95 protein-coding genes, 1 tRNA gene and 1 pseudogene (2 of these 97 cut by a window edge) are annotated in these 115343 nt (G+C 69.3%); 61 read left to right on the forward strand and 36 right to left on the reverse strand.

What is annotated here, in order from left to right:
* On the forward strand, positions 1 to 358 hold the end of the coding sequence (locus tag H0E82_RS06070; RefSeq protein WP_268889906.1) for an NAD(P)/FAD-dependent oxidoreductase. The gene continues 431 nt to the left of window position 1, outside the view; the window shows 358 of its 789 coding nt (coding positions 432-789); its start codon lies off the left edge, out of view; it ends in the stop codon at positions 356 to 358.
* A gap of 317 nt (positions 359 to 675) precedes the next feature.
* Here H0E82_RS06070 and tsaC read toward each other — a convergent pair whose 3' ends face one another.
* The 7 genes from tsaC to H0E82_RS06105 all read right to left on the reverse strand — a co-directional run bounded on the left by tsaC (position 676) and on the right by H0E82_RS06105 (position 8766).
* Positions 676 to 1242 carry an L-threonylcarbamoyladenylate synthase type 1 TsaC gene (tsaC, locus tag H0E82_RS06075; protein ID WP_180544551.1) on the reverse strand — a complete coding sequence of 189 codons (567 nt, stop codon included), beginning with the start codon at positions 1240 to 1242 and terminating at the stop codon, positions 676 to 678.
* Between the two features lie 15 nt (positions 1243 to 1257).
* Positions 1258 to 3801 carry a DNA topoisomerase I gene (locus H0E82_RS06080; RefSeq protein ID WP_180544552.1) on the reverse strand — a complete coding sequence of 848 codons (2544 nt, stop codon included), beginning with the start codon at positions 3799 to 3801 and terminating at the stop codon, positions 1258 to 1260.
* A 151-nt stretch (positions 3802 to 3952) separates the two neighbouring features.
* Positions 3953 to 4921, reverse strand: a complete 969-nt coding sequence (locus tag H0E82_RS06085) for an RDD family protein (RefSeq protein WP_180544553.1) — start codon at positions 4919 to 4921, stop codon at positions 3953 to 3955.
* A gap of 47 nt (positions 4922 to 4968) precedes the next feature.
* Positions 4969 to 5664, reverse strand: a complete 696-nt coding sequence (locus tag H0E82_RS06090; protein ID WP_180544554.1) for a GYF domain-containing protein — start codon at positions 5662 to 5664, stop codon at positions 4969 to 4971.
* A 155-nt stretch (positions 5665 to 5819) separates the two neighbouring features.
* Positions 5820 to 6293: a DUF494 family protein gene (locus H0E82_RS06095; RefSeq protein WP_180544555.1), complete on the reverse strand. Its 474-nt coding sequence runs from the start codon at positions 6291 to 6293 to the stop codon at positions 5820 to 5822.
* 32 nt (positions 6294 to 6325) lie between these two features.
* Positions 6326 to 7471: a DNA-processing protein DprA gene (gene dprA, locus H0E82_RS06100; protein WP_180544556.1), complete on the reverse strand. Its 1146-nt coding sequence runs from the start codon at positions 7469 to 7471 to the stop codon at positions 6326 to 6328.
* 143 nt (positions 7472 to 7614) lie between these two features.
* Positions 7615 to 8766 carry a LysM peptidoglycan-binding domain-containing protein gene (locus tag H0E82_RS06105; protein ID WP_180544557.1) on the reverse strand — a complete coding sequence of 384 codons (1152 nt, stop codon included), beginning with the start codon at positions 8764 to 8766 and terminating at the stop codon, positions 7615 to 7617.
* 135 nt (positions 8767 to 8901) lie between these two features.
* On the opposite strand from H0E82_RS06105, the gene def reads away from it, so the two are divergent.
* From def to H0E82_RS06125, 4 genes are all read left to right on the forward strand, one after another.
* A complete protein-coding gene (def, locus tag H0E82_RS06110) occupies positions 8902 to 9417 on the forward strand; it encodes a peptide deformylase (protein ID WP_180544558.1) in 516 nt (171 codons plus the stop codon).
* A 123-nt stretch (positions 9418 to 9540) separates the two neighbouring features.
* A complete protein-coding gene (gene fmt / locus H0E82_RS06115) occupies positions 9541 to 10470 on the forward strand; it encodes a methionyl-tRNA formyltransferase (RefSeq protein ID WP_180544559.1) in 930 nt (309 codons plus the stop codon).
* Between the two features lies 1 nt (position 10471).
* The gene (gene rsmB, locus H0E82_RS06120) at positions 10472 to 11779 is read left to right on the forward strand and encodes a 16S rRNA (cytosine(967)-C(5))-methyltransferase RsmB (protein ID WP_180544560.1); all 1308 of its coding nucleotides are present in this window, start codon (positions 10472 to 10474) and stop codon (positions 11777 to 11779) included.
* A 41-nt stretch (positions 11780 to 11820) separates the two neighbouring features.
* Entirely contained in the window at positions 11821 to 12654 is an 834-nt protein-coding gene (locus tag H0E82_RS06125; RefSeq protein WP_180544561.1) for a glycosyltransferase family 2 protein, read from the forward strand.
* 687 nt (positions 12655 to 13341) lie between these two features.
* Here the strand turns inward: H0E82_RS06125 and H0E82_RS06130 are convergent.
* Positions 13342 to 14106 carry a glycosyltransferase family 2 protein gene (locus tag H0E82_RS06130; RefSeq protein WP_180544562.1) on the reverse strand — a complete coding sequence of 255 codons (765 nt, stop codon included), beginning with the start codon at positions 14104 to 14106 and terminating at the stop codon, positions 13342 to 13344.
* 96 nt (positions 14107 to 14202) lie between these two features.
* Between H0E82_RS06130 and H0E82_RS06135 the strand changes: the two genes are divergently transcribed.
* A complete protein-coding gene (locus tag H0E82_RS06135) occupies positions 14203 to 15132 on the forward strand; it encodes a glycosyltransferase family 2 protein (RefSeq protein WP_180544563.1) in 930 nt (309 codons plus the stop codon).
* A gap of 13 nt (positions 15133 to 15145) precedes the next feature.
* On the opposite strand, the gene H0E82_RS06140 is transcribed toward H0E82_RS06135, so the two are convergent.
* The 4 genes from H0E82_RS06140 to H0E82_RS06155 all read right to left on the reverse strand — a co-directional run bounded on the left by H0E82_RS06140 (position 15146) and on the right by H0E82_RS06155 (position 19208).
* Positions 15146 to 16687: a PH domain-containing protein gene (locus H0E82_RS06140; protein ID WP_180544564.1), complete on the reverse strand. Its 1542-nt coding sequence runs from the start codon at positions 16685 to 16687 to the stop codon at positions 15146 to 15148.
* Positions 16674 to 17225 carry a PH domain-containing protein gene (locus H0E82_RS06145; protein WP_328796964.1) on the reverse strand — a complete coding sequence of 184 codons (552 nt, stop codon included), beginning with the start codon at positions 17223 to 17225 and terminating at the stop codon, positions 16674 to 16676. The genes H0E82_RS06140 and H0E82_RS06145 overlap by 14 nt, the downstream gene beginning before the upstream one ends.
* A gap of 58 nt (positions 17226 to 17283) precedes the next feature.
* Positions 17284 to 18204, reverse strand: coding sequence for a lauroyl acyltransferase (locus H0E82_RS06150; protein WP_180544566.1), 921 nt, complete (start codon positions 18202 to 18204; stop codon positions 17284 to 17286).
* 140 nt (positions 18205 to 18344) lie between these two features.
* Positions 18345 to 19208 (reverse strand): outer membrane protein assembly factor BamD, encoded by an 864-nt coding sequence (locus tag H0E82_RS06155; RefSeq protein WP_180544567.1) that lies wholly within the window; start codon positions 19206 to 19208, stop codon positions 18345 to 18347.
* 88 nt (positions 19209 to 19296) lie between these two features.
* On the opposite strand from H0E82_RS06155, the gene rluD reads away from it, so the two are divergent.
* The gene (rluD, locus tag H0E82_RS06160; RefSeq protein ID WP_180544568.1) at positions 19297 to 20286 is read left to right on the forward strand and encodes a 23S rRNA pseudouridine(1911/1915/1917) synthase RluD; all 990 of its coding nucleotides are present in this window, start codon (positions 19297 to 19299) and stop codon (positions 20284 to 20286) included.
* Positions 20283 to 21056, forward strand: a complete 774-nt coding sequence (pgeF, locus tag H0E82_RS06165; RefSeq protein ID WP_180544569.1) for a peptidoglycan editing factor PgeF — start codon at positions 20283 to 20285, stop codon at positions 21054 to 21056. Before rluD ends, pgeF begins: the two co-directional genes overlap by 4 nt.
* Before the next feature lie 67 nt (positions 21057 to 21123).
* On the opposite strand, the gene H0E82_RS06170 is transcribed toward pgeF, so the two are convergent.
* A complete protein-coding gene (locus H0E82_RS06170) occupies positions 21124 to 23571 on the reverse strand; it encodes a TonB-dependent receptor plug domain-containing protein (protein ID WP_180544570.1) in 2448 nt (815 codons plus the stop codon).
* A 216-nt stretch (positions 23572 to 23787) separates the two neighbouring features.
* On the opposite strand from H0E82_RS06170, the gene H0E82_RS06175 reads away from it, so the two are divergent.
* From H0E82_RS06175 to gloA, 5 genes are all read left to right on the forward strand, one after another.
* Positions 23788 to 24264 (forward strand): DUF3574 domain-containing protein, encoded by a 477-nt coding sequence (locus H0E82_RS06175; RefSeq protein ID WP_180544571.1) that lies wholly within the window; start codon positions 23788 to 23790, stop codon positions 24262 to 24264.
* 41 nt (positions 24265 to 24305) lie between these two features.
* Positions 24306 to 26561 (forward strand): TonB-dependent receptor, encoded by a 2256-nt coding sequence (locus H0E82_RS06180; RefSeq protein ID WP_219338431.1) that lies wholly within the window; start codon positions 24306 to 24308, stop codon positions 26559 to 26561.
* A 465-nt stretch (positions 26562 to 27026) separates the two neighbouring features.
* Positions 27027 to 28631, forward strand: a complete 1605-nt coding sequence (locus H0E82_RS06185) for a SulP family inorganic anion transporter (protein WP_180544572.1) — start codon at positions 27027 to 27029, stop codon at positions 28629 to 28631.
* Between the two features lie 54 nt (positions 28632 to 28685).
* Complete coding sequence (locus H0E82_RS06190; protein ID WP_180544573.1) at positions 28686 to 29243, forward strand: DUF4166 domain-containing protein; 558 nt, start codon at positions 28686 to 28688, stop codon at positions 29241 to 29243.
* 57 nt (positions 29244 to 29300) lie between these two features.
* The gene (gene gloA, locus H0E82_RS06195) at positions 29301 to 29831 is read left to right on the forward strand and encodes a lactoylglutathione lyase (protein WP_180544574.1); all 531 of its coding nucleotides are present in this window, start codon (positions 29301 to 29303) and stop codon (positions 29829 to 29831) included.
* A 240-nt stretch (positions 29832 to 30071) separates the two neighbouring features.
* Here gloA and otsA read toward each other — a convergent pair whose 3' ends face one another.
* Genes otsA through otsB form a run of 3 tightly spaced genes read right to left on the reverse strand, consistent with a single transcriptional unit; the run spans position 30072 to position 34047 of the window.
* Positions 30072 to 31445 carry an alpha,alpha-trehalose-phosphate synthase (UDP-forming) gene (gene otsA / locus H0E82_RS06200; RefSeq protein WP_180544575.1) on the reverse strand — a complete coding sequence of 458 codons (1374 nt, stop codon included), beginning with the start codon at positions 31443 to 31445 and terminating at the stop codon, positions 30072 to 30074.
* Positions 31442 to 33232 (reverse strand): glycoside hydrolase family 15 protein, encoded by a 1791-nt coding sequence (locus H0E82_RS06205; RefSeq protein ID WP_180544576.1) that lies wholly within the window; start codon positions 33230 to 33232, stop codon positions 31442 to 31444. The genes otsA and H0E82_RS06205 overlap by 4 nt, the downstream gene beginning before the upstream one ends.
* Positions 33229 to 34047, reverse strand: coding sequence for a trehalose-phosphatase (gene otsB, locus H0E82_RS06210; RefSeq protein WP_180544577.1), 819 nt, complete (start codon positions 34045 to 34047; stop codon positions 33229 to 33231). The genes H0E82_RS06205 and otsB overlap by 4 nt, the downstream gene beginning before the upstream one ends.
* A gap of 34 nt (positions 34048 to 34081) precedes the next feature.
* Here otsB and H0E82_RS06215 point away from each other — a divergent pair, with 34 nt between their 5' ends.
* On the forward strand, positions 34082 to 34516 hold the full coding sequence (locus H0E82_RS06215) for a thiol-disulfide oxidoreductase DCC family protein (protein WP_180544578.1): 435 nt from the start codon (positions 34082 to 34084) through the stop codon (positions 34514 to 34516).
* Positions 34517 to 35173: 657 nt separating this feature from the next.
* On the opposite strand, the gene H0E82_RS06220 is transcribed toward H0E82_RS06215, so the two are convergent.
* Positions 35174 to 35905 (reverse strand): glutathione S-transferase, encoded by a 732-nt coding sequence (locus tag H0E82_RS06220; protein WP_180544579.1) that lies wholly within the window; start codon positions 35903 to 35905, stop codon positions 35174 to 35176.
* A gap of 183 nt (positions 35906 to 36088) precedes the next feature.
* On the opposite strand from H0E82_RS06220, the gene clpB reads away from it, so the two are divergent.
* From clpB to H0E82_RS06235, 3 genes are all read left to right on the forward strand, one after another.
* Positions 36089 to 38674, forward strand: coding sequence for an ATP-dependent chaperone ClpB (clpB, locus tag H0E82_RS06225; RefSeq protein ID WP_180544580.1), 2586 nt, complete (start codon positions 36089 to 36091; stop codon positions 38672 to 38674).
* Between the two features lie 101 nt (positions 38675 to 38775).
* Positions 38776 to 39675, forward strand: coding sequence for a TIGR01777 family oxidoreductase (locus H0E82_RS06230; protein WP_180544581.1), 900 nt, complete (start codon positions 38776 to 38778; stop codon positions 39673 to 39675).
* A 79-nt stretch (positions 39676 to 39754) separates the two neighbouring features.
* Complete coding sequence (locus tag H0E82_RS06235) at positions 39755 to 40696, forward strand: AraC family transcriptional regulator (protein ID WP_180544582.1); 942 nt, start codon at positions 39755 to 39757, stop codon at positions 40694 to 40696.
* Here the strand turns inward: H0E82_RS06235 and H0E82_RS06240 are convergent.
* The 4 genes from H0E82_RS06240 to H0E82_RS06255 all read right to left on the reverse strand — a co-directional run bounded on the left by H0E82_RS06240 (position 40635) and on the right by H0E82_RS06255 (position 48549).
* A complete protein-coding gene (locus tag H0E82_RS06240) occupies positions 40635 to 41390 on the reverse strand; it encodes an NAD-dependent protein deacylase (RefSeq protein WP_180544583.1) in 756 nt (251 codons plus the stop codon). The genes H0E82_RS06235 and H0E82_RS06240 overlap by 62 nt on opposite strands.
* A gap of 2 nt (positions 41391 to 41392) precedes the next feature.
* Positions 41393 to 43117: a YbaL family putative K(+) efflux transporter gene (gene ybaL, locus H0E82_RS06245; protein WP_180544584.1), complete on the reverse strand. Its 1725-nt coding sequence runs from the start codon at positions 43115 to 43117 to the stop codon at positions 41393 to 41395.
* Between the two features lie 449 nt (positions 43118 to 43566).
* On the reverse strand, positions 43567 to 45969 hold the full coding sequence (locus H0E82_RS06250; RefSeq protein WP_180544585.1) for a TonB-dependent receptor plug domain-containing protein: 2403 nt from the start codon (positions 45967 to 45969) through the stop codon (positions 43567 to 43569).
* A gap of 180 nt (positions 45970 to 46149) precedes the next feature.
* The gene (locus tag H0E82_RS06255; RefSeq protein WP_180544586.1) at positions 46150 to 48549 is read right to left on the reverse strand and encodes a TonB-dependent receptor plug domain-containing protein; all 2400 of its coding nucleotides are present in this window, start codon (positions 48547 to 48549) and stop codon (positions 46150 to 46152) included.
* 182 nt (positions 48550 to 48731) lie between these two features.
* Between H0E82_RS06255 and H0E82_RS06260 the strand changes: the two genes are divergently transcribed.
* The gene (locus tag H0E82_RS06260) at positions 48732 to 50597 is read left to right on the forward strand and encodes an ABC-F family ATP-binding cassette domain-containing protein (RefSeq protein ID WP_180544587.1); all 1866 of its coding nucleotides are present in this window, start codon (positions 48732 to 48734) and stop codon (positions 50595 to 50597) included.
* Positions 50598 to 50659: 62 nt separating this feature from the next.
* Positions 50660 to 51355 carry a hypothetical protein gene (locus H0E82_RS06265; protein WP_180544588.1) on the forward strand — a complete coding sequence of 232 codons (696 nt, stop codon included), beginning with the start codon at positions 50660 to 50662 and terminating at the stop codon, positions 51353 to 51355.
* Between the two features lie 22 nt (positions 51356 to 51377).
* Here the strand turns inward: H0E82_RS06265 and H0E82_RS06270 are convergent, their stop codons facing one another.
* Positions 51378 to 52262 (reverse strand): LysR family transcriptional regulator, encoded by an 885-nt coding sequence (locus H0E82_RS06270; protein ID WP_180544589.1) that lies wholly within the window; start codon positions 52260 to 52262, stop codon positions 51378 to 51380.
* A 167-nt stretch (positions 52263 to 52429) separates the two neighbouring features.
* On the opposite strand from H0E82_RS06270, the gene bla reads away from it, so the two are divergent.
* The 4 genes from bla (at position 52430) to H0E82_RS06290 (ending at position 56371) form a co-directional block, all read left to right on the forward strand.
* On the forward strand, positions 52430 to 53299 hold the full coding sequence (gene bla, locus H0E82_RS06275; RefSeq protein WP_180544590.1) for a class A beta-lactamase: 870 nt from the start codon (positions 52430 to 52432) through the stop codon (positions 53297 to 53299).
* Between the two features lie 166 nt (positions 53300 to 53465).
* On the forward strand, positions 53466 to 53810 hold the full coding sequence (locus tag H0E82_RS06280; RefSeq protein WP_180544591.1) for an FmdB family zinc ribbon protein: 345 nt from the start codon (positions 53466 to 53468) through the stop codon (positions 53808 to 53810).
* A gap of 111 nt (positions 53811 to 53921) precedes the next feature.
* On the forward strand, positions 53922 to 55697 hold the full coding sequence (aspS, locus tag H0E82_RS06285) for an aspartate--tRNA ligase (protein ID WP_180544592.1): 1776 nt from the start codon (positions 53922 to 53924) through the stop codon (positions 55695 to 55697).
* A 119-nt stretch (positions 55698 to 55816) separates the two neighbouring features.
* Positions 55817 to 56371, forward strand: coding sequence for a GNAT family N-acetyltransferase (locus tag H0E82_RS06290; protein ID WP_180544593.1), 555 nt, complete (start codon positions 55817 to 55819; stop codon positions 56369 to 56371).
* Positions 56372 to 56471: 100 nt separating this feature from the next.
* Here the strand turns inward: H0E82_RS06290 and H0E82_RS06295 are convergent, their stop codons facing one another.
* Together H0E82_RS06295 and H0E82_RS06300 are read right to left on the reverse strand one after the other, a co-directional pair.
* On the reverse strand, positions 56472 to 57413 hold the full coding sequence (locus H0E82_RS06295; RefSeq protein ID WP_180544594.1) for an alpha/beta fold hydrolase: 942 nt from the start codon (positions 57411 to 57413) through the stop codon (positions 56472 to 56474).
* Between the two features lie 54 nt (positions 57414 to 57467).
* On the reverse strand, positions 57468 to 57896 hold the full coding sequence (locus H0E82_RS06300; protein ID WP_180544595.1) for an organic hydroperoxide resistance protein: 429 nt from the start codon (positions 57894 to 57896) through the stop codon (positions 57468 to 57470).
* Positions 57897 to 58004: 108 nt separating this feature from the next.
* On the opposite strand from H0E82_RS06300, the gene H0E82_RS06305 reads away from it, so the two are divergent.
* From H0E82_RS06305 to H0E82_RS06330, 6 genes are all read left to right on the forward strand, one after another.
* Positions 58005 to 58832 (forward strand): AraC family transcriptional regulator, encoded by an 828-nt coding sequence (locus H0E82_RS06305; protein ID WP_180544596.1) that lies wholly within the window; start codon positions 58005 to 58007, stop codon positions 58830 to 58832.
* 31 nt (positions 58833 to 58863) lie between these two features.
* Positions 58864 to 59544: an esterase/lipase family protein gene (locus H0E82_RS06310; RefSeq protein ID WP_180544597.1), complete on the forward strand. Its 681-nt coding sequence runs from the start codon at positions 58864 to 58866 to the stop codon at positions 59542 to 59544.
* Positions 59545 to 59577: 33 nt separating this feature from the next.
* Positions 59578 to 60291, forward strand: a complete 714-nt coding sequence (locus H0E82_RS06315; protein WP_180544598.1) for a YebC/PmpR family DNA-binding transcriptional regulator — start codon at positions 59578 to 59580, stop codon at positions 60289 to 60291.
* A gap of 6 nt (positions 60292 to 60297) precedes the next feature.
* Positions 60298 to 60819, forward strand: a complete 522-nt coding sequence (gene ruvC, locus H0E82_RS06320; RefSeq protein ID WP_180544599.1) for a crossover junction endodeoxyribonuclease RuvC — start codon at positions 60298 to 60300, stop codon at positions 60817 to 60819.
* Positions 60820 to 60904: 85 nt separating this feature from the next.
* Positions 60905 to 61495 (forward strand): Holliday junction branch migration protein RuvA, encoded by a 591-nt coding sequence (gene ruvA / locus H0E82_RS06325; RefSeq protein WP_180544600.1) that lies wholly within the window; start codon positions 60905 to 60907, stop codon positions 61493 to 61495.
* A 33-nt stretch (positions 61496 to 61528) separates the two neighbouring features.
* A complete protein-coding gene (locus H0E82_RS06330; protein WP_180544601.1) occupies positions 61529 to 63445 on the forward strand; it encodes a potassium transporter Kup in 1917 nt (638 codons plus the stop codon).
* Between the two features lie 15 nt (positions 63446 to 63460).
* On the opposite strand, the gene H0E82_RS06335 is transcribed toward H0E82_RS06330, so the two are convergent.
* Positions 63461 to 64126, reverse strand: coding sequence for a potassium channel family protein (locus H0E82_RS06335; protein ID WP_180544602.1), 666 nt, complete (start codon positions 64124 to 64126; stop codon positions 63461 to 63463).
* Complete coding sequence (locus H0E82_RS06340) at positions 64119 to 65453, reverse strand: TrkH family potassium uptake protein (protein WP_219338433.1); 1335 nt, start codon at positions 65451 to 65453, stop codon at positions 64119 to 64121. The genes H0E82_RS06335 and H0E82_RS06340 overlap by 8 nt, the downstream gene beginning before the upstream one ends.
* Positions 65454 to 65577: 124 nt before the next feature.
* Between H0E82_RS06340 and H0E82_RS06345 the strand changes: the two genes are divergently transcribed.
* The 18 genes from H0E82_RS06345 to H0E82_RS06430 all read left to right on the forward strand — a co-directional run bounded on the left by H0E82_RS06345 (position 65578) and on the right by H0E82_RS06430 (position 88871).
* The gene (locus tag H0E82_RS06345; RefSeq protein WP_180544603.1) at positions 65578 to 66867 is read left to right on the forward strand and encodes a diguanylate cyclase; all 1290 of its coding nucleotides are present in this window, start codon (positions 65578 to 65580) and stop codon (positions 66865 to 66867) included.
* Between the two features lie 126 nt (positions 66868 to 66993).
* Entirely contained in the window at positions 66994 to 67995 is a 1002-nt protein-coding gene (locus H0E82_RS06350; protein WP_180544604.1) for an LLM class flavin-dependent oxidoreductase, read from the forward strand.
* A 106-nt stretch (positions 67996 to 68101) separates the two neighbouring features.
* Positions 68102 to 69136 carry a Holliday junction branch migration DNA helicase RuvB gene (ruvB, locus tag H0E82_RS06355; RefSeq protein ID WP_180544605.1) on the forward strand — a complete coding sequence of 345 codons (1035 nt, stop codon included), beginning with the start codon at positions 68102 to 68104 and terminating at the stop codon, positions 69134 to 69136.
* Between the two features lie 41 nt (positions 69137 to 69177).
* The gene (ybgC, locus tag H0E82_RS06360; RefSeq protein ID WP_180544606.1) at positions 69178 to 69627 is read left to right on the forward strand and encodes a tol-pal system-associated acyl-CoA thioesterase; all 450 of its coding nucleotides are present in this window, start codon (positions 69178 to 69180) and stop codon (positions 69625 to 69627) included.
* 6 nt (positions 69628 to 69633) lie between these two features.
* Positions 69634 to 70431 carry a protein TolQ gene (tolQ, locus tag H0E82_RS06365; protein WP_180544607.1) on the forward strand — a complete coding sequence of 266 codons (798 nt, stop codon included), beginning with the start codon at positions 69634 to 69636 and terminating at the stop codon, positions 70429 to 70431.
* A 54-nt stretch (positions 70432 to 70485) separates the two neighbouring features.
* Positions 70486 to 70923 (forward strand): ExbD/TolR family protein, encoded by a 438-nt coding sequence (locus H0E82_RS06370; protein WP_180544608.1) that lies wholly within the window; start codon positions 70486 to 70488, stop codon positions 70921 to 70923.
* A 73-nt stretch (positions 70924 to 70996) separates the two neighbouring features.
* Positions 70997 to 71905 carry a TonB C-terminal domain-containing protein gene (locus tag H0E82_RS06375; protein ID WP_235974198.1) on the forward strand — a complete coding sequence of 303 codons (909 nt, stop codon included), beginning with the start codon at positions 70997 to 70999 and terminating at the stop codon, positions 71903 to 71905.
* 442 nt (positions 71906 to 72347) lie between these two features.
* On the forward strand, positions 72348 to 73670 hold the full coding sequence (gene tolB, locus H0E82_RS06380; RefSeq protein ID WP_180544610.1) for a Tol-Pal system beta propeller repeat protein TolB: 1323 nt from the start codon (positions 72348 to 72350) through the stop codon (positions 73668 to 73670).
* 66 nt (positions 73671 to 73736) lie between these two features.
* A complete protein-coding gene (gene pal, locus H0E82_RS06385; protein WP_180544611.1) occupies positions 73737 to 74249 on the forward strand; it encodes a peptidoglycan-associated lipoprotein Pal in 513 nt (170 codons plus the stop codon).
* Between the two features lie 8 nt (positions 74250 to 74257).
* Positions 74258 to 75070 (forward strand): tol-pal system protein YbgF, encoded by an 813-nt coding sequence (gene ybgF, locus H0E82_RS06390; protein ID WP_180544802.1) that lies wholly within the window; start codon positions 74258 to 74260, stop codon positions 75068 to 75070.
* Between the two features lie 13 nt (positions 75071 to 75083).
* Positions 75084 to 75767, forward strand: coding sequence for a 7-carboxy-7-deazaguanine synthase QueE (gene queE / locus H0E82_RS06395; RefSeq protein WP_180544612.1), 684 nt, complete (start codon positions 75084 to 75086; stop codon positions 75765 to 75767).
* A 153-nt stretch (positions 75768 to 75920) separates the two neighbouring features.
* Positions 75921 to 76592: a 7-cyano-7-deazaguanine synthase QueC gene (gene queC / locus H0E82_RS06400; RefSeq protein ID WP_180544613.1), complete on the forward strand. Its 672-nt coding sequence runs from the start codon at positions 75921 to 75923 to the stop codon at positions 76590 to 76592.
* Positions 76593 to 76730: 138 nt separating this feature from the next.
* Positions 76731 to 76904, forward strand: coding sequence for a hypothetical protein (locus tag H0E82_RS06405; protein ID WP_180544614.1), 174 nt, complete (start codon positions 76731 to 76733; stop codon positions 76902 to 76904).
* Between the two features lie 483 nt (positions 76905 to 77387).
* Positions 77388 to 77463, forward strand: a tRNA-Lys gene (locus H0E82_RS06410).
* Positions 77464 to 77676: 213 nt separating this feature from the next.
* Entirely contained in the window at positions 77677 to 78366 is a 690-nt protein-coding gene (locus tag H0E82_RS06415; protein WP_180544615.1) for a response regulator transcription factor, read from the forward strand.
* A gap of 339 nt (positions 78367 to 78705) precedes the next feature.
* Positions 78706 to 83721: a DUF7507 domain-containing protein gene (locus H0E82_RS06420; protein ID WP_180544616.1), complete on the forward strand. Its 5016-nt coding sequence runs from the start codon at positions 78706 to 78708 to the stop codon at positions 83719 to 83721.
* A gap of 14 nt (positions 83722 to 83735) precedes the next feature.
* Entirely contained in the window at positions 83736 to 87398 is a 3663-nt protein-coding gene (locus tag H0E82_RS06425; RefSeq protein WP_180544617.1) for a TonB-dependent receptor, read from the forward strand.
* Positions 87399 to 87458: 60 nt separating this feature from the next.
* Entirely contained in the window at positions 87459 to 88871 is a 1413-nt protein-coding gene (locus tag H0E82_RS06430; RefSeq protein WP_180544618.1) for a hypothetical protein, read from the forward strand.
* A 7-nt stretch (positions 88872 to 88878) separates the two neighbouring features.
* Here the strand turns inward: H0E82_RS06430 and H0E82_RS06435 are convergent, their stop codons facing one another.
* Both H0E82_RS06435 and recQ read right to left on the reverse strand, forming a co-directional pair.
* Positions 88879 to 90243 carry an ATP-binding protein gene (locus H0E82_RS06435; protein ID WP_180544619.1) on the reverse strand — a complete coding sequence of 455 codons (1365 nt, stop codon included), beginning with the start codon at positions 90241 to 90243 and terminating at the stop codon, positions 88879 to 88881.
* A gap of 85 nt (positions 90244 to 90328) precedes the next feature.
* Positions 90329 to 92173 carry a DNA helicase RecQ gene (gene recQ, locus H0E82_RS06440; RefSeq protein ID WP_180544620.1) on the reverse strand — a complete coding sequence of 615 codons (1845 nt, stop codon included), beginning with the start codon at positions 92171 to 92173 and terminating at the stop codon, positions 90329 to 90331.
* Between the two features lie 103 nt (positions 92174 to 92276).
* Between recQ and H0E82_RS06445 the strand changes: the two genes are divergently transcribed.
* Positions 92277 to 93608: a dicarboxylate/amino acid:cation symporter gene (locus H0E82_RS06445; protein ID WP_219338434.1), complete on the forward strand. Its 1332-nt coding sequence runs from the start codon at positions 92277 to 92279 to the stop codon at positions 93606 to 93608.
* A 100-nt stretch (positions 93609 to 93708) separates the two neighbouring features.
* Positions 93709 to 95697 carry a transketolase gene (gene tkt, locus H0E82_RS06450; protein ID WP_180544621.1) on the forward strand — a complete coding sequence of 663 codons (1989 nt, stop codon included), beginning with the start codon at positions 93709 to 93711 and terminating at the stop codon, positions 95695 to 95697.
* 363 nt (positions 95698 to 96060) lie between these two features.
* Here tkt and H0E82_RS06455 read toward each other — a convergent pair whose 3' ends face one another.
* The 8 genes and pseudogenes from H0E82_RS06455 to H0E82_RS06490 form a co-directional block, all read right to left on the reverse strand.
* A complete protein-coding gene (locus H0E82_RS06455; protein WP_180544622.1) occupies positions 96061 to 96378 on the reverse strand; it encodes a BolA family protein in 318 nt (105 codons plus the stop codon).
* A gap of 76 nt (positions 96379 to 96454) precedes the next feature.
* Entirely contained in the window at positions 96455 to 98425 is a 1971-nt protein-coding gene (locus H0E82_RS06460; protein ID WP_180544623.1) for an acetyl-CoA hydrolase/transferase C-terminal domain-containing protein, read from the reverse strand.
* Between the two features lie 9 nt (positions 98426 to 98434).
* Positions 98435 to 99403 (reverse strand): cation efflux transmembrane domain-containing protein, encoded by a 969-nt coding sequence (locus H0E82_RS06465; protein ID WP_328796966.1) that lies wholly within the window; start codon positions 99401 to 99403, stop codon positions 98435 to 98437.
* A gap of 29 nt (positions 99404 to 99432) precedes the next feature.
* Positions 99433 to 99888, reverse strand: coding sequence for a type 2 periplasmic-binding domain-containing protein (locus H0E82_RS06470; protein WP_180544625.1), 456 nt, complete (start codon positions 99886 to 99888; stop codon positions 99433 to 99435).
* A 38-nt stretch (positions 99889 to 99926) separates the two neighbouring features.
* The gene (locus H0E82_RS06475; protein ID WP_180544626.1) at positions 99927 to 100475 is read right to left on the reverse strand and encodes a flavin reductase family protein; all 549 of its coding nucleotides are present in this window, start codon (positions 100473 to 100475) and stop codon (positions 99927 to 99929) included.
* Between the two features lie 75 nt (positions 100476 to 100550).
* Positions 100551 to 101354 (reverse strand): S1/P1 nuclease, encoded by an 804-nt coding sequence (locus H0E82_RS06480; protein WP_180544627.1) that lies wholly within the window; start codon positions 101352 to 101354, stop codon positions 100551 to 100553.
* Between the two features lie 535 nt (positions 101355 to 101889).
* Positions 101890 to 103581, reverse strand: a pseudogene (locus H0E82_RS06485) (type IV secretory system conjugative DNA transfer family protein); the annotation flags it as partial.
* A 60-nt stretch (positions 103582 to 103641) separates the two neighbouring features.
* Positions 103642 to 104211, reverse strand: coding sequence for a hypothetical protein (locus tag H0E82_RS06490; RefSeq protein WP_180544629.1), 570 nt, complete (start codon positions 104209 to 104211; stop codon positions 103642 to 103644).
* Positions 104212 to 104749: 538 nt separating this feature from the next.
* Here H0E82_RS06490 and H0E82_RS06495 point away from each other — a divergent pair.
* From H0E82_RS06495 to H0E82_RS17055, 12 genes are all read left to right on the forward strand, one after another.
* Positions 104750 to 105142: a hypothetical protein gene (locus H0E82_RS06495; RefSeq protein WP_328796967.1), complete on the forward strand. Its 393-nt coding sequence runs from the start codon at positions 104750 to 104752 to the stop codon at positions 105140 to 105142.
* Between the two features lie 12 nt (positions 105143 to 105154).
* Positions 105155 to 106084, forward strand: coding sequence for a VirB8 family type IV secretion system protein (locus H0E82_RS06500; protein ID WP_180544631.1), 930 nt, complete (start codon positions 105155 to 105157; stop codon positions 106082 to 106084).
* Positions 106081 to 106851 carry a TrbG/VirB9 family P-type conjugative transfer protein gene (locus tag H0E82_RS06505; RefSeq protein ID WP_180544632.1) on the forward strand — a complete coding sequence of 257 codons (771 nt, stop codon included), beginning with the start codon at positions 106081 to 106083 and terminating at the stop codon, positions 106849 to 106851. The genes H0E82_RS06500 and H0E82_RS06505 overlap by 4 nt, the downstream gene beginning before the upstream one ends.
* On the forward strand, positions 106848 to 108047 hold the full coding sequence (locus H0E82_RS16990) for a TrbI/VirB10 family protein (RefSeq protein ID WP_328796968.1): 1200 nt from the start codon (positions 106848 to 106850) through the stop codon (positions 108045 to 108047). Before H0E82_RS06505 ends, H0E82_RS16990 begins: the two co-directional genes overlap by 4 nt.
* A gap of 12 nt (positions 108048 to 108059) precedes the next feature.
* Entirely contained in the window at positions 108060 to 109097 is a 1038-nt protein-coding gene (virB11, locus tag H0E82_RS06515; protein ID WP_180544633.1) for a P-type DNA transfer ATPase VirB11, read from the forward strand.
* An 88-nt stretch (positions 109098 to 109185) separates the two neighbouring features.
* Complete coding sequence (locus tag H0E82_RS16995; RefSeq protein ID WP_425600321.1) at positions 109186 to 110022, forward strand: lytic transglycosylase domain-containing protein; 837 nt, start codon at positions 109186 to 109188, stop codon at positions 110020 to 110022.
* A 64-nt stretch (positions 110023 to 110086) separates the two neighbouring features.
* The gene (locus H0E82_RS06525; protein WP_180544634.1) at positions 110087 to 110446 is read left to right on the forward strand and encodes a TrbC/VirB2 family protein; all 360 of its coding nucleotides are present in this window, start codon (positions 110087 to 110089) and stop codon (positions 110444 to 110446) included.
* Positions 110439 to 110756: a VirB3 family type IV secretion system protein gene (locus tag H0E82_RS06530; RefSeq protein WP_180544635.1), complete on the forward strand. Its 318-nt coding sequence runs from the start codon at positions 110439 to 110441 to the stop codon at positions 110754 to 110756. The genes H0E82_RS06525 and H0E82_RS06530 overlap by 8 nt, the downstream gene beginning before the upstream one ends.
* 3 nt (positions 110757 to 110759) lie before the next feature.
* A complete protein-coding gene (locus H0E82_RS06535; protein WP_180544636.1) occupies positions 110760 to 113222 on the forward strand; it encodes a VirB4 family type IV secretion/conjugal transfer ATPase in 2463 nt (820 codons plus the stop codon).
* Positions 113223 to 113257: 35 nt separating this feature from the next.
* Positions 113258 to 114010: a hypothetical protein gene (locus H0E82_RS06540; protein ID WP_180544637.1), complete on the forward strand. Its 753-nt coding sequence runs from the start codon at positions 113258 to 113260 to the stop codon at positions 114008 to 114010.
* A gap of 20 nt (positions 114011 to 114030) precedes the next feature.
* Positions 114031 to 115014, forward strand: coding sequence for a TrbL/VirB6 family protein (locus tag H0E82_RS06545; RefSeq protein ID WP_180544638.1), 984 nt, complete (start codon positions 114031 to 114033; stop codon positions 115012 to 115014).
* A 68-nt stretch (positions 115015 to 115082) separates the two neighbouring features.
* On the forward strand, positions 115083 to 115343 hold the 5' portion of the coding sequence (locus tag H0E82_RS17055) for a DUF4189 domain-containing protein (RefSeq protein WP_425600326.1). It continues 177 nt past the right edge of the window; only the first 261 of its 438 coding nucleotides appear in the window; it begins with the start codon at positions 115083 to 115085; the stop codon falls past the right edge of the window.

A 115343-nucleotide genomic window follows, 5' to 3' on the forward strand; every position in this document is an offset into this window, starting at 1 on the left:
GGCCTGCCGCAATGCCGGCAAGCCGGGACGCGACCCGCTCGAGACATGGGTGGTGCAGGCCACGCCGGAGTGGTCGACCACCCACCTGGAGGACGCATCGGACGTGGTCGCCGGGGCCCTGCTGCGGGCGCTGGCCGACGCGCTCGGATCGCACCTGCCCACGCCCGTCCTCGTGCAGGCGCACCGCTGGCGCTACGCGCGCGCGGGCAACGCCGGCGATGGCTGTCTGTGGGATCCGCGCACGCGGCTGGGCGTCTGTGGCGACTGGCTGCTCGGGCCGCGGGTGGAGTGCGCGTGGCAGTCAGGCGACGCGCTCGCGGAGCGGATCCTCGCCGGGGCGGGCGCGACGTCCGGATAAGTCGGGCAACACTGCGGCGCAGCGCGATCAGCCGCCCACGACGTGCCCGCGGGGCCTGGGGGGAGCCGCGGGGCGTGGTTCGGCCGTGCATCGGTCACGGCGCCTGCTGCGGGAACGCGTGCGGCGGGGGGCCTCCTTCCGGGACGTGCTCGGGGACGCCGCGGACACATGCCGTCCGCCCGGGTCGTCTCCGCCGGGCCGCGCGGCGCGCTTTCCTGACGGCCGGCAACAGCGCGCCGGTCGGACTCGTGGCGTCGCACTGCGGACTGACGCGCGTCGCGGGCGGACGCCTGCCGCATTCGGGCAACGGCGGCCGGTCAGCCGCGCAGGACGTGTCCCGAGCGGGCATCGCGGATAGTGCTCGGCTGGATCCGGCCGCCGGTCTCGCCTGCGCTGATGCCGTCAATACCTGCCACGACAGCGGGTTCGAGCGCCTCGCGGTGCGCCGGCGCGGGCGCGCCTGCGGTATTGGCGCTGGTCGATACCAGGGCGCCGCCGAATGCGTCGCACAGCGCGCGTACCACCGGATGCGCGCTCACGCGCACGGCGATGTCGGCATGGACTCCGGTGATCCAGCGCGGCACATCGGCCCTGGCCGGCATCACCCAGGTGTTGGGTCCGGGCCAGCTGGCCTGCACCGCTTCGCGCCGGTCCGCGGACAGCGCGGCCCAGTCGACCCAGGCATCGAGCTGCGCCGACTGCGAAGCCACCAGGATCACGCCCTTGTCGACCTCCCGGCGCTTGATCGCCAACAGGCGCATCAGGGCCGCCTCGTTGCGCGGGTCGCAGCCCAGACCCCACACACCCTCGGTGGGATAGGCGAGCACGCCGCCGCGCACGAGCAGCGCAGCGGCCGCGGTGGGATCGAGTGCGGATCCGGTCATACGGCCCGTCCGCGATCAGAACGGCGCGTCGTCGGTGGCCTTGACCACGCGCTTCTTGCCCGGCACCACCTTGGCTGGCGTGAGCAGGGACTTCTCCGGCTCGGGCGCAGCGACGGTCCTGGCCGCGGCCTTGCGGACCGCCTTCTTCGCGGTCTTCTTGGCGGCTTTCTTCGCTGGCGTCTTCTTGGCTACGGCCTTCTTCTCGGCGGGTGCCTTCTTCGCGGCGACCTTCTTGGCAGGCGCCTTCTTCCCGAACCCCTTGCGCACCGGCTTGCCGGTGTCCTCGAGCAGCCTGGTCACTTCCTCGAAGGTCAGCGATGCCGGCTCGCGATCCTTGGGAATCTTGCCGTTGAGCTTGCCGTCGCTGATGTACGGGCCGAAGCGGCCGTTGAGCACCTGGATGTCGCTGCCGTCGAATTCCTTGATGATCCGGTTGCGCGCGATCTCTTCCTTCTCCTCGATCAGGAAGACCGCGCGTGCCAGGTCGATCGTGTAGGGGTCATCCTCCTTCTTCAGCGAGGCGTAGACACTGCCGCGCTTGGCGAAGGGCCCGAAGCGACCGATGCCGACGCTCACGTCCTCGTCCTTGTCGGTACCGAGCGCACGCGGCATCAGGAACAGTTCGAGTGCCTGCTCCAGCGTGATCGTGTGCATGCTCTGGCCCGGCCGCAGCGACGCGAACTTGGGCTTGTCCTCGGCGTCCTCGGCGGTGCTGCCGATCGCCGCGTACGGACCGAACCGGCCCAGGCGCACGCTGACCGGCTTACCGGTCTTGGGATCGGTACCGAGCTCACGCGCGCCGGTGGCCTCGGTGCGGTCGACCGATTCGCTCTTCTCGGCCACCAGCTCCTTGAACGGCCCCCAGAACTTCTCCATCAGCGGAATCCAGTCCTCCTCGCCGCGACTCACCGCGTCGAGCTCGTCCTCGAGCTTGGCGGTGAAGTCGTAGTCGACGTAGCGGGTGAAGTGGCTGGACAGGAACTTGGACACCGCCCGGCCGACATCGCTCGGGCGGAAGCTGCGGCCTTCCATCTCGACGTACTTGCGGAACTGCAGGGTCTGGATGATCGAGGCGTAGGTCGACGGACGGCCGATGCCGTATTCCTCGAGGGTCTTCACCAGGGCCGCTTCGGTGAAGCGCGGCGGCGGCTGGGTGAAGTGCTGTTCGGCGAGGATACGGTCCAGCGGCACGCGGTCGCCGGGCTTCATCTGCGGCAGCTTGCGGCCCTCGTCCTCGTCTTCCTTGGCCTTGCTGTCCTTGCCTTCCTCGTAGACGGCCAGAAACCCCGGCACGACGACCGTGGTGCCGCTGGCGCGGAAGCTGTGCTCGCTGCCCGCGGCCAGGTCCACCGACACGGTGTTGAGCGTGGCCGGGATCATCTGCGAGGCGACGGCGCGCTTCCAGATCAGTTCGTACAGGCGTCGCTCGTCGTCGCTGAGGTGGCGCGCGACCTGGGTGGGCGTGCGCAGTGCCGAGGTCGGACGCACGGCCTCGTGGGCCTCCTGCGCGTTCTTCGACTTGGTGGCGTAGACGTTGGGCTTGTCCGGCAGCGAGGCGGTGCCGTAGTCGCGGGCGATCACGTCGCGGATCTCGCCCAGCGCGTCCTGCGACAGGCTCACCGAGTCGGTACGCATGTAGGTGATCAGGCCGACCGTGCCCTCGTCACCGATCGCCACGCCCTCGTAGAGCTTCTGCGCGACCTGCATGGTCTTGCGCGTGGTGAAGCCGAGCTTGCGCGAGGCCTCCTGCTGCAGCGTCGAGGTGGTGAACGGCGCGGCCGGGCGGCGCTTGCGCTCCTTGGCGCCGACGTCGGTGACGTGCAGCGCGCCCTGCGCCGCGGCCTGGATGCGCGCGCGGGCCGCTTCGGCGGTGTCGCCGTCGGTGACGGTGAACTGTTCGAACTTCTGCCCGTCGAGCTTGTTGAGTCGCGCGGTGAACGACTGCGAGGGGTGCGCGCACTCGGCCTCGATGCTCCAGTACTCGCGCGCGATGAAGGCTTCGATCTCCTCCTCGCGCTCGACGATCATGCGCAGCGCCGGCGACTGCACGCGACCGGCCGACAGGCCGCGCTGCACCTTGCGCCACAGCACCGGCGAGAGATTGAAGCCGACCAGGTAATCCAGCGCGCGGCGCGCCTGCTGGGCGTCGACCAGATCGCCGGCGATCGAGCGCGGCTTCTGCATCGCTTCCTTGATCGCCCGCGGCGTGATCTCGGTGAACACCACACGCTGCAGATCGCGCCCTTCGAGCAGGCCGCGTTCCTTCAGGATTTCGGCGATGTGCCAGCTGATCGCCTCCCCTTCGCGGTCCGGGTCGGTCGCCAGGAAGATGCCGGTCGCCGCCTTGGCCGCCTTGGCGATCGCCTCGACGTGCTTCTCGTTCTTCTCGATCAGGTCGTAGCGCATCGCGAATCCCGCATCGGGGTCCACGGCGCCCTCCTTCGGAATCAGGTCGCGCACGTGCCCGTAGGACGCCAGCACCTGGAAATCCTTGCCGAGGTACTTGTTGATCGTCTTGGCCTTGGCGGGCGACTCGACGATGAGGAGGTTCTTGGCCATGACGGACGCTGTCCCGGGGCGGCCGGAATCGGCGCGCCCGATAGTGAACGGTGAAGATGACGACGCCCGGGGACAGGCCCCGGGCGGTCGGTTGCTTTTATAGTGGAATCACGCACGGGGCGCCCTGTCAAGCACGACCCGCCCCCGCGGTTCAGCCCGCGAACAAGGCGGCGAGGATCGCGATCGTGAAAAACACCACGGTGAGCGTCGCCAGCACGCCGAAGATCACCAGCATCACGAGGGTGATGGTGCCCAGCTCGCGGCGCTGGCGCTCCGGATGTTCGGTGAACGCCCAGGTGTCGACCACGAGGGTGTCGCAGACCATGTCGTGGAGGGTCTGCTTGCGCGCCGTGAAGGCCGCCATCAGGAAGCCGATGCCGAGGGGAAGGCCGCTGAGGATGGTGGCGAAATAGCGGCCGACGGCGCGGGCCAGGCTGATCCGCGCGCCGTCGCTGCGGACGACCTTGATACCGATCGCCATCTTGCCGGGGGTGGCCATCGAGGACGATGCGTGGAACCAGGCGTAGTACGTCGCCGCGATCGCGATCGCGAGCAGCTGGAACACGACCTGCAGAACGACGAACCACGTCGCATCCAGCATCCCGCTGGCGCCGAGGAGGCCGACCAGCACGGCGCCGAGGAGGCCGTTCACGATCAGGCCGGCGACGCCGACGATCAGGCTGTCGATGATCGAGGCCGCGACCCGCTTCAGGAAGCCCGCGTAGACGATCTCGCCGCCCTGGACCACGGCGTCGGCGCGGTCCACGGGCGCTGTCGGCGCAGCGTAGGGCGAGGCCGTCTGCGCCCAGGCCTCGGGGATTGCGGCACCGTCGCGTTCGGTCAGTGGGCGCCATGCATCGGGGCCAGCGGCGTCCTCCACCGGCTCGGGCCCGGACGGCGCGACCGGCTCGAGTGTCCAGGCGTCGGGCGGCGGAGCCGGTGCCCCGGCGGTGTCCAGTTCATGCGCGAGCGTGCGCAGCGGTTGCCACTGGTCGAGACCGTCGCGCCAGACGAGGGTTTCGTCGCCGATCCGTCCGGCCTGCCGCAGGCCCAGCAGCTCCGTGGCGGCGAGTGGTCCCTGACGGGCGTTCGAGGCGTCGGCGTAATACCAGTGGGTCATCGTGGAACGTCCTGTCGATTGGCATGGGTGTGAAGCGGATACGCCGGTCAGTACCGGCATGCGGCCGGCAGGTGGGCACGGCGGAGATCGCCGCCGCAGCGCCATGCCCGGGCATCGGGATCGAACGACCAGCTGAGGCGGTGTCCGTCCACAGCGGAATGACCGACCCCCCGGAGCTGCACCGTGATTTCGCAGTGCCGGTCGGGACCGGTCTCAACGGCGCGGAGCGCCTGTACATGGCGGTGGCCGGCAAGCGCGGCGATCGACCCGTCGGATGCTCCGGCCCCCACGCCGGCACCGGGCGCCGGCACGATCGGGCAGGTGCCGTCGCGGGCGCGCTGGATCTCCGCGTGCTGGCGGAGCGGCGCGGCGGCCAGTGCGACCTCGGCGATGCGGGAGCGGACGACGTAATCGTTGTAGGCGGGCAGCGCGATCGCCGCCAGCAACGCGATCAGCGGGACCGCGCAGGCCGCAACGACGAGCACGACGATCCAGATCCAGTGCAGGCCGCGTCGGGTTGGAGGTACCGCCATGGCCGAAGCCGAGGCCGGAAGCGGGGGCGGCAGTGGCGGCAGGCCGACTGAGGCAGCGACCGATGCCAGCGGCACCCAGTCCGGCAGGCCCTCGTGCCAGACGGGCGTTTCGCCCCGGATCCGGCCGCCCTGGTACAGGCGCAGCAGATCATCGGCCTGCAGTGGACCCTGCCGGGTCGTGCCGGCGGCGTAGTACCACGACTGTGTCATCGGATCTCCGTCCGGTCCCGTTGCCCCGGCCGCATCGCGCGATCCATCCCCGGCCGGGAGTCCCCGCCGTTCATGCTACCTGTTCACATGCGCAGGGGCGCACGACGGACAACAAAAAGGCGCCTTCCGGCGCCTCCGTTGCCGAGCCCCGCCGCTCAGTGCACGGGTTCGGGCTCGTCGGCGAACATCTGCGTCTCCATCCATGCATACGCGGCTTCGCTGCCCGGCTGGTTGAAGAGGACCATCAGCACGACCCACTTGAGGTCGTCGAGATCCAGCTCGTCCTGGTCGAGCGCCATCGCCCGGTCCAGGACGAGCTCGCGCTGGTCCGAATCCAGGACGCCGTGCTGCTCGAGGAACAGCAGGAAGCCGCGGCACTCGACGTCGAGCCGGTCGAGTTCGGGCCCGGCATAGATGCGGGTCGGCCCGTTCGCCCGGACCGCAGGCAGGGCGGGGCGCTGATCGGCCAGGGCATCGAGCCAGTCGAAGGCCTTGCTGACTTCCGCGGGGCTGAAACCGGCCTGGAGCAGACCGCTCTGGAGGGTGTCCCGATCGCGCGCGAGATCGGCGTCCTCGGTGAAATAGTGTTCGAACAGGTAGAGCAGGACATCCAGGATGCTTTCTTTCATTTCCCCCGGCCTGCGCCCTCGGGCGCGGTGTGTCAGGACTTTCGGGAATACCGACCGTGTGCGGCTTCGACACGTCCATCCAGCTCCATGACCAGCAGCATGGCCGACAGGCGGGCCACCGTCAATCCGCTGCGGGCCACCAGTTCATCCATACCGCTTGGGTCGAAACCGAGTGCGGCCCACAACCGGTTGTAGTCCGGGTCGGCCGGTGCGGAGGGGCAGGAAGGGGGCGGAGGCGTCGTCGCCTCCCCCTGGGTGGGGGCGGGCAGCCGCATGCGCAAGTCGTCGGCCAGCGCGCCGGCCAACGGTGCCAGCGTGGCGATCACCTCGTCCGGTGATTCCACCAGCTGGGCGCCGTCCCGGAGCAGGCGGTGGCAGCCGCGCGCCATCGGGTTGTGGATGGAACCGGGGATCGCGAACACCTCGCGCCCGGCATCGCCGGCGAGCCGCGCGGTGATCAACGCCCCCGAGCGGTGTGCCGCCTCCACGACCAGGGTGCCGAGCGCGAGGCCGGCGACGATCCGGTTACGGCTCGGGAACTGCTCGCGGCGGGCCGGGGTGCCGGGCGGGTATTCGCTGGCGACCGCGCCCCCGGCCGCGATGCGCGCATGCAGGGCGGTGTTGCTGCGTGGATACGGCTGGTCGATGCCGCTGCCGAGGATCGCCACCGTCAGGCCCCCGGCGTCCAGCGCGGCGGCATGGGCGGCCGCGTCGATGCCGCTGGCCAGGCCGCTGACGACGGCCAGCCCGGCCGCGACGAAGCTCCGCGCGAACGCGGCTGCGGTATCGCGCCCACCGGCGGTCGGCGCGCGGCTGCCGACCACAGCGATCGCCGGGTGCCACAACGCCGTCGGATCCCCGTCCACGAACAGGGCCAGCGGCGGGCTCGGTGCCCGCCGCAGCAGGGCGGGATAGTCCGGATCGTGCCATCCGAGCAGATGCCGCCGTGGACCCTCGTCGAGCCAGCGACGCGAACGCGCCAGCGCGGCGGGCGGTGCCTGCAGGACGTCGCATTGCGCGGCGTCGAGGCCGCATGCGCGCCAGGTCGCGGGGCCGCCGGCCAGTGCGGCCAGCGGGTCGCCGGCCCGCTCCAGGAGCAGGCGCCGCGCCGCGGTGCCGCCGCCGGCATGGACGAGGCGGAGCAGGGCATCGAGTCGACGGTCGGAGTGGGTCGCCATGACGCGACCCTAGGCGAGGTGCCGCTGTCCGGCAGTCGGTCACGCGCCGGGCGCGCCGTAGGAGATTGCAGCGGAGTCCAGGGTGCCGGAAACGGACACGGCGCCCGGAGGCGCCGTGTCGGGACCACATCGCATCCTGCGGATCAGTAAGGCGCGTCGGGGTGCTTGAGGCGGTAACCGGTCTGCACCGGCTTGGTCCCTTCCATCACCAGCGCATAGCTCACATGGTCGAAGGTGCGGAACACCATCGCATGGGCGGCGTACTCGTCGGGCATACGGTCGCGGCGGCTGCCGGCGTTCGGTGCCTCGGTCATCTGCGAGGAGTTCGGATAGCGCACGCGATCGACGACATTCGGGCCTTCGCGCCAGATCGAGAACACCGTGCCGTTGTCGACACCCGATGCGCGACCGGCGGAGATCGCGATCACGTCGCGCGGTCCACCGGTGAGCAGCATGTCGGCCACGCCGAGCACCTGGGGATCGGCGGCCAGTGCGTCGGCCACGGGCGGATGCGGGAAGAACTGCAGGTCGTAGGGCTGCGGATTCACCGGCACGAGGCGGTCGCCGGGACGGGCTTCGAAGCCGTTGTTGTCGACCGTGAGCGTCGCCATCTCGCTGTCGGTGGTCGGGCCACGGACCACGGTGGCCACGCCCATCTGGACCATCTCGTAACCGAGGAACGCGTCCTGGCCACGCAGGCGGGGCAGTACCTGCCGCCACAGATCGCTCTCGCCGGCAATGCGCTTGCCGCGGAAATCGAGATCGCGCGAGCGCCGCGCACCGTAGAACTCGGTTGCCGCACGCTGGATCGCATAGCGCTGGCCCGGCTGCGCGCCGGCCAGACCGGCGACGTAGATCGCGCGCTCGGCGCTGCCGCGCAGGCGGGAATCCTCGGCAGCGACCACGTAGGGCAACTGTTCGAAATCGAACACGATGCTGCGGTTCTTCAGGAACGGCTCGATGTCCGACAACGCGATGGCATTGATCGGCGCCTCGGCGCGCGGGCCCGGCTGTGCCGTCACCCGGTTGAGGTAGGCCAGGCTGATCACGTCGCCCGGATAGATCAGGTGCGGATTGGCGATCTGCGGATTGGCCTGCCAGATTTCCGGCCAGAGCCAGGGCCGGTCGAGGAACCGTCCGGCGATCCCCCACAGCGTGTCCCCGCGGACCACGACATAGGTCTCGGGATGATCGCCGCGCATCTGCTGCGCGGCCGCGTACGTTGTGACGGTCAGCAGCGCGACGGCGCAAACCGTGCGAAGCGACCTTGAAAGGCGCTGAAGCCTGCCGGCCATCCTGTTGCTCCCCTTGAAGTTTTCCCCTTGCAGCGGCGCAATATAGCCTGAAACCCTCGCGCGGACGCAAGTGCACTGCACGTTACAATGCCGCGCTCCTCTCCGCGGCTGTGACCGCCTTCGCTGTTCGACACCATGGCCCTGCTCCCGATCCTCGAATATCCCAATGCCGGGCTGCGCAAGACCGCCGCTCCGGTCACCGACCAGCGCTTCGCCGACCCCGCGTTCCAGCGTCTGCTCGACGACATGTTCCAGACCATGTACGAAGCGCCCGGCATCGGCCTGGCGTCCACCCAGGTCGACGTGTTCGAACGCTTCATGGTGGTCGACGTCACCGAGACGCGCGACCAGCCGCTGGTGTTCGTCAACCCGGTGATCCGCGACCGCTCGGCGGACCTGCGCGTGCACACCGAGGGCTGCCTGTCGATTCCCGGCGTGTTCGCCGACGTGACCCGCGCCGACGGCATCGTGGTCGACGCCTTCGACCGCGAGGGCAAGCCCTTCTCGCTGACCGTGGACGGGCTGCTCGCCACCTGCGTGCAGCACGAGCTGGACCATCTCGACGGCAAACTCTTCATCGACTATCTCTCGCCGCTCAAGCGCGATCGCGCGATCAAGAAGCTCGAGAAGCTGCGCAAGGGCCGTGACTAGTGGGGCCGAGGTCGTGACGGTGGGACGGGAGGGGCCGGGCGCCGCGGATCCGCGGTCGACGCGGCCCTGCGGCGTGCCCGCCGCCGGCGTGCCGGGCTCCGCCGATCGCGGGGCGCGCCACGGATGAGACTCGTCTTTGCCGGCACGCCCGAGTTCGCCGTGCCGTCGCTGCTGGCTGCCGACGTCGCCAGCGAGGTCGTCGCGGTGTACACCCAGCCCGATCGCCCCGCGGGCCGTGGACGCATGCTGACGCCGTCGCCGGTCAAGCAGGCGGCGCTGACGCGGGGCATCGCAGTACGACAGCCGGCCCGGCTGAAGGGGCGGGAGGTGCTCGATGCGCTGCGCGCGCTGGAGCCCGACCTGATGATCGTGGTGGCCTATGGCCTGCTGCTGCCCCAGGCGGTCCTCGACATCCCGCGCTTCGGCTGCTGGAACGTACACGCCTCGCTGCTGCCGCGCTGGCGCGGCGCGGCCCCCATCCAGCGCGCGATCCAGGCCGGCGACAGCGAAACGGGCGTGTGCCTGATGCAGATGGAAAAAGGCCTCGACACCGGGCCGGTGCTGCTGCGTCAGACGCTTCCGATCGAATCCGACGACACCGGTGGCCGTCTGCACGACCGGCTGGCCGCGCTCGGCGCGCAGGTGCTGGCCGACGGCCTGGGCCTGTTGCGTGCCGGCATCCGGCCGGTGGCGCAGCCGCAGCCCCACGAAGGCGTGACCTATGCGCACAAGCTGGACAAGGCCGAGGCACGGCTCGACTGGGCCGGCCCGGCGCGCGCCCTGGCCGATACCGTGCGCGCGTTCGACCCGTGGCCGGTGGCCGAGGCCGAGGTGGCCGGCGAGCGCCTGCGGATCCATGCCGCACAGGCCCTGCCGCTCGCCCATGGCGCCGCGCCGGGCACCGTCGTGTTCGCCGGTCCCCAGGGCATCGACATCGCCTGCGGAGACGGCGCGCTGCGCCTGCTGCGGGTGCAACGCGCGGGTGGCAAGGTGATCGCGGCCGCCGACTATCTCAATGCGCGGCGCGACCTGCGCGGCGCGGCGTCGGGCTGACATGGCCGGCGCAGCCGTACCCGGCGCCGGCGTGCGCGTGCATGCGGCCGAGGTGCTCGACGCGGTGCTGCACCGCGGGGTCTCGCTGAAGGCGAGTCTGGCGAGCACGCTGCCGCAGCTTGCGGATGCGCGCGACCGCGCACTGCTCGAGGCGATCTGCTTTTCGGCGCTGCGCGGGCGCGCGCGCTACGACCGTGCGCTGGCGTCGTGGATGCCGAGGCCGCTTGGCCAGCGCGACGCATCGCTCCGCGCGCTGCTGTATGCGGGGTTCGCCCAGCTCGATCCGCTCGGTCTACCCGCGCATGCCGCACTGTCGGCCACCGTGGACGCCGCCCGCGGGCTCGGACGCAGCCATCAGGCCGGTCTGGTCAACGCCTTGTTGCGCCGCGCGCAGCGCGACGGCCTGCCCGCGGCGACGCCCGAGGACGTCTGGCCGGCGTGGCTGCTCGCGGAGCTGCGCACCGACTGGCCCGATGCGGTCGACGCGATCACCCTTGCCAGCGAGCGCATGGCGCCGCAGTGGCTGCGTGTGAACGGCCGGCGCCTCACGCGTGCCGCCTTCGCCCGACGGCTCGCCGATGCCGGCATCGAAGCCGCGAGTTCCGCGTCCGCGCCCGACGGTCTGTGCGTGCCGATCCCGGTACCGGTGGATGCCTTGCCCGGGTTCGCCGAAGGCGATGTCTCGATCCAGGACGGCGCGGCGCAACTGGTGGCCGATGCGCTCGCGCCACCCTCGGGGGGGCGGGTGCTGGATGCCTGCGCGGCGCCGGGCGGCAAGAGTGCACACCTGCTCGAACGCGATCCCGCCCTGCGCCTGGTCGCGCTCGAGATCGCGCCGGCGCGCGTGGCGCGCATCACCGAGACCTTCGCCCGGCTCGGCATCGGCGAACGCGCCAGCGTGCGCGCAGTGGATGCGCTGGACCTCGGGCGCTGGTGGGACGGCGTGCCGTTCGACGCGGTTCTCGTCGACGCGCCGTGCTCGGCGACCGGGATCGTGCGGCGTCAGCCCGACGTGCTGCTGCACCGCCGCGAGCGCGACATCGATGCGCTCGTCGCCCTGCAGGCGCGTCTGCTGGACACGCTCGCCGGGGTGGTCGCACCCGGCGGAACGCTGCTCTATGCCACCTGTTCGATCCTGCGCCGGGAGAACAGCGCGCAGGTCGCCGATTTTCTCGCGCGGCACCCCGAATTCGCGCTCGCGCCGCTGGATGCCCGGTTCGGTCGCGACACCGGCACCGGTCACCAGCGGCTGCCGGGCGACGATGCGATGGACGGGTTCTTCTACGCGCGGCTCGTGCGCGCCGCCTGAGCTGCGCCGAGTCGCGACATGCGCCCGGTAGAATCGCCGCCATGCCGACCCCCGCCGCCAGCCTGATCATCAGCGCCTACAACAACGCCGACTGGCTGCAACGCTGCCTGTGGGGCTATGCGCGCCAGGACCGCACGGATTTCGAGTTGATCGTCACCGACGACGGCTCCGGGCCGGATGTCGGGGCGCTGGTCGAGCGCATGGCCGCCGAGCTGCCGTTCCCGGTGCGCCACGTCTGGCACGAGGACGCGGGCTTCAGGAAGTGCACCATCCTCAACCGCGGCATCGAGGTGGCGCGCGCCGACTACCTGGTGTTTTCCGACGGCGACTGCGTGCCGCGCGCGGATTTCGTCAGCCAGCACCTGCGCCTGCGCGAACCCGGGCGGTATCTCGGTGGCGGTTACTGCAAATTGCCGATGGACCTCAGCCGGAAGATCGACCGCGACGTCATCGCGCGGGGCCTGCACACCGATCTCGACTGGCTCAAGGCCAACGGTCTGCCGCGCAGGAAGCGCTCGCTCAAGCTCTGGGCGCGGCCGGGCTGGCGCGAGCGCGTGCTCAACGCCGCCACGCCGACCAAGCCGCGCTGGGCCGGCAACAACGCCTCGGGCTGGAAGGCCGACCTCGTGCGCGTCAACGGCTTCGACGAGCGCATGACCTACGGCGGCGAGGATCTCGAACTCGGCGAGCGGCTCGCCAATGCCGGCGTCACCGGCAAGCAGATCCGCTTCTCAGCGGTGTGCGTGCATCTCGACCACGCGCGTGGCTACGTCAAGCCGGAGATGAAGGCCGCCAACCAGGCGATCCGCGATGCGGTGCAGGCCGGACGGCGGACCTGGACCGAATTCGGTCTGGTGCACGGGCCGAAGGCCTGAGGTCGAGCCGGGGGACGGTGCGTGTGCGCGCCTGATGGTCGGGCGGGTACGGCGCTTCGCGCGCGATCGGGCTCCAGCGGGACCGCTTGTCACGCGGATTTCCACAGCGCAACAGGCGGATCGCGCGTGTCGTCCTGCGCGTCTCCGCCGTCGACCAAGGGGCTCGGCCAAGCCTGCTGGCGCACGGTCCGAGGAGGGCGGTGACAATGCACCGATCGATCGCACCGATGGCGAAGCGTGCGCGCGCGCGATCGGGAAGTTCCGGGACCGCCGATTCCAAACGAGCGCGTCTCGGCACTGCGTGCGGATTGCGCACGTCATCCTGCGCGTCCGCATCGTCGACGGGTCGGGCCATCAACGCCCCCTGATGCGCGGGCGGGAGCCGGTGACGGCATCGCGATCGATCGCACCGAGAGCGAAGCGATCGCGCGTGATCGAGAGTTTCGCGGACCGCCGATTCCGGGCGAGCGCGCTTCAGCAAGGGCGTGCGGGCGGATCGCGCGGCTCATTCCGCGCGTCCGCAGCGTCGGTGAGCCGGGCCTGGCAGGGCCTGACGCGCGGGGCGGGCCGGTGACGGCGCAACGCTCGATCGACCCGGATGCAGGTGGGCGGCCGTGCACGAGCGGGCATCACCGCGACCGCCCGCCGCGCGCGCCCTGCAAATGTGTGCGCGGGCAGGGCGAGCGCTCAGGACACCGCGCGCAGGCGCCGGTATTTTTCCATCACGTAACCGGCCTGTGCCTTGTGGAAGCGCCAGCCCGGCGCGCCGTCGAGGAATGCGCCGCGCAACAGGTACTGCTTGAGCAGATACGCGGCGGCATGCAGGGGGCCGTCGAGCGCGCTGGCGCGCTTGCCGGCGTCGCGACGCTGCTGCGCCCACAGCGTGGCGTACTTCGACAGTTTGTCGACGTGCTCGGCGTAGCTGCGCGAGGTGTCGTGCTCGAAATCGGCATCGAGCTTCGCAACCGTCTTGCCCTCCAGATCCGGGCGTTCGTGCACCTGCGAGGGCAGATAACGCCAGCCCGCGCGGACCAGGCGCTCCATCGGCTCGCCGCCGCGCAGGCGATGGCCGAGGAACCAGTTGCGGCGGGTCAGCAGCCAGGCATCGGCGGTCTCGACACGGCCATTTGCGAACAGTGCGCGGATCGTCGCCTCGGTGCCCGGCGACAGCCATTCGTCCGCGTCGAGCAGCAACAGCCAGTCGTGCGCGGCCAGCGTATTGGCGAAGGTCTTCTGCGCCGCATAGCCCAGCCAGTCCTGGTGCACGACACGCGCGCCGTGCGCGGTGGCGACTTCGACCGTGTCGTCGGTCGAGCCGGAATCCACGACGACGAGTTCGGCGCACAGGCCGCGCATCGAATCGAGGCAGCGGCCGATGCGGTCGCCCTCGTTCTTCGTAATGACGACGCCGGAGATCGGCAGCGGCGCGATGGCGGAGGCGGGAATCGACATGTCGCGATTGTCGCCGATCACGCGGGCCGCGTCCGGGCGCGGCGGGGCGCGTTGGTATGATGCCGGCGCCGCATGCGCGGCGTCGCCCCGATGTCCATGACCGCGTCCGTCCGCCCCACCGTCAGCGTGCTCGTCTCGAGCTACAACTACGCCGCGTTCGTCGTCGAGGCGATCGAGTCGGTGCTCGCGCAGACCGAGCCGGCGCTGGAGATCATCATCGTGGACGACGGCTCGCGCGACGGCTCGCCCGAGCTGCTGCGTCGGCACTACGGCGACCATCCCGAGGTCACGCTGATCGAGCAGGCCAACGGCGGCCAGCTGCAGGCCTGGATCACCGGATTCGCGCAGGCGCGCGGCGACATCATCGCGCTCCTCGATTCCGACGATCGCTGGAACCCCGATTACCTGCAGCGCATCGTCGACGTCTACGCCGCGCGGCCCGAGGTCGATTTCGTCTACACGAACATGCAGCTGTTCGGCGATCTCGGCGAGCCGATGTTCAAGCCCGGCCCGGATCGCGACCTCGGCCTGTCGATCCTGCTCAACGCCTACTACCACCGCTTCCAGGGCGCGGCGACCTCGGCGGTGAGCCTGCGCAGCGCGCTGATGGCGCGCCTGCTGGCCCTGCCGCCCGAGCGCGCCGCCGACTGGCTGTCGCGTCCGGACGACTGCATCGTCTACGGCGCCGACATCCTCGGCGCGCACAAGGTCTATCTGGCCGACACCCTGGTCGGCCATCGCGAACACGGCAGCAACGCGCTCAAGTCCTTCGGGCCGTCGCCGCTGCGTGTGTACCGGCACGTCGTCGGCAGCGAACGCATGCTGGAGTTCTATCGCCGGCAGGCCGGCATCACGCCGCGCTGGCTGCGCATGGCCAAGGCCGAGTTCCGCACCAAGCCCGCGCCGACGTTCTGGGAACTGCGTGCCTACAGCTGGCTGCTGTTCCAGGCACCGATGCCGCTGGCCAAGCGCATCGAGCACTGGGTGGGCATGCTCGGTCACTACCTGAAATCGCGCCGCCGCTGAGCGGCGCGCGCCGTCACCAGCGCAGCGGGCGGCGTGCGATCGCCGCGGCCAGTCGCGCGTGGAGGCGCTCGGCGTCGGACAGCGGCAGCAAGCGCAGCCGGAGCTGCGGGGCCAGCGCGCCGGCGCCGGCCGTGTCGAGCCACACCGAGGCCATGCCGAAGCCGCGATCCAGCGGCGACTGGCGCAGTTCCACCGCCTGCAGCTTGCCGATTTCGGCCAGCCGCCAGTGCCGGCTCCACCAGCCTTCGCGCACCGCGACGAGGGCATCGTCGATCGCGTAACCGGCACGCGCGGCGTGGCGGCGGGCGACGAACCCCGACCACGGCAGCCACAGCAGGCCGAGCGCGCCCCACCACTGGAAGAACCACGCGAGCACTCCGCACAGCACCGCGGTCAGCAGCGCGTCGCCGAGCAGCAGCCGCAGCCACGCGCGTGGATGCAGCGGGCGCCATTCGGCCGGTGGCCAGGCGGGCAGTACGGCGATGTCGCGCAGGATCGCGTCGCAGGTATCGGGCGGGGCGATCGGGGCCAACGCGTCCAGGCCACGTTGGCCGTTCGCGTTGCCCTGGCCGTCGCCGGCGCGTGCGCTGGCAGTGTCGATCTCCAGCGTGCGCCGCGCGAAGAGGCGATGCAGCACGCTCTCGCGCAGCGTCCAGGCCTGGATGCGCCGCCGCGGCACACTGCTGCGCGACCGGCTCAGCAGGCCGCGTTCGACGGTCAGGCGGCGACCCTGCCGCTGCAGGCGGAAGCCGTGGTAGCGGACCAGGGCGAGCAGCACGGAAAACGCACGGATCAGAGCCAGCGCCACAGCCACGAAGGCCGCGAGCACCATGCCCTTGGCGAGCCAGGTCGTGGCGAAGCCGCTCGCATAGCCGAACGCCTCCCGGCCGCCTTCGAACAGCCAGCGGCCCATCGTACGTTCGGGCAGCACCTGGAACGACAGCGCCACGGCGCCGGCGACGACGATCATGCCGCGGTTGGAGATCAGCCCCAGCTTGACGACTTCGATGGTCGACAGCGCCAGCAACGTGGTGCCGGCCGGGGCCGGGGGTGCCGCGCCGTCGGCGGCGGCCGTCGCCGGCGCGCTGCCGCGATCGCGGATCAGCTGTTCCAGCGCCAGCGCCTCGGGCAGCCGGAGGACGCGCATCTCCGCTTCGGGCTTGGTGCCGCCGGCCGATTCCAGCCGCACCTCGGCCACGCCGATCAGCCGGTGCAGCAGCGATTGATGGATCGCCACGTTGTGGATGCGCGAGTACGGAATCTGCCGCACGCTGCGCTCGAGCAGGCCGCTGCGCACGATCAGGCGATCGTCGGCGATGCGGTAGCGGAACGTCAGGTACTGCCAGATCGAGACCACTACCAGGGCGCCGACGCCGAGCATCGGCAGCCACCACGGGTAGCCGTCGTCGCGGCGCCCGCCGGCGAACAGCAGCACGGCCAGCGGCACGATGAACTGCCGCAGGTTCTGCAGCAGCACGAACAGCCAGGACCCCGGATGCAGCCGGCGCTCGGCATCCGCGGGCAGCAGCGGTGAGACCGCTTCAGGCGTCGTCATGGTCGTCGTCGCGGGCGGCGCGCGCGGCCAGCGCATCGCGCAGGCGCTCGGCCTCGGCGTGGCCGAGGCCGCTGACCGACACCGCGCTGTTGCGGGTGCCGGCGGTGTGCACGATCAGCGTCGACAGGCCGAAGGCGCGCTCCAGCGGGCCGCGGCGGATGTCGAGATGCTGCACGCGCGAGCCGGGCACGCGTGTGTCGCTGCGCCACATGTGCCCGCGGCGGATGCCGAAGCCGTCGTCGTCGAGGCGCCAGCGGGTGCGCAGCCAGCGCCGGCGTGCGAGCCACACCGTCCACGCCGGAATCAACAGAAGTGCCGCACCGGCAATCGCGAGCCAAACGCCATCGGTCGCGAGCGACAACGGCGTGCGCGTGCGGGCAAGGGTGCCGACGCCGAGCGCGATCGTCAGTGGCACCAGCGTGCCGAACAGGGTCGACAGCGTGGCCAGCGTGCGTGCGCGCACCGGCAGCGGTTGCCAGACGTCGGTTTCCACCTGCGGCGCGTCGGCTGGCGGCGCGGGCACGGCGACGGGAGTCACCGGCGGCAAGGGGGGCGGGCCCGCGGAGTCAGGATCGCGGTCGGTCATCGGCAGGGGCTCATCGGCGGCGTTCCAGGTCGAGATAGGGGTTGTCGTCGCCGGAGCCCGACGGCCGCGCCTTGTAGCGCTTGTAGGTCCACTGGTACTGCGCGGGGTCGCGACGTGCGATGTGCTCGACCCCGGCGTTGAGCGCGCTTGCCGCACGGTGCGCGTCCGCATCGGCGATGCCCTCGGGCGCTGCTTCGATCCGCAGTTCGAAGTCCGGCCCGTCCGCGATGCGTTCGCACCAGGCGTACAGCACGACCGCGCCGGTGCGTTCGGCGAGCCGCGAGACCAGGGTCATCGTCAGTGCGGGCATGCCGAAGAACGGCGCGAAGACACCGTCGCCGGCCTTGGGTTGCTGATCCGGCAGGATGCCGACCACGCCGCCGCCGGCGAGCGTCTTCCACAACTGACGCACAGCCGGTCCCTCGGCGCGGACCTGGCGCACCCGGTCCGGCACGCCGGCGCGCACCAGGCGCAGGAAGGCCTCGCCGACCGCGGAATCGGGCGCACGGTAAAGGATGGAGATCGGCGTGCGGGCGGCGAGCCACTGATTGAGCAGTTCCCAGTTGCCGAAATGCGGCGCGACGACGATGAGGCCCGTGCCCGAGGCCAGCGCCGCGTCGAACAGGCCCACGCCATGCTGCGCACGGATCGCGCGGAGATTGCGCGCATGCGGCCGCGTCCACAGCCGCAGGGTTTCCAGTGTCTGCAGTGCGGTCGTGCGCAGCACCGCGCGCTGCAGTGCATCGCGCTCGTCCGGGGACAGCTCGGGATAGGCGAGTTCGAGATTGCGCAACGCCACCCGGCTTTCACGCGTGCCGGCCATGCGGCCGAGCGCGGCCGCGCCATCGGCGAGACGCCTTCGCACGGCGGTCGGCAGTGCGCCCACCAGCGTGGCGAGCAGATAGAGCAGGCGTGCGGCGACAGCGGACATGGGCCGGAGTCTAGGCGGTGTCGGCGGAACGGGGATAGATGCGCGGACGGTCGATCGCCGCTTCGCGGGCGCGACACGCCGGGTCCGCAACGAAGAACGCCGCCCGGAGGCGGCGTCTGCGTGACGACTGGGGAATCCGCTCAGTCGCGATTGTCGATCGCGGTGCGCTCGGTCGCGAAGGGATTGAGGCGTCGGATCCGCCACGGCTCGTTCGGCCAGTTGCCGGCGAGCGCCGGGTGGCCCGGCTCGTTCTGCTGCAGCACCCGGCGCGCATCGCCGGCCAGAGCGTCGTTGCCCAGGCCGTCGTAGGCGACGGCCAGCAGGGCGACCGCGTCGTTCTGGTATTCGCTCTGCGGATAGGTCTCCAGCAGATAGGTCGCGCGCTGCGTGGCGGCCACGTAGGCGCCGCGGCGCAGGTAGTACAGGCCGGTCTCGATCTCGTGGCGCGCGAACGTGTTGCGCAGCGCGACCATGCGCTGGCGCGCGTCGGCGGCATACCGGCTATTCGGATAGCGGTCGGTGACGATGTTGAAGTCGGCGTAGGCCTGATTCGGCGCCGCCAGATCGCGGCGGCTGCTGTCGAGGCTCCAGACGCGCTGCAGGAACACGGTGTCGCGGTTGGCGTTGGTCAATCCGCGCAGGTAGTACATGTAGGGAATGTGGCGGTGCGTCGGATAGGTGCGGATGAAGCGGTCGATCGCCGAGATCGCCTCGGCGTTGTTGCCCATCTTGAACTGCGCGTAGGCGCTCTCGACCAGTGCCTGCTCGGTGTAGGGGCCGTAGGGATACTGCGCCACCAGGCGCCTGTAGGTATTGGCCGCATTGCTCCAGTTGCCCCGTCGCATGGACTGGTGGCCCTTGTCGTAGAGCTCCGAGGCAGGCACGCCCTCGTTGGCCTCGTCGCGGGTGTTGCCGCGCGAGCAGCCGGTCGCGACCAGCGCTGCCAGCACCAGCAGAACCAGGGCGCGGGCCAGGCGGGGCGACGTAACGGGGCGTGGGATCATGGGGACATTGGGCGTCTGGGCACGAACGGCGGATAATACCAGTCCGGGCCCGCGGCCCGGCGCCCCACGCCTGAACCCGAGCCGTCCGATGCCCGTTGCCCCCGTTCCACCCGACGACGCCCGCGTCGCCGCCGTCCCTGATACGGCTGCGGGGCGTCGGTTCGACGCCGTGCTGGCCGAGCTGTTTCCGCAGTTCTCGCGCTCCAAGCTCACCAGCTGGATCAAGGCCGGCGAGGTGCTGCTCGACGGCGCCGTGCCGCGCCCGCGTGATCTCGTCATGGGCGGGGAGCGGGTCGAGCTGAACGTCGTGCTCGACGTCCAGACCGAGGCCGAGCCGCAGGACATCCCGCTGTCGGTCCTCTACGAGGACGACCAGGTCTTCGTGATCGACAAGCCTGCCGGCCTGGTGGTCCATCCCGGCGCCGGCAATCCCGACGGCACCCTGGTCAACGCACTGCTGTTCCGCGACGCGTCGATGGCCGCGCTTCCGCGCGCCGGCATCGTGCATCGGCTCGACAAGGACACGTCGGGGGTGATGGTGGTGGCGCGCACGCTGGAAGCGCACAACGCGCTCGTCGAGCAGCTGTCCTCGCGCGACGTCCACCGCCAGTACCTCGCAGTGGTGGTGGGCGCGCTGGTCTCCGGCGGTACGGCGGCCTCGCCGATCGACCGGCATCCGCGGGACCGCCTGCGCATGGCGGTACGCGAGGACGGGCGCGACGCGGTCACCCATTACCGCCTGCGCGAGCGGTTCCGTGCGCACACCGCGCTGGAATGCCGGCTCGAGACCGGCCGCACACACCAGATCCGGGTCCACATGGCCCATCTGCGCCACCCGATCCTCGGCGATCCGCTCTACGGCGGGGCACTGAAGTTGCCCAAGGGCGCTTCGGACGCCACCGCCGCCATGCTGCGCGGTTTCCGTCGCCAGGCCCTGCATGCCGAGACCCTGGAGTTCCGCCATCCGGTGACCGGCGAGGCGGTGCGCTGCTCGGCTCCCGTGCCCGAGGACATGCAGGCGCTGCTGAAGGTGCTGCGCGCCGACGTCGCCGAACACGCCGAGTCGGGGCGCCGGTGAGCGCCCTGCTGCACGCCGGCTGGCCTGCGCCGCGGGGCGTGCACGCGTTGACCACGCTGCGCCACGGTGCCGGCGTGTCGGCCGCCCCGTTCGACCGGTTCAATCTCGGCAATCACCGGTCGGCCGCCGGCGACGACCCCGATGCGGTCGCGCGCAACCGGGCGCTGCTGGTCGGCCTCGCCGGGTTGCCGGGTCGGCCGGTGTGGCTGCACCAGGTCCACGGCATCGATGTGGCGCGGGTCGATGCGCCGATGCCGGCGGGTGACGCGACGCGGATCGAGGCCGACGCGGCCGTGACCCGCGCGCCGGGTGTCGTGCTCGCGATCCAGACCGCCGACTGCCTGCCGGTCGTGTTCGCGGCCCGCGAGGGCAGCGAGATCGGGGCCGCGCATGCCGGCTGGCGCGGCCTCGCTGCCGGCGTGCTCGAGGCGACGCTCGCCGCCATGCGTACCGCGCCGGCGAGTCTCGTCGTCTGGCTGGGTCCGGCCGCCGGCCCGGCGGCCTACGAGATCGGTGCCGAGGTGCGCGAGGCATTCGTGAACCGGGATGCCGATGCCGCAACCGCCTTCGTGCCCACGCGCCCGGGCCACTGGCGTGTGGATCTCTATGCGCTCGCGCGTTTGCGCCTGATCGCCGCCGGTGTGCCGGGCGATGCGATCCACGGCGGCGAGCACTGCACCATCTCCGAACCGGAAGCGTTCTTCTCGCACCGGCGCGACCAGCGCACGGGACGCATGGCCACGCTGGCCTGGATGGACCCGGTCGATTGACCAGCGCCGGCCGCATGGCGGCCAACGCTGGCGGTCGCGTTTCTGCCGGGGTCCGGACAGGGTGCGGTCAGAAGCTGTATCGCACCCGCGTGTAGTAATACGCGCCGCTGCTGCCGATGCCCGACAGCACGTCGTAGGGCAGGTTGCCGAAGTAGAAGATGTCCTCGTTTGACAGGTCCGCGTATTCGTCGGTCAGGTTCTGGCCGCCGATCGCGAGCGTCCACCTGTCGCCGAGACGCACTTCGGCTTCCGCATCGAGCTGCCACTTCGCGCCGTAGACCTGCTCGGGCTCGAAGCCGCCGCCGAAGTTGAACACGCGCTTGGTGCTGCCGTGGCGGGTCACGCGCGTGAGCAGGCTCCAGCGGTCGTTCGTCCAGCTGCCGGTGAACGCCGAGCGCGTACGCGGCGCGGCGTCGGTGAGCGTGTTGCGTTCCTCGACACCGAACAGCACCGCGTCCGGCACCACCGCCGATAGCGCGGCCGGGGTCGCGATGACGCGCTTGATCTCGGTGTCCGCATAACTCCAGGTGCCCGTCAGCAGCAGTGAGCCGCCGGCCAGCGGATGCCGCCAGTTGGCGACGGCCTCGGCGCCGCGCGTGCGCGTGTCGGCGGCATTGGTGAAGAAGCTGATGCTCTGCACACCCGGCACGCCGAATTCCGCAACGATGAAAGCGGTCAGCGCATCGCTGGTGATCGCTTCCGACAGCGCGACGCGGTCGTCGATGTCGATCTGGAACAAATCCAAGGAAAAATCGAAATTCTCACTGAGCTGGCTGGTGAAACCGAGGCTGGCGTTGGTCGACTGTTCGGGCGCGAGGTCGGTCGCGCCGAGCGCGCGGGCGATCGGGTTGTTGACCGAGAGCAGGCGGCTCTGGATCAGCTGGCCGGCCGCGTTGTAGCCGGTGCCGGTGGACTCGAAGCCGATCTGGCCGAGCGACGGTGCACGGAAATTCTTCGACAGCGCGCCGCGCAGCGCGAACGCGGGCGCGAATTCGTAGCGCGCGGCGAGCTTGCCGGTCACTTGGCCGCCGAAGTCGCTGTAGCGCTCGTAACGCACAGCGGCGTCCGTGCTGAGCGCGTCGCCGAAACCGCTCGACACGCTGGCGTAGACGCTGGCGACATCGCGGTCGAGGTTGGCTTCGTCCTGCGGCGTCAGGCCGCCACCGGCTTGCGAGCCGGTCGGGCGATCGGTGAACGGACCGGCCGCGTAGCTCGCCGGATCGCCGGCGCCGGTTTCGTAGTGTTCGACGCGGAATTCCACACCGGTCGCGAAGGTATGCAGGGTGTCGCCCTGCGCGAACAGGCGGCTGACGTCGACGTTGGCCAGCGTCTGGTCGAACGCGTAGTCGCCGGTCTTGAAGCGCGTCGGGCTGGACGGGCCGAGCGAGGCATTGATCGAGTCACGCAGGCGATAGGTGAATGCGTTGCGGCCGTGGTTGAGGCTGGCGTCGACGTCCCAGTCGCCCCACTGCGTGCGCACACCGGCGAGGCCGGCGACGTCGAGGTTCTCGCCGATCGACACCGGGCGGAAGCCGTCCGGATACACCTCCGGCCAGTTCGCCTCGCCATCGGGATAGCGGAAGTAGTTCGCGCCTTCGGTGTCGCGTTGGGCGTAGGTGCCGAACGCATAGAACGTCGCGGCGTCACCGAGCGCGATCTCGGTATTGAGCCAGCCGTTGATGTCCCGGGCCGCGCCGTTGCCGAGCTGGTAGTTGCGCCGGCCCTGCAGTTCCAGATTGCGCGGCGTCTGGTCCCATGGCGGGATCTGGTCGAAACCGGCGCGGTTGGTCGGCGAGAGTTCCTTGTATTCCAGGCCCACGCGCAGGAAGCCGTCGTCGCCGAGCGCGGTGCCGACCTTCGCCGCGAGCGACGCGCTCTGGCCGTCGGTGATGCGCTGGCCGGTCGGCTCGAACGTCGTGTGGTGCGCGCCGTAGCTCGCTTCGATCGCGCCGCCATCGCTGGCATCGTCGAGGATGATGTTGATCACGCCCGCGACCGCATCGGCGCCGTACTGCGCGCCCGCGCCGTCGCGCAGCACTTCGATGCGCTTGATCGCGCCGAGCGGGATGGCGTTGAAGTCGACCGGCGTCGTGCCGCGTCCGGTCTTCGAGCCCGTGGTCACCAGCGACGAGACATGCCGGCGCTTGCCGTTGATCAGCACCAGCACCTGGTCCGGCGACAGGCCGCGCAACTGCGCGGCGCGGATATGGTCGGCGCCGCCGGAGTTCGACTGGCGCGGGATGTTGAACGACGGCAGCAGGGCCTGTAGCGCAGCGCCGAGTTCGCCGTTGACCGCGCCGGCGCGGCGCAGGTCATCCGCGTCCAGCACGTCGATCGGCGATGTCGATTCGAGCACGGTGCGCCCGGTCGCGCGCGTACCGGTGACGATCACCGCATCCAGCCGCGTCGCGCCGTCGGCCTCGCGCGTCTGGGCGGCAGCCGGGTGCGCAAGCGCGCAGGCGATGGCGAGCGCAAGCGGGGCGGCCGGGCGGGCGAGGCGGATCAACGTGGACATGCAGGCTCCTGGACGGGCGCGATGGGGGCGCGCCGGCCACCGCGCCGGGGGAGGAGGCGCGCGGTGACCGGTGCGGAGGGCGCGGCGGACGCGCGCCTGCATTGGGCATCAGCGGCTTCCATGCGTCCATCCGGATAAGGCGATACAGTGTTGCGGCACCGCAACAATTCGCCGGTGCCGCCCGCCTACGATGGCGCGCCCGGCTGGAGATACGTGATGGCCCCTGTGCGTGTTCCGACGCTGCCACGCGCAGGCGTCCTGGTTCTGGTCGCCGCCCTGGCGGGTTGCACCGGCGTTCCCGTGCGCGAGCCGGTGACCGCCGCCTACCACGGCGACGCCGCCCGCCCGGCCGCGGGCGACGGGTGGCTGCGCACCGAGCTGTACTTCGCCACCGGGCGCTGGGAGGCCGACGATGCGGAACGCATCGCGGACGAGCAGCGCTGGCTTGCGTTCCTCGATCGCGAGGTCACCCCGCGCTTTCCGCAAGGCCTCAGTGTGATCGACGTCTACGGCCAGTGGCTGCCCGAGGGCGCCACCACGCCGACCCGGCTGCGCTCCAAGGAGCTGGTCGTGCTGCATGCCGACACGCCCGAGGCCTCCGATGCGATCGATGCCATCCGGGCGGCGTGGAAGCGCGACACCGGGCACCGCTCGGTGCTGCGCTCTCAGCTGAGCGCGCGCGTCTCGTTCTGATCGTTTCCGTCCCTGTAGTCCTTCATCGCCCGAGGTCCGCCATGTCGTCCGAGTCCGTCCGTCCGATGCGTCACCGCCGCTCGCAACTCGCTGTCGCGCTGGCCTGCGCGCTGCCTTTGGCGGCCCTCGCCCAAAGCGCCGATCCGGTGGCATCGCCGCAGTCGGCCGCCACCCTCGATGCGGTGCAGGTCACCGCGCAGCGCCGGGTGGAGAACATCCAGGACGTACCGGTCTCGATCACCACGCTCGATGCCGAGAAGCTCGGCGTGCTCGGCAGCGGCGGCACCGACATCCGCTTCCTGTCCGGCCGCGTGCCCAGCCTCAACATCGAATCGAGCTACGGCCGCGCGTTCCCACGCTTCTACATCCGCGGCCTCGGCAATACCGACTTCGATCTCAACGCCTCGCAGCCTGTCTCGCTGATCTACGACGACGTGGTGCTGGAAAACCCGCTGCTGAAGGGGTTCCCGGTGTTCGACATCGCCGGGGTCGAAGTGCTGCGCGGCCCGCAGGGTACGCTGTTCGGCCGCAACACGCCGGCCGGCGTGGTGAAGTTCGATTCGGTACGCCCGAGCCAGGACTTCGAGGGCTACGGCAAGCTGGCCTACGGCAGCGACAACATGTGGAACTTCGAAGGCGCGGTCGGTGGCGCGCTGAGCGAGCGCTGGTCGGCGCGCGTGTCGGCGCTGTACCAGCGCCGCGACGATTCGGTGCGCAATACGCTGGCCGGCGCGCCCAACGACGGCTTCGAGGGCTACGACGAATCTGCCGCGCGCGTGCAGTTCCTCTACGAAGGCGACGGCTTCGAAGGTCTGTTCAACCTGCACCGCCGCGATCTCAACGGCACCGCGCGCCTGTTCCGCGCGAACATCATCGAGCCCGGCAGTAACCGCTTCGTGCCGGGCTTCGATCGGGATTCGGTCTCGGTCGACGGCGTCAATTTCTCCGACCTCGAAACCTGGGGTGGCAGCGCCCGTCTGCGCTGGGATTTCGGCCAGTACAGCCTGTACTCGATCACCGGCTACGAGACGCTGGAATCCTTGAACCGCGGCGACATCGACGGTGGTTACGGCGCCGCGTTTCTGCCCGATTCCGGACCGGGTTTCATTCCGTTCGCGGCCGAGTCGGCCGACGGCATTCCCGACCACACGCAGATCACCCAGGAAGTGCGCCTCGAATCCAACCTCGATGGCCCCTTCGACTGGCAGGCCGGCGCGTTCTGGTTCCGCGAGGAACTGACCGTCGACAGCCTCAACTACGATTCCCTCGCGCCCGGCAATCCGCAGACCGGCCACGCGGTGCAGGAACAACGTAATACCGCGTGGGCGCTGTTCGCGTCCGGCGAATACGACGTCAACGACAAGCTCAAGCTGCGCGGCGGCCTGCGCTACACGCAGGACAGGAAGGACTTCAGCGCCAGCGTGCTGCAGGCGGTGCCGTTCGGCACTCCTGTCGGCGGCCCGTTCGTCGAGACCACCGATGTCGACGACATCAGCTGGGATGCCAGCGCGGTCTACGAGATCAACGACGACATCAACGTCTACGGCCGTGTCGCCAAGGGCTTCCGCGCACCGTCGATCCAGGGGCGTCTCGCGTTCGGCGGTATCTCGGTCGCCGATTCGGAAGAAGTGATTTCCTACGAGGTCGGCGTCAAGGCGGATCTGTGGGACCGCCGCGGCCGCATCGGCTTCAACCTGTTCCGCTACAACGTCGACGGCCAGCAGCTGATCGCCGTCGGCGGCGCGACCAATCAGGCGATCCTGCTCAACGCCGATAGGTCGATCGGGCAGGGCGCCGAACTCGACCTGCAGGCCTGGCTGACCGACTCGCTGCTGGTGACCTGGGGCACGAGCTACAACGACACCGAGATCCGCGATCCGAACCTCGCGGTCGCGATCTGCGGCGGCGGCTGCACCGTGACCGATCCGACCGTGGACGGCTTCGCCCTCGTCGACGGCAACCCGCTGCCGCAGGCGCCGAAGTGGATCCACAACCTCACCGCGCGCTGGGCCACGCCGGTCGGCGACGACGCCGAGTTTTACGTCTATACCGATTGGGCCTACCGCGGCCAGGTCAACTTCTTCCTGTACGAATCGCCGGAATTCCGCGGCCGCTCGACGCTGGAAGGCGGCCTGCGCGTGGGCACGAACTGGAACCAGGGCAACTTTGATCTCGCCGTGTTCGGCCGCAACATCACCGACAGCACGCGCATCGTCGGCGGCATCGACTTCAACAACCTGACGGGCTTCATCAACGAGCCGCGGACCTGGGGGGTGGAGTTCACGGCACGATTCTGAAAACAGGCAACAGCGTCCGTTGCGATGCCTGGCTTCGGAGGCTGCATCGGGGTTGCGCGGCCGACGCATCTGCCATGCGCGATCTCGAACCGGGCATTCCGGTGAACGCAAGGCAGTCGATGGATCCAACGGAGGTCTGAAGCCGCTCATGCTCGTGATTTCCGCGAAGCGGCCGCGCTTTTGCATCTGCCGAACGGCACGTTCGATCCAAAGCCGTCCGGTTCGACAGCTTGAAGACGCGGGATGACGTGCTGTACGACGGTTGAGAACCCTGCTTTCGCAGAGTTCGACGGCCGTGCGCAGAGGATCCCGACGTCGGTCATCCAGCAACTCCCGCGCGATTGCCGCCGTGCGTGCGGGTCATTGAAAGTTCGAATGCATGAGGCACGGGGTCCGGCGTGACCAGCCATTCGGCTGTTCGGAGCCGCCGGGATAACGACGCCGATGTACAACGCGGGAATACGCATGGTCACCTCACACGCTGCAGCCGCCCGTCGCCCCCGCTGGTTCGTCCCCGGCGACATCAACGGCTTCTTCGGCCTCGTCGTCGACAACCTCTCGATCCTCGGCTTCATCGCCGCGGCGCTGATCGGGATCTTCGGGGTACCGGCCGACATCGTGTTCGGGCGCATGTTCCCGGGCACGGCCTTCGGGGTGCTGGTCGGGAACCTGATGTACACGTGGATGGCGCGGCGTCTCGCGCAGCGCACCGGGCGCGACGACGTCACCGCGATGCCGCTCGGTCTCGATGCGCCGACCAGCATCGGCATGGCGCTGCTGGTGCTCGGCCCGGCGTTCGTCGCGTTCCGCCAGCAGGGCATGGACGCGAATGCGGCCGGCATCGCCACCTGGCAGCTCGGCATGGCCTCGCTGGTGGTGATGGGCGCGCTGAAACTCGTGCTCTCGTTCGCCGGCGACTGGATCACCCGCGTCGTGCCGCGCGCGGCGCTGCTAGGTTCGATCGGCGGCGCGGCGCTGATGCTGCTCGGCTTCCTGCCGCTGATCGAGACGCTGCGCTCGCCGGTGGCCGGCTTCGCGACGCTCGGTCTGCTGCTGTACGTGCTGGTCGCGCGTGGGCCGGTGCCGTTCCGGCTGCCCGGCGTGCCGTTCGCTTTGCTCGTCGGGCTCGCGTTGTACTACGGCCTCGGTCTCGCCGGTCTGTCGCCGGGCTTCGCCTTGCCCGATGCCAACTGGCCCGCGCCCGCGTTGCCGTGGCCGAATCTCGGCTTCGTCGAGGGCCTGCCGGCGACGCTGCCGTATCTGTCGCTGCTGTTGCCGTTCGGCCTGCTGATGGTCGTCGGCGGCATCAACGTCAGCGAGAGCGCGCGCGCGGCCGGTGATGACTACCGCACGCGCGACGTGCTGCTGGTCGAGGCCATCGCGACCCTGGTCGCCGGCGTCTGCGGCGGCGTCGCGCAGACCACGCCCTACATCGGCCAGCCGGCCTACAAGCACATGGGCGCGCGCACCGGCTACACGCTGCTGACCGGCCTGTTCATCGGCATCGGCGGCATGCTCGGCCTCGTGTCGGGGCTCGTGCAGTGGCTGCCGGTCGCGGTGCTCGCGCCGATCATCGTCTTCGTCGGCATCGACATCACCGTGCAGGCCTTCCACAGCACGAAACGCGAGCATGCGATCGCGGTGTCGCTGGCATTCCTGCCGGCGATCGCCTACCTGCTCAACATCAAGTTCGGCAATCCGGCGTGGATCGATCCCGAGCGCATGGCCGCGCTGTATGCGCAGGTTGATGCCGGGCACGGTCTGCCTGAAATGGCGACGATCGTCGTGCTCGGCAACGGCTTCATCATCACCGCGATGCTGTGGGCGACCGCGCTGGTCGCGCTGGTCGACAAGCGTTCCGGGGTCGCGGTCGCGACGCTGCTGGCCGCCGCCGTCGCCACGCTGTTCGGCGTGATCCACTCGGTGCATCCGACCGGCGCGCTGGTGCTGCCGTGGCAGCTCGAAGGCCTGCGCCAGGCGATCGCGTTCCAGTTCGCGGCGGCCTACGCGGTGCTCGCCGGGCTGGTGGGCCTGCTGGCCCGGCAACGCCGGACGACGCCGGCGGATTGATCGCACCGGGCGGACAGGCGCTATCCTGCGCCGCCCGATCCGACCTGCCGTGCGATGACGCCGACCCTCTACCAGACCCTGCTCGGCGCCGCGTTCTTCCGCCTGCCCGATGGCCTGCGTGCGCTGCACGGCGTACACGGCACCGCGCGCTATGCCGGCGAGGTCACCGTGGTGCGCGGCACGGGACTGCTGGCCCGACTGTGCGCGCGCCTGGCCGGCATGCCGCGCGCGATGACCGGGGCGCCGATCACCGTCGATTTCGCCAGGGGGCCGAAAGGCGAGGTGTGGTCGCGGGTGTTCGGCAGCCCGCCGAAGGCATCGCGCCTGCGCTCGCGGCTGTCGCAGCGCGACGGGCAACTGCGCGAACGCATCGGGCCGGTGCACTTCCGCTTCCTGCTGCACACCTGGGACGGCACGATCTTCTGGAACGTCGCCGGCGCACGGCTCTTCGGCATGTTGCCGCTGCCGGTCGCGCTGTTCCGCGACATCCGCTGCAGCGAACGCGAGGTCGATGGGCGCTACACCTTCGAGATCGAGGCCGCGCTGCCCTTGGCCGGGCCGGTAGTGCGCTATCACGGGTGGCTGCTGCCGGCATCCGCCGACGCGGCATGACCACGGTCTCGCGGCGGCCTGGCCGATAATGGACGGCCCCATCCAGGAGTCCGCGCCATGACCGCACACACCCTTGCCGATCTCGCCAGCGTGCCCGGCGTCGCCCCGCGCGATGCCGCGACCCGCGATTTCGTGTTCAACCACACCATGTTGCGGGTCAAGGACCCGGTGGCTTCGCTCGACTTCTACACCCGCGTGCTCGGCTTCACCCTGGTGCGCAAGGCCGATTTCGAACAGGCCAAGTTCTCGCTGTTCTTCCTCGCGCTGGTCGACGACGCGACCGTCATCCCCGAAGACGGGGACGCGCGCCGCGAATGGCTCGCGCGCCAGCCGGGCGTGCTGGAACTCACCCACAACCACGGCACCGAATCGCAGGATGGGCCGGTCTACCACGACGGCAACAGCGACCCGCGCGGCTTCGGTCACATCTGCGTCAGCGTGCCCGACGTCCGCGCGGCATGCGCCCGGTTCGAATCACTCGGCGTGCCGTTCCAGAAGCGGCTCAGCGACGGCAGCATGAAATCGATCGCCTTCATCAAGGATCCCGACGGCTACTGGGTGGAGATCATCCAGCCCACGCCCCTCTGAGGCCGGGCCGTGACGCGCGCCGGGTGCACCTCCGGCACGCGCCTTCGATCGGTGCGGCGGCCGCTCGCGCCGTCCGTTCGCCCGCGCTTCGTGCAACGTGCCCAGCGCCAATCCGCCGAGGTCGCGGCCATTGGGTGCAGCGGTACCTGCACGATGCCCGCGTGCCGCGTCGAGACGGTCGAGGGCGACGCAGCGTCGAGCGGATCGCGGAGCGCGGGACCGGCACTCGCAGGCCTGCGCTCAGTCGCGCGCGTGCTCCAGCGAGCGCAGGAAATCCTTGCGCCAGGCGTGGATGTCGTAATCGCAGATCCGGGTCATCATCGACTGCCACCGCTCGCGGCGCGCTTCGACCGGCATTTTCAGGGCGGTGCTGATCGCATCGGCCACACCGTCGCTGTCGAAGGGATTGATCAGCAGTGCCCCATCCAGTTCGCGCGCGGCGCCGGCGAAGATCGACAGCACCAATGCCCCGGGATCCTCCGGGTCCTGCGCAGCCACGAACTCCTTGGCGACCAGGTTCATGCCGTCGCGCAGAGGCGTCACCAGGCCGATCCGGGCCAACCGGTAGAAACCGGTCAGCGTGGCGTGGGGATAGGTGCGGTTGACGTAGCGGACGGGCGTCCAGTCCGGGTCGGCATGGCCACCATTGATGTGTCCGGCGAACTGTTCGAGTTCCTGGCGGAGTGCGCGGTAACTGGCCACGCCGCCACGCGACACCGGTGCGATCTGCAGGTAGGTCAGTCGCCCATGCTGGTCCGGGTGGCGGTCGAGAAAGCGTTCGAACGCGCGGAAGCGCTCGGGCAGGCCCTTGGAGTAATCCAGGCGGTCGACACCGATGGCCAGCGCGCGCGAGCCCAGGCTGCTCTGCAGCCGCCGCACCGAGGCGATGCGCATCGCGTTGCCGGCCAGCGCGGACAGGCCGCGCGCGTCGATGCCGATGGGAAATGCGTTGGCGCGGAAGCAGCGCCCGTCCTGCTCGCGCAACTGCCCGCGATCGACGACCTGGCCGCCGCGGAACAGGCGGATGTAGTCCTGGAACCGTTCGAGGTCGCGTTCGGTCTGGAACCCCACCAGATCGTAGGCGGCCAGCGCGCCGAAGGTCTTCTCGTGATGCGGCAGGCCGGCAATGATGTCCGCCGACGGGAAGGGCACGTGCAGGAAGAAGCCCAGACGCGCACGCACGCCGCGCCGGCGCAGTTCCTGGGCGAGCGGCAGCAGGTGGTAGTCGTGGATCCAGACCACGTCGTCGTCCCGCACCTCGCGCGCCAGATGCTCGGCGAACAGTGCATTGACCCCGCGGTAGGCCGCCTGGGTGGTCGCATTGTAGTCGACCAGGTCGAGGCGGAAGTGCAGCAGCGGCCACAGCGTGCGGTTCGAGAAGCCGTTGTAGTAGCCCTCGTAGTCCTCGCGCGAGAGGTCGATCGTCAGATAGTCGATACCCTCGGCGCTGGTGCGGTGGAGCTCGCCCGAATGTCCGCGCGCGACCTTGCCGCTCCAGCCGAACCACAGGCCGCCCGCTTCCTTGAGCGCGGCGTCGAGCGCCGTGGCCAGGCCGCCGTTCTGGCTCGAATCCGGCAACGCGACCCGATTGGAAACGACGACCAGGCGACTCATGCCGCCTCCTGCCAAGACCGGGACAGGCGCATCGCCGCCATGATCAGGCCCACGTGGGAATAGGTCTGCGGAAAATTGCCCCAGGCCTCGCCGGTCTCGAAGTCGAGGTCCTCCGACAGCAGCCCGAGATGGTTGCGTCGCGACAGCAGGGTCTCGAACAACGTGCGCGCCTCGTGCTCGCGACCGATCGAAGCCAGGGCGTCGATGTACCAGAAGGTGCAGATGGTGAAGCTGGTCTCCGGTGCGCCGAAATCGTCCGGCGTGACGTAGCGGAACAGGCCGTCGCCATGGCGCAACGTGCGCCCGATCGCGTCCACCGTGCCGACGAAACGCGGATCCTGCGGCGTGACGAAGCCCAGGTCGGCCAGCAGCAGCAGCGAGGCGTCGAGGCGGTCGCCGCCGAACGCGTCGGCGAAGTGCCCGGCCTCGACGTTCCAGGCTTCGGACAGGATCCGGTCGCGCATGGTGCGGGCACGCTCGCTCCAGTGCGCGGCGCGCGGCGCTAGGCCCAGCTGGTTCGCGATGCGTGACAGCCGGTCGCAGGCCGCCCAGCACATCACCGCCGAATAGGTATGCACGTGCGCCTTGCCGCGGAACTCCCACAGGCCGGCGTCCGGCTGGTCGTAGAGCTTCCAGGCCAGCTCGCCGAGCGGTTCGAGCTTCTCGAACGTGGCCTGGTCGCCGGGATGCTCGAGGCGCCGGTCGAAGAACAGCTGGGTCGATGCCAGGACCACGCTGCCGTAGGTGTCGTGCTGGCGCTGCACGTAGGCCAGGTTGCCACGGCGCACGGGCCCCATGCCGCGATATCCCTCCAGCGCCGGCATCTCCTCCTCGGTCAGCGTGTGCTCGAAGGCGATGCCGTAGAGCGGCTGCATGTCGCCGTCGTCGGCCACGGTGAGATTGAAGATGTAGCGGATGTACTCCTCCATCGTGCGGGTCGCGCCGAGGCGGTTGAGCGCGCGCACCACGAAGGCCGCGTCACGCAGCCAGCAATAGCGGTAATCCCAGTTGCGTGCGGTGTCCGGCGCCTCGGGAATCGATGTCGTCATCGCGGCGATGATTCCGCCGCTGTCCTCGTACTGGCACAGCTTCAGGGTGATGGCGCTGCGGATCACCGCCTCCTGGAAATCGAGCGGGATCGACAGGTACCGCACCCATTCTCGCCAGTAGGTGGTGGTGCGCTGCAGGGCTTCCCGGACGAACTCCGCCAGCGGCTGGGTCAGGGTCTCGTCGGGACCGAGGATGAAGTGGAGGTCGCGGTCCACCACGAACGGCAGGCCCTCGCGCAGCAGGCGGATCGGCACGTCGCTGGTCGCACGCAGGGTGAAGTCCGACAGCGGGAAGCGGATGTGGTTGCTGCCCCAGGTGCTGTCGGGTACGCGGGCGCCCCAGTCCGCCAGCGGACGCAGCAGTACCCGGATCCGCGGGCTTCCCGACAACAGGCGGATGCGGCGCATCAGCATCACCGGCCGGTAGAAGCGCTCGTGCTGGCGCCAGCGCGGTGCGAAGTCGGTGATCTCGATCGACGCACCATGACGGTCGAACAGCACGGTGCGAAGGATCGCGGTGTTCTCGATGTAGTGCTGCTCGCTGCGCTCGAAATCGTCGAGTTCGATCGACCAGTCGCCGTGCCCCTGCTTCGGCGACAGGAGTGCGCAGAAGGCCGGGTCGCCGTCGAAGCCCGGCAGGCAGGACCACACCAGCCGTCCGCGTGCGTCGTACAGGGCGCCGAAGGTGCCGTTGCCGACGAGGCCGAGGTCGAGGCTGGATGCGAGCGGCTGGGTCATCGGGGGGTCTCCTGGAGCGGAAGGGGGGCGGGGACGCCGAGCCAGCGGTGCACCGCATCGGGCGAGGACAGATGGAACCGGGCAGCGCTGCCCGGGCGGTCGCCGACCAGGATGCTGATGCCGCCGAGGATGTTGACCGCCTCGAAGCCCGGCTCGTCGGTCAGATCGTCGCCGGCGAACACCGGCCGGCGGCCGGCGAATGGCGCCTCGGCCAGGAACGCGAGGATGGCGCTGCCCTTGTCGGCGTGGCGGGGGCGCAGTTCGATCACGTGGTCGCCCGGCTGCAGCTGGTACTCCGGCAGCCCGGTCACCGCGCCGGCTGCGAACGCGTGCAGGGCGATGCCGGCCGCGCGCTTGCCGGCGTCGTCCACCATGCGCCAATGCAGGGCGATCGCCGCGCCCTTGTCCTCGACCAGGGCGCCGGGATACGCGTCCACGATCACGCGCGCCGCATCGCGTACCCGCACCAGGCCCGGCGGCACCTCGGCCGGTGTGCCGGTCTGACCGGTCCGCCGCCGCTCCACGCCGTGCAGGCCCGCGGCGTTGAAGACGGCGGGCGCGAAGAGGGCATCGAGGGTGGCGACGTTACGGCCGCTCACCAGCGCCAACGCGCCGTCCAGATGCGTGTGCAAGACGTGCAGGCGCTCCACCAGCCCCGGCGGCACCTGCACGGCATCGGGGCTCGGTGCGAACGGCAGCAGGCAGCCGTCGACATCGAGAAACAGGGCCGCATCGTCCGGAACGGTCGGTGGGGCGGGCAGGGCGGCAGGGGCCGCTGAGGGGCGGGGTGTCGGTGCTTCCGATGATTGGCGCATTGCAGCATGATGGCCGCGTGGCCGGAAAACCCATGTGAATCCCGCGAACACCCGCCGCGAGCCGGCCGCGCCTGGCGCGCCCCCGATCATCGTGTTCGATGGCGTCTGCGCGCTGTGCAGCGGTTGGGTGCGGTTTCTGCTGCGCCGTGACCGCCACGGCGTGTTCCGCTTCGCCGCGATGCAGGATCGCGTCGGCCGCGACCTGCTGGCCGCGCACGGCATCGACCCGACCGACCCGGTGTCGTTTCTGCTCGTCGAAGGCGATGCCGCCTGGTGCGACAGCGATGGCGTCATCGAGGTGCTGCGCCGCCTCGGCGGCTCGTGGCGTGCGGCTGTGGCACTGCGTGTCGTGCCGGGCGCGCTCCGCGATGCCGCGTACCGCCTGCTGGCGCGCAACCGGTACCGGATGTTCGGGCGTCGCGATGCCTGCATGCTGCCGCCGGAGGGGATGCGCGCGCGGTTTCTGTAGACGGGGTGCCCGCGCGACCCGCGGACGGCTGTCGTCTCCTCGCCTGCGGCGCGACCGCATGGGTCGCTCGCAGCTTGGACACCGCTCGGACTTCGATCGTCGGCGCGCGTTTCGCAGTCCTTCCGGTCCAGCACAGCACGGTTCGATCACCACGCGCCTGCTCGACACCCACCGCGACCAAGAAGCGCGGCCGGTCGACCGCGGGTTCGCTGTCCGCCAGCCGGACGCCCCAGCCCCCGCCCACGATGACGCGGTCCCTGTCGAAGGCTGCGCGTGCGTCGACTCCAGGATGCCGCTGTCGCCCCGCATGACCGAAAGGGTGTCCTGCGCCCGGATCAGCGCAGTGTCCGGTCGGGCGTGTTGCGGCCGAACCGGGGGAAGGCGGCATCATGACGGACGCGTCGACCCGCATCGATCCCTGTCGGACAGGCCGCACCCGTGCCCCGTATGGGCGGCGTGGAACTGTCCCCCGATTGCCGGGGCCGCTCCCGCGTCGACCGGCGCACGCCGCTGCCTGCGCGGCGCGGGAGCAGAGCCCACCATGCGTCTTCTCCGTGGCGTACCATCCGTTCCGCGTGGACGCCCGCGATCACACGCCTGCAGGCGCCCCCGAGATGGCGGAAGCCGGCCTGCGAGTCCATCCTTGATGTCGCCTTTTCAGGAGCTCTCGCCAGTGTCGGCGGTGATCGCCCCATCCAGCTCCGGGTAGTGCCGGAAAATCCCGCTGGTGTTGAACGGCAGCCTGCGCGTCGATGCGAGGTACGCGGCGATGTTGGGCCGCTCCGCGACGCGCGCCTCGAGCGCACGCAGCCCGGGGAGCCTGGGCGACAGCGCGGCCATCGCCTCCGGATAGGCGTAGTCCAGCCCGCGCACGAGCTGGAACAGCGAAAGGTCGACGTAGGAATGCGCGCCGAGGGCGTGCCCGCCGCCCCGGGCCACCACCTGCTCGAAGTAGCCGAGAAATTTCGGGAGGCGGTGCTGCCGCAGATCCGCGGCCCGCTGCTTCGCGGCGTCCCGTTGGTCCTCGTAGTAGTCCGCGCTGGCGATGGGATGGTGGCTGTCGTGGACCTCGGTGACGAGGTCGGCGATCGTGAGCTGCAGCTGCAGGGCCTGCAGGCGGGCGGCCTCGCCGCCCGGCACCAGATCCAGCCGCGGTCCGAGGAAGTGGAGGATGTTGGCGACCTGGGCGATCACCAGATCGTCCGCGCGCAGGAACGGCGGCGCGAAAGGCCGGGCGCCGTCGCATCGGCCCTCGAGGAAGGGCTGGAGGGCCGCGTCGCCGTCCACGCGGGCCACGTCGGTGTAACGGGCGCCCGCATCCTCGAGCGCGAGCCGCACGAATTCGCCGCGGCCCTGCAGGCCGGTCCAATAGTAGAGCTGGTAATGCATGGGCGACTCCCGGGGAAAACGCGCATCCTGGGGCGCCCCCTGCAAGACGACGGTGACGGATGCGGCAAGGTTCCGTCGGCACCCCGCTTCGAAGGCGCCGCCGGACGCTTGCAAGACGGGGTTTCGGCCGCATCTGGAGGACATCGCCGGCGCCTGCCGGCCCACTTCTCCGAGGATCTCCCGATGCGGATGGACAAGCTCACCTCGCGGTTCCAGCAGGCCCTGAGTGATGCGCAGTCGCTGGCCGTGGGCCGCGACCACAATTTCATCGAGCCGGTGCACCTGCTGCTGGCGCTGCTCGACCAGCAGGGCGGCGGCACCCGGCCGCTGCTGGGCCAGGCCGGCGTCAACGTGCCGGTGCTGCGCGAGCGGCTGACCGAGGCCCTCGAGCGCATGCCCAAGGTCACCGGTCAGGCCGGACAGCTCTCGGTCGGCAACGATCTCTCGCGCCTGCTCAACGTCACCGACAAGCTGGCCCAGCAGCGCGGCGACGCGTTCATCGCGTCCGAGCTGTTCGTGCTGGCCGCGATCGACGACAGCGGCGACGCCGGCAAGGCGCTGAAGGCGGCCGGGGCCGACAAGGCCCGCCTGGAGACCGCGATCGCCAAAGTGCGCGGCGGCGAGAGCGTCAAGGACGAGAACGCCGAGGATGCGCGCCAGGCGCTGGAGAAGTTCACGATCGATCTGACCGCGCGCGCCGAGAGCGGCAAGCTGGATCCGGTGATCGGCCGCGACGAGGAGATCCGCCGCACCATCCAGGTGCTGCAGCGGCGGACCAAGAACAATCCCGTGCTGATCGGTGAGCCCGGCGTCGGCAAGACCGCGATCGCCGAGGGTCTGGCCCAGCGCATCGTCAACAACGAAGTGCCCGAGGGCCTGCGCGGCAAGCGGGTGCTCTCGCTCGACATGGGCGCGCTGATCGCCGGCGCGAAGTACCGCGGCGAGTTCGAGGAGCGTCTGAAGGGCGTGCTCAACGACCTGGCCAAGAACGAGGGCCAGATCATCCTCTTCATCGACGAACTGCACACCATGGTCGGCGCCGGCAAGGCCGACGGCGCGATGGACGCCGGCAACATGCTCAAGCCCGCCCTCGCCCGCGGCGAGCTGCACTGCATCGGCGCGACCACGCTCGACGAGTACCGCAAGTACGTCGAGAAGGACGCCGCGCTGGAGCGCCGCTTCCAGAAGGTGTTCGTCGGCGAGCCGTCGGTGGAGGACACGATCGCGATCCTGCGTGGACTGAAAGAGCGTTACGCCGTGCACCATGGCGTGGAGATCACCGACCCGGCGATCGTCGCCGCGGCCACGCTGTCGCACCGCTACATCGCCGACCGCCAGCTGCCGGACAAGGCCATCGATCTGATGGACGAGGCCGCCTCGCGCATCCGCATGGAGATCGATTCCAAGCCCGAGGAGCTCGACCGCAAGGAGCGCCGGCTGATCCAGCTCAAGATCCAGCGCGAGGCCCTGAAGAAGGAGAAGGACGCCGAATCCAGGCAGCGCCTGGCCGATCTGGAGACGGAGATCGGCACGCTCGAGCGCGAGTACAACGATCTCGAGGAAGTGTGGAAGGCCGAGAAGGCCAGCGTGCAGGGTGCGACCAGGATCAAGGAGCAGATCGAGGCCGCCAAGCTGGAGCTCGAAGCCGCGCAGCGCACGCAGGATTACGCACGGATGAGCGAGATCCAGTACGGGCGCCTGCCGGAACTGGAGAAGCAGCTCGGCGCCGCGCAGGAAGCCGAGACCCAGGGCTTCACCCTGCTGCAGGACAAGGTCACCGCCGAGGAGATCGCCCAGGTCGTCGCGCGCTGGACCGGCATTCCGGTCAGCAAGATGCTCGAGGGCGAGCGGGAGAAACTGCTGGCGATGGAGTCGCAGCTGCACACGCGGGTGATCGGCCAGGAGGAGGCGATCAAGGTCGTGTCCGACTCCGTGCGCCGCTCGCGCGCGGGCCTCAGCGATCCCGATCGCCCGACCGGTTCGTTCCTGTTCCTCGGCCCCACGGGTGTCGGCAAGACCGAGCTCTGCAAGGCGCTGGCCGAATTTCTGTTCGACAGCCAGGACGCGATGGTGCGAATCGACATGAGCGAGTTCATGGAGAAGCACTCGGTCGCGCGCCTGATCGGTGCGCCTCCCGGCTACGTGGGCTACGAGGAAGGCGGCTACCTGACCGAGGCCGTGCGTCGCCGGCCCTACAGCGTGATCCTGCTCGACGAGGTCGAGAAGGCGCACCCGGACGTGTTCAACATCCTGCTGCAGGTGCTCGACGACGGCCGCCTGACCGACGGCCAGGGCCGCACGGTGGATTTCCGCAATGCGGTGATCGTGATGACCTCCAACCTGGGCTCGCATCAGATCCAGGCCATGGACGGCGACGACACGCCCGAGGCCTACACCCAGATGAAGGCCGCGGTGATGGGCGTGGTGCAGGCGCATTTCCGGCCCGAGTTCATCAACCGCCTCGACGACATCGTCGTGTTCCACTCGCTGCGCAAGGCCCAGATCCGCGAGATCGCGCGCATCCAGATGCGCGGCCTGGAGAAGCGGCTGGCCGAGCGCGGGCTGCGGATCGACGTCTCCGAGGCCGCGTTCGACCTGCTGGGCAATGTCGGGTTCGACCCGGTCTACGGCGCGCGGCCGCTCAAGCGCGCGATCCAGCAGCAGCTGGAAAATCCGCTGGCCCAGCGGATCCTCGAAGGCAGCTTCGTCTCCGGCGACACGATCCGGGTGGACGCCGCAGGCGGTGAGATCGGGTTCGCGAAAGGCTGAGTCTCCGTGGGCGGGCGGCGCGGTCGCCCGGCCCCGTTCGGCATGACGCCGTCGTCCGCGCCGATCTGCGAGCATGCGCTGTCGTAGGCCCTGGAGCGCCCATGCATATCCTCATCACCGGCGGCAGCGGGTTCCTCGGCACTGCGCTGACCCGGCGTCTGCGCAGCGAGGGCGCGGACGTGACCTGGCTGTCGCGTCGCGCGTCCACTGCCGCACCCGCGGGGGTCGAGGTGCGCGACTATGCCTCGCTGTGGTCGGACGACCGGTTCGATGCCGTCGTCAACCTGGCCGGCGCGGGCATTGCCGACCGGCGCTGGAGCGCGGCGCGCAAGCAGGTATTGCGCGACAGCCGGTTGATACCCACGGGGGTGGTGACCGACTGGATCCGCTCTGCGCGGGTGCCGCCGAACGTCCTGCTGAGCGGTTCGGCGATCGGCTGGTACGGCGCGCAGGGCGATACCGCGCTGGACGAGACGAGCGCGCCTCACGACGAGTTCCAGCATCGCCTCTGCGAGGACTGGGAAGCCGCCGCGCGCACCATCGAGGATCGGGTCGCCGTGGTGCGGCTGCGTACGGGCGTGGTGCTCGATCCCGCCGGCGGCATGTTGCAGCGGCTGCGGCTTCCGTTCGGTTTCGGCCTCGGCGCCCGGCTCGGCGACGGTCGCCAGGTGCTGAGCTGGATCTCGCGGGACGACTGGGTGTCCGCGGCGCACGCGCTGCTGATGGCCCATCTCGAGCCGGGCCGGGATGCACCGGTGGGCGCGTTCAATCTCACCGCGCCCGAACCGGTGGACAACGCGCGGTTCACCCGTGCGTTGGCCGACGCCCTGCGCCGTCCGGCATTGCTCGCGGTGCCCGAGCGTGCGCTGCGGCTGGGTCTGGGGGAGATGGCGACCCTGCTCGTCGACGGCCAGCGTGTGCTGCCCGAGCGCCTGCTGGCGCGCGACTTCGGGTTCGCCCATCCGCGCATCGAGGACTGCTTCGCCGACACCCTGGGCTGAGGGGCGAAGCGCAAGATCGGGCACGCAGGACCCCGGCGACGCACCGGATACTCGTCGCGTCGTCCGCCCGGAACCCGTGATGCGCACATCCACCCGTACCCGCCATGCCCGGCGCATCGACGCGGCCGTGGCCCATCTCCAGCAATGCGTCGAGCGCAGCGAAATGCTGCCCGATCTGGCTGCGCTGGCCGATCGCGCCTGTGTGTCCGCCTACCATTTCCATCGGGTCTGGCGCGCGTCGACCGGCGAAGCCCTCGGACGCACGTTGACCCGGCTGCGCCTGACACGCGCGGTGCAGCTGCTGGTGGCGGGCCGCTCGGTGACCGAAGCTGCCCTCTCTGTCGGCTATGGCAGCTCCCAGGCCCTGGCCCGCATCTTCCGCGCCGAACTCGGTGTGACCCCGGCCGTCGTGCGCGGGCAGTCCGACGCCGCGGCGGCACTGCTGGCCCGTCTCGCGCCCCCGGCCCGGTTGCAGGACGGGACGGCCCCGGAGGTGGAGATCGTCGCCACCGATCCGTTCCGGATCGTCGCATTGCGCCATCGCGGTTCCTTCGACGCGCTCGACGACAGTTACGGCCGATTGTTCGGTTGGGCCGAGACGCAGGGGCCGGCGGACGCGATCGAGGCACTGGTGGGCCTGCCGGTCGACGACCATCGCGACGTGGCGCCGCAGCGGCTGCGTTTCGTCGCCGCGCTGCGCCTGGCGGCAGCGGCCCGGCCGCCCCGTCCCTTGCGGATGCTGACGGTCCCCGGTGGGTGGCACGCACGGCTGCGCCATGTGGGGCCTTACGAGGCGCTCGAGGCGGCCACCGACCGGCTTCTGTCCGACTGGTGGGCGGCCAGTGGGATCGAGCTGCGCGCAGCGCCGCTGCATTACCACTTTCTCGACGATCCCGAGGCCGTCGCGGCCGCGGCGCTGCGCGCCGACATCCTGCTGCCGCTCGAAACGGGCGCCCCGGTCAGGCCAGCAGCGCGCGCGGATCGCATGGCGAACGCGCGAGTGCCGCCCGCAGTGCGGTGACTCCGGCCCCTGCCGGCATCGCCCAGTGCGCATCCGCGTGCGGCGACAGCGGCGTGCGGGCCGGGTTGATCTCGATCACCGGCGTGCCGAGGTCGAGCGCGATCCCGGGCAGGCCCGCCGCCGGCCACACCAGCGATGCGGTGCCGACCACCACGAGGAGCTCGCAGTCCGCCACGGCGGCCTCGGCGGCCGCCCACGCGTCGACCGGAAGCGGTTCGCCGAACCAGACCACGTCGGGACGGAACGCATCCCCGCATACCTCGCAGCCCGGCGGAGGTTCCCGCGCGCCGCCGTCGGCAGGCGCGGGCGGCGCCAGGATCGGATCGGGCGTCGTGCGTGCGCCGCAGCCGCTGCAGCGCGAGGCGAGCAGGCGCCCGTGGAGATGGACGACCTGCCGAGAGCCCGCGCGCTCGTGGAGGTCGTCGACATTCTGGGTCACCACCCGCACCTCCTGCCCGTCGGCAGCGGCCATCGCGGCGAGGCCCGTGTGCGCCGCATTCGGCCGGGCCGCGGCGACCAGCGCGGCGCGCCAGCGATACCAGCCCCACACGAGCGCGGGGTCGGCGCGGAACGCGGCCTCGGTGGCCAGGTGCTGCGCGTCGAACCGTGCCCACAGGCCGGTCAGGGCGTCGCGGAAGGTCGGGATTCCACTCTCGGCGGACATGCCCGCACCGCCCAGCACGACGAGGCGCATGCTCAGACCGGTTGCGCGGCCGCGGGCGGGGACGTGTCGCCGCGCGCCGGCCGGAACGGCGGCGTGGACATCACCATCTCGGCCAGCGAGTACGCCAGTTCGCGCTCGGCGAGCACGGTGGCGTCGGCGCCGTGTTCGAGCAGATGCCGCACTTCGCCGTCGCTGTGCGCGCGTGCCAGCACGGTGAGTACCGGGTTGATCGCCTTCATGCGTTCGATCGCCTCACCGGCCTCGAGCGCCTGCGGGATCGCGAAGATCGCCAGCGCCGCGCGCGCCGGGGCGGTGTCGAGCATCACCGGCTCCGAGGCGATGTTGCCGCGGACGACCAGGAAGCCGCGCTCGCGGGCGCGGCGGACCAGTTCGTTGTCGTCCTCCACCAGCACCAGCGGCACGCCGCGATCGCGGAGCAGCTCGGCCAGCTGGCGTCCGACGCGACCGTAGCCCACGAGGATGGCGTGCCCGGCCAGCGTGTCGGGCACCACGTGCTCGGGCGGTGCCACGTACGCGGGGGCCGCTTCGCGCGCAGCGCGTTCCTGGCGCGCCTGCCAGCGATCCAGCCAGGCGAACAGCAGCGGGTTGACGATGATCGACAGCAGCGACCCCGCCAGCACCAGGTCGCGCGCGGTCTCGCCGAGCAGCCCGAGCACCACGCCGAGGCCGACCAGGATGAAAGAGAACTCGCCGATCTGCGCCAGGCTCATCGAGATCGTCAGCGCGGTCGAGCGCGGGTGCTTGAAGAGCCGCACGATCCAGTAGGCCGCGATCGATTTGCCGACGACGATGATCAGGAAGGTCGCCAGCACCTGCCACGGATGCTCGACCAGGATCATCGGGTTGAACAGCATGCCCACCGACACGAAGAACAGCACCGCGAACGCGTCGCGCAGCGGCAACGAGTCGTTCGCCGCTTCGTGGCTGAATTCCGATTCGTTGAGCACCACGCCGGCGAAGAACGCACCGAGCGCGAACGACACGCCGAACAGCACCGAGGCTCCGAAGGCCACGCCCAGCGCGATCGCCAGCACCGAGAGCGTGAACAGCTCGCGCTGTCCGGTCCCGGCGATGCGCTCGAGCACCCAGGGGATCACCCGTCGGCCGACCAGCAGCATCACCGCGACGAAGGCGCTGACCTTGAGCAGCGTCCACAGGATCGTCAGCACGATCGCGCCGGCGCCGGGCGCGGTCTCGCCCGCGCGCGCCACGTAGATCTGCGCCAGCACCGGCAACAGCACCAGCGCCAGCACCATCACCAGGTCCTCGACGATGAGCCAGCCCACTGCGATCTTGCCGCGCCGCGTGTCGAGCAGGCGACGCTCTTCCATCGCCCGCAACAGCACGACCGTGCTGGCGACCGACAGCGCCAGCCCGAACACGAAGCCACTGACCATCGGCCAGCCCATCGCCCAGGCCAGCACCCAGCCGAGCACGGTGGCCACGGTGATCTGGGCCAGGGCGCCGGGGATCGCGATGGACTTCACGTCCATCAGGTCCTTGACCGAGAAATGCAGGCCGACGCCGAACATCAGCAGCATCACGCCGATCTCGGCCAGCTGGTTGGCCAGATCCTGGTCGGCGACGAAGCCCGGGGTGAATGGTCCGACGACGATGCCTGCGACCAGATAGCCGACCAGCGGGGACAGCCTGAGCCGGTTGGCCAGCGCCCCGAGCACGAAGGCCGTCACCAGGCCCACCGCGACGATGTCGATCAGGTCGGTGTTGTGCGGCATCGGGGCGAAGCGCCGGAACTGGTGTTGCAGTGTCGCTGACGCGTCACGACACCGGCAAGCGCGGATGTGCGCGTTCGTTGTCGAATGCTGCGCTTCACCGCTGAAAACGCCTTGGATGCACCGGCATCGCGCGGCCGGGCGGTTCGATCGAAATGCCTTCGAACGGCGCGTTGAGCGGGCGCTGGCGCGCACGTCCGCCTGGTCGCCTCGACACGCGGTGACCATCGCCTGAAGAAGGGATCCCACGTGGCAGGCGGATCGACCCCGGTCAGACGCAAAGGTCGGGCCGCGTCGAGGTCCTGACCGGTCTGTGCGGCCGCCACGCACGTGGACGCCGACGCGTCGGAACGCGCGCGGTCAACGCAGACCCGGGCGCGCGCACGTGCCGATGCCCGGAACGGCGATGCCCCGGCGAACCGGGGCATCGTCGCTCGCGCGAACGCGACCGGTCACCAGGTGTAGGCGACCTTCGCGTAGGCGAACGCACCGCCGAAGCCGAACGGCGAGAGATTGCTGTAGGGGAACTGGCCGTTGGTGGAGTTGCCGAAGATGTTCTCGTCCGGATATTCGTTGAGCACGTTGTCCGCGCCCAGCGTCAGCGCCCAGTGGTCGCCGGGCTTGAACGTCGCCGAGACATCCACCAGCCACTTCGCCCCGTATTCCTGGTCGAGCGCGGCATTGTTGGGCGTCGTGCGCACGCTGCCGTAACGCGTGGTCCCGAGCGCGAAGGCCCAGTCGTCCACGTTCCAGGTGCCCGACAGCAGCAGCTTGTTGCGCGGGAAGCCGTCCTCGATGCGGCCGACCTCGACGCGATCGATGCGTTCGAGGTTGAGCCCGTTCTGGATCAGGGCGGCGGGGTTCGGCGCGATGCGGGTGATCTCGGTCCTGGTGTGGTTGTAGCCGGCGGTCAGGTCCACGCTGCTGGCGGCGAGCTCCCAGCGGTAGCTGCCGACGACGTCGATGCCGCGGGTGCGGGTGTCGATGGCGTTGGTGAAGTAACGGCCGCCGGTGATGCCGAAGATGCCCTGCGATTCGAGCAGGCGACGCACGGCGTCACCGGTGAGGTTGGACGACAGCGCGATGCGGTCGTCGACATCGATCTGGTAGGCGTCGACGGTGATGTAGAGCGCGTCGGCCGGCTGCAGCACCAGGCCCAGGCTGTAGGACAGCGATTCCTCGGGCCTCAGCGCCTCGGCGCCGAACGCCTGCGCGACCGGGCTGCTGGCGGGGAACGTGCGGATCTCGAACGGCGCGGTGATGCCGGGCAGGAACGTCGTGCTGACGGTCTGGAAATACTGCTGCGCCAGCGACGGTGCGCGGAACCCGCTCGACACCGTGCCGCGCAGCGCGACCGCATCGTTGAACGCGTAACGTGCCGAGAGCTTGCCCGAGACCTGGCTGCCGAAATCGTCGTAGTCCTCGTAACGTGCGGCGGCGCCGGCCGAGAACGTCTCGGTGAGGTCCGCCTCCAGGCTGGCGTAGACCGCATGGCTGTCGCGGTCGTACGCGCCGGCGACGCCGGGCGCGAAGCCGGCGAAGCCCTGCGCGCCGGCCGCCGCGCCGGGCACGCCGAGGCCTGCATTGGCGTAGGAGCCGAACTCGCCCGGCGACTGGTTCCACTTCTCGTTGCGCGCCTCCACGCCGAACGACAGCGTGGCCGGATACGCCAGGCCCAGTTCCAGCGGACGGCTGATGTCGAGGTTGACGATGTTCTGCGTCGTCTCCAGCGCGCCGTCGTAGAACGAGGTCGGGGAGCTTGCGCCCAGGCTCGCGTTGAGCGTGTTGCGCGTATAGAACTCGAGGTGGTTGTAGCCGTAGTTGTAGCTCAGGTCCCAGTTCCAGTCGCCGGCGAAGCCCTTGATGCCGGCGACCAGCGAGCGGTCCTTGGAGATGTTGTTGATTTCCGGCAGGAAGCCGTCGGGATAGAGGCTGCGGATGTTCTGCGTGGCGTTGTTCGGAGCGCGGAAGAACGCGAACGAGGTGATGTCGCGATTGCTCGCGGTGCCGAAGCCGTAGACACGCAGGCGCTCGGTCAGGGCGAAGTCGGTGTTGAAGCCGACGGCGCCGAAGTCGACCTCCGGCTCGCCGATCACGAAGGCCTTCTGGCCGAGCGCGGGCTGGGTGGGGCCGGGGGTGCCGGCGAATGGACGCGCGCGGTTGGTCTCCGCCTGCTGGCCGAGCTGCGCCGACAGGTGCAGGAAGCCGCGGTCGTCGCCGAGCGACAGCCCGGTGTCGCCCGCGATCTGGGCCTGCTTGCCGTCGCCGGCCGAATACTGGCCCGCACTCAGCGACAGGCTGCCGCCCTGCGACGCGCCCTTGAGCACCACGTTGACTACGCCCGCGATGGCATCGGAGCCGTATTGCGCCGAAGCGCCGTCACGCAGCACTTCGACGCGTTCGATCGCCGAGACCGGAATGGTGTTGAGGTCCACGGGCGCCGAACCGCGGCCGATCGTGCCGTTGAGGTTGAGCAGCGAGGACGTATGGCGGCGCTTGCCGTTGACCAGCACCAGCACCTGGTCGGGCGCGAGCCCGCGCAACTGGGCCGGGCGGATCGCCGAGGTGCCGTCGGTCAGGGCCGGACGCGGAAAGTTCAGCGAGGGCAGGGCGCGCGCGAGCGCGGTGGCCAGTTCGGTGGTGCCGGTGGCGGTCAGCGCCTCGGACGTGATGATGTCGATCGGCGACTGCGACTCCGCCACGGTGCGGTCCGCGACGCGCGTACCGGTGACGATCAGGGTGTCGAGGGTGGACGTGCGCGCCTGCGCATCGCCGGGGACCGGCTGGGCGAAGGTGGCGGTCGGAACGACCAGCGCCGCGACGACGGCGAGGCTGAGGGGGTGGGAACGGAGCATCGGGGGGCGACCTGTTGTTGGAGACGTAGGCCGCGGATTGGAGCGCGTTGTCCTGAAATCGTCAATGATCATAAAAACGATATACGATCGTTCTCATTGTGGAACGATAGGAGCGGCCCGGGACACGACGACGCCCCGGTGGGTGGACCGGGGCGTCGGGGCCGCGCGGGATGCCCGGGTCTACCAGCGGTAGGCGACGTTGCCGTAGACGAATGCGCCGTTGAACCCGAACGGGGAGCTGCCGCTCCATGGCAGCTGGCCGCCGGTGGAGTTGGCGAACAGCACCTCGTCGGGATACTGGTCGAGCACGTTGTCGCCCCCCACGGTGAAGGTCCAGCGGTCGAGCGAATACGCGAATGCGAGATCCAGCGTCCACGCCGCATCGAAGGTCTGGTCCAGCGCCGCCGTGCTGCCGCGGACGGTGAACTCCCCGTAGCGGGTGGCATTGACCGTGGCTTCCACCGCACCGACGTTCCAGGTCCCCCCCAGCAGCAGCTTGTCGCGCGGCGCCCCGACTTCGAAGCGCCCGCGTTCGACCCGGTCGAACCGCACTGCGGCCGGATCGATCGCGCTCAGGGTGGCGGGGTTGTCCGCCACCCGGTCGATGGTGGTCTTGTTGTAGTTGTAGCCGAGGGTGAGGTCGAGCCGGCTGTTCTCGAGCATCCAGGCATAGGTGCCCACCAGATCGACGCCGCGGGTGGTGGTGTCGATCGCATTGGTGAAGTAGCGTCCACCGCCGACGCCGGCGAAGCCGTTGGACTGCAGGTAGTTGCGCACCGCGGCCGAGGTCAGGTTGGCCGACAGCGAGATGCGGTCGTCGACCTCGATCTGGTAGGCGTCCACGGTGACGTACAGGCCCTCGGCCGGCTGCAGCACGACACCGAGGCTGTAGTTGGTGGATTCCTCCGCGCGGAGCGGCTCGGCGCCGAGGGCGATCGCCGCGGGGTTGGTCACGCGGAACGTGACGATGTCGAACGGCAGAGTGCCCTGGGGCGTCGCGATGAAGTTGGTCGCGGTCGACTGGAAATACTGTTGCTGCAGGGAGGGCGCGCGGAAGCCGGTGGAGGCCGTGGCGCGCATCGCGAACGCATCCGTGAAGGCGTAGCGCGCCGACAGCTTGAAGTTGCTCGTGTCGCCGAAATCGCTGAAGTCTTCGTAACGGCCCGCCACGCCGAGCGACAGCCGGTCGGTGAGGTCGGCTTCCAGGCCGGTGTAGAACGACAGCGCGTTGCGGTCGAAGTCGCCGCCATCGCCCGGACGGAAGCCGGAGAACACCTGCGCGCCAGGTAGCGGCGTGGTCTGGCCGGGGGCCACGACGCCGCCGTTCGCATACGACAGCGGCTCGCCCGGTGACTGGATGAAGCGGTCACCGCGCCATTCCGCGCCGTAGGACCAGGTCACCGGATAGTCGAGGCCCCATTCGAGCGAACGCCCGAAATCCAGGTTGAGCACGTGCTGGCGCACGTCCAGCGCCCCCGCGTAGAACTGGGTCGGCGACGTCGGCCCGAGGCTGCGGTTGAGCGTGTTGAGGATGTCGAACGTCATTTCGCTGGCACCGGTGGTGTAGCTGAAATCGACGGACGTGCCGCCCGCGGTGGTGGCCTTGAGCCCCGCGGTGACGTGATGATCGGTGGTGACGTTGTTGATCTGGGGCAGGAAACCGTCGGGATAGATGGCCGGAATGTTGCGTGGATCGCCTGCCGGTCGGAAAAAGCCGTTCGAGAGCGAATCGCGCCTGGTGTAGAGGCCGGTGCCGTAGACCTGCAGGTATTCGGTCACCGGCAATTCGGCGTTGAACGTCACCGAGCCGTGGTCGACTTCGGGATCGCCCTGGCGCTGGACCACCCGGCCGAGCGGCGCCGAGGTCGCCGTCGGTGTGCCGATGAACGGCCGCGCGCGGTTGGTCTGGTCCTGGTGCGCGCCCTGCGCGGACAGATGCACGAAGCCGTCGGCGCCGAGCCCGAAACCGGCATCGGCCAGCAGCTGGTACTGCGCGCCGTCGCCGGCGCTGTACTGGCCGTAGCGCCCGGACACTCCGCCGGTGCCGGCGCGCCCCTTGAGCACGATGTTGATGACGCCGGCGATGGCGTCCGAGCCGTACTGGGCCGAGGCGCCGTCGCGCAGCACCTCGACGCGTTCGATCGCCGAGATCGGAATCGTGTTGAGGTCGACCGGGGACGAGCTGCGCCCCTGCGAGCCGTTGACGTTGACCAGCGCGCCGGAGTGATAGCGCTTGCCGTTGACCAGTACGAGCACGTGATCCGGCGACAGGCCGCGGATCTGCGCCGGGCGCACGGCGTCGGTGCCGTCGTTGATCGCCGGGCGCGGGAAGTTCAGCGACGGCAGCGCGCGCGACAGCGCCGTGGCCAGCTCGGGTGTGCCGGTCGCGGTGAGCGCTTCGGGCGTGAGGATGTCGATCGGCGATTGCGACTCGGCCACGGTGCGATCGGCCACGCGGGTACCGGTGACGATCAGCGTGTCGAGCGTTCTCGGGCCCTGTGCGGCGGGCGCGTCCTGGGCGAGGGCGGGCGCGGTGGCCAGGATGGCGAGCAGGGCGAGGTGCAACGGGTGTCGGGTCATGCGGCGGTCCTTTGTGGGCAGGAGAGCGATGCGGGCGACTGCACTTCGGCTTTAACACGCCCGTAACAACCCGGCAAAGGTTTCATCGGTATCCAATCCGGCGGGTGGACTGTACGGCGTCGACGGACGGAGGGAAGGCGCCCGGTCCCGGGCGGTGCCGCGCGCTCCGGTAGAATCGCCGGATGATCGCTTTCAAGAATTTCGCCCTGCGGCGCGGCGAACGCCTGCTCCTGTCCGAAGTCGACCTGACCATGCATGCCGGCTGGCGCGTGGGCGTGGTCGGCCGCAACGGCACCGGCAAGTCCTCCCTGTTCGCGGCCGTGCGCGGCGAGGTGGAGGCCGACAAGGGCGATCTCGACCTGCCCAACCGGCTACGCCTGGCCAGCATCGCCCAGGAGATGCCCTCGCTCCCGGACCCGGCGCTGGATTTCGTGCTCGGCGGCGACGCCGTGGTGGCCGCGGTGCTCAAGGCCGAAGCCGATGCGCTGGCCGCCGAGGACTGGGAAGCGGTCGCCGACGTGCACCTGCGCATGGCCGAGGTCGGCGCCTACGACGCCGGCGCGCGCGCCGGCAAGCTGCTGCACGGACTCGGGTTTCCGGCCGAGACCCACCAGCGTGCGGTCGCGACGTTCTCCGGCGGCTGGCGCGTGCGCCTGAACCTGGCGCGTGCGCTGATGACGCCCAGCGACATGCTGCTGCTCGACGAGCCCACCAACCATCTCGATCTCGACGCGGTGCTGTGGCTCGAGCAATGGCTGCTGAAGTATCCGGGCACGCTGCTGCTGATCTCGCACGACCGCGAGTTCCTCGACAACGTCTGCACCCACACGCTGCACCTGCACGGCGGCAAGGCCAAGCTCTACACCGGCGACTACACCTCGTTCGAGCGCCAGCGCTCCGAGCAGCTGCGCCTGCAGCAGATCACCCACGAGAAGACCCAGGCCGAACGCGCGCACCTGCAGAAGTTCATCGACCGCTTCAAGGCCAGCGCGGCCAAGGCCAAGCAGGCGCAGTCGCGGGTCAAGCGCCTGGCCAAGATGGCCGACACCGAAGCGGTGCGCGCCGAGCGCGAGGTGCGGATCGACTTCCCGGCGCCGGTGAAGCTGCCGCACGCGCTGCTGCGGATCAATCACGGCACCTGCGGCTATCCGGCCGCCGACGGGCAGGTGGTGATTCTCGACGCCGTGGGCTTCGGCCTGGAGGCGGGCGATCGCATCGGCCTGCTCGGCCCCAACGGCGCCGGCAAGTCCACCCTGGTCAAGACCCTGGTCGGTGAGCTCCCGCTGCTGGCCGGCGAGCGTTACGCCCACCCGGACCTGCGCATCGGCTACTTCGCCCAGCACACGGTGGAATCGCTGGTGGCCGGCACCTCGCCGATCGATCACCTGCGCGAACTGTCGCCGAACGTGGCCGTCCAGGACTTCCGCAACTTCCTCGGCAAGTGGAGCTTCCCCGGCGACCGCGCCTTCGAGAGCATCGACGGCTTCTCGGGCGGCGAGCGCGCCCGTCTGGCCCTCGCCCTGATCGCATGGCTGCAGCCCAACGTGCTGCTGCTCGACGAGCCGACCAACCATCTCGATCTCGAGATGCGCGAAGCGCTGGCCGAAGCGTTGAGCGACTTCCCCGGCGCGATCGTGCTGGTCTCGCACGACCGGCATCTGATCGGCCTGGTCAGCGATACGTTCTGGCGGGTCTCCGACGGCGTGGTGATTCCCTTCGACGGCGACCTCGACGAATACGCCGCGTGGCTGCGTGCGCGGGGCAATTCAGGCGAACTGCGCACGCCGCCCGCGCAGCCGGCCGTCGCCGCGGCGGCCCCCGTCCCGGCGAAGGGCCGGGCGAAGGCCAATCCCCACAAACTGCAGAAGGCCGAGGCCCGGGTGGCCGAACTGGAGCAGGCGCTGGCGGACATCGAGCGCGCGCTGGCCGACCCGTCGACCTACGCCGACGCCGCCCGGGCGGCGACGCTCGGACAGCAGCAGGCGAGCCTGCGCGCAGCGCTGGAAACCGCCGAAGGCGAGCTGCTCTCGCTCTACGACGCGGCCTGAGCGGCGTGCATCCGGGGTGACCCGGGTTGCCGCTGCGGCGCGCGGGCGGGTAGGGTGGAGCGATGAAACCGACCCTGCTCCGTCCGACACTGCTCGCCGTCACGCTCGCGCTCGCCGCGTGCGGCGCCGACGAACCCGCCGACTCCGCGCGCCCCGCGCCGGCCAATCCCACGGCCGATGCCGCTGCTGCAGCCGCCGCGGCCGATGCCGCGCGCGAACGTGTGCCGGCCGACGAATTCCTCGCCGCGCTCGCGCGCCACTGCGGGGAGGCGTTCGCCGGACGCATCCTCGCCAACGAGCCGGCCCCGGCGCCCGACGCCGCGCCGGACCCGTTCGAAGGCAAGGACCTGGTGATGCACGTGCGCGGCTGCAGCGAGAAGGAAGCCGAGCTGCGCATTCCCTTCCATGTCGGCGACGACCACTCGCGCACCTGGATCCTCACGCGCACCGAGAGAGGCCTGCGCCTGAAGCACGACCACCGCCTGCCGGACGGCAGCGACGACCCGGTGACCATGTACGGCGGCGACACCCGCGACGCGGGCACCGCGCAGCGCCAGGAATTCCCGGTCGATGCCGAGTCGATCGCGATGTTCGAGCGCGAAGGCCTCGCCGCGTCGGTCACCAATACCTGGGCGATGGAGATCGAGCCCCGCCAGCGCTTCGTCTATGAACTGGCCCGTCCGGGCGGCCGCAAGTTCCAGGTCGAGTTCGACCTGACCAAAACCGTCGCCGCGCCGCCGACACCCTGGGGCTACTGACCGCCGCGCCAGTCGCGCGCCCTCAGGGCGCGACTGGCGTCAGCGCGTTCTGCGCCTGCAGCCACAGGCGCAACTGCTTCACCGGCTCGCGCTCCGGTCGCGAGCGAAGTCGGGTTAACCAGTAGCGGCCCAGGTCGATGCCGATGTCGAATGGCTGCAGCAGACGGCCTTCGCGCAGGTCGCGCTCGAACATCGCCAGGGGCAGCAGGGCAATGCCAGCACCTGCAGCGGCGGCGCCGGCGAGCGCCAGCGACGAATCGAATACCGCCCCGCGCGCCTCGATGCCGTCGACGCGTGCGGCCGCGAACCAGCGTGGCCATTCGTCCTCGCGGTAGGACCGCAGCAATGGCAGCGCAATCAGATCCTGCGGCGTACGCAGACGATGCGCGACGGAGGGTGCGCAGACCGGTGCGAACCGGGTGTCGGCGATCGGCGTGCAGTCCAGGCCCTGCCAATCGCCGTGGCCGAAGCGGATGGCGGCATCCAGCCCCTCGCTGGCCAGGTCGATGCGGTTGTTGTGGGTGGACAGGCGCAGGTCGACGCCGGGATGCGCCGCCTCGAATCCGGCCAGGCGAGGCAGCAGCCAGCCGTTGACGAACGTGCCCACCGCGCCCAGCGTGACGACCTCGCTTGGCGCCGTCGAGCAGGCACGGTTGAGCGCTGCGGCAATCTGGTCGAAAGCGTCGTTGAGCACCGGATACAGCGCGACCGCTTCATCGCTCAGGGCGACGCCCCGCGGCAGCCGATGGAACAGGCGGATGCCCAGGCTCGCCTCCAGCTTGCGGATCTGATGGCTCAGCGCCGCCTGGCTGACATGTAGTTCTAGTGCCGCGCGGGTGAGGTTCTGGTGGCGGGCCGCAGCCTCGAAGGCGCGCAGCGCGTTAAGCGGCAGGGGCGGTCGGGACATATGCGTCGTGATGAGCGGAATCGATGGATCCTCGCATGTGGCCGCAGTGTTTTCCCTAGAAGGCGCCCCAGCCATGAGGTTTGCTGTGGGCAGGCACCGAATAAACGTGCTGGTGGATGTTCCGGGCCGCTTCCAGACTCGAACGCCAATCCCACGGAGATATCGCGATGCACCCACGACGCGCCTTCCTGAAAACCGCCGGCGGTATGGCGCTGCTCGCTGCCGCGGCGCCGCTGCTGGCCAGGGCCGACGACGCGGCCGCCGCCACACTGCAGGCGGCGGCGGATCCCGCAGCGCTGGAGGCCGCGAGTGGCGGTCGGCTCGGCATGTGCCTGGTGCACTCGGTGCGCGGCCAGGTCACGGGCCATCGCGCCGACGAGGCCTTCCCCACGGCCAGCACGATCAAGTTCGCGCTGAGCGCAGCGATCCTGGCGCAGGCCGATGCCGGGGCGCTCTCGCTCGATGACCGCATCGCCGTGCGTGCACAGGACGTCCGGTCCGGCGCGCCCGTCAGCGGACGTCATATAGGCAAGGACATGACCGTACGCGACCTCTGCCGCGGCGGCATGGTGTGGAGCGACAACCCGGCAGTAAACCTGCTCTTGCCGCTGGTGGGCGGTGAAACGGGCTTCCAGGCTTTCCTGCGCCGACACGGCGACCTGAAGACCGATCCGCGCCGCATCATGGAGGGCGGCAGCACCACCACCCCGCAGGCCATGGCCGACAACCTCCGGCGGTTCGTGGTCGAGGACACCCTGTCGCGGCCGTCGCGCCTGCAACTGGCCGACTGGTTGATCGAGAACCGCACCGGTGACGCCCGCATCCGGGCCGCCATGCCAGCGGGCTGGCGGGTCGGCGACAAGACCGGCGGCATGCAGGGCGTCAGCAACGACATCGCAGTGCTCTGGCCCCTGGCGGGCGGCGAGCCCTGGTTGCTGACGCTCTATTTGCGTGAGTCGCCGCTGGACGCGGCCGGGCGCGACGCGGTGCTTCGCCGCGCGACCGAGCTGGCAGCGGTGCATCTGTCCACCGCTTGACGGCGCCGGCGCGCCCGGTCGGCGCGGTGTTCGGCCGCTCGGGGCACGCGAAAAACCGTGGCCACGGAAAATCCCGCACAATCGCGCCCCGGCCGGATTGAACCCGTCCGGGGCGTCCGCATCGCGGGCGTCCGTCATTCCCAGCAACTCCAGCCAGCGCCCCGCCATGCCGATCTATGCCTTCCAGTGCGCCGAATGCGGCCACAGTTTCGACCGTCTGCAGAAGATGTCCGATCCTGATCCCGAGACCTGCCCGGAGTGCGGCGCGTCGGCGGTCAAGCGGCAACTCACCGCGCCCTCGTTCCGCCTCGCCGGCAGCGGCTGGTACGAGACCGACTTCAAGAAGGACGGCGACAAGAAGCGCAACCTAGTCGAGAGCGGCGACGGCGCCAAGTCCGGCGGTGATAAGCCTGCGGCCGATGCGCCTGCGGCCAAGGCCGAGTCCAAGCCTGCGGCCAGCGAATCCAAGCCGGCCGCCAAGCCGGCTGCGAAGCCCGCCTCGGCGGACTGACGCGCCTGCCGCCGCGTCCGCGGCGGCGACGCTTTAAACTAGCGGGCTTGCATCCAGCACGGCCGTCGTCACGGCGGCCCGTGCGCCCGCGCTTTCGTGTCCGGAGTTCCCATGCGTACCCATTTCTGCGGCCTGATCGATGAATCGCTGATCGGCCAGACCGTCACCCTGTGCGGCTGGGCCGACGTCGCCCGCGACCTCGGCGGCGTCTGCTTCATCGACCTGCGCGACCACGAAGGCATCGTGCAGGTGGTCGCGGAAGCGTCGGACGCGGACGGCAATGCCGCCGTCGTCGCGACGGCCGAGCAGGTGGGCTACGAGGATTGCCTGCGCATCACCGGCACGGTGCGTGCGCGGCATTCGGTCAACGCGAAGATCCGCACCGGCCAGGTCGAGATCGTTGCCACGCAGATCGAGGTGTTGAACAAGGCCGAGCCGCTGCCGTTCCACCATCACGAGAACCCGGGCGAAGAGACGCGCCTGAAGTACCGCTATCTCGACCTGCGCAGCCCCGACATGCAGCGCAAGATGCGCACGCGCACCAAGCTGGTCAGCGCGCTGCGCCACTGGCTGGACGACAAGGGCTTCCAGGACATCGAGACGCCGATCCTGACCAAGGCGACGCCGGAAGGCGCGCGCGACTTCCTGGTGCCGGCGCGCATGCATCCGGGCGAGTTCTACGCACTGCCGCAGTCACCGCAGCTGTTCAAGCAGATCCTGATGATGGCGGGCTTCGACCGCTACTACCAGATCGCGCGCTGCTTCCGCGACGAGGCATTGCGCGCCGATCGCCAGCTGGAATTCACCCAGCTCGACATGGAGTTCGCCTGGGTCTCGGAGCGTGACGTGCAGGATCTCGTCGAGGCGATGATCCGCGACGTGTTCCGCGATGTCGCCGGCGTCGAGCTCGCCGCCGAGTTCCCGCGGATGACCTACGCCGAGGCGATGCGTCGCTACGGCTCGGACAAGCCTGACCTGCGCATCGCGCTGGAACTGGTGGACGTGGCCGATCTGGTCAAGGACAGCCAGTTCGCGGTGTTCACCGGGCCGGCCAATGAGGCCGACGGCCGCGTCTGCGCGCTGCGCATTCCGGGTGGCGCGTCGCTCTCGCGCAAGCAGATCGACGAGTACGCCGCGCATGCCGGCAAGTACGGCGCGAAGGGCCTGGCCTACATCAAGATTTCGGAGACCGGCGAGGTGTCGTCGCCGATCCAGAAGTTCTTCGACGAGGCCGCGTTCGCGGGTCTGGTGTCGCACGTCGGCGCCGGCAATGGCGACCTCGTGTTCTTCGGCGCCGGCAAGTATTCGACCGTCAGCGATTTCATGGGCGCGGTGCGCCTGAAGGCCGGCAAGGATTTCAATCTTGTTGCCGACGGTTGGGCGCCGCTGTGGGTTACGGATTTTCCGATGTTCGAATGGGACGACGAGGCGCAGCGCTACGTCGCGCTGCATCACCCCTTCACCGCGCCGTCGGTCGACGACCAGTCCGACCTGCGCGCGAACGCCGCGACGGCGGTATCGCGCGGCTACGACATGGTGCTCAACGGCAACGAGATCGGCGGCGGTTCGATCCGTATCCACCGCGCGTCGATGCAGTCGGCGGTGTTCGAACTGCTCGGCATCGGCGCCGAAGAGGCGCAGGCGAAGTTCGGCTTCCTGCTCGACGCGCTGAAGTACGGCGCGCCGCCGCACGGCGGCATCGCGTTCGGCATCGACCGCATCGCCGCGCTGATGGCGGGCACGGAGTCGATCCGCGACGTCATCGCGTTCCCGAAAACCACGGGCGCGCAGTGCCTGATGACCGATGCGCCGTCGCCGATCGCGGACGCGCAGCTGGCGGAAGTGCATATCCAGGTGCGTCCGCGGGCCTCGTCTGCTGCGCAGTGAGTCCCCCACAATTCCGCTGAGCGGAATCGCGGGCCCCGGCGCAGTGCTCCAGATCCCCCGCGGCTGTCGCCGCGCCCCCCCCTCGACTCAAGGGGGGCCCCACGTCGGAAGGTTCTCGCATGATCGAGCAATCCGTTGACGCTGCGTCCAAGACGACGGCGACACTCCGCCGCGCCACTGTCGACGACGCGCAGACGCTGTCGACGCTGGCCGCGCGCACCTTCACCGAGACCTTCGGCCATCTGTATCCGGCGGCGGATCTGGCGGCGTTTCTCGCCGATGCCTACGCGGTGGAGAAGCAGCGCACGATCCTCGCGCATCCGGACTATGCGGTCTGGCTTCTGGAACACGCCGGCGAGGCGGTCGGCCACGCCGCGGCCGGCCCCTGCGGGCTACCGCATGCCGATGTGGCGCGGGGCGACGGCGAGATCAAGCGGTTGTATCTGCTGCAGGGCTACCAGGGCGGCGGCAACGGCACGCGGATGATGGACGCGATCATGGCGTGGCTGCTGCGGGATGGCCCGCGCACGCTGTGGGTCGGCGCGTGGTCGGAGAATTCCGGCGCGCAGCGTTTCTACGCACGCCACGGCTTCGACAGGGTCGGCGAGTACATCTTCCCGGTCGGGTCGATCAACGATCTTGAATTCATCCTGCGCCGTCCGGCGCAGCCGTGAACCGGGGCGCCGCGCGGGTCCCGCGTCGGCCGCGTGTCGTGCATGAAAACGCCGGCCGCACGGGTGTGCGGCCGGCGATGCATGGACTGCAGTGAGCGGTCTAGCGACGCAGGAAGGCGAGCAGGTCCTGGTTGAGCCGGTCCTTGTGCGTGTCGGTGATGCCGTGCGGCGCGCCGGGGTACAGGATCACCTCGGCCTGGGCCACGTGGCGCGGCACCAGCTGGGCCGACATCGCCGGCGGCACGATCTGGTCGTCCGCGCCGTGGATCACCAGCGTGGGCACATCGAACTTCGCGAGGTCGGGACGGAAGTCGGTGGCCGAGAACGCTTTGATCGAGTCGAACGTGTTCTTGTGGCCGGCCTGCATGCCCTGCACGTAGAAGTTCTGCACCAGCCCCGCGTTGACGGTGGCGCCGGGCCGGTTGAAGCCGAAGAACGGGCCCGAGGCGATGTCGAGGTATTGCTGCGCGCGGTTCGCCTGCGCCGCCGCGCGGAAGCCGTCGAACAGGTCGATCGGCGCGCCGTCGGGGTTGTCGTCGGTCTTGAGCATGAAGGGCGTGACCGCACCGACCAGCACCGCCTTCTTCACCCGGCCGGTGCCGTGGCGGCCGATGTAGCGTGCGACCTCGCCGCCGCCGGTGGAGAAGCCCACCAGGGTGACGTCGCGCAGATCGAGCGCATTGATCACCGCGGCCAGATCGTCGGCGTAGTGGTCCATGTCGTTGCCGTCCCAGGGCTGGCTGGAGCGGCCGTGACCGCGGCGGTCGTGGGCGACGACGCGATAGCCCTGCTCGGCGAGAAACAGCATCTGCGATTCCCAGCTGTCCGAGCTCAGCGGCCAGCCGTGGCTGAAGGTCACGACCGGGCCGTCCTTCGGGCCCCAGTCCTTGACGTAGAGGCGCACGCCGTCGGCGGTGACGACATGGGTGCCGTCGACGGTGGCAGCGGCGATCCGGGCGGGTTCGACCGGCGGCGCGGCGTGCGCGACGTGGAGGGCGGTGGCCAGCAGGCTGGCGGCGACGGTGCGGGTGAACGTGTTCATGGCGGATCCTCGTCTGTGGGGTGGGGCGGGTAGGGCGTGGGGGGTGCGGGTGGATCAGTCGGCGATCGACAGGGTCACGTCGATGTTTCCGCGCGTGGCGTTGGAGTACGGGCAGACGCCGTGGGCCTGCTCGACCAGGCGTTGCAGCAGGTCGCGGTCGATGCCGGGTGCCGCGATGGTCAACTCGGCCTCGAGGCCGAATCCGGTCGAGACCGGGCCGATACCGACCGTGCCGGTGACCGTGGTGGTCGCCGGCAGCGCGACCTTCTGCTTACCGGCGACGAACTTCAGCGCGCCGAGAAAACAGGCCGAGTACCCGGCGGCGAACAGCTGCTCGGGATTGGTGCCGGGGCCGCCGGCGCCGCCGAGCTCGCGGGGCGTGGACAGGGCGACGTCGAGCACGCGGTCGGAGGAGTGGGCGCGGCCGTCACGCCCGCCGGTGGCGGTGGCCGAGGCGGTGTAGAGGGTCTTCTCGATGGACATGGCGGAGTTCCTGGTCGGTGGGCGGTGCTGCCCGGTGAGTCCACTTTGCGCACCGTGTCGGGATCCGAGGTGATATAAAATCCGTAAAACTTGACCTGGAGTCCGATGGTGACCGATCGTCTCGCGGCGCTGATGGCGCATTTCCCGATGAATGCCCGCGTGTTCAATGCCGGCGCGCTGTGCGGCATCAACACGCTCGACAGCGACGGCGTGCACGGCCAGTTGCACCTGGTGCGCAGCGGCGCAGTGGAAGTGCACTACGGAGGCACAACGCTGTCGATCGCCGGACCCGGCCTGCTGCTGTTCGCCCGCCCCACCGCGCATCGCTTCGTCACGGATCCCGATCGCGGCGCGGACATGGTCTGCGCCCATCTCGGCTTCGAGGGCGGCGCCGACAATCCGGTCGCCGCCGCGCTGCCGGAGGTGGTGTGCCTGCCGCTGGACGAGATCGCCGGCGCCGGGCCGGTGTTGGGGTTGCTGTTCGAGGAGGCCTTCGACCAGCGCTGCGGGCGGCTGGCCCTGATCGAGCGCCTGTTCGAGGTGATGATGATCCAGGTGCTGCGGCAATTGATGGAACGCGGCGAGGTGCAGGGAGGGTTGCTGTCCGGGCTGTCGCACCCGCGCGTGCGCAATGCCCTGGTCGCGATGCACGAGGCGCCGGCGGACGCGTGGACCCTGGAGTCGCTGGCGCGGGCGGCCGGCATGTCGCGCAGCGCGTTCGCGACCACCTTCGTCGACGTGGTCGGCACGACCCCTGGCCAGTACCTGCAGGGATGGCGCGTGCGACTGGCCAGGCAGGCACTGCGCCGTGGCCGCCCGCTGAAGCTGATCGCCGACGAGGTCGGTTACGGCAGCGAGGCCGCGCTGTCGCGCGCGTTCAAGGCGCAGACAGGACTTTCGCCACGCGCATGGAAGACTCGTCAATCCGTCGCATGACACACGAGGTTCGAGTGATTCTGTCCGCGCCATGGCCCGAAGCGCCGCCGCCATGCTGACGCCGCCCGGGCGCACGCCCGACCGGGTGATCCTGCTGCACGGACTGTGGATGGTCGGCCTGACCATGCGCCGGTTCGCGCGTGGTCTGCGTGCCGCGGGGTTCGAACCGGAGATCGTGGGATACGACAGCATCGCCGGGGGCCCGAGCCCGGCGGTCGAGCGCCTGCACGCGGCACTGCGCGACGGCGGCCCGGCGCACGTCGTCGGTCACAGCCTGGGCGGTCTGGTGGCGGTGCGCGAGCTCGCCGAGCATCCCGATGCACCGGTGGGTCGGGTGGTCTGCCTGGGCACCCCGCTGTGCGGCAGCCGGGCCGCGGCGCGTCTGGCGGAGGTGCCGTTGTCGGGCCTGTATTTCGGGCGCAGCGCGGAGATCCTGCTGGACGGCTGCGCCACGTGGCCGGCCGGATTCGAGGTGGGGATGATCGCTGGCTGCGTTCCGCGCGGACTCGGCGCGCTGGTGGCGGGGTTCACCGAGCCGCACGACGGCACGGTGGCGGTCTCGGAGACCCGCGCGCCGGGCCTGGCGGACCATGTGGTGGTCGAGGCGAGTCACAGCGGGCTGCTGCTCTCGGCCGAGGCCATCGGCCAGGCGGCGGCCTTCCTGCGCGCGGGCCGGTTCCTGGACGGCGGGGCGGCGGGCGTCGCGGTGTAAAATCGCCGCCTCACTGCAGATACGGGTTTCCAGATGGGCCGAGGACCTTCGATCGAGGCGCGCAAGAACGCCACTGATGCCAAGCGCGGCAAGATCTTCACCAAGATCATCCGCGAGATCGGTGTGGCGGCGCGCGCCGGCGGCGGCGATCCGGCCAACAACCCGCGCCTGCGCGCGGCGATCGACAAGGGCATGGCCCAGAACATGTCCAAGGACGTGGTCGAGCGCGCGATCAAGAAAGCCACCGGCGAGCTCGAAGGCGTCGAGTACGAGGAGATCCGCTACGAGGGCTACGCCCCCGGCGGGGTCGCGGTGATCGTCGACACGCTCACCGACAACCGCGTGCGCACCGTCGCCGAAGTGCGGCATGCCTTCGGCAAGTGCGGCGGCAACATGGGCACCGAGGGCTCGGTCGCCTTCATGTTCAAGCGCCTGGGCGTGCTGAGCTTCGAGGGCATGGATGAGGACCGGGTGACCGAGGCCGCGATCGAGGCCGGCGCCGACGACGTGGTGGTGTATCCGGAGGACGGCGCGATCGACGTCATCACCACGCCCGAGGCCTTCGAGTCGGTGCGCGATGCGATGGTCGCCGCCGGCATCGTCGCGGGGCATGCGGAGGTGACCTATCGCGCCGATACCGACACCGCCGTCGACGGCGAGACCGCCGACCAGGTGCGCAAGATGCTCGACCTGCTCGAGGACCTGGACGACGTGCAGGCCGTCTACTCGAACGCGTTGTTCGGCTAGGCCTCGATGGCCCGCATCCTCGGCATCGATCCCGGTTCCCAGCGTACCGGTGTCGGCATCATCGACGTCGATGCCGCGGGTCGGGTCACCCACGTGTTCCACGCGCCGCTGGTGCTGGTGACCGCAGGTGCGTTTCCCGCCCGGTTGCGCCGCCTGCTCGACGGTCTGACCGCGCTGATCGTCGAACACCGGCCCGACGAGGTCGCGATCGAAAAGGTCTTCATGGCGCGCAATCCCGATTCGGCGCTCAAGCTCGGCCAGGCACGCGGCGCGGCGATCGGTGCGGTGGTGCTGCGCGATCTCGACGTCCACGAATACGCGGCCAGCGAGATCAAGCTGGCGGTGGTCGGCCGGGGCGGCGCCGAGAAGGGCCAGGTGCAGCACATGGTCGGCCTGATGCTCGGCCTGACCGGGAAGCTGCAGGCCGACGCGGCCGACGCGCTGGCGGTGGCGATCACGCATGCCCATGTCCGCGCCACGGCCGGCCGGCTCGGGGTCGATGTCCGGCAGGCCTGGAGCCGCAAATGAGTCGCGCGACGGGCACACAGGGCATGCCCTCCGCAGGCGGCCGGGCCGCGGCGCAGGACGGGCGGCCATCGAAGGAGACGGCGACATGATCGGACGACTGCGCGGCACCCTCATCTACAAGGCGCCGCCCTGGCTGGTGGTGGACGTGCAGGGCGTGGGCTACGAGCTCGAGGCGCCGATGAGCACGTTCTACGACCTGCCCGAGCTCGGGCGCGAAGTGGCGTTGTTCACCCACTACGCGCAGAAGGAGGACAGCGTCTCGCTGTACGGCTTCCTGCACGAGGCCGAGCGGCGCCTGTTCCGCGACGTGCAGAAGGTCACCGGCATCGGCGCGAAGATCGCGCTGGCCATCCTTTCGGGAGTCAGCGTCGACACCTTCGCGCGGCTCGTGCACACCGGCGACGTCACCGCGCTGACCAAGATTCCCGGTATCGGCAAGAAGACCGCCGAGCGCATGGTCGTCGAACTGCGCGACCGCGCGGCCGACCTCGCGGGCGCGGGCGGCGCGGTGCCGTCGCGCTCGGGTCCGGCCGATCCGCTGTCGGAGGCCACGATCGCGCTGCAGCAGCTGGGCTACAAACCGGCGGAGGCGCAGAAGATGGCCAAGGCCGCCTCGAGCGAGGGCGACACGCCCGAACTCATCATCCGAAAAGCGCTACAGTCCGCGCTTCGCTGACCGCCCCCAACCGTCGGCCGGGTTTCCACCGCCATGTCACAGACCAGCCCGCCCGCGAACGGCGCGCGTCCCATTGCGTCCAGCCACGGCCAGATCGGCCTGGCAGGCCTGATCGTCGGTGCGATCGGTGTCGTCTTCGGCGACATCGGGACCAGCCCGCTGTACACGCTGCGCGAAGCGTTCTCGCCGCACTACGGCCTGGTGGCCGACCACGACACCGTGCTCGGCGTGCTGTCGATGATCTTCTGGTCGCTGATGCTGGTGGTGACCGTCAAGTACGTGACCATCATCCTGCGCGCCGACAACGACGGCGAGGGCGGGATCATGGCGCTGATGGCACTGGCCCAGCGCAGCCTCGGCAAGCGCGGCCGGTCGGCGTACCTGGTGGGAATCCTCGGTGTGTTCGGCGCGTCGCTGTTCTTCAGTGATGGGGTGATCACGCCGGCGATCTCGGTGCTCTCCGCGATCGAGGGACTGGAAGTGGTGGCGCCGGCGCTGCATGCGTGGATCGTGCCGGTGACGGTGCTGGTGCTCGGCGTCCTGTTCGCCACCCAGCGCTTCGGCACCGCGAAGGTCGGACGCATCTTCGGGCCGATCACCGTGATCTGGTTCCTGTCGCTCGCGGTGCTGGGCGTCGTCAACATCCTGCACGAGCCGGAGGTGTTGCACGCGATCAATCCCTGGTGGGCGGCGCAGTTCTTCGTCCAGCACACCTGGGGCGGGGTCTTCATCCTCGGCGCCGTGGTGCTGGCGGTCACGGGCGGCGAGGCGATCTACACCGACATGGGCCATTTCGGCGCCAGGCCGATCCGCTACGCCTGGTACTTCTTCGTGCTGCCCTCGCTGATGCTGAACTATCTGGGGCAGGGCGCGCTGGTGCTCGAGGACCCGGCCGCGATCCAGAACCCGTTCTACATCGGCGTGCCCGAGTGGGCGCGCTGGCCGATGATCGGCCTCGCCACCGCGGCCACGGTGATCGCCTCCCAGGCAGTGATCACCGGTGGCTTCTCGGTGGCCCGGCAGGCGATGCAGCTGGGCTACATCCCGCGCATGCGGGTGCGGCACACGTCCAGCGACACCATCGGCCAGATCTACATCCCCGCGATCAACTGGGCGATGGCTGTGATCGTGATCGCGCTGGTGCTGACCTTCCAGACCTCGTCGGCGCTGGCCGCGGCCTACGGCATCTCGGTGTCCCTGACGATGCTGATCGATACGCTGCTGCTGGCGATCGTCGCGGGCGCATTGTGGCCGCGCTGGCGGCGCTGGGTCCTGCCGCTGTGCGGCGTATTCCTGGTGATCGACATCGCGTTCGTGATCGCCAACGGCGCCAAGGTGCTGCAGGGCGCCTGGTTCCCGCTGGTGCTGGGCGTGACGCTGTTCACCCTGTTGCGCACGTGGCGACGGGGCCGGCAACTGCTGCACGAGGAGGTGCAGCAGCACGGGATCCGCATGGACAGCTTCATTCCCGGGCTGATGCTCGCGCCGCCGCTGCGCGTGCCGGGCACGGCGGTGTTCCTGACCAGCGATCGCGGCATCGTGCCGCATGCGCTGATGCACAACCTCAAGCACAACAAGGTGCTGCACGAGCGCAACGTGTTCCTGACGGTCGAGACCCTGACCGTGCCCTATGCGCACCGGCGGTTGAAGATCGAGCAGATCGGCGAGAGCTTCCATCGCGTCGTGATCCGCTTCGGCTTCATGGAGACGCCCGATGTGCCGCTGGCGCTGATGCAATGCGGCGACGTCGAGGACGGCCCGTGCATCGACCCGATGGACACCACCTACTTCACCAGCCGCGAGACCGTGGTCGCTGCCGCGCGGCCGGGCATGGCCCTGTGGCGTGAGCGGCTGTTCGCGGTCCTGCACCGCAACGCCGCACCCGTCTCCGGTTTCTTCCGCATCCCGGGCAATCGCCTGGTCGAACTCGGCACGCACGTCGAGATCTGAACGCGCGCGGCGCCGTCATTCCTGCGCCGCGAACGTCTCCACCAGGTTCGTCGCGCCCGAGACGATCAGGATGTCGCCGGCCTCGACGATGGTGTCGGCGCGCGCGTAGGTGAAATCGGCGCGGCCGCGCTTGAGGCCGACGACGGTGATGCCGTAGCGGGTGCGCAGCGCCGACTCGCTCAGCGTCTTGCCGTGCGACTCGCGCGGCGCGCGGGTCTTGACGATGGCGAAGCCGTCGTCGAACTCGATGAAGTCGATCATCCGCCCGGTGACCAGGTGGGCGACACGTTCGCCCATCGCGGCTTCCGGATACACCACGTGATGCGCGCCGGTGCGCTCGAGGATGCGCCCGTGCTTGGCGCTGGTGGCCTTGGCCCAGATGTCGCGCACGCCCAGCTCCTCGAGCGCCAGCACGGTCAACACGCTGGCCTCGATGTCGCTGCCGATGCCCACCACCGCCCGCTCGATCTCGGCGATGCCGAGTGCCCGCAGCGCTTCGGTACTGGTGCTGTCGGCTTGGGCCACGTGGGTGAAGGCATCGGCGCAGCGCTGCACGGTGTCCGGATTCTCGTCGACGCCGAGCACGTCGTGGCCGAGGCGGACGAGCGAGCCGGCCACGGCGGTGCCGAAGCGGCCGAGCCCCAGGACGACGACGCTGTTGGCGGAAGGATGTCTAGCCAACGATGGGGCGCTCCTCTGGGTAACGGAAAGGGCGAGGCCGGGTATGCAGGGCCAGCGCGGTGGCGACCGTGATCGTACCGACCCGGCCGATGAACATCAGGGCGATCAGCACGCCCTTGCCCGCATCGGGCAGGTCGGCCGTGATGCCGGTCGAAAGCCCCACGGTGGCGAAGGCGGAAATCGCCTCGAACATCACCACCTCGAGCGGGAGCGCGGTCAGTCCCATCAAGGTCAGCGTGGCCACCGCCAGTACGGTCACCGCCAGCAGCACGATGGTGAGCGCCTGGCGCTGGGTCTCGTGGCTGATCCGACGGTGAAACACCGTCGTGTCGCGGTGCCCGCGGATCTCGGCCCAGACGACGAACCCGAGCAGGAAGAACGTCGTCAGTTTGATCCCGCCGGCAGTCCCCGCGCTGCCGCCGCCGATGAACATCAGCAGGTAATGCACCGCGAGCGTCTCGCTGCGCATGGCGCCGACGTCGAGCGTGTTGAAGCCGGCGGTGCGCGCGGTGACGGAGTGGAACAGCATGGCCAGGGCCTTCCCGGTGGCGTCCAGCGGACCGGCCGTGTCGGGGTTGTTCCACTCCCACAGCGCGATCATCCCGGTGCCGCCTGCGATCAGCACCGCCGTGCCCAGCAGGGTGATCCGGGTGTGGATCGACCAGCGTGCCCAGGCCAGCGGCCGCTGGCGCAGCTCGTAGAGCACCGGAAACCCCAGCCCCCCGAGCACGATCGCGAGCATCACCGGCACCACCACGAAGGGGTCGGCGACGAAGCCCATCAGGCTGTCGGAATAGGTGGAGAAGCCGGCGTTGTTGAACGCCGATACGGAATGGAAGAGGCCATTCCACAGCGCGGTGCCCACGGCCTCGCCGTAGCCCAGATGGAGCCGCAGGGCCAATGCGCCCGCGGTCAGCAGCTCGACGCAGACCGTGGTGATGAGCACCAGCTTGAGCACGCCGGTCACGTCGCCGAGGCCGAGGCTGTGGGTCTCGGCCTGGGCGATCAGGCGCGTGCGCAATCCCAGGCGCCCCGCCGCGAGCAGGCCGAGCAGGGTGGCGCCGCTCATGATCCCGAACCCGCCGATCTGGAACAGGCCGAGGATCACCCACTGGCCGAAGGTGGACCAGTACAGGGGGGTGTCCTCGATCACGAGGCCGGTCACGCACACCGCCGAGGTGGACGTGAACAGCGCGGTGAGGAACGGCGCCGCGCCCGCGCCGGCGCGCGCGCCGGGCAGCATCAGCAGTGCGGTGCCGATGCAGATCGCAACGAGGAACGCCAGCGGCACGATGCGCGCGGGGTGCTGGATACCGGTGCGCGGCAACGCGCGGCTCCTGGACGGAATGGCGCATTCTCGCACGCGCCGCGCGGCCGCCGCATGGCTGCCGGGCTCAAGTGCCCGCCTGCGCGGCCGCTAACCGGTCGATGCCCTCACCCGCGCAGCCTGCATGACCGTGCTCCAGCCGATCGTCGCGAGTTCGCCCCTGCCGCAGCGCGTGCTGCTGGTGGAAAACTCCCGCGCCTACGTCCAGGCGGTGGCGGGCGCGATCGAGCAGAAGCTCGAGCTGCCGGTGATGGTGGCCTCGACCCTCGCCGAGGCGCGCACGCTGCTCGACCGCCACGAAGACTGGTTCCTCGCCTTGACCGGCCTGGTCCTCGCCGACGGCGATCGCGACGCGGTGGTGAACTGCTTCCTCGAACGCGGCCTGTCCACGATCGTCGTCACCGGGGTCTACGACGAGGACCTGCGCGAGCGCATGCTCCGCCGCCGGGTGATCGACTTCGTCCTCAAGAACACGCCCGGCAGCCTCGACTACATCGTCTGGCTGGTGAAGCGCCTCGAACGCAACCGGCGGATCTCCGCGCTGGTGGTCGACGACTCCCCGTCGGCGCGGCAGCACACCGCCGGCCTGCTCGAAACCTACGGCTACCGCGTGGTCCAGGCAGCCGACGGCGACGCGGCGCTGCACGCGCTCGAGCGCGATCCGACGATCCGGCTGGCGATGATCGACCAGGAGATGCCCGGCATGCAGGGCGTCGAGGTGACCCGGCGGCTGCGCGCGCTGCGTGCACGGGACCGGGTGGCGGTGATCGGCGTCTCGGGCAGCGGCGACGCCGATCTCGTCGCGCGTTTCCTCAAGAGCGGCGCCAACGACTTCCTGCGCAAGCCCTACTCGCGCGAGGAATTCTTCTGCCGCGTCTCGCAGAACGTCGACCAGCTGGAACTCATCGGCAGCCTGCAGGATCTCGCCACCCGCGATTTCCTCACCGGACTGCCCAACCGCCGCCATTTTCTCGAGCAGGCCGAGCGCCTGGTCCCGAAGCTGCGCACCGCGCGCCGGCCGATGGCCATGGCGATCCTCGACATCGATCATTTCAAGCGCATCAACGACGGTTGGGGCCACGAGGCCGGGGACCACGCGCTCCGCGCGGTCGCCGAGGCCCTGTCGGGCCATGCCCGCGAAGAGGACGAGGTCGCCCGCTTCGGCGGCGAGGAGTTCTGCCTGCTCGCGCCGGACCTCGAAGGCGAGGCACTCGACCAGTACTTCGACAGCCTGCGCCAGCGGATCGAGGATCTCGCCGTCCAGACCCCGGGCGGCGAACTGCGCATGACCGTGAGCATCGGTGTGCGCACGGCCGCGGCCGGTGACGATCTGCACCGGTTGCTGGCCGAGGCCGATCGCCGCCTGTACCTGGCCAAGGCCGGCGGCCGGAACCGGGTGGTCGCCAGCGGCTAGGGCGTCGTCGACGGCACCCTCCGGCGCCCGCCGGCGCTGCCGCGCCATCCTCACGGTTCCACCGGCACCCCGTTCCGCAGCAGCGCCGGCATGGAGTTTCCCGGCCACGGCCCCATCTGAGTGGGCATGACCAAGACGTCCCCGCAGATTCCGTTCTCCGTCCTCGACCTCGCGCCCGTCACCGAGGGCAGCACGCCGGCCGAGTCGTTCGCCCGTTCGCTCGATCTCGCCCGGCATGCCGAGGCGCTGGGCTACAGCCGCTACTGGCTGGCCGAGCACCACAACATGCCCGGCATCGCCAGTGCGGCGACCGCCGTGCTGATCGGGCACATCGCCGGCGGCACCTCGACCATCCGCGTGGGCTCGGGCGGCGTCATGCTGCCCAACCACGCGCCGCTGCAGGTGGCCGAGCAGTTCGGCACGCTGGCCTCGCTGTACCCGGGGCGCATCGATCTGGGCCTGGGCCGCGCGCCGGGCACCGACCAGGCCACCACCAAGGCGCTGCGCCGCTACTACGCCGGCGCCGATGCGTTTCCATCCGACGTGATGGAACTGCTGCGCTATTTCGAACCGGCCCTGCCCGGGCAGCCGATCCAGGCGGTGCCCGGCGCCGGCCTCGACGTGCCGGTGTGGATCCTCGGCTCCAGCCTGTTCGGCGCCGGCCTCGCGGCCACACTCGGTCTGCCGTATGCGTTCGCCTCGCATTTTGCCCCGGCCGCGATGTCGGAGGCGCTGGCGCTGTACCACCGCGATTTCCGCCCTTCGAAGCATCTGCGCCAGCCGCACGCGATGCTGGTGCTCAACGTCGTCGCGGCCGACACGCGCGTCGAAGCGCAGCGGCTCTTCACCACCCAGCAGCAGAGTTTCGTGCGCCTGCGCCGGGGCGCGCCGGGCCTGATCCCGCCGCCGGTCGACGACATCGAGACGTTCTGGACGCCGGCCGAGAAGGCGATGGTCGCGCAGGCCCTGGCCTGCGCGGTGATCGGCGATCCCGACGACGTGCGCGCCGGCATCGCCGATTTCGTCGCCCGGCATCGCCCGGACGAGCTGATGCTGACCGCCAACATTTTCGACCACGACGCACGCAAGCGCAGCTTCGCGCTGGCGGCCGAGGCGATGCGCGGCTGATCCCCGCCGCGACGGGCTTCCGCACGCGACGTGGTTCGCATATGCGGTCCCGTCCGGTCGCGGGATGCGGCGGCCGCCTCTCCCTGCGGCATGCGATCATGCGCCCATGACCGCAGACCGCATCATCGCCGCCGACGCGACCCGCGAGGACGACGCCGTCGAGGCCAGCATCCGTCCGCAGCGGCTGGACGATTACCTCGGCCAGCAGCCCGTGCGCGAGCAGATGGCGATCTTCATCGAGGCCGCGAAGCAGCGCCGCGAGGCGCTCGACCACGTGCTGATCTTCGGGCCGCCGGGCCTGGGCAAGACCACGCTGAGCCACGTGATCGCCAACGAGCTCGGCGTCGCGCTGCGCGTGACCTCGGGTCCGGTGATCGAGAAGGCCGGCGACCTCGCCGCGCTGCTGACCAACCTGCAGCCGCACGATGTGCTGTTCATCGACGAGATCCACCGCCTGTCGCCGGTCGTGGAGGAGGTGCTCTACCCGGCGATGGAGGATTTCCAGCTCGACATCATGATCGGCGAGGGTCCCGCGGCGCGCTCGATCAAGATCGACCTGCCGCCGTTCACCCTGATCGGGGCGACCACGCGTGCAGGGCTTCTCACCGCGCCACTGCGCGACCGCTTCGGGATCGTGCAGCGGCTGGAGTTCTACAGCACCGAGGAACTCACCCGCATCGTCCGCCGCTCGGCGCAGATCCTCGGCATGGCCTGCGAACCCGAAGGTGCGGCCGAGATCGCCCGCCGCGCACGCGGCACTCCACGTATCGCCAACCGGCTGCTGCGCCGTGTCCGCGACTTCGCCCAGGTGCGCGCCGGCGGGCGCATCGACCGCGATGTGGCGGTCGATGCGATGCAGATGCTCAAGGTCGATCCGCAGGGCTTCGACGAGCTGGACCGCCGCCTGCTGCATCTGATCGTCGAGAACTTCGAGGGTGGGCCGGTCGGGGTCGAGTCCATGGCCGCGGCGTTGAGCGAGGAGCGCGGCACGCTGGAGGATGTGATCGAGCCGTATCTGATCCAGCAGGGCTACCTCGTGCGCACCGCGCGTGGACGCATGGCGACGACGAAGGCCTGGCGCCATCTCGGTCTCGAGCCGCGCCGGGCGCCGGATGCACTCACGCCCGGCAGCCTGTTCTGAAGGCCGTCCGCGGCCCTGCATCCGCCCCCATCGGAGATTCCATGGCGCATCCACCCATGTCGGCCCCCGGCGTTACGCGGCTATTCAGTTGGCCGACACGCGTGTACTGGGAAGATACCGACGCCGGTGGGGTGGTCTACCACGCGCAGTACGTGGCCTTCATGGAGCGCGCACGCAGCGAGTGGTTACGTGCCCTTGGCCACGGTCAGGCCGAGCTTCGCGACGTGCATGGAACGGTCTTCGCGGTACGTGCGGTACGGGTGGATTTCCGTGCGCCCGCCCGCCTGGACGACGCCCTGCAGGTGAGCGTGGTGCTGCGGACCTGCCGGCGCGCGAGCGCGGTGTTCGCGCAGCAGATCCACCGTGGCAACGACCTCCTGGTCGATGCCGACGTGCGCGTCGCGGCATTGTCGGCGGCCGATTTCCGGCCGCAGGCGATTCCCGATGCGCTGTATGCCCAACTCAAGTCACTCGAAACGTCAGCGGAGTAATCCTGGATGAGCCCCATGCCCGTGCTGTTGCAGTCCGCCGCCCAGGTGCAGGCCTTGCCCGAGGAGGCCGCCGCCGGCGCCACCGAACTCGCCAGCACCGGGGCCGTCGCAGCTGCCTCCGCCCCGCTGCCCAATGACCTGAGCATCCTCGATTTGATCCTGCACGCCTCCATTCCGGTGCAGCTGGTGATGCTTCTGCTGCTGTTCGCGTCGATCTCGTCCTGGGTGATCATCTTTCGCAAGAAGCGCATGCTCGACCGCGCCGAGAAGGAAGCCGACCGCTTCGAGGAGCGGTTCTGGTCCGGCGCCGAAATCAGCAAGCTGTACGCATCGGCGACCGAGCGCAGCCGCGAAGTCGAAGGCCTCGAGGCGATCTTCGAGGCCGGCTACCGCGAATATTCCCGCCAGCGGCAGCGGCGCGGCGTCGACAGCCGCGCCCATCTCGAGGGCGCCCAGCGTGGGATGCGCGTCGCCGGCTCGCGCGAGCTTGACGGTCTGGAACGCAATCTCGAATACCTCGCCAACGTCGGCTCGATCGCGCCCTACGTCGGCCTGCTCGGCACCGTATGGGGCATCATGATCTCGTTCCATGGCCTGGCCAACGTCAAGGAGGCCACCATCGCGACGGTCGCGCCGGGTATCTCCGAGGCGCTGATCGCGACCGCGATGGGCCTGTTCGCGGCGATTCCCGCGGTCTGGGCCTACAACCGGTTCGCGACCAAGGTCGAGCGCGTCGCCTCGCGCTACGAGGCGTTCTCCGACGAGTTCTCCTCGATCCTCGAACGCCAGAGCGGCAACGACTGATCACCCCGGCGCGCCTTCGCGGCCGTTCGCCCGTCCACGCACCCGGATCCCGCCATGTCGTCGATCTCCCTTCGCCGTTCCAAGCGGCGCAAGCTCAAGAACGAAATCAACGTCGTGCCCTATATCGACGTGATGCTCGTGCTGCTGATCATCTTCATGGTCACCACGCCGCTGATGAATCTCGGCACCGACATCAATCTTCCCGATTCGAACGCGATGTCGTTGAGTTCGCCGGAGAGTCCGGTCGTGGTCAGCGTCTATCCCGATGGACAGCTTGCGCTGATGGTGGAGCAGCAGAACACCGCTGTTTCGCGCGAAGACCTGGTCGCGCGTCTGCGCGGCATCCACACCCAGAACCCCGACGCGACCATTCTCGTCAGCGGCGACGGCGCAGCCAGCTACCAGCGGATCATGAACGCCATCGACCTCATCAACGAGGCCGGCATCACCAAGGTCAGTCTGATCAGCCGTCCGGCGGACAGCGCGAACTGAGATGCGCGAGTCGCGTTCCGACAACGTAACGGCGATCGGGCTGTCGGTTCTGGTCCATGTCGTGCTGTTCGGGTTGATCCTGCTCGGCGCGCTGTGGAACGCCTCCTCGCGCCCTGAATCGGCGATGGGTTCGCCGGTCTCGGCCGACATCATCGATCCCAATGCGCTCAGCGCCGCCGACCGGCGCGCCCTCGCCACGCGCCCCGACCCACTGCCCGACCCCGCACCGGAGCCGACACCCGAGCCGACGCCCGAGCCCATCCCCAGGCCGCTGCCCGAGCCGGTCGACGAGCCTGTGGCCGCGCGACCCCAGCCGCTGCCCGAGCCGCGGCCGGAAGACGCGGTGCAGCCGCGCCAGCCGCAGTTGCAGGAAGTGGTGCCCAAGCCGGACCCCGTCTCCCAGGACGCGGTACGTCGCGACGCCCTGGCTGCCGAGCAGCGCGAGAAGGAGCAGGAAGAAAAGCGCCGGCAGGCCCAGGTCGAGCTCGCCGAACGGCAGAAACAGCAGGAGGCCGAGGAGAAGCGCCGCCTCGCGCGGCAGGAACTCGAACAGTTGCGCGCCGAGCGCGAGCGGACGCAGCGTGAGGCCCGCCAAGCCGAAGAGCGCCTCAAGCAGATCGCCGACCGTGAGGCCCGCCAGGCCTCCGAGCGCGCCGCCGCGGCGGCCGCGAGCCCGCCGCCCGGTCGCCCCGATGGCGACAGCGGCTTGGCTGCCAAGTACGCCGCCGCGTTGCAGGAAGCCATCCGCCGCAACTGGACGCGCCCGGACAACGTACCGCTGGGCCAGCGCTGCCGCATCTACATCACCCAGCTGCCGGGCGGGGAGGTCATGAACGTCGAGTTCGACGCCTCCTGCCCTTACGACGCCCAGGGACGGCGTTCGGTCGAGGCCGCCGTGCGCCGCGCCGAACCGCTGCCGTATGCCGGGTTCGAGTCGGTGTTCAACCGGCGCTTGAATCTCAACTTCACGGCGCAGGATTGAGGACGCGCTGCAGGCCCGGTGGTGCGCGCGCCGATCGCGCGGCGCGGGGGCTCCGCCTGTCCACTGGCTTAGAGGACAGTCGTCCGGCGAATCCCGCACGGCCGACCGGGCTGCCCACATCGATGCGGGACGTCCGAGTGCGCCCTGAGCCGCTCACGACCGGCCGGACTCATAGGCCCCGCATCGCCCCGCTGCCCGGCAGCGGGGTACTTGCTGTGGGCAACACGGCTGGGTGGGGGTTCGATGTCTCCGGACGCGAGTCGCTGCGGCGATCGGCACTGCGCATGGCGCCTCGGCCGGATGCGGGCCTCGAGGCGGGTTCCGGCCGTCATCTCAATCCTGTGTTCACGGCCGGGAACGGATGATTGCGTCTGTATTCATCCTGTGTACCGGTCCAGCGCCCAAGCTGCCGTCACCCTTTTTTCCCTCACCCGGTATTTCGATGAAGCCCATGCTGATCCGTTGCCTGATGGCCCTGTTCGCGCTCGCACTGCCCATGCTGGCCAGTGCGCAGCAGCAGGGTCTGGAAATCGACATCACCGGCGGCAGTGCCCAGGCGATGCCGATTGCCGTCGTCCCCATGCCCTACCAGGGCAGTGCCGGCGCCCCCGACACCGACATTGCCGCGGTCATCCGTGCCGATCTCGACCGGTCGGGCCAGTTCCGCACGCTTCCCGAGCGCGACATCGTCGAGCGCCCCACGCGCGGCAGCGAGGTGCAGTACCCGACCTGGCGCGCGCTGCGCCAGGACTTCCTCGTCGTCGGCCGGGTCGTGGACGCGGGCGGCGGCAGCTACCGCGTGGAGTACGAGCTGTTCGACGTCGCCAAGCAGGAGCGCATGCTCGGCCTGGCCATGACCGCGCGTCCCAATGCGATGCGCGACGTCGCCCACCAGATGGCCGACGCGATCTACGAGAAGATCACCGGCGTGCGCGGTGCGTTCTGGACCCGAATCGCCTACATCACCCAGACCGGCGTCGGCCCGAGCGCGCGGTATGCGCTGGTGGTGGCGGATTCCGACGGGCACAACCCGCAGACGGTCGTGCGGTCCAACGAGCCGCTGATGTCGCCTGCGTGGAGCCCGGACGGCCGTCGGATCGCCTACGTCAGCTTCGAGCGGGGCAACTCCGCGATCTACATCCAGGACATTTCCAGTGGGGGACGCGAGCTGGTATCGAGCTTCCGCGGCATCAACGGCGCGCCGGCGTTCTCGCCCGACGGGCGCCGCCTGGCGCTGTCGTTGTCGCGCAGCGGCAACCCCGAGATCTACGTCATGGACCTCGGCAGCAAGGCCCTGACCCAGCTCACGAACCACTTCGCCATCGATACCTCCCCCTCCTGGGCGCCCGACGGCGGCAGCGTGTATTTCATTTCCGACCGCGGCGGACGGCCGCAGGTCTACCAGGTCGGCGTCAGCGGCGGCAACGCCACCCGGGTGACGTTCGAGGGCAGCTACAACGCCGATCCCACGGTGTCGTTCGACGGCAAGAAGATCGCCGTGGCGCAGGGATCGGGCAACGTGTACCGTATTGCGTTGCTGGATCGCAGCCTGGGGTCGCCCCGCTGGTCCACGCTGTCGCCCGGGTCGCTCGACGAATCGCCGAGTTTCGCCCCGAACGCCGGCATGGTCCTCTATGCGGCGCGTGAGGGGAGGAGAGGTGTGCTGTACGCGGTGTCTTCGGATGGCCGTGTACGCCAGCGCCTCGTTCTCGCCGAAGGCGACGTCCGCGAGCCGGCATGGGGACCGTTCCGCGAGCAGCGCTGACGCTGCCTGCACGGCCCTATAACAATACTCACTGCCCCTGTTGACATAAGACCAAGGACCGACGAGATGAAGACGACCACCCGTGTGATGCTTGCAGTGCTGCTGTGCACCGCTGCCGTCGCGTGTTCCAAGAAGGTGCGGGAAGAGGCGCCGGTGGCCACCGGCCCGTCGACCGGCACCGTCGCACCGACCGCTCCGACCGCCGGCGCCTACGGCCCGAACGACCTGGACAGCGATGCCTGCCTGCGTCAGCGCGTCGTCTACTTCGACCTGGACCAGGACACCCTGCGCCCGGAGTTCCAGGCCATCATGGCCTGCCACGCGAAGTACCTGCGTGACCGCAACTCGGCCCGCATCTCGCTGGAAGGCCACGCCGACGAGCGCGGCAGCCGCGAGTACAACCAGGGCTTGGGCGAGCGCCGTGGCAATGGCGTGTCCTCGGCGCTGCAGGCCAATGGCGGTTCGGCCGGCCAGCTGGCGGTCGTGAGCTACGGTGAAGAGCGTCCGGTCTGCACCGAGTCGAACGAGGATTGCTGGGCCCGCAATCGTCGTGTCGAGATCATCTACACCGCCCGCTGATGCAGTCGATGCGTCATTGGCTGGTGATCCCAGTTGCGTTCGCGGCGGCCCTCGTGGCCGCCGCGCCCGCGTTCGCCCAGCGTGCGAGCCTCGCCGATCGCGTCACGGCGCTCGAGGCCCGCGCAGGGGACACCAGCGCGAACATGGATCTGCTCAACCAGGTCGGGCAGTTGCGCCAGGAACTCCTGACCCTGCGCTCGCAGGTCGAAGAGCTCCAGCAGCAGAACGAACAGCTCCGGTCGAGCAACCGCAGCCAGTATCTCGACATCGACGGCCGGCTCAACCGGCTTGAAGGTGGCGCGGGAAGTGGCGGTGGTGGGCTGGAACTTCCGGAACTCGGTCGCAATGCGGTCGATGCCGCGCCTCCTGCAGCGCGGACGATCGAGCGGCCACCGACCGTGCACGGCACGCCTGGCCTCGTGGCCGGCGTCGCCAACGAACGCAGCGCCTACGAGCAGGCGTTCGAGGCCCTGCGCAGCGGCGACTATACCGAGTCGGCACGGCGCTTCCAGGGCTTTCTCGACCAGTACCCGCAAGGCAGCTACGCGCCCAACGCGCTCTACTGGCTGGGCGAGAGCTATTACGTCACCCAGAACTACGCGCGTGCGGAAGAACAGTTCCGTGCGCTGCTGCAGCGTTACCCCACCAGTGACAAGGCGCCCGGTGCGCTGCTGAAGGTGGGGCTGTCGCAGTACGGATTGCGCAACCTCGATGCGGCCGAGAGCACGCTCGCCCAGGTCGGCAGCCAGTATCCCGGCACCGATGCCGCGCGGACGGCCGCCGACCGGCTGCGCGCGATCCAGCTGTCGCGCCTGCGCTGACGTCGCCGCGTCCATGACCGCCGTCGTGTCCGATGCGGTCGCCGCATCCGCCGCGACCGACCGCCTCAAGCTCACCGAAGTCTTCCTCTCACTGCAGGGCGAGGCGCGCGATGCCGGCTGGCCGACGGTCTTCATCCGTCTGACCGGCTGTCCGCTGCGCTGCACCTATTGCGACACTGCCTATGCGTTCCATGGCGGTGACTGGTGGTCGATCGACGACATCCTCGCCGAGGTCGCGAAGCACGGCGTGCGCCACGTCTGCGTCACCGGCGGTGAGCCGCTCGCGCAGAAGCGCTGCATCGGCCTGCTGCAGCGCCTGTGCGATGCCGGTTACGCGGTCTCGCTGGAGACGTCGGGTGCGATCGACATCGCGGCCGTCGACCCGCGCGTGAGTCGGGTGCTCGACATCAAGACGCCGGGCTCGAACGAAGCGCATCGCAACCTCTGGGACAACCTCGGTTTGCTCACCGCACACGACCAGATCAAGCTCGTGATCTGCTCGCGCGCCGATTACGACTGGGCGCGTGCGCTGGTGCTGGAGAAGGGACTGCATCAGCTCTGCGACGTGCTGTTCTCGCCGAGCAAGAGCGAGATCGCCGCGCGGGACCTCGCCGACTGGATCATCGCCGATCGCCTGCCCGTCAAATTCCAGATGCAGCTGCACAAACTCCTGTGGAACGACGAGCCGGGGCGCTGAGGCCTCGTGCGGGGGCATGACCGGCCATCTGCCTGCGCTGACAGGTGACCCGACCGGCGGCACCGCGGGACCTGTTGCGCTAGCCTGCTCACGAATCACGATGCCCCACGGGCGAATGCCCCGCCATCCCGAATCCCGGATCTCCGCGTCCCGATGAAAAAAGCCGTCGTCCTGATGTCCGGAGGCATGGACTCCGCCGCCGTCGTCGCCATGGCCCGCGCGCAGGGCTTCGCCGTGCATGCGCTGAGCGTGCGCTACGGCCAGCGCCACACCTCCGAACTCGATGCCGCCACTCGCGTCGCCGCCGCCCTGGGCGTCGTGGTGCACAAGACCGTCGACGTGGACCTGCGCGCGTTCGGCGGATCCGCGCTGACCGACGACATCGAGGTGCCCGAGGCCGGTGGATCCGGCATCCCGTCCACCTACGTGCCGGCACGCAACACGATCATGCTGTCGCTGGCGCTCGGCTGGGCCGAAGTGCTGGGCGCGGCGGACATCTTCTGCGGGGTCAACGCCGTGGACTACTCCGGGTACCCGGACTGCCGCCCCGAATTCGTCGACGCCTTCGAGCGTCTGGCCAACCTCGCGACACGGGCCGGCGTCGAGGGCGCGGGCCTCCGCATCCATGCGCCGCTGCAGCACATGGGCAAGGGCGAGATCGTGCGCGAGGGCATGCGTCTTGGTGTGGACTTCGGGCTGACCGTGTCCTGCTACCGCGCCGACGTCGACGGCCTGGCCTGCGGGCACTGCGACGCCTGCAGGCTGCGTGCCGACGGGTTTGCGGCGGCGGGCGTCGGCGATCCGACCCGCTACGTCGCGGGCTGACTGCATCGAACGGTCCCGATTCGCAACCGGCGGTGCGGGGGGAATCGTCGGGCACGGGATGTCCGCTGTCGGCAGGGCGACGCGGTCCTCACGGGCCGTACGTAGGGTAGGCGACCTCTCTCTCCGATGGAGTGCGCCATGGCCCTGAGCGACGAACAACTGCGCATCCTGCGTGCGATCGACACCACGACCGACATCAGCGAGGCGGACACCGACTGGGCGGTGAATTCCGGTTTCGCCGTGCTCGCCGAAGATGGCGATATCGACCTGACCCAAAGCGGGCGCGAAGCCTTGGACGCCCGCGCGGAGTAATCGTCACCCGCATGCGCGGGCGGCGGCGCGGCCGTTGCAGCCGATGTGGATGGAAGCGGCCGTGACCGGCCGTCATCCAGGCGAACCGACGGGGGCGACGCAGTACGGTGTGCCTCCGCGGAATGAGCCTGGCGTCTTGCGCCGAACGCTGGTGCACAGGCCGATCGCTGCACGAACCCAGGCTCCGGTGGCGCAGCCGAAGCGGACGTGCACGCGTGCACCGGGCTGGCCGCCGCTCCTGCCGCGAAGAAATTTTTCCAGCCCCGGGTTCCGGCGCGCGCTTGGCCTCCGCGCCAGCATGTTCGATCGGGGCTGCCCGCCGCGGATGTCCGAGGCCCGGATCTGGAGAGCCGTGCCTGCCCGATGCGAAATCGTTACAATGCGGCCCGTACACGCTGCAGGATCGGGCGTGTCGCCGCGACGCGATCGTCGCAGGGATGTGGCGCCGCGCCGTGCGCGGTCGTGATATCCCGTCGTGTCTCCGGGTCGTTAGCTCAGTCGGTAGAGCATCGGACTTTTAATCCGCTGGTCGATGGTTCGAATCCATCACGACCCACCAACGTCTTCGCGGGCTTTGCCGCTGTGCTGTTGGCGCAGTGCAATGGAGCCGCGCGCGCTGCGCATGCGACGCGGTGCGAACTCGGCGCGCAGCGTGTCGCGCAGTGTGCCCGCACGTCGACGCCGGCGATGGCGCGCGGACGAAACCCGTCGACGACGCTCGATCGCGGTTGCTATGGTCTCATCGTCGATGGGGCAGGTGACGGGACGCTGGGTGAACGAGACGAACGGTGCCGTGCGGATCGCGGTCGTGGAGGACGACGACGAGCTGCGCGAGGCGATCCTCGTGCCGTTGCTGCGCCAGGCGGGTCACGAAGTGGTGGGGATGGGATCCGCGCTGGACCTGTACCGCGATCTGGTGGCCAGCCGCTACGACCTGGTCCTGCTCGACGTGGGCCTCCCCGACGAGGACGGCGTCGCCATCGCCGGGCATCTGCGCGGGGTCGCGCCCGATATCGGACTGGTGATGTTGAGCGGCTATTGCTCCGAGGCCGATCGCCTGCGCGGCCTCGAGGCGGGCGCCGATGCCTATCTGGCCAAACCGGTCGAGTCCGGGGTGTTGCTGGCGACCATCGAGAATCTGGTCCGCCGGCTTGCGCCCCAGGCCGTACAGCCGAAGGGCTGGCGCTTCGACGAGCAGGGCTGGCGGGTCGTGCTGCCGGATGGCCGGTCGTTCGAGATGAGCCTCGTCGAACAGCAGTTGCTCCGGTGCCTGGCGGCCTCGCCGGGGAACGCGGTGCCGAGGGAGCGGATCATCGCGGCGCTGACTTCCGATCCACACGGATTCGATCCGCACAGGTTGGAGATGCTGGTGCACCGCCTGCGGCGGAAATGTCGCGACACCACCGGCGAGGAGCTCCCGCTGCGGGCTGTTCGCGGCGTGGGCTACCTGCTGGCCTGGTAGCGGCGCACCTGGGCGGCCGGTCCGGGCCGTCGAACCGCGCGGATCTCGAAGTCGCCGACGGGCAATCGATCGATTCTCACCGCACGTGAGGTTTCGCAATTCTGCGTGCGTGATTCCCCCCGCTGCCACGCCGATACTGCGCGCCGCCAGTTCCGTCCGCATCGCTCGTGGTGCCGGGACACGCGCCGGGGAACGCACGCGCACGGTCGCGTGCCGTTGAACAGCGGCATCACACGGACGCGTCGACGTCCGGAATGAGGACACGCGCCGTTTCGGACGGCCGCGGACGAGGGGTCGAACGTGATCGAGAAAACGCATTCCAGTCGCGCCCGGGCACTCATGTCCGGGCTTCTCGTCACGCTGGTGTCGACGCTGGTCGTCGGCGCGTCGCACCTCGCGCTGGCGCAGTCCGCCACCGTCACGAACGTCGCGACCGTCGCTGCGCCTCAGGGGCTCAACGACATCGATCCTTCGAGCGATACCAGCAGCGTGACGATCACGCTCTCGGCACCCGACGTCGACTTCTGCGCCGCGGGCGATATCTACAACATCATCAACGGGGCAGGGCTGTACCGGTATTCGACCGCGCTGGGCAGCGATGCCCGTGTCGCCGCGCTGGACGTGAGTCTGGGGACCGACCTCAACGCGCTGATGATCGATCCCGGCGTCGATCGCAGCCGCCTGCTGTTCCATGCGGCCGGCACGGGCATCGTCTGGGCCTACGACCCTACGCATCCGGTCACACCGGGCTGGTACCAGACGGGCGCCGTGGTCAATGCGAACCTGCCGCGTGCGGGCATGACACGCGACGGTGTCGGTTACTTGGTCACGGCGGTGTCGGGTCCTGCGGATGCGCCCGTGGCGCAGATGTACCGGCTCGAGCGCAATGGCGCGTACGGGTACTCCATCAGCGGCCCGATGCCGCTGACCTACGACGTCAACCCGACCGATCGCGGCTCGGGGGACATCGCATTCGACGCCCAGGGCATCGGCTGGCTGGTGGCGGGGGCCGACCTGTACCGGGTGGACGTCGCGGCCGGCACGGCCACGCGACAGCAGAACTTCAGCGGCGCCCCGGCCGGGGTGAACTACGCGGGCGCGGCCTTCGGCGCGGACGACCGCCTCTATGTGGTGGTCAATTCCAGCGGCGCCTATTACGCCATGGACCTGGCAGCAGGCACCATGACGCCTGCCGGCAGCTCCTCGAGCGGCGCGGGGCGCGATCTCGCCTCCTGCGGGTTCCCCGATATCCAGCCCGCGCAGCTGCAGGTCGAGAAGACGCTGGCTTCGATCACCCGCGACGGCACGATCGTGGCGCCGGGCACGATCGCCGCGCCGGGCGACCTGCTGACCTACGCCATCGAAGTCCGCCATGTCGGCGGCACCCAGGCGGCGACGCTCTTCCCGGGCGCGGTGGTCGAAACGGTGCCGGCCTTCACCAGCCGCCCCGCCGCGGCCGACGACTTCACCTGCACCGGCACGGCGTGCACGAATACCCAGCTGCGCAACATTGCAGTGGGTGCCAGCACCACCTTCCGATTCTCGGTGGTCGTCGATCCGGACCTGCCCGCGACCGTCACCGAGATCGCCAACGCGGTGACCGTCACGGGGATCGACTGCACGGCGCCCGGCAACGACTGCAGCGAACTCACGCCGGTCGATTCCAGCCCGTCGCTCGCCTCCAGCAAAACCTTGACCGCCGTCAATGGCGCGCCACCGGCCGGCCCGGTTGAGCCCGGTGACGTGCTGACCTACACGGTGGTCGCAAGCAACACCGGCAACGTGGTCCTGCCGACGGTCGTCGTCGAGGACAGCCGCATCACCCCGGCGACGGTCACCTGCGCGCCGCTCGCCCCGGGATCGGCCTGCAGCCTGGTGGGTCTCTACACCGTGACGTCCGCGGACATCGCCGCCGGCACCATCCGCAACACCGCGGTGGTCACGACGCCCGATACGCCGTCGGTGTGCCCGGCCGGCGCGACGGATCCCGTCTGCCGTCCGGTGCTCGAGATTCCGACGGTGCCCGCGACCCCCGCATTGACCATCGTCAAGACGGCAGGCGCGCCGAGTGGCGACAGCGCTGGCAGCACGATCGACTACAGCTTCCTAGTCACCAACACCGGCAACGTCACCCTGGATGCCATCGCGATCGACGACGACCGCCTGGATGCAGCGGCCGTCTGCCCGGTCACGACGCTGGCGCCCGGCGCCACCACGACCTGCACCGGCACGCACACCATCACCCAGGCCGAAGTCGACGCCGGTGAGGTGCTGAACACGGCGACCGCCACCGGCACCACGCCGGGCGGCGGCACGACGACCAGCCCGCCTGACGACGCCGACGTGCCGCTCTCGGCCACGCCGGGTCTGAGCATCGTCAAGACGGCAGGCGTGCCGGGCGGCAACACCGCGGGCAGCACGATCGACTACAGCTTCGTGGTCACCAACACCGGTGGGGTCACCCTGACCGGGATCGCGATCGATGACGACCGGCTCGATGCACCGGCCGTGTGCCCGGTCACGACGCTGGCGCCGGGCGCCACCACGACCTGCACCGGCACGCACACCATCACCCAGGCCGAGGTCGACGCGGGCGAGGTGCTGAACACCGCGACCGCCACCGGCACCACGCCGGGCGGCGGCACGACGACCAGCCCCCCGGACGACGAGAACGTGGTGCTCGAGCGGCGCCCGGCGCTGACCACCGAGAAGGCGTTGACGTCGAACGCCGACGAGGACGGCACCGGCACGGTCACGCTCGGCGACACGCTGACCTACACGGTCAGTGCGACCAACAGCGGCACGGTCACGCTGACCGATGTGGTTATCCAGGACAGCCGGATCACGCCGGCGAGCGTGACCTGCGCCGCTCTGGCCCCGGGCGCGCGTTGCCTGCTGGTCGGGACCTACGTGGTCACCCGGGCCGATGTCGTCGCGGGCCAGGTGCTCAACATCGCCGCGGTCACGACCGGTGAGCCCGGCATCTGCCCGGCCGGCGATCCCTCGCCTGTGTGCAATCCGTCGGTCGCGATCGAGGTCGTGCCCTACGAGATCGACGCGGTCGACGACAGCACCACGACCGGGCAGAACACCCCGGTCCGGATTCCGGTGCTGGACAACGACACGCTGAACCGCAATCCGGTCGATCCGGACGCGGTGACGCTCGACGAGGTGACCCCGCCGACCAACGGCCGCATCACCGTCAACCCGGACGGCACGATCACCTACACGCCGGATCCGGGCTTCTCCGGCGAGGACCGCTTCGTCTACCGCATCTGCGAGATCGCGAACCCCGACAACTGCGACATCGCGACGGTGACGATCACCATCCGCCCGAACGTGGTCGAGGCGATCGACGACGACGCCGGCACGGTGGAGCCGGGTGTGCCGACGCCGGTGGTCGTGGTCGATAACGACCGCAGCACCGGGGCGCCGCTGGATCCGGGCTCGGTGACGATCGTCACGCCACCCGGCCACGGCACCGTGGCCTGCACGGGCGGCATCTGCACCTACACGCCGCGGTTCGGGTTCACGGGCCAGGACAGCTTCGTCTACCGCGTCTGCGATACCTCGTTCCCGGTGCCGGTCTGCGATACGGCCACGGTGACGGTGCGCGTGGAAGGCCAGGCGCCGTTGCGGGTGAGCAAGTCCGCGGCCGTGCGCGAGGTCAAGGTGGGCGATCTCGTGCGCTACACGGTGACGGTGGAGAACATCGGCAACGTCAGCGTCGCCGGCGCGCATGTCCTCGATACGCCGGCGCAGGGCTTCAGCTACGTCGACGGGTCGATCGCGTCCTCGAACGGGCGTGCGCTGACGGTCTCGGGCCACAACCCGATCCGGATCGGCAGCTTGGATCTCGCCCCCGGCGAGCGGATCGAGCTCACCTATCTGATGCGCGTCGGCGCGGGCATCCGGGCCGGCACCCATCTCAACCGGGCACTGGCCCAGACCGGCGACGGCATCGCGCTGTCCAACGTCGCCACGGCCCAGGTGCAAACGGCGTTCGATCCGCTGCTCGACGACAGCCTGGTCTTCGGCACGGTGTTCGACGATCGCAACGGCGACGGCTGGCAGGCGAGTGCGGCCATGCGCGGCGTGCACGTGCAGGGCGGATTCGCACCCGGCGCCTACATCGCCGGTTCGACGACGGTCGACCGCGGTGCGGGGCCACAGCCGGTCGCCGATGCCAGCGCACCGTTGCTGCGCGGACTGGCGCTGGGTGAGGTGGCCGGCCGGCAATCGGCGGCCGATCCGGCCGAGGCACGCCAGGTCACGATCCGCCAGCGCCTGCGCGCAGCCGACTTCACCGGCGACTTCGTGCTGACCAGCCGCGAGGGCGTGACGCTGCGCATGGCCGCCGACGGCAGCACGCGCCTCGAACGCAGCGGAGAGGCGGCTGCGGGCCGTTCCGCCGCCGAACCCACGGTCACGCGGCGCGTGCTGCGCGATGCGGATGGCGTCGCCGTGGAGTATGTCGTCGCCAACGCGGGCATCGACGAGCGCGGCATTCCGGGCGTGCGCATCGCCGCGGTGGAGGGGCTGCTGATCGAGACCGACCAGTACGGCCGCTACCACCTGGTCGACGTGCCCGGCGGCAACGCGCGGCGTGGCCGCAACTTCATCCTCAAGGTGGATCCTGCAACGCTGCCCGCGGGCAGTGCGTTCACCACGGCCAACCCGCTGCTGCGTCGCGTGACCCCGGGTCTGCCGGTGCGCTTCGATTTCGGTGTGCGGCTGCCGGTGGTCGAGCTGCAGGGCGGTCGGGAGACCGTGGAACTGGAGCTGGGCGAGGTGCTCTTCGAGCCCGACAGCAGCGTGCTGCGCGAGGCCCATCTGTCGGCGATCGATGCGATGGCGGTGCAGGTGGACCGTCACGGCGGCGGCAGCGTGATCATCACCGGGGAGGGCGAACACCAGGCGCTCGCGTTCGCCCGCGCGGCGTCGGTGCGCGATGCGCTGCAGGCGCGGATCGATCCTGCGGCGGCGGCTGCGCTGCAGGTCGAACTGCGCACCCGCGTCGATGATCCGCATGCGCTCGTGGCCGGCGTCGACGCCAGCGGTGTGCTGCTCGCGAAGGTGCTGTTCGACACGGACAGGGCCGAGATCCGTCCGGAGTTCGAAGCCCTGCTCGATGCGGTGGCGCGTCGGCTCGATGCGCTCGGCGGTGGACAGGTGGGCATCGTCGGTCACACCGATGTGCGCGGTTCGCATGCCTACAACGTGGATCTCGGGCTGCGTCGGGCCCAGGCGGTCTTCGATGCGCTGTCCACGCGCCTGAGCCCGGAGGTGCGGGCGAGGGTCCGGGTGGACGCCAGCCGGGATCCGTCCGCTCCGGTCGGGGAGGCTCGGAAGTGAAAGGGAACCGGATCATGAAGAGGAAGCTGCTCGACGCAGCGCTGCTGGCCGCACTGGCTGGCATGGCATCGCCGGCCACGCTGGCGCAGGCGTCCAGCGAGTCGCCAACGGCCGCAGCGGACTGCGATGCGTCAGGTTGCGACAGCAACGGGGCGCTGCTGTTCCGCCTGCGGACCCGCAGCTTCGACCAGCCGGTCACCCTCGGCACCACGGCAGGCTCGTCGTCGGAGGCACTTCAGCCCGACCGCCGCGTCAGCATCGCGCTCGATCAGCCGGGTCGCGCCACCGCGCTCGGCCGGTTCTCGGTGCAGCTACCGGGTGGCGGCATCATCTGGGCGACCGAGGATCCCGACATCGGCCTGCCGGAGCTCTCGGTCTCGGCGCCCTCGCTGGTTGCGTTCGATGGCGGCCGCATCGTCGAGCCGGTGCGCTTCGTCGCGCGCAGCAACTACATCGATTTCATCGACCGCCTCGAGGTCACCGTCTATCGCGCCGCGGATGCCGATCTCATCGAGCCGATCGCGCAATTCGAACTGCCGCGCAGCGCCGTGGCCGACACCCAGTGGGACGGCATGCTGCCGCAGGGCCGACAGTTCCGCGCGGGCGACGAGCTGGTCTACGTGCTGCGTGCATACGATGCCAGCGGCAGTTTCGACGAGACCTATGTCCAGCGCCTGCAGCTGGTCAGCCCGGCCGAAGCCGAGCGCGGCGCGCAGACGCTGCGTCAGAGCGCCGAGCGTGGACTGGGCCTGGCCCTGGGCGCCGAGCAGGCCGAAACGCAGGCGCTGGTCGACAACGTGTTCTCGGGCAGTGGGCTGCGCCAGCAGAACATTCCCGTCTACGGCTCGCGCGTGCGCATCACCGGCCGGAACCTGCCGGAAGGCCAGTCGCTGCTGATCAATGGCGAGCCGTATCCGGTCGACCTGGAGCGCACGTTCGTCGCCGAGTATCTGATGCCGGTCGGTCAGCACCGGTTCGACATCGGCCTGCGCGGCCGTGGCGGCGAAGTCGCCACGCATGCGCTCGATGTCGACGTCAGCGGCCGTTATTTCTTCGGCGTCGGCATCGCCGATGTCACCGTGTTCCAGAACAAGGCCAGCGGTCCCGGCCGCGAGATGGCACTGGCTGGACGCGAGAACGACATCCTCAGTGATGGCCGCCTGGCGTTCTACGGCAAGGGCAAGATCGGCGGCAAGTACCTGATCACCGCGCAGGCCGATACCCAGAACCGTCCGTTGAGTGACCTGTTCGACGGCTTCACCTCGGCCGATCCGCAGGACATCTTCCGCCGGGTCGATCCGGACCTGTACTACCCAACGTACGGCGACGACTCCACGACCTATCGTGATGTCGACACCATGGGCCGGTTCTACCTGCGCATGGACTGGGACAAGAACCAGGCGCTGTGGGGCAACTTCTCCACCGGCCTCACCGGCACGGAATACGGCCAGTATCAGCGTGCGCTCTACGGCGCGGCGCTGGCATGGCGCTCGCGCCAGTCCAATGTCTGGGGCGATCCCGGCACCGAGCTGCGCGCGTTCGTGTCCGAGGCGCAGACCGCGCCGGGCCACAGCGAGTTCGTGGGCACCGGCACCAGCCTGTACTACCTGCGCCACACCGATGTGCTGCCCGGCTCGGAGCAGGTCGTGGTGGAAGTCCGCGATCCGACCACCGGTCGTGTCGAGGCGCGCACCGTGTTGTTGCGCGGCGCCGACTACGAGATCAACGAACTGCAGGGCCGCATCACCCTGACCCGCGCGCTGACCCAGATCACGCGCGAGAACGTACCGACCATCACCCGCGACGCGCCGCTCGACGGCTTCGAGCAGCGCCTGATCGTCGACTACGAATGGGTGCCGAACGGCTTCGACCCCGACGAGATCACCGCCGGCGTGCGCGGCAAGCACTGGTTCGGTGACCATGTCGGTGTCGGTGCGACTTGGGTCGACGAGAGTCGCGCGGGCGAGGACTACACGATGATGTCGGCCGACATCACCTTGCAGGCCGGCAAGGGCACTTATCTCAAGCTCGAACACAGCCGCACCGAAGCCACCAGTGCACCGGTGTTCTTCTCCGACAATGGCGGCTTCACCTTCACCCAGCTCAATCCCGTCGGCCCCCGCGAAGGCGAAGCCAGTGCGGTGGAAGCCCGGGCGAACTTCCGCGAGCTGGGCTGGACGACCAGCGACTGGAGCACCGGCGCCTGGTGGCGCCGCGTCGACGGGGGCTTCTCGGTCGCGCGCTTCGACATCGGTGCCGATGTCGAGGAGTACGGGGTCGAGGTGCTCGGCGAGTTCGGTCGCGATGTCGGCGTCTACGCACGCCACAGCCGCGCCGAGCGCGGCGCCGAGACGCTGACCCAGACTCAGGCCACCACCGAATGGCGCCTGTCCGATGTCGGCACGCTCGCCGCGGAACTGCGGCGCGTGGAAGAAGGTCGCATCGGCGGCGATGCCACCGGCACGCTCGGCGCGCTGCGTTACACGCACCGCGTCGGGACCGCGCTGGATGTCTACGGCACCGCGCAGTGGACGCTCGACGACGACGGCGGCTATGTCGACAACGACGCCTACACGCTCGGCGGCCGCTACAACTTCGCCAACCTGTCGAATGTCGGCGCCGAGGTCACGACCGGCGACCGCGGTGACGCGGCGCAGGTCAATGGCGAGTACCGCCTGACCGCGCAGCACAGCTTCTACGGTGCCTATACCTATTCGACCGACGCCACCGAGTACGACCCGCTGTTCAACCGCGCACAGCAGAACGGCTGGACGCTGGGCCAGCGCTGGCGCCTGTCGAACCAGGTCAACGTGTTCAACGAGAGCCAGTTCCTCAAGTCGCGCAACGAGTCGGGCCTGGCCCACACCTACGGCATGGATTTCTATCCGGCGGTGGGCTGGAACCTCGGCCTGACGCTGTCGGACGGCGAGCTGACCAACCGCGATGGCGGTCAGGTCGACCGGCGCGCGGTCAGCGTCTCGGGCGGCCGCACCTCGGGCGCGACCGACTGGCAGAGCAAGGTCGAGTGGCGTGAGGACACCGGCGCGGAACGCCGCACGCAGTGGATCACCACCAACCGCGTGCAGCACCGCCTCAACGAGAGCTGGCGCGTCGCCGCACGGTTCAACTACGCCGACACCCAGGACGATCTGAATCCGGCCGCGAGTGCGAAGTTCATCGAGAGCAATTTCGGTTTCGCCTACCGTCCGTGGGACGGCTCGCGCTGGGGCCTGTTCGGTCGCTACACCTATCTGTACGACCTGGCGACGCTGGGCCAGATCGGCGGCGCCGACTACGACCAGCGATCGCAGGTGCTGTCGCTCGAAGGCGTGTACCGCATCGACGACCGCTGGGAAGTGGCCGGCAAGCTCGCACGCCGCGAAGGCGAGGCGCGCTTCGGCCGCGGCACCGGCGCGTGGTTCGACTCGGCGACGACGTTCGCCGCCGGCCAGCTGCGCTACGAGCTGCTGTACAAGTGGCACGCGCTGGCCGAATACCGCTGGCTCGACGTCGACAACGGCGGCACGCGCCAGGGCTGGATGGCGGGCGTGGACCGAGACATCGGCCGCAACTTCCGCGTCGGCGTGGGCTACAACTTCACCGACTTCAGTGACGACCTCACCGATTTCGACTACGACCACCGCGGGTTCTACATCAACTTCGTCGGCAGCTACTGATCGGGACGGTGCGCGGCACGCCGCGCGCTGATCGACGGAACGCCGCAAGGGCTTCGACTCATGACCGACCATCCATGCCTGTCCCGCCGCCGGACACTGCTGACCGCCGCCACCGTTGCCGTACTCGGGCTCGCCTCCGCCGGCGCGTCCGCGCAGGTGGGCGTAGCCGCGGTGCAGCGCAGCTTCATCAACCTCAGCTTCGAGCAGCCGAACCTGCAGACGGAAGGCTGCCGGGTGTACATCGACCAGCAGTACGTCCCGGGCTGGACGACCACCCACGGTGCGTTCGGGCAACAGAACGTCGGCGATTGCGTCACCCCGCCGGGCTTCGTCGCCGGCCAGCCGGCGCCCATCATCGAACTGTGGCGAACGCCCCGGACCAACAGCGGGCTAACCGTGATCGCGCGCAGCGGCGCGCAGATCGCCGAACTCAATGCCGAGCAGCTCTCGCGGATCTCGCAGAACGTCTGCCTCGTCCCCGGCGACAACGTGCGCTGGCGCTTCAGCCACAAGGGGCGCGCGAGTCCGACGACGCAGGACCAGATGCAGTTCCTGCTGGATACCACGCCGATCGTGCAGGTGGGGACCACCAACACGGGTGATGGCGGCGTGGCCACCACGTTCGTCGGAACGGCCGGTTCGAATGCGGGGCCCAACGGCTGGCGTGACTACACCGGCGAGTTCGCGTACTCCGGAGGCGGTGGCGTCACCAACATCGGCTTCGAGGCGTTGTCGGGTGCAGCTACGACCGGCAACTTCCTCGACGACATCCAGGTGCTGCTCAAGCCCTTCATCGAACTGGCCGGTACCGGCTTCCAGACGGTGGAAGGCCAGGGCGTGGGCGCGCCCTCGCTGCGCATCGTGGGCACACTGGACGCGGATCTGGCCATCCTCGTCACCGTAACCGGCGGAACGGCCCAGATCGGCGACGACTACACCACGCCTTCGGGAACCGCCGCGTTCGACGTGGTCATTCCCGCGGGCACCTACGACGGCGACGTGCTCGTGCCGCTGGGGCTCGTATCCGTGGGCAATGCCACCATCGATGGCACGCGGACGGTCGAGATTGCGCTGACGCCGAGTCCGGACGATTTCCTGCTCAGTTCGACCGAATCCTGCGGTGGAAGCGGCATCGCGGCGGCCACGTGGACGCTGCTCGACGACGACCTCGATCTGGCGATCGAGAAGTCCGCTTCCGTCACCGATGCCAGCCCCGGTGACACGGTCACGTTCAATCTGCGCATCAGTCACCTGGACGGTGTCGCAGCGGACGGCGCCGTGGTACGCGATCCGGCGGTCGTCGGCCTGGATTGCAGCGCCGCGGTGCCGACCTGCAGTGCGACGTCCGGGGCGGTCTGCCCGGCATCGCCGACGATCGGTGCGCTGCAGGGCAGCGGCCTGGTCATTCCGACGCTGCCAGCGGGCGGCACGCTGGACATCGGCTTCAGCTGTGTGGTGACCGCAGTCCCCTGAGCGAGGCTCAGGCCGCGGCCCGTTCGGGTTCCGGCGCAGGTACGACCGGCAGGCGCATGCTGAAGCGGGCGCCTTGTCCGGGAGCACTGTCGACGGTCAAGGATCCGCCCGCATCGGCCATCAGGCCAGCCACGACCGCCAACCCCAACCCGGTGCCCTCGCCGGGAGGACGGGTGGTGAAGAAGGGTTCGAAGATCTGCGCCTGCAGCTCGTCCGGGATGCCGTGCCCGGTATCGACGGCATCCAGCCGGACGTGGCCATCGGCATCGGGCGAGCCCAGCACGAGGGAGAAGCGGCCACCCTCCGGCATCGCCTGCGCCGCGTTCGCGGTGAGGTTGAGGACGGCGAGCGCGAACTGCGCCCGGTCGAACATGATCGGCACCGCCGTATCGGGCAGATCGAGCTCCAGCGGGATCCGCGGCCCGAGCGTCTGCCGCAGCATCGGCACGATCTCGCGCAGCGCGTCGACGGCGTCGAAGCGTTCGAGCTGGCGTGCGTCGTTGCGCGCGAACGCCAGCAGCTTGTGGGTGATCGCGGTCGCACGGCGCACGGCCATCTCGAGGCCGCCGAGCACGGCGTCGATCTCGCTGATGTCCCGGCTGCGACGCCCCCGCTCCACGTAGCCCAGCATCAGCGTCAGCAGGTGATTGAAGTCGTGGGCGACGCCGCTGGCCATGCGCCCGACCGCCTCCACCTTCTGCGCGTGCAGGAGTTGGGCCTGCGCGCGCTCGCGCGCGACGATCTCGTCCGAGAGCCGGCGGTTGGTGTCGGCCAGCGTGACCGCCTGGCGCGTCGCCTCCGAGAGGCTGTTGCGCAAGGCGCTCGAGGTGCGGTCGACGACGATGGTGATCAGCAGGAACATCACGGTGCGCACGCCGACGTCTGCCATCGCCTCCGACAGCGGTTCGCCGGTCCGCGTGGCATCGCTGTGGCCGCCGAGCACCATCGCCGCGACCAGGACCGCGAACATCGCCCACAGCGCGCGCCGGCCCACCATCATGCCCGCGACGAACAGCCACATGACCTGGATCGGCTGCTCGAAGGTATGCGACATCAGGCCCGCCATCGCATACGAGACCAGCATCATCGCGGCCACCACCACGAGCATCTGGCGGATGGCCCACTGGAAGCGTCCGCGCCGGATGAGCACCAGGGACCAGAGCGCGATCGCGCTGATGACCAGGCTCGTGACCAGGGAGGCGGTCTCGCCCGGGCGCCACGCCAGACCGCTGCCGAAGACGCGATAGGCCCACAGCAACGGCGGGATCGAGGCGAGCAGACCCAGGACCACCTGCAGCATCGGCGCATTGCGGCGGTCCACCGGATCCTGGATGCGTGGCACATCGAGCCAGCGGGTCATTACAGAGGGCATCGCCTGCGTCCGTTCGATCGAGAATGCCTATCGTCGCACTCTCGACGCCACCGGTCTCCCTGGTATCGACCCGGGGGCGGGCGGCTCAGTCCGCGTCCAGCACCGTTTCCAGGACCGCATCCCCATACCGCTCGAGCTTGCCGGCACCGACCCCGCCGATGCCACCGAGCTGGCCATGGCTGATCGGCCGCTGGCGGGCGATCTCGCGCAGGGTGGCGTCGTGGAAGATCACGTAGGCCGGCACGTTCTGCTCGCGCGCCAGGCGACCGCGCAGGGCGCGCAAGGCCTCGAACAGCGGCTGGTCCGCAGGTGCCAGTTCGATGTCGGCGCCGGCGCTCGAACGGGCGGTGCGTGTGCGGTCGCGCGCCGCCGACGGCTTGCGCAGCATGACCTGTGACTCGCCCTTGAGCACCGCGCGGCTGGCTTCGGTGAGGCGCAGGCCGCCGTAGCCCTCCGCGTCGACGTCGAGCAGGCCGTGGGCCACCAGCTGGCGCAGCACGCTCTTCCAGATGCGCGCATCGAGATCGGTGCCGACGCCGTAGGTGCTCAGCTGGTTGTGGCCGAACTGGCGGATGCGCTCGCTGTCACTGCCGCGCAGGATGTCGATGATGTGCGCGGCGCCGAAGCGCTGCCCGCTGCGGTAGACGCAACTCAGGGCCTTCTGCGCGGCGACGGTCGCATCCCACGCCGCCGGCGGATCGAGGCAGTTGTCGCAGTTGCCGCAGGGCTGGCCTTGGCCCTTGCCCGCGTAGTCCTCGCCGAAATTCGCCAGCAGCACCTGGCGACGGCAGCGCATGGTCTCGCAGTAGCCGACCAGCGCATCGAGCTTGCGGTGTTCCAGCCGCTTGCGCTCGTCGCCGGACTCGGACTGCTCGATCATCTGCCGCAGCAGCACCAGGTCTCCCAGGCCGAAACACATCCAGGCGTCGGCCGGTTCGCCATCGCGCCCGGCGCGGCCGGTCTCCTGGTAATAGCCCTCGATCGATTTCGGCAGGTCCACATGCGCGACGAAGCGCACGTCCGGCTTGTCGATGCCCATGCCGAAGGCGATCGTCGCCACCACCACCACGCCGTCACTGCGCAGGAAGCGGCGCTGGTTGGCCGCACGCAGGTTCGCGTCCATGCCGGCGTGGTAGGGGATCGCATCGATGCCCTGGCCGGCCAGGTACTCGGCGGTTTCCTCGACCTTGCGCCGGGACAGGCAGTAGACGATGCCGGCCGCGCCGCGGTGCGCCTGCACGAAGTCCAGCAGCTGGCGCTTGGCGTTGTCCTTCTGCACCACGGTGTAGCGGATGTTGGGCCGGTCGAACGAGCTGACGAAGCGGCGCGCGTCTTCCAGCTGCAGGCGCTCGGCGATCTCGCGCTGGGTGGGCGGATCGGCGGTCGCGGTCAGCGCGATGCGCGGCACCTCGGGCCAGCGCTCGTGAAGGATCGTCAGCTCGCGGTATTCGCGGCGGAAATCGTGGCCCCATTGCGAGACGCAGTGCGCCTCGTCGATCGCGAACAGGGCGAGCGGGGCGCGGTCGAGCAGCGACAGGAAGCGCGGGGTGAGCAGACGTTCGGGCGCGACGTAGAGCAGATCGAGCTCGCCGGCCAGCAGCTCGCGCTCCACCCGCTGCGCGGTCTCGCCGTCGAGCGTGGAATTGAGATACGCCGCGCGCACGCCCGACTGCAGCAGCGCGTCCACCTGGTCCTGCATCAGCGCGATCAGCGGCGAGACCACGATCGCCACGCCGTCGCGCAGCAGCGCCGGGACCTGATAGCACATCGACTTGCCGCCGCCGGTGGGCATCAGCACGAGGGCATCGTGGCCAGCGGCCACATGGTCGACGATGGCGGCCTGTTCGCCGCGGAACGCGGGATGGCCGAACACGCGCTGCAGGACGCCGAGCGCGTCGCCGGCGGTACCGGCAGGGGAAAGCGAGGACATGCGCCAAGGATACCGGGTGGGGGCCGCAGCCGGCGCCGCGGCGGGCTGTCAGGCGATGCCCATGCCTTTGCTAAGCTGCCGGACCTCTGCACAGGACCCTGCGATGACTTCGACCCCCGGCGCCGGCGGCATGCCGCTGCACACCAAGATGCTGATCGGGTTCGTCATCGGCACCGTGGCCGGTCTGGCCGCGAATCTGTTCCTGGCCGAGGCCGGCTGGCTGGACGGCTTCATCACCTACGTCACCGATCCGGTGGGCCAGCTGTTCCTGCGCCTGCTGTTCATGCTGGTGATCCCGCTGGTGTTTTCCGCGCTGATCCTGGGCGTGGTGGAGATCGGAGACCCGACGTCGCTCGGCCGCATCGGCCTCAAGACCCTGCTGTGGATCCTCGTGGTGACGACCATGGCGGTCACCATCGGCCTGGTCGCGGTGAACCTGTTCCAGCCGGGCCGCGGCATCGACCCGGAAGTCGCGCAGTCGCTGCTGGCAGCCTCGTCGGATCGCGCGTCGGAGATCGCCGGCGCGCGCGAAGGGGTGTCCGGCATCCAGATCCTGCTCAACATCGTGCCGCGCAACCCGGTCGACGCCGCTGCGCGCGGCGACCTGATCGCGGTGATGTTCTTCGCGCTGATGTTCGGCATCGCCGCCACCGTGCTGCGCACGCCCGGCACGCGCAGCTTCGTCGCCGCGGTACAGGGCATCTACGACATCTGCCTGAAGCTGATCGGCTGGGTGATCGCACTGGCGCCGTATGCGGTGGCCGCGCTGCTGTTCTCGATCACCGCGCGCCTGGGCGTGGACGTGCTCATCCAGCTCGCGCGCTTCGTCGGCACAGTGATCGCGGCGCTGGGGTTCCACTTCCTGGTGGTGATTCCGATCCTGCTGTGGGTCTTCGGGCGGATGAGCCCGCTGGCGTTCTTCCGCGGCGCCCAGCCGGCCCTGCTGACGGCGTTCTCCACGTCGTCGTCGAGCGCCACGCTGCCCACCACGCTGAAGGTCACCGAAGAGAACCTCGGCGTCCCCCGCCGGGTGGCGCGCTTCGTCTGCACGCTGGGTGCGACCGCCAACATGAACGGCACGGCGTTGTTCGAGGGCATCACGGTGCTGTTCCTGGCGCAGTTCTTCGGCGTCGAGCTCGGCATGGGCCAGCAGATCCTCATCCTGCTGCTGTGCATCCTCGGCGGCGTGGGCGCGGCCGGTGTGCCGGGCGGTTCGCTGCCGGTGATCGCGATGATTCTGGCGATGTTCGGCATCCCGCCCGAGGGCATCGGCCTGATCCTCGGCGTGGACCGTCTGCTCGACATGTGCCGCACCGTGGTCAACATCGGCGGCGACATGGCCGGTTCGGTGGTGATCGGACGCTCCGAGCCGGCCGACGCGCCTGCGGCCGAGGTCGACCCGGGCCTCGCGGAGCCGCACGGCGCCGCGCACTGAGCGGACGCGGCACGGCAGCGCACCGGGCCGCGTCCGGCAGCACGGCGGCAGGCATGGGACAATCGCGGGCTCCCGTCCGCAGCCGCCCGTCCACGAGCCCATGACCACGCCGACCCGTCGCGAACTCGCCAACGCCATCCGTTTCCTCGCCATCGACGCCGTCGATGCCGCCAAGTCCGGTCATCCCGGCATGCCGATGGGCATGGCCGACATCGCCGAAGTGCTGTGGAACGACTACCTCTCCCACAATCCGGGCAATCCGGGCTGGGTGGATCGCGACCGGTTCGTGTTGTCGAACGGCCACGGCTCGATGCTGCAGTACGCGCTGCTGCATCTGGCCGGCTACGACCTGCCGATCGAGGAGCTGAAGAACTTCCGCCAGCTGCACAGCCGCACCGCCGGCCATCCCGAGCGGCACGAGACACCGGGCGTGGAAACCACCACCGGGCCGTTGGGCCAGGGTCTGGCGAACGCGGTCGGCTTCGCGCTGGCCGAGCGCCTGCTTGCGCAGCGTTTCAATCGCGACGGCCACACCGTCGTCGACCACCGCACCTGGGTGCTGCTGGGCGACGGCTGCCTGATGGAGGGCATCTCGCACGAGGTGGCCTCGCTGGCCGGCACCCTGGGCCTGGGCAAGCTGGTCGCCCTGTGGGACGACAACCGAATCTCGATCGACGGCAACACCGCGGGCTGGTTCACCGACGACACCCCGGCGCGCTTCGAGGCCTACGGCTGGCGGGTGATCCGCGACGTCGACGGACACGACAGCGAGGCGGTCAAGGCCGCGCTCGACGATGCGCTGTCGCAGGCGTCGAAGCCCACCCTGGTATGCTGCCGCACGACGATCGGGTTCGGTTCGCCGAACCGTGCCGGCAAGGAGTCCTCGCACGGCGCGCCGCTGGGCAAGGACGAATCCGAGGCCACCCGCGCCGCGCTGGGCTGGACCCACGGTCCCTTCGAAGTGCCCGAGGCGATCCGCGATGCCTGGCGCGCGACCGACGCCGGCGCCGCGCGCGAGGCCGAGTGGACCGAGCGCTTCGAGGCCTACCGCGCTGCGCATCCGGACCTTGCGGCGGAGTTCGAGCGCCGCACGCAGGGCGCGCTGCCGGAGACGTTCGTCGCCGACGCCGATGCCTTCATCGCCACGTTGCAGGACGACGGCCCGACCATCGCCTCGCGCAAGGCCTCGCAGATGTCGATCGAAGCCTTCGCGCCGCTGCTGCCCGAGCTGATCGGCGGCTCGGCCGACCTCGCGCATTCCAACCTCACCCTGTGGAAGGGCAGCACGTCCGCGGCCAGCACCGATGCCAACGCGAACTACGTCTACTACGGCGTGCGCGAGTTCGGCATGAGCGCGATCGCCAACGGCCTGGCGCTGCACGGCGGCTTCATTCCCTTCGACGCGACCTTCCTGGTGTTCAGCGATTACGCCCGCAATGCGGTGCGCATGAGCGCGCTGATCCCGGCGCACGCGATCCACGTCTACACCCACGATTCCATCGGCCTCGGCGAAGACGGCCCGACCCACCAGCCGGTCGAGCATCTGGCGTCCTTGCGCTACATCCCGAACAACGACGTGTGGCGCCCCTGCGATGCGGTGGAGTCGGCGGTGGCGTGGAAGTCGGCGATCCTGCGCAAGGACGGCCCGAGCTGCCTGGTGTTCTCGCGCCAGAACCTGACCCACCAGCCGCGCGACGCAGCGCAGGTCGCCGCCATCGCGCGTGGCGGCTACGTGCTGAAGGATTCGGTCGGCACGCCGGAGATCATCCTGATCGCGACCGGCTCCGAGGTCGGCCTGGCGACGCAGGCGGCCGAGCAGCTGGGCGACGGCGTGCGCGTGGTGTCGATGCCGTCGAGCGACGTGTTCGACCGCCAGGACGCGGCGTACCGCGAGTCGGTGCTGCCGCACGCCGTGCGCAAGCGCGTGGCAGTCGAAGCCGGCGTCACCGGCTTCTGGCGCGCCTATGTGGGGCTGGACGGTGCCGTCATCGGCATCGACAGCTTCGGCGCCTCGGCGCCGGCCGACAAGCTGTACGTGCACTTCGGCATCACGGTCGAGGCGATCGTCGAGGCTGCGAAGGCGCTCTGACCGGCTCGCACGGCCGGTTCAAGGCATGAACGAAAAAGCCCGCGAACGCGGGCTTTTTCGTGGACGGTGCGTGGCCGATGTCGACCAGCGGATCGCTGGCGCGCGGCTCCAGGCGAAGCCTGTCGGGCCGACAGCCGCGCAGGCGCGCGTGGGCGCGACGGGCATCGGCGCAGACGCAGCGTTCGCGCGAGCGCGCGCTCCTGCATGGCGCGTGCGGCGTATCGTGTGCCGTCTCTCGCTTGACGGAGCCGCGCATCGACACCTGTCGCAGTGCGTCCCGTGCGGCCTGTAGGCGCGCGCTTGCGCGCGGACGGCCGTCCCGCACGTGCTTCGTCGGACATGAGCGCGCGACGAAACGGGGGGTCAAGCCTTCGGCAGATCGTGCTTGCTGCCGCCGCGGCAATGCGGCGAATCCGGGACCTGCACTTCCTCGGCCCATTCCTCGGGCGTGAAGGTGTGCAACGCCAGCGCATGGATCTGCTGCATCTGCGCACCGAGCGCGCGGTATACCGCCTGGTGTCGCTGCAACGCACGCTTCCCGTCGAACGCCGCGCTGACCACGACCGCCTTGTAATGCGTCTCCGACCCGCGGCTGTGCATGTGGCTCTCGTCCTCGACGTCGAGGTGGGTGGGTTGCAGCGCGGCGAGGGCCTCGCGTAGCTGGTCGGCGCGGGTGGTCATGTCACGGGCTCCGGATGACGGGGGCACTCGCCTGCCGAGATGGTGGCGGGTGCCGGCATTGCAACGCGTGCGCCGCTCATTCGGCCGCCGCCGCGCGTGTCCTGCCGGCCGTGCGGTCCAGCGCGAAGCCCAGCAGCCGCGCCATCAGCCGCTCGCGCAGCGAAGCGGGCGCATCGAGTGCCATCCGCTGCAGCGCGGGCAGGTCGCGCGCGCCTCCGTGGCGCAGCGCCGCGACGATGGTGCGCAGCTTGCCGCGGCGCGTGGCGGTTTCGCCCTTGAGCCAGCTCAGTGCCTGGAGCAGGCGCTGCTCCAGAGGCTCGAAATCGCTGCCCAGCGGGTAGTCGGGGAGGGTGCCGTCACGGCGCAGCGGGGCGAGCGCGTCGCGCAGGTGCTGCGGGGTGTTCCGCGTCCAGGCGCCGGGGGCGACGAAGCCGGGATCGAGCTTGCGCGCGTCACGCGCGCGCGCCAGCAGTTCGGTCTGGGCGTCCGCCTCGGCGATGCGCGTCATCGCGATCACGCAATCCTCGTCGGTGGCCCCGCGGATGTCGGCGATGCCGTATTCGGTGATGTAGAGATCGCGCAGATGGCGCGGAATCGTGATGTGCCCGTAGTTCCAGCGGATGTTGGACTCGCGGCCATCGGCGGTGGGTCGGGCCGCGCGCAGCAGCAGCGCCGAGCGCGCATCGGGCAGGGCATGCCCCATCGCGACGAAGTTGTACTGGCCGCCGACACCCGAAACCACGCGGCCGTCGTCCAGGCCATCCGACACCGCCGCGCCGAGGGCGGTCGCCATCATGCAGCTGTTGAAGAAGCGCGCATCGCGTCGCTGCAGGCGCTCCAGGCCTTCGTCGAGGCCGAAGAGCTCGTTGACCTGACCGACGCGCTTCATGCCGATGCCGCGGCGCGTGCCGGGGTCGAGATCGCGCAACCAGGCGTAGAAATCCGGCGAGCCGAGATAGAAGGCGCCGTGCAGGAACTCGCCATCGCGCTCGATCAGTTCGTCGTCGAGCGCGCTCGTGGTGCCGGCGTTCGCGCGCTGCATCAGCGCCGCCTTGTCGACGACCTTACGCCGGATCACGCCGACCTCGACCAGCCGCTTGAAACCCTCGTTGATCATCTCGCTGCAGCCGTAGAGCCCGATGTCGAAGGCATCGAGTCCGCCGCTGGCGACAACCGTGGGATGCGTGGCGAGCGCCGGATCCAGCGCGTGCAGCACGCGCCGGTACGCGGCGTTGTCGGTGTGGCGCAGCGCGAGCGCGTGGCAGAGCGCATCAGCCAGCGCACCGATGCCGATCTGCAGCGTGCCGCCGTCGCGCACCAGCGTGCTGGCGTAGAAGCCGATCGCATAGTCGGCATCCGAGACCGGCTGGCGCGGCAGGCCGAACAGCTTCGGATACGGCGGTGGCGGCACGACCAGGACATCGAAGAACGCGGTATCGACGGCCGCAGTGCCGCCCAGCCACGGCAGCTCTGGATCGATCTCGCCCACCACCAGCGGCCTCGGGCGGCCGGCCGCCAGCAGGGCGTCGATCGTGTCGAACGTGAGGTCCGTGTTCGACGACAGCGAGAAACGGGTGCCGTCCTCGTTGGCCGCGACCTTCTGCACCAGCACGTTGACCCCGCGATCGGCCAATGCCCGTGCCACGTGCGTGTAGTTGAGGCTGGCGTAGCGCCGCTGGGCCTGGCTCGAGCCGAGCATCGCGCCCGACTGCATGTAGAACTCCTCGACCGCGATGTGCGCCGGCAGCGCGTCGCGGCGCATCGCGTCCACGTACCCGAGGCGCACGAAGTCCTCGCCGAAATGGCGCGCTGCGAACGGGCCGATGAACCGGCCTTCCAGGTCGTCGCCGCCGGACGGCGGATCCAGCGACAGCGCGGTGTAGAGCGTCATCGGCCGGGCGGGCTCGGCCAGCGCGGCGTCGTAGATCGCGTTGAGCAGCCGGTGCGGCTTGCCCAGGCCGAGCGGGGCGCCGATCCGCAGCACACCCGCCACGGACTGGCGGATGTGCCGGGTCGCCTCGGCGAGGTCGTCGAAATGCACGGTCATCGCCGCAGCCTAACCCGGCGGATCGCGGCTGTCGTCGCGCACCAGGGCGTCGCCGGCGCGTGCCGGCACGACCAGCACCTCGTCGATCCGCCAGTGCACGGCGCGTGCGACTTCGCGCAGGGCCGTGGAGAGGTGGACGTCGACGGCACCGCTGCGCGTGGCCACCGCGAGCACGCCGCACAAGCGCAACCCTTCCTCGTGGAAACGCGCGGCGCACGACACGACATCGGGATGCCGGTTCACGGCGGCGACCACGGCGTCGGGGAGCAGATCGCGATCGCTGCGGTCGACGCGTTCCGGACGCGCATCGTGCAGGTCGCGCACGGCGCTTCGCAGGTTCCGCACGCCGTCGCGCAGCACTTCGACGGCGATGAAGATCGCCGCGGCGGCATCGGCCCACCACCAGCCCAGTCCGATCCCGAGCACGCCGACGATGCCGGCCACGGCCGTCATCCAGTCGGCCTTGTTCATGTCGGCATCGGCGTGCAGCGGCTTCGAATCGAGCGCACGCGCCAGGCGGACCTTCATCCGGCCGAGGACCAGCGGTGGCACGCAGGACAGGGCCAGGGCTGCGATCATCGTCCAGCCCTGCCACAGCACCGTGTCACCCACGGCCACGGTGCCGACCACTGGAAAGCTGCGGCTGGCCAGCACGTGCACGCCGTCGAGCACCAGCAGCGCGCCCACGACGGTGAGCGCCACCGACGATGTCAGGAAGGTCATGTCGAACGCGCGCTCGCGCCCGTTGACGTAGGTGCCGTCCACCCCGCGTCGGCGGAAGCGCAGCGCCACCAGAAACGCCGCCGGCGGCAGCAGGCTCAGCACGTCTTCGACGAGGGCGGCCTGCATCGCCTTCGAGCCGCCCATCGCGAAGTACATCATGACGCTCACCGCACCGAGCAGGCCGATCGACCACCAGCACAGGCGCACCGCACGTTCCAGGTCATGCGCCTGCGCCGGTGGCAGGGGACTCGGCACGCGACGGACCGCGGGAGGCAGTGCGTCGCTCATTCGGGGGCGCGCTGCGCGTGGAGATAGCGGTCCACCTCGAGCTGCCAGGCGTTCTCGCCGGGTGGCAGCGCCCAGCGCCGCTCCACCGGATGCCCGGGGCCGGCATCGATGCGGACGCTGCGTGACCAGGCGACCCCGTCCCAGGGCGATCGTGCGCTGTGGCCCCCGGCGACCATGTGCAGGCGGTGGTCCAGCAGCGCCTCCATCAACGCCTCGTGGCCCTCCGTCACCCACTCGATCTTCGCTCCGCGCGCAGCCGCGAACGCTTCGATCACGCGGACCTCGGCGCCGTGCGGGGCGTCGCCGGTCGCCACGTCGACATAGGGCGGGTCGTGGCTCAGGCCGACACGCAGGGTGTCCCGCGCCCGCGCGGCGCTGCCCTGTGCCTCCCGGGGAAACGGGTCGCACCCGCACGACAGTAGGACCAGCAGGTACGGCCACGTTCGGCCCATGAGCTCGCGCCTGCGGGCTGCGCGTTCGAGGCGGCCGCTCAATCGAGCATCTCCGGACGGAACAGCCGTCGGCGCGAGACCGTGGGCCCCGCCACCATGAAACGGCCGTCGCCGCAGTAATGCACGGTGCGCGGCCGTTGCGGGCGCGGCGCCACGTGCGCCGCCACCACCCGCCACACGAACAGCGGATAGTCGCGCGTGATCCGGGTCTCGTGCAGCCGACATTCGAAGCGCGCGTGGCACTCGCCGATCCCGGGCGCGGCCACCTCGCTGCCCGCCACCGGCGTCAGGCCGAAGCGCTCGAACTTGTCGCCTTCGTCGCTGCCGCAATTGCCGATGCGCACCACCGTGTCGAGCAGCGGTTCGGTGGGCAGATTGATCACGCATTCGCGGCTGCTGCGCGCCAGCGCGTGGCTGCGGTTCGCCGACCAGATGTAGGTGCCGACCAGGTCGTAGCCCAGCATCATGTGCCAGCCCAGGGTCATGATGCCGCGCACGTCGCGGTGCCGGGTCGACAGCAGCACGACTGGGCCGGGTTCCAGGTAACGACGGGTCTGTTCGACCGGGACGGGGCGGGTGCGGGGCATGGCGTGCGGGCACGTTGGAAAGCCGGCCCCGATTAGTGCAGGCCCGCGGTGAACACGCCGTCGCCCCGGGCGGACTCAGCGCTCCAGCGTCGCGTTGAGGATCGCCGCGAGCCGCGCACCCGCATCGCGCAACTGCTGCTCGGCCAGCGGCAGGTGCCGTTGGACGTAGGCCTCATCGATCCGCGCGCGGGTGGGATAGACCCCGGAGCGGGTGGCGATGCGGCACGAGGTCTCCACCCAGGCCTCGGCGCGGGGCGGCAACACGGGCCCGCGGTCGACCGAGGGCGCGCGCGCGCGCAGCCGCGCCAGCCAGGCGTCGCCCGACAGGCCGAGGGAATTCAGCATCCCGCTGTCCCAGAACGAATGCAGGTTGGTACCGCGCCCGCGGAAGTTGATCTGCCGGGTGTTGCCGCCGCGATCGTGCGCGTACCCGGCATGCATCGGCTGGTGCGCATCGCCGACGAAATGCACGACGAACTTCAGCGCGTTGACCCGCTCCGCACGCGGGCGGCGGCGGTCGCCGAGGATCGCGGCCTGCGCCTTCAGCGCGCCCACCACGCAGTCGCCGTTCGCGCAGTCGCGCGCGGCATCGTAGCGGCAGCCCGACTCGCCGATGTTGACGTAATGCCACCTCGCCGAGCGGCGGCCGAGGTCCGGGTCGCGCTCACGGAGTTCGTCGGCCCAGGCCGCCACGCCCGGCAGCGTGGGCTCGGACTCGCCCGCGAGCAGCCCATCGATCTCCGCGCGCACCTGCGGCTTGAGATCCGGCACGGCCAGCTCCGCGACCAGGCGATGCCCGGCCTTGCCCCAGGCGAACGCGGACGAGGGCAGTGCGAACGCGGCGAGCAGGCCAGCGCAGAAGAGAAGTCGACGCAACATGCGGGAAGTCTACCCGCCCGAGGTGACGCCGGGGATGCGCACCGGATCGCCCACGACGACGCGCCAGACACGGCAAGGCACGGAGGTCGCACCCGCTATCGGGCCGGGGACGCCAAGACGGCGGGAAGACACTGGCGGGCGCACGGGCGCATTCGGGACGCGCCGACGTTGATGGTTCTCCCATTCCACCGGTCGCGAACGATGCGGGAATCGCGAAGTTCTGCACCGGTGTTGTCCTGCCGACTGCCGCCTCACGTCGTGTCGCAGCTTCGACGCCGCTGTCGGCATCTTGGCCACCCGCGGCCAGGCCCGGTCTGGCCGGAGCCGTCCGCCTCGCTGCTGAATCCTTTGGAGTTTGTTCGCGCTCCGAGCACGCACGGTCCGCAGCGTCTTCCGCGACGTGATCGAACCGTATCGGGTCGGTCACACCCATCCCGGAGGCGTGTTACGACTGGGGTGCGGCACGAGCCGAAGGCAGGGCCAGCGTGGAGGCAGCCAGAAGCGAGGCGGGCTTTCCTTCCGGACGGGCCGTGCCTTCGAGCGTCAGCTGTTTGACTTCGACCTTTTCAAGAAGACGTCTGGTGAAGTAGCCATCCTTGAAGTAGCGGATCTTCCTGCACAGCACCGGGTGCGCAAGGCCCTCGTAGATCACGATTTCCTTCTCCGGCCCCATCGCCTTGAGCTCCTGCGGCAACATCAGCGCCCGCTTCTCGAGCACTTCGTTGTCCGAGACGCCGCGGCCCGCGCCATGCGAGCGCGTGCGTGAACGCCGCCGGACGGTCGTGTAACCGAGCATCTCCGAATAATCGTTCGCGTCCTGCTGTTCGCGCGGCGCATAGATGATCTGGAGCGCGTGGTTGGTGATGATGGTTCGCGAGAGTTCCTTGCCGTAGACCGCATCGAGCTGCGCCATCGACTGGATGATCGGCAGGAGCCGCAGGTTGTAGCCGGCCATGTAGGCGACCGCCTTGGCGATGATGTCGACCCGTCCGATCGCGGTGAACTCGTCCATCAGCAACAGGCACTGATGCTTGAGCGAAGGATCGTTCTGGGGCAGGACCTTGGTGTTGACGTTGATCAGCTGGCTGAAGAACAGGTTCACGATCAGCCTGCTTTCGGCCAGCTTGTTGGGCTGGATGCCGACGTAGATCGTCATGCGCTTGCGACGCACGTCGCGCAGATCGAAATCGTCGCCGCTCGTTGCGGCGTCGAGGACCGGATTGAGGAATGGATTCAGCGGCTCGCGGAACGATCCGATGATCGAGGCGAAGGTCACGTCCGCCTGGGACAGCAGCCCGGCGAAGGCCGTCCTGCTCTGGGCACCGAGAAACGGCGCCTGCGCCAGCGTCTGCAGGTAGGGCTTGAGTTCGCCCCCGTCGCCACTCGAAACGCGGAGAATCCCGCCCAGCGTCGGTGTCTGGATGAGCGTCTCCGGCGCGCCCTGGCGACGCTGGTCGTCCCGTGCTTCGAACAGATAGAGGGCGAAGGCGAGAAACGCATTGCGTGACTGGCTCACCCAGAACTTGTCCTTGTCGTCCGCATCGGGATAGAGCATCGCCGCGATGCTCTGCAGGTCGGACACGCGGAACGCAGGATCGTCGGTGACGTACGTGAGCGGGTTCCAGCGGTGGGTGCGGCGGTCCTCCGCGAATGGATTGAACAGATAGATCTCGTGCCCGATCGAGCGCCGCCAGCCGGACGTGAGGTCGAAGTTCTCCTGCTTGATGTCGAGCACCACCGCCGATTCGCGGTAATCCAGCAGGTTCGGTATCACGATGCCGACGCCTTTGCCCGAGCGGGTGGGTGCTGCGAGGATCACGAACTGCTGCCCGGACAGGCGGATGAGCTTGCCGTTCATCTGTCCCACGACAATGCCGGTATCCGCCGTCTTGAGCATGCCCTTGTTGGCGAGGTCGAGCATGCCCGCGAATCGCGCCCGTCCATGCAGATTGCGATGGCTGCGCAGCTTGAACAGCATGACCACGACGGCCGCCCAGACCAGCAGCATGAGACCGAACCCGAGTCCGCCGGCGGTCCAGATGCGCCAGGCGTACGGCGCGACCTGTGGATGCTGCGCGACCTTGGCATAGGTCACCCACGTCGTCATGCCGAGTGCCGCAGTGTCGAGACCGAGGAAGAGCAGCAGCAGGTAGCCGGACAGATACAGGGCGGCCAGGGCCAGAACCAGCGTTGCAAGCGCGGCGACGGCGAGGCGGGAATTGCTCACGTGGGCGTCCTTTGGGGTGACTCGACGATAGGGGGATGGCAACGGCCGCGCCGGGCATGGTCAGGGCGCGGGTGGTGCCCGGTCGACCAGGACGTATTCGTCATTCCTCGACCAGCGACGCAGCCCGGGCTCGAGCTTGATGCAGGGCGCGCCGTCGCAGGACGTGATCGCGACCTGCTCGAGCGCCTCCAGTACTTCAGCGCGGACGTTGGCACGCTCCGCACGCTGCAGTGATTGCCGCGCGAGATAGCCGCTACTCCCGAGCATCGCCAACGCGCCCAGGGCGAGCGCCACCAGGGCGCCGCCGCCGAGCCGGCGGATCCGGGAATCGAGTCGCGCCTGTGCGTGCTCGAAGCCGAGGACGGCGGCTTGAAGCTGCCGGGCGCTCTCGCCGACGGCGCGGCTGGCAGCGTCGACCTCGCCGGCCATCGATGTCCGCACGGCGCCATCGATCGTCTGGCGCAATGTCGCCTCGCTCTCCGCCAGCCGTTCCGCAGCGCCGGCTGCCGCTTGCCCGAGGTCGCGCGCCGATGCTTCCTGACGTGCAGCGGCCGCTTCGCATTGCTGGGTGAGGTGGGCCGCAAGCAGGGCCGCGTTGGCGACAAAGTCGTCCAGTCTGGTCGTATCCATCGCGCCTGCAGTCCTTCCGGGTGAGCGGCAGCAAGCTTGCCAGAACCGCCCCTTGGGATTTTGCGCTTTAGAAGCGTAGGAAAAATCTGAAACATCGGAGATGTCGAATTTTTATGTGGTTCGGGTCACGTTATTTCAGCCAGGTTTCAATCTGGACACACAGAGCTTCAATGTAAGGCTGCCCGAATTTTCATTTGTAGATCAGTTGGTTGCGAGAACATGACCCGATTTTATGGATTGCTTTCTCGTGTCACGGTGGATGCGTTGACGCCTTCCGAACCACGTCGATATATTCGCTGCGCATTCTGCTCGGCGAGATTGTTCTGCCGGGGCTTCGAGAACTGGGGAATCAAGGGGCGACGCGCGAACGATGGCGTGGATGGTTGACGCCGCAAGCGCGAATTCGATCGAGTTTCTTCAACTCCGACCTGCCGAGTGGCGGGCATGCGCGTCGTTGCGCGTCAGATGACAGGTGGATGTCGTGAGCCGTAGCGTTTCGAATCGGATGTGGTTTTGGAAGGGCGTTGCGGGGTTCGCCGTGATCGCAGGACTCGCCGGGTGCGCGACACCCGAGGCAGCGGATCCTCGCGGGCGTTGGCGGCCGATCCACCAGTACGCCGACGTGCCCCAGGCGATTCCGCTGCAGCAGGCGTACGTCTATCAGGCCTCCCCCGCGGACGGCACCTTGAGGACGCTGCTCGGACGATGGGCCAAAGACACCCGGACCACGTTGTCGTACCTGCATCCGAACGATTACACCCTGCACGCACCGGTCGCACAGGTCCGGACGGCGAGCATCGAACAGGCGGTGGCGGCGCTTTCGGCCGCGTACGCGGCGCAGGGTGTGCGGATCTCCGCCGAGCGCGGGCAGATCGTCGTGAGCCAGCAGGCCGCTGCATCCGCGACGCCGGCCGTTCCGGTCGCGGACTGACAGGCCGCCGTGATGCTGGGAACCAGAAAAACCGCCACGCCCGCGATCGACGGCGCTGTCGCCCAGGGTGTGAGCTACGAGCTGACGCTGGCCGAGCGCGCGCGGCGCAGTGAGAAACGCGCGTGGGCGGTCGCCTGGTGCGCGATCGCGATGTCGCTGTTGCTGGCGGGTGGCTACTTCCTGTTCCTGCCGCTCAAGGAGCGCGTGCCTTACCTGGTGATGGCGGATCCGTACACCGGGACCGCGAGCGTCGCCAGATTGACAGGCGACTTCCACGACCGCGATGTCACCACCGAGGAGGCGATCAACAAGAGCAACGTGGCGCAGTTCATTCTCGCCCGCGAATCCTACGATTCGGGTCTGATCGGCCAGCGCAACTGGCGGACGACGTTGTCGATGGCGGCCGCGGGTGTGGCACCGTCCTACATGAGCCTGCATTCGGACCAGAACCCGGAGCGGCCGGCGCGGCTGTATGGCGCCACGCGCTCGCTGCGGATACGAATTCTGAGCATCGTCCTGATCGGTGGAGGCGAGGGCCGGCGACCCACCGGTGCGACGGTGCGTTTTCAGCGCAGCATTTTCGACAAGTCGAACGGGCGCGCCCAGCCGCTCGACAACAAGATCGCGACGCTCGAGTTCACCTACAACGCGGACCTGCGGCTGAGCGATGAGGACCGCCTGCTGAACCCGCTCGGTTTCCGGGTCACGAACTACCGGGTCGACAACGATTTCGGCGCGGGCCCGGTGCCCGAGCGCGACGTGCCGGCCGCATCTTTGCCCGCGGCGCCCGGGGCCGGCACGCCTCCGGCCCAGGACATGCTGTTCGACCCGGGAGCCGATGTGGGCGGCATGGCGACCGAAGGTGCCGTGCCGTGGTCTGGTGACGCGCCGCCCACCGCCCAGTCGCCCCCGGCGTCCAGTAACGGAGTAACCGAACGATGACGTGTTTCAGGAAGACGTGGTTCGCGCTCGTGATGTGCGCGCTCCTGTCGGCGATCCCGCTTCACGCGTCTGCGCAGGTCGTCGAGGAGTACGTCTACCGGCCCGACGAGGTGTACCAGGTGCGGACCGGGCTCGGTATCGCCACCCAGATCGAGCTCAGTCCCCACGAGCAGGTGCTGGACTACAGCATGGGATTCAGCGGCGGCTGGGAGATCAGCCGGCGTGACAACGTCTTCTATGTCAAGCCGCGCAATGTCGACGTCGATACCAACTTGTTGGTGCGGACAGCGGCACATGCCTACATCTTCGAACTCAAAGTGGTGGCGACGGACTGGCGCGCCCTGACCCAGGCGCGTGCGGCAGGCGTGCAGTACAAGGTCCGCTTCACCTACCCGAGCGACACCCGGTTCTCCGCCGCGAACGATGCGGCCGTCGAGGAGGTGACCGAACTCAGCACCCGGGTCCACCCCGACCGCGACTACTACTTCCAGTACGAATACACCCAGCATCGGAAGACGCCCCGCTGGCTGGTGCCGGCGACGGTGTACGACGACCGCCGTTTCACCTACATCCGCATGGGGGACCGCACACGTTTTCCCAGTGGCAACTTTCCCGCAGTCTTTGCCCGCGAGGGTGAGAACGGCGACGAGTTCGTGGTCAATTCCACGGTGGAGGGCGACACCATCGTGGTCCACGGCACATATCCGTATCTGATCGTCCGGCACGGCCGGAATGTGGTCGGACTGCGCAGGAGCCCCGAGCTGTGAACGAACGTCCTTCGCCTCCCGGCGACACCGTGCAGCCGGCAGGTGCGCCTGCGGGCAATCCTTACCAGGACCGTGTGGCGCCCACGCCCGCGGATCTCGACGCCGGCGCCCCCTATCTGCAGACCGCGGAGGTGCAACGGCTCAATCGCAAGGCCCTTGTGTTCCTGGGCGCGATCGTGCTCGTGCTGGGCGCGTTTGCCGTGTGGCTGTTTTCAGGTGACAGCTCCGCGCCAGAGGCCGCACGTGCGCGTCCCCAGGCCGAGCAGATCGTCATTCCGGCGGCACCGCGTGATCTGCCCGAACTGCCTGAGGCCCGGCCGGCGCCGCCGCCGGAGTTGCCGCCACTGCCGGTCATCGATGACGAGCGCAGCGCCGTCGCCGGGGGCGGCATGCCCGGCGCAGGCCTGGCCGGCGACATGTTCTCCGGAAGCGAGATCAGCTCGCTGCTGGAGCGTCGCATGCAGGACGCATCGATGGACCGGGACGGCGATACCGGGGCTGGCGCCGCCGGCGGAGCGAACGCCGGTCTGATGGCGGGCATGATGCCCGGGCAGATGGAAGAAAGCCGCGGGCCGCCCTCCGGGCCCACGTCCGCGCAGCCGCTCTACAACCCCGACACGCTGCTGCTGCGTGGCACGTACATCCGTTGCATCCTGCAATCGCGGGTGATCAGCGATTTCCCCGGCTACACCTCGTGCATCGTCACCGAGCCGGTGTACTCCGTGAACGGACGTCGCCTGCTGCTGCCGCGCGGCTCCAAGGTGATGGGTTACTACAACTCGGACAGCGTCATCGGTGACCGCGCCGCGATCGTCTGGGACCGCATCACCACGCCTACGGGTCTCGACGTCAACATGATGAGTCCGGGCGTCGATGCACTCGGTGCGGCCGGCAACGAGGGCCACTACACCGCGCATTGGGGCCAGCGCATCACCTCCGCGCTGCTGATCAGCATGCTCAGCGACGCGTTCAAGTACGTGGGCGCGAAGAACGGGCCGCAGTCCACCACCTTCGGGGGCGGCGGCTTCGCGGTGCAGAACCCGTACGAGAGCAACACCGCGCGCACGATGGAGCGCCTGGCCAACCTTGCCCTCGAGCGCAACATGAGCCGGCCGCCGACGGTGACCATCAACCAGGGAGCACTGCTCAACGTCTATGTGGCCCGCGACGTCGACTTCTCCGCGGTCGTGCGGTGAGCGCCTGAATCGATGGACAGCACGCCCGCCCCGGTCGCCCAGGTCTCGAACCAGTTCCTCGAGTACCAGTACGAGGTGCTCGGCATCGGCCGGCACATGCAGTCTTCGGACGTCACCGAGATCTGCATCAACCGTCCCGGCGAGCTGTACCTCGAAACCCGCGACGGCTGGCAACGGATGGAAGTGCCGTCGCTGACCTTCGAGCGGGCCCGCCAGTTCTGCACATCGATCGTCAACGAGAGCAATACCGGGCAGCGCATCACCGACGTCGACCCGATGGTGTCGCTGACGTTTCCGACCGGGCAGCGGGCTCAATTCGTGATTCCACCCGCCTGTGACAGCGGCCGGGTGTCGATCACCATCCGGCTGCCGGCGAAGTTCAGCAAGTCGCTCGAGCAGTACGACCAGGACGGCTTTTTCGACGAGATTCTCGAGCAGGCTCCGTCCATAAGCGAACACGACCAGGAACTGCTGGTCCTGCGCCGTGAGCGCAACTATGCCGAGTTCTTCCGGCGCGCCGTGCGATACCACAAGAACATCGTGGTGGCCGGCGCCACCGGCAGCGGCAAGACCACGTTCATGAAGTCGCTGGTGAACCACATTCCCGAGCAGGAACGTCTCGTGACGATCGAGGACGCGCGTGAGCTGTTCCTCACCCAGCCGAACGTGGTGCACCTGCTGTATTCCAAGGGCGGACAGAGCGCGAGCAACGTCACCGCCAAGACCTGCATGGAGGCCTGCCTGCGCATGAAGCCCGACAGGATCATCCTGGCCGAGCTGCGTGGCGACGAATCCTTCTACTTCATCCGCAACTGCGCCTCCGGCCATCCGGGCTCGATCACCAGCTGTCATGCCGGCAGCACCGGTCAGACCTGGGACCAGCTGGCCCTGATGGTCAAGGCGTCGGCGGAAGGATCGGGTCTCGAATTCGAAGTGATCAAGCGCCTGCTGCGGATGACCATCGACATCGTGGTCCACATCAAGGCCCATGCCGGACGCCGCTACATCACCGGGATCGACTTCGACCCCGAGCGGAGCCTGGCGGCATGAGCGAGTTGATCGACCACCGTTGGCCTCAGTCCGCAATGGCGGGCGCGGATGCATCCCGCAGGGCCGCACCGAGCAGGGAGGGCCGCTGATGCTGCCAGGTCTGGAACTGATGGGCTGCACGGGGCTCGCCGTGCCCGCAGAGGTGATGCATCACGTGGTGCGCGTGGAGTCCTCCTACAACCCCTATGCGATCGGCGTCGTGGGTGGCCGCCTCGCCAGGCAGCCGCGCAGCCTCGGCGAGGCGGTCTCGACGGTTCGCATGCTGGAGCAGGGCGGCTACAACTATTCGCTCGGCCTGGCGCAGGTCAACAAACACAATCTGGCCGCATACGGATTGCAGAACCACGAGCAGGCGTTCGATATCTGCCCGAACCTGCGCGCCGGCTCACGGATTCTGGCCGAGTGCTACGGCCGCGCCGGCCGTGACTGGGGCAAGGCGTTCAGCTGCTACTACTCCGGCAATTTCGTCACCGGCTTCCGACACGGTTATGTGCAGAAGGTGTTCGCCTCATGGAGCGCAGTCGGTGCCGCGCAACCGGGCAGCGCGGTTGCTTCTGCGATCCCCGTGATCCCTCGCGCGGCCCCGGGCAGCGTAGCGGCGGTCGCGATCGACGCGGGTGCGTCGGTCGTCGCACGCCGAATTCAGGAGGCGAACAGTCAGCGCGGTGCCGCTCCGCTGACTGCAGCGCCCGCCCCCGAGGGTGACGTCACCGACAGCGGCGCGGGTCACGCTGCAATCGCTTCGGCGCGACCGGGGACAGCCGCGCCCTCTGACAACGCGGAGGGGCCCGTTCGCGTGCAGCTGGTATCGGCTGCGCCGCGGGCTGCGCGATCGACAGCGCCTGCTCAGCCGGCCCAGCTTCGGCGAACCGAAGCCGATTCCCAGCCGGCAGCGTCGCAGCGGGATGCGGCATTCGTGTTCTGACCAGGGCCACCGCGACGCCGGGTGTTCCGTCCACAGTTTTCCATCCACCACGAGGGGCAAGGTAATGAAGACCACAATTCGCCGTCACCGCACCGCTGTCATCACCGCCGCGGCCACCGTTCTCGCTGCGGCGCCGATGTGGGCGCTGGCGCAGGACGGGACGGGCGCAACCGGCCGGGTGCAGACCTTCTTCACCAACATCAACGCGCTGCTCAACGTCGCCTCGATCGCGGTGGTCACCATCGCCATCATCTTTGCCGGCTATCAGATCGCCTTCAACCACAAGCGCATCAGCGACGTCGCGCCTGTGCTGATCGGCGGATTCCTCATCGGCGCCGCCGCGCAGATCGCCAAGATGCTGCTGCCGGAGGACGTCACGTCCACGGCCGCGCTCGTCGGCCAGGCGTTGCAGCACTGTGCGTAAGAACGTCCTCTTCAGGGGGTGCACACGCCCGGCGATGTTCCTGGGCGTGCCGTACATGCCGTTCGCGATCGCGGCCGGCGCGTGCCTCCTGCTGACGTTCTACATCAACATGTTCTTCCTGGCCCTGCTGCCGGTGGTCATCATGGTCATGCGACAGATGGCGCGTCGCGACGAAATGATCTTCCGTCTGCTCGGGCTGCGCTGGATGTTCCGGGCCAAGGTGCGGAACATCCGGCATCACAACGGCATGTGGGTGTTCACGCCCAACGCCTATCGCGACCGCATCCACGACGGCGCGAGGGAGTCCTGATCCATGCTGGCGCCCGATATCTCGATTACCGAGTTCATTCCGCTTTCGGCCCATGTGTCGCCGAACGTGATCAAGACGACGGGCGGTGACTACCTGCTGACCTGGCGGCTCGACGGCCTGCCGTTCGTCGGCCGGGAGGAATGGGAGCTCGAGCACCGGCACGGCACCTTCAACAGGATGCTGCAGACGTTGCGCGCACCGGACTTCGTCAACGTCGCGTTCTGGGTGCACGACATCCGGCGCCGCGGCCGGGTCAGCATGGGGGGGCATCAGCGCCAGCCTTTCAATCAGGATCTCTCGGACGCCTACCTGGCCGCCTTGTCCGCGCAGAAGATCATGCAGAACGAGCTGTACCTGACGATGCTCTACCGCCCGATCGTCAGCGGCAAGAAATTCGTCGAGAAGTCAACCAACCTCACGCGTCTGCAGGCCGAGCAGGACCAGGCGGTCGCCAAGCTTCTCGAGCTCGTGGGTAACGCGGAGGCGGTGCTCAAGGATTACGCGCCTGCGCGGCTCGGGATGTACGAGGCCGAGAACGGTGTGGTGTTCTCCGAAACGCTGGAGTTCTTCGCCTATCTGCTCAACCGGATCCAGGAACCGGTGCCGGTCCTCAGGGCGCCGATCTGCGACTACCTGCCGGTGAGCCGGCATACCTTCTCGGCCCGGACGGGTGATTTCGTGGTCACCACGCCCGGTGGCAGCAACGAGTTCGGCGCCATTCTCAACATCAAGGAGTTCACCGACGCCACGTGGCCCGGCATCCTCAACAATCTCAAGTATCTCGATTTCGAGTACGTCATCACCCACTCGTTCAGCCCGATGGGGCGACAGGACGCACTCAAGGTGCTGGACCGCACCAAGGGCATGATGATTTCGTCGGGCGACAAGGCGGTGAGCCAGATCGCGGAGCTCGATGGCGCGATGGACCAGGTCGCGTCCGGCAACTTCGTGCTGGGCGAGTACCACTTCATCATGGCGCTATACGCGGCCGACCAGCAGACGCTCGCCCACAACATCTCGGCGACGCGGGCCGAGCTGTCCAACGCCGGCTTCATCTCGGTCAAGGAGGATCTGGCGGTCTGCGCCTCGTTCTACTCGCAGCTCCCCGGCAACTGGAAGTTCCGTACGCGTCTGGCCAATATCAGCTCGCTGAATTTCCTCGGTCTGTCGCCCCTGCACAACTTCGCCACCGGCAAGCGCGACAACAATCCCTGGGGCGACGCGGTCACGGTATTGCAGACGACGAACGGGCAGCCGTACTACTTCAATTTCCACGCCACCCATCCGGCGGAGAATTCACTCGGCGAGAAGGCCATCGCCAACACGATGGTCATCGGCAAGTCCGGCACCGGCAAGACCGCGCTGATCAACTTCCTGCTGAGTCAGGTCCAGAAGTTCGATCCGGTGCCCACGATCTTCTTCTTCGACAAGGACCGCGGAGCGGAGATCTTCGTGCGCGCCTGCGGCGGGGCCTATCTGGCGCTCGAGAACGGAGAGCCGACCGGTTTCAACCCGTTCCAGTGCGAGGCCACGGACGCGAACGTGCAATTCCTGGCGGGGCTGATCAAGGTCCTCGCGGGCAAGAGCCACTACTCGGCGCGCGAGGACGAGGACATCTTCCGCGCCGTGGAGAACATCCTCGACATGCCCCTGCCGCTTCGCAGCATGAGCAATTTCCAGAAGAGCCTTCCCAACATGGGCGACGACGGTCTGTATGCGCGTCTGCGCAAGTGGACCGCCGGCAATGCGCTGGGCTGGGTGTTCGACAATCCGGCCGACATCATCGATCTGGAGCGCGCGAGCATCATCGGGTTCGACTACACCGAAGTGCTGGACAATCCCGAGGTGCGGGTCCCGGTCATCAACTATCTGCTGCATCGTCTCGAAGGACTGATCGACGGGCGGCGCCTGATCTATGTGATGGACGAGTTCTGGAAGATTCTCGACGGCGGCGGCGCCTTGAAGGACTTCGCGAAGAACAAGCAGAAAACCATCCGCAAGCAGAACGGCCTGGGGATCTTCGCCACTCAGAGCCCGGAGGATGCGCTCTCGAGCGATATCTCCGCAGCGCTGATCGAGCAGACCGCGACCCTGATCCTGCTGCCCAATCCGAACGCGGCGCGCGACGACTACATCGAAGGCCTCAAGCTTACCGAGGCCGAATTCGAGGTCGTGCGCAGCCTGGACGAGCGTTCGCGCGCGTTCCTCGTCAAGCAGGGCCATGCATCGGCGGTCTGCCAGCTCAACCTGCGCGGTATGGACGACGTGCTCGCAGTGATCTCGTCCAGTACCGACAACATCGAGGTGATGCACCGCGTCGTCGACGCGGAGGCTGCCCGACAGGGCGTCGACCGGTCGGACCTCGCGCCGCCCGATTGGTTGCCCGCATTCTACGAGCAGCGCAAAGGCTCCGGCCGCGCACCCGCCGCCCGCACGTCCGGCGGGCGCCGGAGCGTCACCGCATGATCGTTCGCCTCTTCCAACAACCGGAGGGATGTTCCATGAGCACCACCACGCCCCGTCCCGGCGCGCCCGCGCGTCTTGCCCAGGATTTCGAACGCACGTTCGGCATCAGTGCCCGCTGGCCGCGTATCGGGCGTCGCGTCTCGCTCGGCCTCGCGATCGCCGCGATACTGGCCACGGGGGCCGCCGCGGCGGCCTGGCAGGTCAACGACCAGAGGGCGGTCAGTGAGCTCCAGCGGATCCGCCAGGGCGTTGGCGGAGGAACCAGTGCGAACGCGGTGGGCGAGTTGCAGAGCCTGAACTCGAAGCTCCAGCTGGACATCCGCTCTGGCGGCGAGACGGCTGACGTGCTCGAGGCGCCGACAGGTGACGGCCGCCTCGACAGCGCCCCCACCGCATCGATGGCCCGGATCGAGACTCTCTGCCCGACCGGCCCCTCCACCACGCTGGGCGAACAGCAACGCCTGCTCTGTCAGGAGCTCGTCCGTACCGAGCTGGCGCAGTACGCCTTCTCGATGAAGATGTTCGAGCGCGCCGCCGAACATCATCGCAAGTTGCAGGAGATCGAGCAGCGCAGGCGCGGGTTGGGCGAGAAGGACTACGGAGACCTGCAGTACAACACCAACGAATTGCTGGCGCTGACCGCGCTCATGGACAACGAGCGGGATCGCTACCAGACCTACATGCGGGCCTACGAGGCACGCATCGCGCACATCAAGCACGCTCAGGTCGCCCTGACCAGGAACGCGTTCAAGGGTGGGGGCGGACTAACCCTGCCCGTGTCCCTCTAAGTGATCACGGAGTAGAGAAAATGGACGGCTTGGCTGGGTTCGTGCAATGGGCGTTCTTCTCGCTCGTCTTCGAATTTGTGAACAACCAGATCGAAGGATTCCAGTCAGGCCTGTTGCAGCGCGGGACCAAGTGGGTCAGCGGGATGGCGTTCACCCTCTGCACGCTGTGGGTCTTCATGCAGGGCTTCATGATCGTGACCGGTCGCAGCCGGGAATCGATGATCGGCCTCGTGGTGGGCTCGCTCCGGGTCTTTCTGATCGTCACTGCGGCGACCGCGATGTCGTTCGCGGGAACGGATCTCACGAAGTTTCTCGGCGATGGCCTCCCGGCCGAGGTCAACAAAGTGGTCACCGGAACGGACGACGACCCCGCCAAATCGATCGATCGCAACCTCAAGGTCATGGGCCTGATCTTTGCACTGATCGACCGTATCGACACCGGGCCAAGCGATCCGGTCAATGGCCAGAGCCAATCGCGAAGCATCACACTGATGGGGATCGGCATCGCCGGCCCTTCGGTCATCGGTGGTGCGATGCTCCTGCTCTATAAGATCGCGCTCGTCCTGTTCGTCGGGTTCGGCCCTTTGTTCATCCTGTGCCTCGTCTTCGATCAGACGAAGGACCTGTTCAAGCGATGGCTGTTGTACGGGGTAGGAACTATGTTCAGTCTTGCGGTGCTTTCGTTCATGGTGTCGGTCGCGACGAAGCTCGTCGCCATCACGTCGGCAGCGCTGCTTCTCCAGTATCAGGTCGCCTCGAACATGGGGATCGATGGTGGAGGTCTGAATGCGGCTGCGATGCAGCAGGGAGGTATCGGGCTGCTGATGTCGGTATTGATGGTCATGGCCCCTCCGATGGCAGCGATGTTCTTCAATGGCACGCTTGGTCAGTTCGCAGCGAACTCCAGCTTTGGTAGTGTCGGACGTAACAGCTCGGGCCAGGTTTCCGATTTTGAACAGAAAACAGTGCCTCGAGTAAGGCAGGATAATATCGAGACTAAATAATGAATGATAAGTGCTTGGGATTTGAAGCGGGCTGGTTTTTGTTTTCGGCGGTGGGGGCCCTCGCGGTGATGCTTGGAGGTCTCTCATTCAGTGCTTTTGCCCAGCAACCAGGGTCTAACCAATACAATACGGTTTTTCTTCCTGCACATAGCGCCGGGGATACAATCCGAGAAAATCTCGAAAGTCGGTGGGGCGCCTACGCTCTTAGTAGTCCGGATCCGAGTACGGGTATTAGTGTTACCGGATTCGTAGCGGCTCGCGCTTCTCTCGAGGAGGCGAAAAACGCTGCTATAACTCATTGTACCGAGCGCGGAGGTACGGATTGTGCG

Source organism: Luteimonas deserti (assembly GCF_013425765.1).
GTDB classification, from domain to species: domain Bacteria; phylum Pseudomonadota; class Gammaproteobacteria; order Xanthomonadales; family Xanthomonadaceae; genus Luteimonas; species Luteimonas deserti.

What these genes read in the sequence shown, in the direction of transcription:
- tsaC (WP_180544551.1), bottom strand. Translation starts at nt 1,242, where the DNA reads ATGACCGGATCCGCACTCGATCCCACCGCGGCCGCTGCGCTGCTCGTG.
- H0E82_RS06080 (WP_180544552.1), bottom strand. Translation starts at nt 3,801, where the DNA reads ATGGCCAAGAACCTCCTCATCGTCGAGTCGCCCGCCAAGGCCAAGACG.
- H0E82_RS06085 (WP_180544553.1), bottom strand. Translation starts at nt 4,921, where the DNA reads ATGACCCACTGGTATTACGCCGACGCCTCGAACGCCCGTCAGGGACCA.
- H0E82_RS06090 (WP_180544554.1), bottom strand. Translation starts at nt 5,664, where the DNA reads ATGACACAGTCGTGGTACTACGCCGCCGGCACGACCCGGCAGGGTCCA.
- H0E82_RS06095 (WP_180544555.1), bottom strand. Translation starts at nt 6,293, where the DNA reads ATGAAAGAAAGCATCCTGGATGTCCTGCTCTACCTGTTCGAACACTAT.
- dprA (WP_180544556.1), bottom strand. Translation starts at nt 7,471, where the DNA reads ATGGCGACCCACTCCGACCGTCGACTCGATGCCCTGCTCCGCCTCGTC.
- H0E82_RS06105 (WP_180544557.1), bottom strand. Translation starts at nt 8,766, where the DNA reads ATGGCCGGCAGGCTTCAGCGCCTTTCAAGGTCGCTTCGCACGGTTTGC.
- def (WP_180544558.1), top strand. Translation starts at nt 8,902, where the DNA reads ATGGCCCTGCTCCCGATCCTCGAATATCCCAATGCCGGGCTGCGCAAG.
- fmt (WP_180544559.1), top strand. Translation starts at nt 9,541, where the DNA reads ATGAGACTCGTCTTTGCCGGCACGCCCGAGTTCGCCGTGCCGTCGCTG.
- rsmB (WP_180544560.1), top strand. Translation starts at nt 10,472, where the DNA reads ATGGCCGGCGCAGCCGTACCCGGCGCCGGCGTGCGCGTGCATGCGGCC.
- H0E82_RS06125 (WP_180544561.1), top strand. Translation starts at nt 11,821, where the DNA reads ATGCCGACCCCCGCCGCCAGCCTGATCATCAGCGCCTACAACAACGCC.
- H0E82_RS06130 (WP_180544562.1), bottom strand. Translation starts at nt 14,106, where the DNA reads ATGTCGATTCCCGCCTCCGCCATCGCGCCGCTGCCGATCTCCGGCGTC.
- H0E82_RS06135 (WP_180544563.1), top strand. Translation starts at nt 14,203, where the DNA reads ATGACCGCGTCCGTCCGCCCCACCGTCAGCGTGCTCGTCTCGAGCTAC.
- H0E82_RS06140 (WP_180544564.1), bottom strand. Translation starts at nt 16,687, where the DNA reads ATGACGACGCCTGAAGCGGTCTCACCGCTGCTGCCCGCGGATGCCGAG.
- H0E82_RS06150 (WP_180544566.1), bottom strand. Translation starts at nt 18,204, where the DNA reads ATGTCCGCTGTCGCCGCACGCCTGCTCTATCTGCTCGCCACGCTGGTG.
- H0E82_RS06155 (WP_180544567.1), bottom strand. Translation starts at nt 19,208, where the DNA reads ATGATCCCACGCCCCGTTACGTCGCCCCGCCTGGCCCGCGCCCTGGTT.
- rluD (WP_180544568.1), top strand. Translation starts at nt 19,297, where the DNA reads ATGCCCGTTGCCCCCGTTCCACCCGACGACGCCCGCGTCGCCGCCGTC.
- H0E82_RS06170 (WP_180544570.1), bottom strand. Translation starts at nt 23,571, where the DNA reads ATGTCCACGTTGATCCGCCTCGCCCGCCCGGCCGCCCCGCTTGCGCTC.
- H0E82_RS06175 (WP_180544571.1), top strand. Translation starts at nt 23,788, where the DNA reads ATGGCCCCTGTGCGTGTTCCGACGCTGCCACGCGCAGGCGTCCTGGTT.
- H0E82_RS06180 (WP_219338431.1), top strand. Translation starts at nt 24,306, where the DNA reads ATGTCGTCCGAGTCCGTCCGTCCGATGCGTCACCGCCGCTCGCAACTC.
- H0E82_RS06185 (WP_180544572.1), top strand. Translation starts at nt 27,027, where the DNA reads ATGGTCACCTCACACGCTGCAGCCGCCCGTCGCCCCCGCTGGTTCGTC.
- H0E82_RS06190 (WP_180544573.1), top strand. Translation starts at nt 28,686, where the DNA reads ATGACGCCGACCCTCTACCAGACCCTGCTCGGCGCCGCGTTCTTCCGC.
- gloA (WP_180544574.1), top strand. Translation starts at nt 29,301, where the DNA reads ATGACCGCACACACCCTTGCCGATCTCGCCAGCGTGCCCGGCGTCGCC.
- otsA (WP_180544575.1), bottom strand. Translation starts at nt 31,445, where the DNA reads ATGAGTCGCCTGGTCGTCGTTTCCAATCGGGTCGCGTTGCCGGATTCG.
- H0E82_RS06205 (WP_180544576.1), bottom strand. Translation starts at nt 33,232, where the DNA reads ATGACCCAGCCGCTCGCATCCAGCCTCGACCTCGGCCTCGTCGGCAAC.
- otsB (WP_180544577.1), bottom strand. Translation starts at nt 34,047, where the DNA reads ATGCGCCAATCATCGGAAGCACCGACACCCCGCCCCTCAGCGGCCCCT.
- H0E82_RS06220 (WP_180544579.1), bottom strand. Translation starts at nt 35,905, where the DNA reads ATGCATTACCAGCTCTACTATTGGACCGGCCTGCAGGGCCGCGGCGAA.
- clpB (WP_180544580.1), top strand. Translation starts at nt 36,089, where the DNA reads ATGCGGATGGACAAGCTCACCTCGCGGTTCCAGCAGGCCCTGAGTGAT.
- H0E82_RS06230 (WP_180544581.1), top strand. Translation starts at nt 38,776, where the DNA reads ATGCATATCCTCATCACCGGCGGCAGCGGGTTCCTCGGCACTGCGCTG.
- H0E82_RS06235 (WP_180544582.1), top strand. Translation starts at nt 39,755, where the DNA reads ATGCGCACATCCACCCGTACCCGCCATGCCCGGCGCATCGACGCGGCC.
- H0E82_RS06240 (WP_180544583.1), bottom strand. Translation starts at nt 41,390, where the DNA reads ATGCGCCTCGTCGTGCTGGGCGGTGCGGGCATGTCCGCCGAGAGTGGA.
- ybaL (WP_180544584.1), bottom strand. Translation starts at nt 43,117, where the DNA reads ATGCCGCACAACACCGACCTGATCGACATCGTCGCGGTGGGCCTGGTG.
- H0E82_RS06250 (WP_180544585.1), bottom strand. Translation starts at nt 45,969, where the DNA reads ATGCTCCGTTCCCACCCCCTCAGCCTCGCCGTCGTCGCGGCGCTGGTC.
- H0E82_RS06255 (WP_180544586.1), bottom strand. Translation starts at nt 48,549, where the DNA reads ATGACCCGACACCCGTTGCACCTCGCCCTGCTCGCCATCCTGGCCACC.
- H0E82_RS06260 (WP_180544587.1), top strand. Translation starts at nt 48,732, where the DNA reads ATGATCGCTTTCAAGAATTTCGCCCTGCGGCGCGGCGAACGCCTGCTC.
- H0E82_RS06265 (WP_180544588.1), top strand. Translation starts at nt 50,660, where the DNA reads ATGAAACCGACCCTGCTCCGTCCGACACTGCTCGCCGTCACGCTCGCG.
- H0E82_RS06270 (WP_180544589.1), bottom strand. Translation starts at nt 52,262, where the DNA reads ATGTCCCGACCGCCCCTGCCGCTTAACGCGCTGCGCGCCTTCGAGGCT.
- bla (WP_180544590.1), top strand. Translation starts at nt 52,430, where the DNA reads ATGCACCCACGACGCGCCTTCCTGAAAACCGCCGGCGGTATGGCGCTG.
- H0E82_RS06280 (WP_180544591.1), top strand. Translation starts at nt 53,466, where the DNA reads ATGCCGATCTATGCCTTCCAGTGCGCCGAATGCGGCCACAGTTTCGAC.
- aspS (WP_180544592.1), top strand. Translation starts at nt 53,922, where the DNA reads ATGCGTACCCATTTCTGCGGCCTGATCGATGAATCGCTGATCGGCCAG.
- H0E82_RS06290 (WP_180544593.1), top strand. Translation starts at nt 55,817, where the DNA reads ATGATCGAGCAATCCGTTGACGCTGCGTCCAAGACGACGGCGACACTC.
- H0E82_RS06295 (WP_180544594.1), bottom strand. Translation starts at nt 57,413, where the DNA reads ATGAACACGTTCACCCGCACCGTCGCCGCCAGCCTGCTGGCCACCGCC.
- H0E82_RS06300 (WP_180544595.1), bottom strand. Translation starts at nt 57,896, where the DNA reads ATGTCCATCGAGAAGACCCTCTACACCGCCTCGGCCACCGCCACCGGC.
- H0E82_RS06310 (WP_180544597.1), top strand. Translation starts at nt 58,864, where the DNA reads ATGGCCCGAAGCGCCGCCGCCATGCTGACGCCGCCCGGGCGCACGCCC.
- H0E82_RS06315 (WP_180544598.1), top strand. Translation starts at nt 59,578, where the DNA reads ATGGGCCGAGGACCTTCGATCGAGGCGCGCAAGAACGCCACTGATGCC.
- ruvC (WP_180544599.1), top strand. Translation starts at nt 60,298, where the DNA reads ATGGCCCGCATCCTCGGCATCGATCCCGGTTCCCAGCGTACCGGTGTC.
- ruvA (WP_180544600.1), top strand. Translation starts at nt 60,905, where the DNA reads ATGATCGGACGACTGCGCGGCACCCTCATCTACAAGGCGCCGCCCTGG.
- H0E82_RS06330 (WP_180544601.1), top strand. Translation starts at nt 61,529, where the DNA reads ATGTCACAGACCAGCCCGCCCGCGAACGGCGCGCGTCCCATTGCGTCC.
- H0E82_RS06345 (WP_180544603.1), top strand. Translation starts at nt 65,578, where the DNA reads ATGACCGTGCTCCAGCCGATCGTCGCGAGTTCGCCCCTGCCGCAGCGC.
- H0E82_RS06350 (WP_180544604.1), top strand. Translation starts at nt 66,994, where the DNA reads ATGACCAAGACGTCCCCGCAGATTCCGTTCTCCGTCCTCGACCTCGCG.
- ruvB (WP_180544605.1), top strand. Translation starts at nt 68,102, where the DNA reads ATGACCGCAGACCGCATCATCGCCGCCGACGCGACCCGCGAGGACGAC.
- ybgC (WP_180544606.1), top strand. Translation starts at nt 69,178, where the DNA reads ATGGCGCATCCACCCATGTCGGCCCCCGGCGTTACGCGGCTATTCAGT.
- tolQ (WP_180544607.1), top strand. Translation starts at nt 69,634, where the DNA reads ATGAGCCCCATGCCCGTGCTGTTGCAGTCCGCCGCCCAGGTGCAGGCC.
- H0E82_RS06370 (WP_180544608.1), top strand. Translation starts at nt 70,486, where the DNA reads ATGTCGTCGATCTCCCTTCGCCGTTCCAAGCGGCGCAAGCTCAAGAAC.
- tolB (WP_180544610.1), top strand. Translation starts at nt 72,348, where the DNA reads ATGAAGCCCATGCTGATCCGTTGCCTGATGGCCCTGTTCGCGCTCGCA.
- pal (WP_180544611.1), top strand. Translation starts at nt 73,737, where the DNA reads ATGAAGACGACCACCCGTGTGATGCTTGCAGTGCTGCTGTGCACCGCT.
- ybgF (WP_180544802.1), top strand. Translation starts at nt 74,258, where the DNA reads ATGCGTCATTGGCTGGTGATCCCAGTTGCGTTCGCGGCGGCCCTCGTG.
- queE (WP_180544612.1), top strand. Translation starts at nt 75,084, where the DNA reads ATGACCGCCGTCGTGTCCGATGCGGTCGCCGCATCCGCCGCGACCGAC.
- queC (WP_180544613.1), top strand. Translation starts at nt 75,921, where the DNA reads ATGAAAAAAGCCGTCGTCCTGATGTCCGGAGGCATGGACTCCGCCGCC.
- H0E82_RS06405 (WP_180544614.1), top strand. Translation starts at nt 76,731, where the DNA reads ATGGCCCTGAGCGACGAACAACTGCGCATCCTGCGTGCGATCGACACC.
- H0E82_RS06420 (WP_180544616.1), top strand. Translation starts at nt 78,706, where the DNA reads ATGTCCGGGCTTCTCGTCACGCTGGTGTCGACGCTGGTCGTCGGCGCG.
- H0E82_RS06425 (WP_180544617.1), top strand. Translation starts at nt 83,736, where the DNA reads ATGAAGAGGAAGCTGCTCGACGCAGCGCTGCTGGCCGCACTGGCTGGC.
- H0E82_RS06430 (WP_180544618.1), top strand. Translation starts at nt 87,459, where the DNA reads ATGACCGACCATCCATGCCTGTCCCGCCGCCGGACACTGCTGACCGCC.
- H0E82_RS06435 (WP_180544619.1), bottom strand. Translation starts at nt 90,243, where the DNA reads ATGCCCTCTGTAATGACCCGCTGGCTCGATGTGCCACGCATCCAGGAT.
- recQ (WP_180544620.1), bottom strand. Translation starts at nt 92,173, where the DNA reads ATGTCCTCGCTTTCCCCTGCCGGTACCGCCGGCGACGCGCTCGGCGTC.
- H0E82_RS06445 (WP_219338434.1), top strand. Translation starts at nt 92,277, where the DNA reads ATGACTTCGACCCCCGGCGCCGGCGGCATGCCGCTGCACACCAAGATG.
- tkt (WP_180544621.1), top strand. Translation starts at nt 93,709, where the DNA reads ATGACCACGCCGACCCGTCGCGAACTCGCCAACGCCATCCGTTTCCTC.
- H0E82_RS06455 (WP_180544622.1), bottom strand. Translation starts at nt 96,378, where the DNA reads ATGACCACCCGCGCCGACCAGCTACGCGAGGCCCTCGCCGCGCTGCAA.
- H0E82_RS06460 (WP_180544623.1), bottom strand. Translation starts at nt 98,425, where the DNA reads ATGACCGTGCATTTCGACGACCTCGCCGAGGCGACCCGGCACATCCGC.
- H0E82_RS06470 (WP_180544625.1), bottom strand. Translation starts at nt 99,888, where the DNA reads ATGGGCCGAACGTGGCCGTACCTGCTGGTCCTACTGTCGTGCGGGTGC.
- H0E82_RS06475 (WP_180544626.1), bottom strand. Translation starts at nt 100,475, where the DNA reads ATGCCCCGCACCCGCCCCGTCCCGGTCGAACAGACCCGTCGTTACCTG.
- H0E82_RS06480 (WP_180544627.1), bottom strand. Translation starts at nt 101,354, where the DNA reads ATGTTGCGTCGACTTCTCTTCTGCGCTGGCCTGCTCGCCGCGTTCGCA.
- H0E82_RS06490 (WP_180544629.1), bottom strand. Translation starts at nt 104,211, where the DNA reads ATGGATACGACCAGACTGGACGACTTTGTCGCCAACGCGGCCCTGCTT.
- H0E82_RS06500 (WP_180544631.1), top strand. Translation starts at nt 105,155, where the DNA reads ATGCTGGGAACCAGAAAAACCGCCACGCCCGCGATCGACGGCGCTGTC.
- H0E82_RS06505 (WP_180544632.1), top strand. Translation starts at nt 106,081, where the DNA reads ATGACGTGTTTCAGGAAGACGTGGTTCGCGCTCGTGATGTGCGCGCTC.
- virB11 (WP_180544633.1), top strand. Translation starts at nt 108,060, where the DNA reads ATGGACAGCACGCCCGCCCCGGTCGCCCAGGTCTCGAACCAGTTCCTC.
- H0E82_RS16995 (WP_425600321.1), top strand. Translation starts at nt 109,186, where the DNA reads ATGCTGCCAGGTCTGGAACTGATGGGCTGCACGGGGCTCGCCGTGCCC.
- H0E82_RS06525 (WP_180544634.1), top strand. Translation starts at nt 110,087, where the DNA reads ATGAAGACCACAATTCGCCGTCACCGCACCGCTGTCATCACCGCCGCG.
- H0E82_RS06535 (WP_180544636.1), top strand. Translation starts at nt 110,760, where the DNA reads ATGCTGGCGCCCGATATCTCGATTACCGAGTTCATTCCGCTTTCGGCC.
- H0E82_RS06540 (WP_180544637.1), top strand. Translation starts at nt 113,258, where the DNA reads ATGAGCACCACCACGCCCCGTCCCGGCGCGCCCGCGCGTCTTGCCCAG.
- H0E82_RS06545 (WP_180544638.1), top strand. Translation starts at nt 114,031, where the DNA reads ATGGACGGCTTGGCTGGGTTCGTGCAATGGGCGTTCTTCTCGCTCGTC.